Source organism: Streptomyces sp. NPDC005393 (assembly GCF_040606675.1).
Lineage (GTDB): Bacteria > Actinomycetota > Actinomycetes > Streptomycetales > Streptomycetaceae > Streptomyces.
Map to the genome: position 1 here is coordinate 1 of NZ_JBEXFG010000013.1, position 111,823 is coordinate 111,823.

Sequence of the window (111,823 nt, forward strand, 5' to 3'; positions counted from 1 at the left end):
CCATCGACCGCACCACGTACAAAGCCACCATCAGCATCGCCATGCTCACGAGCGGCCCTTGACACCCCCAGCCCCGCCCTAACTGAACGGCGTTGGGTCTAGACCCGCGCCGGGTGACCCAGGAGCATCGTGGGAGAGCCTTCCGATCGGGTGAGCAGGATCGTGCAGGCGTTCACCCCTTCGAGGCGGAGCTTCTTGCGGAGCTGTTCCGGCTCGACGGCCGAGCCGCGCTTCTTGATGGTGGCGATGCCGACCTCCCGCTCGCGCAGCAGGGCCTTGAGCTTCTTCAGGTTGAAGGGCAGGACGTCGGTGATCTCGTATGCCGTGGCGTAGGGCGTCGGGCGCAGCTCGTCGGTCGTGATGTAGGCGATCGTGGGGTCGATGAGGCGGCCGCCGATGCGGGCGGCGACATCGGCGACGAGGTGGGCGCGGATGACGGCGCCGTCCGGTTCGTAGAGCCAGCGGCCGACCGGACCCGGGTCGGGGTCGGGGAGGCGGCAGGTGCCGAGGAGGGAGTGGCCGCCCGGCAGGAGGGTGGCGCGGCGCATCCCGGGGCGGGCCGTGCCGAACCACAGGACGGCCTCCTTCACATTGCCGTGGTCCGAGATCCACTCGGCCTCCGCGTCCGGTGGGATCGCCTCGTGCGGAATGCCCGGGGCGATCTTGAGGGCGGCGCGCGGGGTGGTGCGGGCGGCCTCGATGGCCCAGGACAGGGGCGGGGAGTACGCCTCGGGGTCGAAGACACGGCCACGGCCGCCGCGCCGGGCGGGGTCGACGAAGACGGCGTCGAAGGGGGCGGTGTCGATCTCGGTGACATCCGCGCAGCGGACCTCGATGAGGCCGGCCAGGCCCAGCGCCTCGGCGTTGGCGCGGGCGACGGCGCAGGTCAGCGGATCACGGTCGACGGCCAGGACCGAGATCCCGGCGCGCGCGAGCGCGATCGCGTCGCCGCCGATGCCACAGCACAGATCGGCGACCCGGCGGACGCCGAACTCCACGAACCGGGCGGCGCGGTAGTCGGCGACGGAGGTGCGGGTGGACTGCTCGACACCGTTCGGCGTGAAGTACATGCGGTACGCGTCCTCGGCACCGAATTTGGCCACCGCCCGCTGCCGCAGCTCGGCCTGGGTCAGGGCCGCCGAGACCAGCGCCGGCGGATGGTCGCGGCGCAGCCGGGTCGCGGTGGCGAGCTCATGCGCCGGGTCGTAATCGCGGAGCGCGGAGAGCAGTGACTGCCCCTCTTCGCCGAGCAGTGAGTCGAAGGCGTCAACGTCCACATGGCCCATTCTCCCCGCTCCGGCGAGCGCATTCGCACGTCTGGGGCGAGCGGTTTCGCGCTCCGCGGCCGAAGATCACTTATGTGATGATGATCAAGACTGGCTTTTCGAGGTGTCTGGTTCTCGCCGCCACGACGGCGATCATGCTCACCGGATGCGGCAGCCTCGGTACTCCCGAGCCGTACGCCAAGGCGGGCCGGGCGGCCGACGCGCCGCCCGCATCCTCCGCCCCCGCGTCGGAGTGGCGGCCGCAGTCGGGGCCGGAGCCCGGGCCGGAGCCCGGGCAGGAATCCGGGCAGGAGCCGGAGGGGCGGCCCCCGGCGCCGCCCGTGCCACCGCCCCCCCACGCGGGCGCGCAGCCGCCCCCGGACGCGGACGCGTCACCGCCCCCGGGCTCGATGCCCGGGTCCGCCCCGCCGCCGGCCTCCGATCCCCCCGGCTCGGCCCCGCCGTGGGTGCGCTCGGCGCCGATGGGCGACCCGGACGCGTACCGCCGCTGGGGGCTCGACCGGCCGCTGGAGGTGCCGCCGCCCCCGCCCGCCGGCAAGCCGCTGCTCGGACCGCCGGGGCCGCAACGGGCGGCGGTGCCGCCGCTGGTGCGCCGGGTGCCCACCAACGACCGGGTGGTCTTCGTGACCATCGACGACGGCATCGAGAAGGACCCGCGCTTCGTGGAACAGGCCCGGGATCTCGGCCTGCCGTTCACCGCGTTCCTGACCGACAACGTGATCGGCGACCAGTACGGCTACTTCGACCAGCTCCGCCGACTCGGCAACCCGATGGAGAACCACACGCTCACCCATCCCAGCCTCGCCGGCATGAACTACGACGACCAGGTCCGGGAGATCTGCGGTCAGCAGGACATCCTCCGCAACCGCTTCGGCCGGCAGCCACGTCTCTTCCGCCCGCCCTACGGCGAGTACGACGAGACGACGCTGCACGCGGCGGCCTCCTGCGGGATCCAGACGGTGGTGCTGTGGCGCGCCGAGATGGAGACCCACGGGCTGGCGTACCGCTCCGGCGGGGAGCTGCGGCCGGGGGACATCATCCTCGCGCACTTCCGGGGCCCGGAGCAGCTGGAGGGGCAGTCCATGACCGACATGATCACTTCGCTGGTGCGTGCGATCCAGGCACAGGGGTTCACCATCGGCCGGCTGGAGGACTACGTATGACGCCGACCCGCGCGGCTCGCCACCTCGTCCCTTGGCACTCTGGTTGACTGAGTGCTAACCGCGTCATAATGTCGGGGCTGGCACTCGGGAGCACCGAGTGCCAGAGATACAGCGACGGGCAGGTCCGGCACCCGCGACGACGGATCCACCTGGTCGCCACCTCAGACAGTTAACCCCGTGAGATCTCCGAAGGGGGAGGTCGGATCGTGACGACCACCAGCTCCAAGGTTGCCATCAAGCCGCTTGAGGACCGCATTGTGGTCCAGCCGCTCGACGCCGAGCAGACCACGGCTTCGGGCCTGGTCATTCCGGACACCGCCAAGGAGAAGCCCCAGGAGGGCGTCGTCCTGGCCGTGGGCCCGGGCCGCTTCGAGGACGGCAAGCGTCTTCCGCTCGACGTCTCCGTCGGTGACGTCGTGCTGTACAGCAAGTACGGCGGCACCGAGGTGAAGTACAACGGCGAGGAGTACCTCGTCCTCTCGGCTCGCGACGTCCTCGCGATCATCGAGAAGTAATCACCGAAGTTTTGCCTATGAGCCGCGCCCCGGTGCCCGTGTCACAGATACCCGGGGTCGGGGCGCGGTTCGTTTGAGAGGACATACGCAACCCATGGCGAAGATCCTGAAGTTCGACGAGGACGCCCGTCGCGCCCTTGAGCGCGGCGTCAACAAGCTTGCGGACACCGTCAAGGTGACGATCGGCCCCCGTGGCCGCAATGTCGTCATCGACAAGAAGTTCGGTGCTCCGACCATCACCAACGACGGTGTCACCATCGCCCGCGAGGTCGAGGTCGAGGACCCGTTCGAGAACATGGGCGCCCAGCTGGTGAAGGAGGTGGCGACCAAGACCAACGACATCGCTGGTGACGGCACCACCACCGCCACCGTGCTGGCCCAGGCGCTGGTCCGCGAGGGCCTGAAGAACGTGGCCGCGGGTGCCTCCCCGGCCGCCCTGAAGAAGGGCATCGACGCGGCCGTCAAGGCCGTCTCGGACGAGCTGCTGGCCACCGCCCGCCCGATCGACTCCAAGTCCGACATCGCCGCCGTGGCCGGGCTGTCCGCTCAGGACAAGCAGGTCGGCGAGCTGATCGCCGAGGCGATGGACAAGGTCGGCAAGGACGGTGTCATCACCGTCGAGGAGTCCAACACCTTCGGCCTGGAGCTCGACTTCACCGAGGGCATGTCCTTCGACAAGGGCTACCTCTCCCCGTACATGGTGACCGACCAGGAGCGTATGGAGGCCGTCCTCGACGACCCGTACATCCTGATCCACCAGGGCAAGATCGCCTCGATCCAGGACCTCCTGCCGCTGCTGGAGAAGATCATCCAGGCCGGCGCCAGCAAGCCGCTGCTGATCATCGCCGAGGACGTGGAGGGCGAGGCCCTGTCCACCCTCGTCGTCAACAAGATCCGTGGCACCTTCAGCGCCGTCGCGGTGAAGGCCCCGGGCTTCGGCGACCGCCGTAAGGCGATGCTCGGCGACATCGCGGCCCTCACCGGCGCGACCGTCATCGCCGAGGAGGTCGGCCTCAAGCTCGACCAGGCCGACCTGGACGTGCTGGGCACCGCCCGCCGCGTGACCGTCACCAAGGACGACACCACCATCGTCGACGGTGGCGGCAAGCCCGGGGACGTCCAGGCGCGTATCAACCAGATCAAGGCCGAGATCGAGTCCACCGACTCCGACTGGGACCGCGAGAAGCTGCAGGAGCGGCTCGCGAAGCTGGCCGGCGGCGTGTGCGTGATCCGCGTGGGCGCGGCCACCGAGGTCGAGCTCAAGGAGAAGAAGCACCGTCTGGAGGACGCCATCTCCGCGACCCGCGCCGCGGTCGAGGAGGGCATCGTCTCCGGTGGTGGCTCCGCTCTGGTCCACGCCGCGAAGGTGCTTGAGGGCAGCCTGAACCTCCAGGGCGACGAGGCCACCGGTGCCGCCGTGGTCCGCCGCGCGGTCGTCGAGCCGCTGCGCTGGATCGCCGAGAACGCCGGTCTCGAGGGCTACGTCATCACCGCGAAGGTCGCCGAGCTCCCCAAGGGCCACGGCTACAACGCGGCGACGGAGGAGTACGGCGACCTGGTCAAGGCCGGCGTCATCGACCCGCTCAAGGTCACCCGCTCCGCGCTGGAGAACGCCGCGTCGATCGCCTCGCTGCTGCTCACCACCGAGACCCTGGTGGTCGAGAAGCCGGCCGAGGAAGAGTCGGACGCGGGCCAGGGCCACGGCCACGCGCACTGACGCCGCTGAGTGTCTGAGCGTCTGTGCATCTGACGCGCAACGAAGGCGCGGTCACCCCACCGGGGTGACCGCGCCTTCGCGCTCCCGCCTTCGCGCTCCGCCTTCGCGTTGCGGTGGGTGGGCCTGGGCCAAGGCCCGGACCCGCACCCGTGGCGTGGGCGAGTGCGGGTATCGTTTCGCGCCTTCGGCGCATTGGAGCATCGGTCGGGTAGGGGGCGGGCACCGGAGCGTCGCCGTCCGGCGGGCCGGTGGGGGTGGCCGTCCCGACCGGGTGCCGGCGCCGTTCCCGACTGGCGGGCCGGTGGGACGGATGGCGCGCCCACCCGGGTACCTTCCGAAATCGCTTGATGAAGTAGTTGCGCCAGGTCAAACGTTTTTAGGGAGGGGTGCCCATCCGGGCGCGGTGCCACCGGCCCGTCTGAAGCTCGGCCCCCGCCGGGCCGGTGGACGGCGACGGCGCGGCCACCCGCCCCCTCCCCCGCCCGATGCTCCAATGCGCCGAAGGCGCGAGACGAGAGCTGAGCCTGGCCACGCCGCGTGCGCGGCGCCGACCCGGACTCGACCCACCCACCGCAGGAACCGGCGCCGAAGACGCGAAACGAGAGCCGCACCCGGCCACGCCGCGTGCGCGGCGCCGACCCGGACTCGACCCACCCACCGCAGGAACCGGCGCCGGGCCACGCCGCGACCGGGGTCAGACCTCCGCCGCGCCCACCTCAACGCTCTCGAAGCGCCACCGGTGAACCGCTCGGCGGACCAGGTCCTCGCCCGGTTCCGGGAGTTCCGGGAGGTCCGGGGTGTCGTAGGTGCCGTCCCACCAGGTGATCACGAGGACCCGGTCCTCCGGGGCGCGGAAGGTTTCGCGGCGGAGCGGGGGCGGGTCGAGCGGCTGGTGGGTGGCCCAGGTGAGCAGGTCCTCACCCCGGCCCGGTACGGCTCGGGCTTCCCACATCAGGGCGACGGTCATGCGTAGAGGTTCTTCCGGCTCAGCTCGTGGACGTGGTCATGGGAGTGGGCGTGGGCGTGGGCCTCGGGGTCCGGGACGTGGGGGTCCGTCACCGGGAGCGAGGAGTCCGCCGAGAGATCCCAGGCCGACGTCGACCTCCCCCGCGCCACCATCTCCGCACCGAGCGCCGCCACCATCGCCCCGTTGTCCGTGCACAGCTTGGGCCGGGGCACGCGGAGGGTGATGCCGGCGTCCTCGCAGCGGCGTTCGGCCTTGGCGCGCAGCCGGGAGTTGGCGGCGACGCCGCCGCCGATCATCAGGTGGTCGACGCCCTCGTCCTTGCAGGCGCGGACGGCCTTGCGGGTCAGGACGTCCACCACCGCCTCCTGGAAGGAGGCCGAGACGTCGGCGACCGGGACGTCCTCGCCCGCTGCCCGCTTCGCCTCGATCCAGCGGGCGACGGCGGTCTTCAGGCCGGAGAAGGAGAAGTCGTACGCGGCGTCGCGCGGGCCGGTCAGACCGCGCGGGAAGGCGATCGCGTCCGGGTTTCCCTCGCGGGCGATGCGGTCGATGACGGGGCCGCCCGGGAAGCCGAGGTTCAGGACCCGGGCGATCTTGTCGAACGCCTCGCCCGCCGCGTCGTCGATGGTCGAGCCGAGGGGCCGTACATCGGCGGTGATGTCGGGCGCCAGGAGCAAGGAGGAGTGGCCGCCGCTCACCAGCAGCGCCATCGTCGGCTCGGGCAGCGGCCCGTGTTCGAGCTGGTCGACGCAGATGTGGGAGGCGAGGTGGTTGACGCCGTAGAGCGGCTTGCCGAGCGCGTACGCGTACGCCTTGGCGGCGGAGACGCCGACGAGCAGCGCGCCCGCGAGCCCGGGGCCGGCGGTGACGGCGATGCCGTCGAGGTCGGAGGCGGCGACCCCGGCGTCCTTCAGGGCGCGCTGGATGGTCGGGACCATCGCCTCCAGATGGGCGCGGCTGGCGACCTCGGGGACGACCCCGCCGAAGCGGGCGTGCTCGTCGACGCTGGAGGCGACGGCGTCGGCGAGGAGGGTGTGGCCGCGGACGATCCCGACGCCGGTCTCGTCGCAGGAGGTCTCGATACCGAGGACGAGGGGTTCGTCAGCCATGGGTCTTCGTTCCTTGTACTGAGGTCACGGGGGTGGTGGCCGTCACGGCCGGGTCGGTGAGCCGCATCACCAGGGCGTCGACGTTGCCCGGCTGGTAGTAGCCCCTGCGGACACCGATGGGTTCGAAGCCGAAGCGCTCGTACAGGCGCTGTGCGCGGGTGTTGTCGACGCGCACTTCGAGCAGCACCTCGCGGCATTCGAAGGCGGTGGCGGCGGTGATGAGGTCGGTGAGGAGGCGGGCGCCGAGGCCGGTGCCCCAGTGGTCGCGGGCGGTCGCGATGGTCTGGACGTCGCCGGTGCGGTCGAAGACGGCGAGACCGGCGTAGCCGACGAGGCGCTTGTCCGCCTCGGCCACCACGTAGTGCCGGGTTATCCCGCCGCCGCGGGCGTGGGCGAGCTCGGACCAGAACATCCCGCGCGACCAGGCGTCCTCCGGGAACAGCTCCTTTTCGAGCTCCAGCACCGGGTCGATGTCCCACCAGCGCATCTCGCGCAGGGTCACGTCCGTACCGGTCACTTCGGGGTGACCACCTTGTAGTTGGCGGGCACCTTCGCGTCCGGACGCCGCAGATACAGCGGCCGGTCCGGCAGCAGCTCCTCACCGCGCGCCAGCTTCTCGGCGGCGAGCGAGGCCAGCGCGCCGGCCGACTGGTACTCGGGCATCCCGTCCGGCACCTCGGCGAAGGCGGCCGGGTAGAGCCGCGCCCCCGCCCCGACGGCGGGGAGCCCGGCGACCCGCTCTGCGAGATCGGCCGGGTGGTCGACGGCGGGCTCGGTGACACGGGTGCGGGGGTCGTCGTACCGCGCCCAGTAGACCTCCTTGCGCCGCGCGTCCGTGGCCACGACGAAGGGGCCCTCCAGACCGGCCCGCCCGGCGGCGAAGGCGATCCCGTCGAGCGTGCACAGCCCGTGCACGGGGATCCCGAGCGCCGCCCCGAACGTGGCCGCCGTCACAAGGCCCACCCGCAGCCCGGTGTACGGGCCGGGGCCCACCCCGACGACGATCTCCGTCACCGCGCCGAGCTCGGCGCCCGCCGCCTTCAGGGTCCGGTGGACGGTGGGCAGCAACAGCTCGCCGTGACGCCGGGCGTCGACCTCGGCGGACTCTGCGACGACTTCGGCGCCGTCGTGGAGGGCGACGGTGACGGCGGGGGTGGCGGTATCAAGAGCGAGCAAGAGCACGAGGACAGCCTACGGCGCCGCCGGACTTACTACCGAAGGTGGAACAAGGCGGTGCCGGAGCGCCGGGAGCGCACCTCGGGGGGCGCGCGCCGGTGCTACCGTCGCCGTAAGTGTGTACGGGCCGTGAGCGCGTACTGACCGCAGGAGAGGGTTGCCGTCGTGGCAAGGAGCAGCACTGGGCCCGCCGTGGCCGTACTCACCGCCGCCGCACTCGCAGGTGTCGGCTTCCTCGGCTACCAGGCCGCCGCGACCGCCCCCGACCACCCCACCCAGGCCCGCCCCGGCTCGCACTCCGGCGGCGCGAAGGACAAGACCAAGGCCACACCGAAGCCGAAGGCCACGGCACTGCCTGCGCACTCGGGGACGGGACAGCGCGTCGTCTACTCGCTCGGCGACAAGCGGGTCTGGCTGGTCGCCGCCAATGAGCGGGCCACCCGCACCTTCGAGGTCGGCCCCAGCCCGGCGAGCCCTGATCCGGGGAGCTACCAGGTCACGGGCCACCGCCTCAGCGGGGTGGGGTCGGACGGGGTGCAGGTCGAGCACGTCGTCGTCTTCCACTCGGAAGGGGGGGCCGTGTTCGGTTTCAGCGCGGCGGTGGACGGCTCGATGCCGGATCCGAAGGCACGGAAGCGGACGGGGGCGATCCGGGAGAGCCGGGCGGACGGGGCGGCGCTCTACGATTTCGCCCGGATCGGCACCAAGGTCGTCGTGGTCGCGTAGGCCGGTCTCCCCCGCTTGCCTACGCGGCGTCGCGGGTTTCGTCGGCCGGGGGCTGGTCGTTCTCGGTCGGCTCGGCGGCCGGGGGCTCCTCCGTCGGCGGAGTCGAGACCGCGCTCGCCGCGGCGCATGCCGCCAGCAGCTCCGTCATCGACGGGGAGCGGTCATCGCTCCGGCTCCGGTCGGCTCCGACCGCGGATTCTTGGGCCGACATGGATGCCTCCTGAGGGTCCTGGGGCAGTCGGACGAAAGACGAAGCACACAGGCAGGTTAGGTACACCTAACCACGCTTCCCCTACCATGTGACCACGGCCGATGCCCAGAGCGCAACATCATGCCGACGGCTTGTCGGAATCTACCCCGTCATCCGGCGAGCGATGCCAGGTCCTCGCCCGCCCACCTCGGGCCGACGCCCGTCACCACCACATCGCGGACGTCGTCCACGTCGTCCACCACCGCCGGGTCCGACCCCACCGTGCGCTCGATCACCACATGCAGACGGTTCTCCGAGAGCCCCTCGACCTTTCCCTCGCCCCACTCCACCGCCACCACCGAATCCGGCAGGGACACGTCCAGGTCGAGGTCCTCCATCTCGTCGAGGCCGCCCCCCAGCCGGTACGCGTCGACGTGGACCAGCGGCGGGCCGTCGGACAGCGACGGGTGGACCCGGGCGATGACGAACGTGGGCGAGGTGACCGCCCCGCGGACGCCGAGGCCCTCGCCCAGGCCCCGGGTCAGCGTCGTCTTGCCCGCGCCCAGTTCGCCGGTGAGGAGCACCAGGTCACCGGGGCGCAGCAGCTTGGCGAGTCTGCGTCCCACGTCCCGCATGTGGTCGGGAGAGGTGACGGTGATGCGCGTGCCTACGTCCATACCCGCCGATGGTACTCAGCCGGACACGTCCCGCCTGGCGCGTCCGCCGAGACCGTCCACGGCCCGTGCCAGCAGCTCGGTCAGGTGTCCGTTGACCACCTCGGGGTGCTCCAGGATCACCAGGTGCCCGGCCTCCTCCACGACGACCAGTTCGGCACCGGGCAGCAGTTCCGCGATGGCCTCGCTGTGCTCCATCGGCGTGATCAAGTCCTTGTCACCCGTGAGCACCAGCACCGGCAGCCCGTCGAAGTTCGGCAGCGCCGCCGCCTTGTCGTGCTCGATGAACGCCGGATAGAACTCCGCGACCACATCGATCGGCGTCGCCTCGATCAGTCGCTCCGCGAAGCGCGCGACCCCCGGGTCCACGTCCTTCGAACCGAACGAATATCGCTTGATCAGCCCCGCGAAGAGATCGGCGGTCGCCCGCCGGCCCCGCTCCACCAGTTCGACCTGCCAGCCCAGCGCCTTGAGCAGCCCCGGCAGCACCCGCCGGACCGCGTTCATACCGACCACCGGAAGACCGAAGCTGACCTCGCCGAGCCGGCCCGCGGACGTACCGAGGAAGGCCGCCCCGATCACGCGTTCGCGGATCAGGTCGGGGTACTGGGCGGCCAGCGCCATCATCGTCATGCCGCCCATGGAGTGGCCGACGAGCAGCAGCGGGCCCTCGGGCGCGGCCGCGTCGATCACAGCCTTCAGATCGCGGCCGAGCTGGTCGATGGTGACCTTCGTACCGTCGCAGCCCCGCGCCGAGCGGCCGTGGCAGCGCTGGTCCCAGTAGACCGTGCGGCACACCTCGCGCAGCGCGGAGCGCTGGAAGTGCCAGGAGTCCTGGCCGAGGCAGTAGCCATGGCTGAAGATCACGGTGACGGGGACGGCTGCCGCCCGGCGCGCGAACCGCCGCTTGCGCCGCGGCGGGCGCGTCGCGCGCGACGGCGCGGAGGCGCTCTCCCGCACCTCCTCGACCTCGTAGTACAGCTCGGTGCCATCGTCGGCGATCGCCGCGCCAGGGGTACCGCGCAGGGTGCCGTACGGGCCCTCGGCGTCGAGCGCGAGCCGCGCCTTGCGCCGTACGCCCCGGCCGACCGTCAGCCGCTCCACCGCGACGCCCGCCGCCGCGCCCGCCGCGAGGACGCCGATCGCGGCTCCCGCGAACCCGGCGCCGCGCCGCCAGCCCACGGCTGTGGCCCCCGCCGCGACTCGCGTCGCCATCTCTGCCGTGCTGTCGTCGCCCATGGTCAGATCCCTGTGCCCCCGTGCTCACCTACATAAACGCGGGGGACGCGGCCCCCGATACGCGTGACGATCTCATAGCCGATCGAGCCCACGGCCCGCGCCCAGTCCTCGACGGTCGGCTCCCCCCGGTCGCCCGGTCCGAACAGCACCGCCTCGTCCCCCGGGGCCGCGCTGTCACCGCCCAGATCCACCACGAACTGGTCCATCGCCACCGTGCCGGCGACGGTCCGCCACTTGCCCGCGACCAGCACCGGGCCGGTGTCGGAGGCATGGCGCGGGATGCCGTCCGCGTAGCCGAGGGGCACGAGCGCGAGGGTCGTCTCGCCGGGGGTGACATAGCGGTGACCGTAGGAGACGCCATGGCCGCCCGGCACCCGCTTCACCGAGGCGAGCGAGGCGGACAGGGTCATGGCCGGGCGCAGTCCGAAGTCGGCGGGGACGCCGAGCTCGGGCGACGGCGAGATGCCGTAGACGGCGATCCCGGTCCGTACGAGATCGAAGTGCGACTCGGGGACGGTCAGGGTCGCCGGGGAGTTGGCCAGGTGGCGCACCTCGGGCCGCAGCCCCGCCCGCTCCGCCTGCCCGACCATCTCGCGGAAGACGGACAGCTGGGCGCCGATCGAGGGGTGGCCCGGCTCGTCCGCGCACGCGAAGTGGGACCACAGCCCGGTCACCCGCACGGCCCCCTCCGCCTCGGCGGCGCGGGCCTCGGCGACAAGGGCGGGCCAGTCGGCGGGCTGACAGCCGCTGCGGCCCAGCCCGGTGTCGGCCTTCAGCTGGAGCCGGGCGGTGCGGCCGCTCGCGCGGGCCGCGGCGACGACCTCGCGCAGCGCCCACAGGCCGCTGGCCGAGACGTCGATCTCCGCTTCGATCGCCTCCCGCCACGGGCCGCCGGGCGTCCACAGCCAGCACATCAGCCGGCCGGTGTCGCCCGCCGCACGCAGCTCGAACGCCTCCTCGGGGGTGGCGGTGCCCAGCCAGCTCGCGCCCGCCTCACGGGCCGCGCGGGCGCAGGGCACCGCGCCGTGGCCGTAGCCGTCCGCCTTGACCACGGCCATCAGCTCGGCAGTGGGCGCCGCTTCACGCAGCACCCGCACATTGGCCCGTAGGGCGGCCAGATCGACCACGGCACGGGCGCGCATCGGTGTCTCGTCCATCTCCGTCAGTCTCTCAGGCCGATCAGCCCACTGGAGTGTGTGCCTCCCCGCAAGGAGTGCCCGCCGTTCGGGAGACTATGGCCATGAGGATTGCCTACAGCGTCGAGACCGTACGGTCCGCGGAGCGGGCCTTGATGGCCCGGCTGCCCGCAGGAGCGCTCATGCAGCGCGCGGCGGCCGGGCTCGCCGCCGCCTGCGCCGACCTGCTGGACCGGGTGTACGGGGCCCGGGTGGCCCTGCTCGTCGGCAGCGGCGACAACGGCGGGGACGCGCTCTACGCTGGCGCCCGGCTGGCCCGGCGCGGCGCCGGGGTCACCGCGGTGCTGCTCACCCCCGACCGCGCCCACCCCGGCGGACTCGCCGCCCTGCGGGCGTCCGGCGGGCGCGCGGTGCCGGCCGCCGGCGGCGAAGCGGTCCTGGCCCGCGCCGACCTCGTGATCGACGGAATCGTCGGCATCGGCGGCAAGGGCGGGCTGCGGCCCGAGGCCGAGCGGCTGGTCCGGGCGGTGCGCGGCACGATCGTCTCCGTCGACCTGCCGAGCGGGGTGGACGCGGACACCGGCGAGGTGCGGGGGGCCGCCGTGCGCGCGGACGCGACCGTCACCTTCGGTACGTACAAGCCCGGTCTGCTCATCGACCCGGCGCACGAGCACGCGGGCGCGCTGCGCCTGGTCGACATCGGCCTGGACGCGTATCTGCCGGACGTCCCCGACGCGGAGGCGCCGCAGCACGACGACGTCGCGGCGCTGCTGCCCCGGCCGGCGCCGGAAAGCGACAAGTACCGGCGGGGCGTCGTCGGCGTCGTGGCGGGCTCCGCCCGCTACCCCGGCGCGGCGGTGCTGGCCGTCTCGGGCGCGCTGCGGGGCGGCGCCGGGGCGGTGCGCTACGTGGGGCCCGCGGCCGACACCGTGATCGCGCGCTTCCCCGAGACCCTCGTCCACACCGGCCCCCCGGCCAAGGCGGGCCGGGTCCAGGCATGGGTCGTCGGCCCCGGGCTCGGCGACGGCGCCGCGGCCCGGCACTCCCTGGAGGACGTCCTCGCCTCCGATGTCCCCGTCCTCGTCGACGCCGACGGGCTCCACCTGCTGCCCTCCGGCGATCTGCGGGGACGCGCGGCCCAGACCGTCCTCACCCCGCACGCGGGCGAGGCGGCGGCGCTGCTCGGTGTGAGCCGTGAGGAGGTCGAGGCGGGCCGGCTGGCCGCCGTACGGGCCCTGGCCGAGCGCTACGGCGCGACGGTGCTGCTGAAGGGGTCGACCACGCTGATCGCCGACGGGCAGGGGCCCGTGCGCGTCAACCCCACCGGCACCGGCTGGCTGGCCACAGCGGGCAGCGGCGACGTCCTGTCCGGACTGGCCGGCTCCCTGCTCGCCGCGGGCCTCGCCGCCCGCGACGCGGCCTCGGTGGGCGCCTACCTCCACGGCCTGGCCGCCCGCCGCGCGACGGCCCCCCACGGCGCGCCGATCGTGGCGGACGACGTGGCGAGGGAGCTCCCCGAGACCTGGCGCGATGTGCTGGCCTGATTTTCAGGGCTCGGTTCGCCTCCGGGGGCAGCGCTCGCGGGCCCCCGAGGGCTCCCGCCGATACGGGGTGCCCGCCCGGCTGGGGGCACCTCCCAGCGGTAGAAAGGGAGCGCGCGAACCCCTCGGGTTCCCATCCGGTATGGGGTGCCCGCCCGGCTGGGGGCACCTCCCAGCACTAGCTGGGGGCACCTCCCAGCACTAGCTGGGGGCGAGCCGAAGGGGCGGCGCCGCTGTCGAAAGGGAGAGCGCGCGCAGGCCCCGAGGGCTGCGATCGATATGCGGCTACCGCCGCGCGAGTGGCCGAGCACGGTAGACCTTCGACCGGGGGTCCCCCGGCCGAAGGCCGGGGGAGGCTTGAGCGCCCCGGAGGCGAACCGTGCCCAAAAAGGGGTTAGCCCTCCGCGATCACCACCGCCGAGGCGACGCCCGCGTCATGGCTCAGCGACACATGCCAGCCCCGCACACCCAGCTCGGCCGCCCGCGCGGCCACGGTGCCGCGCACCGACAGGCGCGGGCGTCCGCTGGGCTCGGTCAGGACCTCCGCGTCCGTCCACCGCAGGTCGCCCGGCGCGCCCAGGGACTTCGCCAGCGCCTCCTTGGCCGCGAACCGGGCCGCCAGCGAGGCGACGCCGCGGCGCTCCCCGCTCGGCAGCCACAGCTCGGCCTCGACGAACAGCCGATCCGCCATCCCCGGCGTACGCCGCAGCGCGTCCGCGAAACGGTCGATCTCGGCCACGTCGATGCCCACGCCTACGATCATGCGCTCACTCGACGGTGACCGACTTGGCCAGGTTCCGCGGCTGGTCGACCTCGTTCCCGCGCGCCGTCGCCAGCTCGCAGGCGAAGACCTGGAGCGGCACGGTGGCCACCAGGGGCTGGAGCAGGGTCGGGGTGACGGGGATCTCGATCAGATGGTCGGCGTAGGGGGCGACCGTCTCGTCCCCGCGCTCCGCGATGACGATCGTCCGGGCGCCGCGCGCCCGGATCTCCTGGATGTTCGAGACGATCTTGTCGTGCAGCACCGAGCGTCCGCGCGGCGACGGCACGACGACCACCACCGGCACATCCTGCTCGATCAGCGCGATCGGCCCGTGCTTGAGCTCGCCCGCCGCGAACCCCTCGGCATGCATGTACGCCAGCTCCTTGAGCTTCAGCGCACCCTCCAGCGCGACCGGGTAGCCCACGTGCCGCCCCAGGAAAAGCACGGTGTTCTTGTCGGCGAGGGTGCGGGCGAGCTCCCGTACCGGCTCCATCGTCTCCAGGACCTCCTCCACCTGGGTGGCGATCTCGGAGAGCTCGCGGATCACGGAGAGGATCTCGTCGCCCCACTTGGTGCCGCGTACCTGCCCCAGATAGAGGGCCACCAGATAGCAGGCGACCAGCTGGGTGAGAAACGCCTTGGTGGAGGCGACGGCGACCTCGGGCCCGGCGTGGGTGTAGAGCACGGCGTCCGATTCGCGTGGAATCGTGGAGCCGTTCGTATTGCAGATGGCGAGCACCTTCGCACCCTGCTCCCGCGCGTGCCGCAGCGCCATCAGCGTGTCCATGGTCTCGCCCGACTGCGAGATGGCGATCACCAGCGTCCGCTGGTCGAGGATCGGGTCGCGGTAGCGGAACTCGCTGGCCAGCTCGGTCTCACAGGGGATCCGGGTCCAGTGCTCGATGGCGTACTTGGCGATCATCCCGGCGTGGTAGGCGGTTCCGCACGCCACGATCACGACCTTGCTGACCTCGCGCAGCACGGACGCCGGGATCCGGACCTCGTCCAGCAGGAGGTTCCCGGCCAGGTCGATACGGCCCAGGAGGGTGTCCGCGACGGCCTTCGGCTGCTCGGCGATCTCCTTGAGCATGAAGTAGTCGTAGCCGCCCTTCTCGGCGGCGGAGGCGTCCCAGTCCACGTGGTACGGGCGGACCTCGGCGGGCGCCCCGTCGAAGTCGGTGACCGTCACCCCGTCCCGGCGCGCCTCCACGACCTGGTCCTGGCCCAGCTCGATGGCCTCGCGGGTGTGCGCGATGAAGGCGGCCACATCGGAGGCGAGAAACGCCTCGTCCTCGCCGACGCCGACGACCAGCGGCGAGTTCCGGCGCGCCCCGACCACCACATCGGGCGCGTCCGCGTGCACCGCGACCAGGGTGAAGGCGCCCTCCAGCCGGCGGCAGACCTGGCGCATGGACTCGGCCAGATCGCCGCAGGACGAGAAGGACTCGGCGAGCAGATGCGCCACGACCTCGGTGTCCGTCTCGGAGGTCAGCTCATGGCCGCGCTCGGTCAGCTCGGCACGGAGCGCCGCGAAGTTCTCGATGATGCCGTTGTGGACGACGGAGACCCGGCCCGCGTTGTCCAGATGCGGATGGGCGTTGGCGTCGGTCGGACCGCCGTGGGTGGCCCAGCGCGTGTGGCCGATACCGGTGCTGCCACTGGGCAGCGGACGGTCGGCCAGCTCCTTCTCCAGGTTGGCGAGCTTGCCCGCCTTCTTGGCGGCGGCCAGCCCGCCGTCGGCCAGCACGGCCACGCCGGCCGAGTCATAGCCGCGGTACTCGAGCCGCTTGAGCCCGGCAAGGACGACATCGAGGGCGGACTGCCCTCCCACATAACCAACGATTCCGCACATGCACGCAGCGTACGACCCCCACCCCCGCACCGGGGTGACCGACCCCACGCCCCCGCGCACCCCACTCCCCGGTCCCCAGCCCACACAATGAGGGTGTGATCACGTCAACCGCGCGCGCGGCGCGCACCGTGCGCGCCCCACAGCGGCGGAGCGGCGAGGCAAGCCCGTACGTGGATCTGTCACGCGCCGAGTGGAGCGCGCTGCGGGACAAGACCCCGCTGCCGCTGACCGCCGAGGAGGTGGAGCGGCTGCGCGGGCTCGGCGACGCCATGGACCTCGACGAGGTACGGGACGTCTACCTCCCGCTCTCCCGGCTGCTCAACCTCTACGTCGCCGCGACCGGCCGGCTGCGCGGCGCGCTCAACACCTTCCTCGGCGGTACGAAGAAGGGCGGCGGCACCCAGGACGGCACCCCCTTCGTCATCGGCGTGGCGGGCAGCGTCGCGGTCGGCAAGTCCACCACCGCCCGGCTGCTCCAGGCGCTGCTGGCCCGCTGGCCCGAGCACCCCCGCGTCGAGCTGATCACCACTGACGGCTTCCTCTACCCCAACGCCGAGCTGTACCGGCGCGGGCTGATGTCGCGCAAGGGGTTCCCCGAGTCGTACGACCGCAGGGCGCTGACCCGCTTCGTCGCCGATGTGAAGGCGGGCAAGGCGGAGGTCACGGCGCCGGTCTACTCCCACCTGATCTACGACATCGTCCCGGACGAGCGGCTGACCGTGCACCGCCCCGACATCCTGATCGTCGAGGGGCTCAATGTGCTCCAGCCCGCGCTGCCCGGCAACGACGGGCTGACCCGGGTCGGGCTCGCGGACTTCTTCGACTTCAGCGTGTACGTCGACGCCCGCACCGAGGACATCGAGCGCTGGTACCTCGGCCGCTTCAAGAAGCTGCGCGAGACGGCCTTCCAGGACCCGTCCTCGTACTTCCGCAAGTACACCCAGGTCTCCGAGGACGAGGCGCTCGACTACGGCCGGATGATCTGGCGGACCATCAACCAGCCGAATCTGAAGCAGAATGTCCAGCCGACGCGGGGACGGGCGACGCTGGTCCTCCGCAAGGGCCCCGACCACAAGGTCCAGCGGCTGTCCCTGCGCAAGCTCTGAGGGCGACGCTGCCGCCCCACGGAGCCTTCCGCACGAGCAGCGTCAGCGTGCCCGCCCGCACGATCCGGACGGGCCGGAGAATCAGCCCGTCCGGCGAGTGAGGACCGGGGCCGGGGCTAGCCCAGGGCGGACTTGACGACGTCCGCCAGGCGGCCGGCCATGGAGCGGGCCTGGTCGATGTCGGCGGCCTCGACCATCACGCGGACCAGCGGCTCCGTACCCGACGGACGGAGCAGGACCCGGCCCGTCTCGCCCAGCTCGCGCTCCGCCTCCGACACGGCCGTGGCGAGCTCGGCGCTGGAGGAGACGCGGGCCTTGTCGACGTCCGGGACGTTGACCAGGACCTGGGGAAGGCGCTCCATGACGCCCGCCAGGTCGGCCAGCGTGCGGCCCGTCGCGGCGACGCGGGCGGCGAGCAGCAGGCCGGTCAGGGTGCCGTCGCCCGTCGTCGCGTGGTCGAGGACGATGACGTGGCCGGACTGCTCGCCGCCGAGGGCGTAGCCGTACGCCTTCATCTCCTCCAGCACATAGCGGTCCCCGACCGCCGTCTGGACCAGCTCGACGCCCTCCCGCCGCATGGCGAGCTTGAAGCCGAGGTTCGACATCACGGTGCCGACGACCGTGTCCTTGCGCAGGGTGCCCGCCTCGCGCATCGCGAGGGCGAGGACGGCGAGGATCTGGTCGCCGTCGACCTCGCGGCCCACCGCGTCCACGGCGAGGCAGCGGTCGGCGTCGCCGTCGTGGGCGATGCCGAGGTCGGCCCGGTGCTCGACGACGGCGGCCTGGAGCCTGGCCAGATGGGTGGAGCCGTAGCCGTCGTTGATGTTGAGCCCGTCCGGCTCGGTGCCGATCGTGACGACCTCGGCCCCGGCCTGCGCGAACGCCTCCGGGGAGACGCGAGCGGCGGCCCCGTGCGCCCCGTCGATGACGACCTTGAGCCCGTCCAGCCGGTTGGGGAGGACGCCGACGAGGTGCGCGACGTAGTTGTCGAAGCCCTCCTCGTAGGTCCGCACCCGGCCCACCCCGGCCCCCGTCGGCCGGTCCCACGGCTCGCCGGAGGCGTGCGCGTGGTAGGTGGTCTCGATGCGGTCCTCCAGCTCGTCGGCGAGCTTGTGGCCGCCGCGGGCGAAGAATTTGATGCCGTTGTCGGGCATCGGGTTGTGGCTGGCGGAGAGCATCACCCCGAGGTCCGCGTCGAGCGCGCCGGTCAGATGGGCGACGGCCGGCGTCGGCAGCACACCGACCCGCAGGACGTCCACACCCGCGCTCGCCAGCCCCGCCACCACGGCCGCCTCCAGGAACTCCCCGGACGCGCGCGGATCCCGCCCGACCACCGCCACCGGCCGATGGCCCTCGAAGGTACCCAGCTCGGCGAGCACATGCGCCGCCGCGACCGACAGGCCGAGCGCCATCTCAGCCGTCAGGCCGGCGTTCGCGACGCCGCGCACACCATCCGTACCGAAGAGTCGTCCCACTGGTGTCCTCCGAGATTACGAGCTGGGGGGCAGAAGCTTGCTGGAAGCTTGCTTGAAGGTATACGCCCCCAGGTGGCGATAGCCGAACGCCCCGGGGCACGGATGGTGCCGCCGGGGCGTTCGAATAAGCAGCGAAGCCGCACGATCCGCAATGATGCGCGGAGGGCGAGGATTAGCGCTTGCTGTACTGCGGCGCCTTGCGGGCCTTCTTCAGACCGGCCTTCTTACGCTCGGTGGCGCGGTCGTCACGGGTCAGGAAGCCGGCCTTCTTGAGCGGGGCGCGGTTGTTGTCCACGTCCGCCTCGTTCAGCGCACGGGCGATGCCCAGACGCAGCGCACCGGCCTGTCCGGAGACGCCGCCGCCCGAGATGCGGGCGACGACGTCGTAGCGGTCGTCCAGCTCGAGCACCTTGAAGGGCTCGTTGACTTCCTGCTGGTGGACCTTGTTGGGGAAGTACCCCTCAAGGGTCCGACCGTTGATCTTCCACTGGCCGCTGCCCGGCACGATGCGCACACGCGCCACGGCGTTCTTGCGGCGCCCGGTGCCGGCGGCCGGCTGCGGCTCACCGAAGCGGGAAGCGAGCGACTCGGAGGTGTACTCCGACTCGACCGTCTCAACGCTCTCGGTGGTGTACTCCTCGACATCGAGGGGGGTCTCGGCGGGGGTCTCGGGGGTGGTCTCGGCCACGATGCTCCTCAGATTCTTTTCGTCTTAGGTGGTGGCCGGGACTACTGCGCGACCTGGGTGATCTCGAACGGGACCGGCTGCTGAGCGGCGTGCGGGTGCTGGCCACCCGAGTACACCTTCAGCTTCGAGAGCATCTGACGGCCCAGGGTGTTCTTGGGGAGCATGCCCTTGATGGCCTTCTCGACGGCCTTCTCGGGGTTCTTCTCCAGCAGCTCGTCGTAGCGGATGGAGCGCAGACCACCCGGGTATCCGGAGTGGCGGTACGCCATCTTCTGGGTCCGCTTGTTACCGGAAAGGTGCACCTTGTCGGCGTTGATGATGATGACGAAGTCACCAGTGTCGACATGCGGCGCGTACACCGGCTTGTGCTTGCCTCGCAGCAGGGTGGCAGCCTGGGTGGCCAGGCGGCCCAGAACAACGTCGGTGGCATCGATGACGTGCCACTGACGCTGGACGTCGCCGGGCTTGGGGCTGTACGTACGCACGGTCGTAGCCTTCGCTTCTTCAGTGATGGGGCCTCCCCAAGCCCGCTAGGGCTTAGGGGAAGGGTCCGGACACGGGCCACCCGGACGATCACGACAGCCTTGGCCGCACGTCGGTGACGCATCCGCGTGCCTGCCGCTGGTCATCGGCCCGGTGGACCGGCGTAACGGCCTCTCACGTGAGAACGAGCAAGCCAATACGCATAACGAACTGGCAGAATACCGGCCCGCCCCCGCACGGGTCAAAACGCCCCTGCGCTCCACGCAGCACGCCACGCCCACTCGGCCCCTGCGCTCACCCCGGAGGCCGACCTCCGACCGGGGGGCGTGGGCACAGCCGGCCCGCACCCGGCAGCCCGCCCGGGCGGCGCATACCGGCAAGATCGTGGGCATTCGTTCCGCGGGCCCGGGGGCACCTCCCAGCGGTAGCCGGGGGCGGGTGGGCACAGCCGGCCCGCACCCGGCAACGGCCCGCACCCCGGCGCCCGCGTAGCCGTACCCCGCGACGGAGCCCGGGAACGGGCGGGGCGGCGCAGGGCGCTCATCGCCCCGTCCCGGTCCTCGGCGTGCTCGGTCCACAGGATGTCGACGAGGGTGCGCCCCACCGGTCCGTACTCCGGATGCCCTGCCTCCACATGACCCATGACCCATGCCCCATGACCGGATTGTGACCGGGGGCCGCCGACCGGGCCCACCGGTTCAAGAGCCGGCCGGATTACGATGTGCGCCATGAGCTTTGGGCAAGGGGGGCCGTACGGGCCCGGGGGATCTCAGCCATCGACACCGGACTGGGCCGCGCTCGCCGACAACACCGCCGCGCGCAACCGGCGCCGCAGGCTGCTCTTCATCGGCGGTGGGGTGCTCGCCACGGCGGCCGTCGCGGCGATCGTCGCCACCGCCGTGGTCAGCAGCGGCGGCAAGGACAAGGCCGACGGCAATGCGGCCAGTCAGCTGCCCACGCCCCAGGATCTGCCGAGCGAGTCGGCGACGTCCGAGCCCACCTTCTCCGATGTCGCCCCGCCGGCCCCGCCCAGGCCGCTGGACATCCTCTCCAGCGCGAAGCGGGACAAGGCGCCGCTCAGCGCGGACACCCTCTTCCCCGAGAAGAAGGCGGCCACGGACGACCGCTCGTACGCCAAGGCCACGACCGCCTCGACGACGAGCTGCGCCGCGGCGACCCAGGGGGCGCTCGGCTCGATCCTGGCCGACAACGGCTGCCGCAAGGTGTTCCGGGCGACGTTCTCCCGGGACGGCGTCGCGGTGACGGTCGGCGTCGCCGTCTTCGACGGCAAGGCGGCGGCGGAGAAGGCGAAGGACCGGTACCGGCCCAACATCGCCTCGCTGGCCGGCGGCGGGGTGCCGTCCTTCTGCCGCCGGACGGCCTGCCGCAGCTCGGCCAACGCCATCGGCCGGTACGCCTACTTCACCATCTCCGGCTATACGTCGGGCAAGGCGGTCACGGAGTCGGAGACCAAGGCCCTCCAGGCGGGCCGGGACCTGGCCGACTACACCTTCCGCCGCATCCTGGCCCGCGGCAACGCACAGGCGTCGGCGGCCGCGGCCGCCACCGGCTGAGACCGGAGGCGGCCGCCGGACGGGGCCTGGGCCGCCGGACAGAACCTAGGAGCGCGCCGCCTTCTCGACCTTCGCCACCTGGGCGCTGAGCAGCTCCTGGGGGATCTCGGACGTCGTCGGATCGGCGAGGTTGACGCCGAAGAACACCGTCAGCTGCGGACCCGAGCGCACCACCGTGAACTTGATGACGGCCTTCTCCTTGCCGCCGTCGAGCAGGCTGTAGGCGACCGCCTCGTCGCCCAGCTTGGGCGCGTCCAGCGATGACACCTTCGCGACGTCGGACTTCTCCCCGGAGCCGTCCTTCGCCTCGAATCCGTCCTGACAGGCCGTCACCGCGTCGCGGATGTCCTTGACGGTCCTCTCGGCGTCGCCCGGGCCGTAGGAGGAGACCCGGAACAGGCCGGAGCCGCCGACCTTCGCGGCGGAGCCGGAGCCGGCGTACATGCGGTAGACGCCGGCCTTGGGCGCCGGGTCGAAACGGGAGCCCATCAGCGCGGCCAGCGGCTGGCACGCGGGCTTCGCGGCCTTCGCCTCCCCGCCGTCGCTGAACTCCTTCTCCGTCATCTTCCGGATCTCGAAGCCCTTGACCTCGCCCTTGGCGAGCGCGGCCTGCTGCAGGGCGGACGCGGACAGGGGCTGTGCGGCGGGTGCGCTGCTCGCGGCCTTGTCGCCGTTCTTGCCGCCGCTCTTCGCGCTGTCGCTCTTGCCGTCGCCGGAGTCGCCGCCACAGCCGGCCGTCAGGCCCAGCGCCGTGATCATCGCCGCCGCCGCGAGCACGGCTCGCCGCGCCCCAGACTTGTTCATGCCTTTGTCCACCCTTGGTTGACGTCCCGCCCACATGCTTCGGTCATCCAACTACGGGCGGTCGTAAGCGGCCAAGCGTTTTCCATGACGATCCAATATCGCCACCGTATGGACATCACCTCGCCTTCCCGCGGACGCCTGGGACCGCCGAAGGTTGCCTCAATGTGGCGCATCCCATATCACCATGCGCATAAGCAACCTTTTCGTGCTCACCCTGTCTTACCGACCGATCGGTCCTTACTGGCTCCATACCGGCATCACACCGGCCCCATACCGGCTCCGTGCAGCCTGGTTCGGAACCAGAACGAGAAGCGTGGCCCCGGAGGGGAGGGCATGACGCGGCAGATCCAGCGCGCCGCGCGTACATCACCATGAAGATTACTTTTCTGCTGCACAACGCCTATGGAATCGGCGGCACCATCCGGTCGACCTTCAATGTGGCCGGCGCGCTCGCCGTCCACCACAGCGTGGAGATCGTCTCCCTCATCCGCACCATCGACACCCCGAACCTCCCCCTCCCCCGCGGCGTCCGGCTGACGCCGCTGATCGACAAGCGCCCCGACGCCGCGGCCGGGTCCAACGACCTCGGCAATCCCCTGCTGACGCGGCCCAGCGCCCATGTCCCCGCAGCCGAGGCCAAGGGCACCACCAACTTCAACGCCCTCACCGACCAGCGCGTCGCCGCCCATCTCGCCCGGACCGACGCCGATGTCGTCATCGCCACCCGCCCCGGACTGGTCGTCTACCTCGCCGTGTTCGGCCGCGAGGGCCGCTATCTGCGAATCGGTCAGGAACACCGGATCTACAGCACCCATGGGGCCGAGATCCGCGCCGCGTGCAATGCCGCCATCCCCCATCTCGACGCGTACACCTCCGTCTCCGAGGCCGACGCGGCGACCCACCGCGCCCATCTGCCCGGCGTCACCACCCGGCTGACCGCCCTGCCCAACGGCGTGCCCGCCACCGGCATCGAACCCTCCGACGGCCGCGCCAAGCTGGTCGTGGCCGCGGGCCGGCTGATCCCCGTCAAGCGGTACGACCTGCTGGTCGGCGCCTGGGCGACGGTCGCCGCCAAACACCCCGACTGGCACCTGCGCATCTACGGACGCGGCCCCCAACAGACCACGCTCCGCCGCCAGATCGACGAGCTCGGGCTGGCCGGACACATCACCCTCATGGGCGCCCACTCCCCCATCGAGACGGAGTGGGCCAAGGGCGCGATCGCCGCCGTCACCTCGCGCGAGGAGTCGTTCGGCATGACGATCGTCGAGGCCATGCACTGCGGTGTGCCCGTCGTCGCCACCGACTGCCCGCACGGCCCCGGCGAGATCATCACCGACGGCCGGGACGGGCTCCTGGTACCGGTCGGCGACGCCGACCGCATCGCCAAGGGGCTGCTGACCCTGATCGAGGACGACGAGCTGCGCCGCTCGATGGGCGAGGCGGCGCGCGTCGCGGCGCAGCGGTACGCCCCGGAGCGCGTGGCGGCCGCGTACGAGACGCTCATCGCCGAACTCCACTCGGCACGCGGCACCGTGGCCCCCGCTGCCCGTCGCGGGGCGGGGGGCTCGGTGAGGAGCCGTACCCCGGGCACCCCCCTGACCACTCTCAAGGGTGCGGTCAAACAGCTGATCCGCAAGCCGCTGCGGCCCGTGGCCTCCTGCCGCGTCACCGCCCACGGCAATCTGGCCGTCCTCGTCGAGCCCGCCGGCGTCCACGGCGCCGACCTCGCGCTGACCCTCACCCGCCGCCGGGGCGACGGCGCCCCGATACGCCTTCCGCTCCACCCGCCGACGGTGACGTCCTCCGACTTGTGGACGGCGACGGTCGACCGCGGGGCGGTGGACCTCACCGAGGGCCGCTGGGACCTCCATGTCGTACGCCCCGCCGACGGCGCCCGCCGGCGTGTTCTGAGCCGCTACGCCGAAGGGCGCGGGCTGCTCGGTCTGGAGCCGCTGCCCGGCTCCCCGTTCTCCTGGTGGATCCCCTACCCCACCGTCGACGGCTATCTGGCACTGCGCGCCTGGCGGCGCCCGGCCCATGCCGAGGCCCGGGTGATCCGCGCGGACGCCGACGGGCTCGCCGTCGAAGGCACCCTGCACGGCGCCCTCTTCGGGCCCGACGCCGCCCCGATCGCGGAGGCCACCCCGACCCGGGGTCCGGGCCGCCCGTTCCTCACCGGTGTCACGGCCCTCGGCAGCGGCCGGTTCCGCTTCACCGTCCCCTATGAGCGGATCCACGAGGCCCGCACGGGCGGCGCCGGGGCGGCGGTGTGGACGCTGACGCTCCGTAAGTCCGCCGGGTCCGGCACTCCGATCCGGATCGGCCGCATCCTCGGCGACATCGTCGACCGCGACAAGACGGACCTCCACCCGGTCACCCACGGCATCCGGCCCCGTCTCACCGGCGGCGGCGATCTGACCATCACCTGCTCGGCCCCGACGGGTTGACCATCACGGGCCGAATCCGGGGGGTTTGGCGTGCGCGGCATCGGTAACACTCGGTCATATCAGCCTCGAGCGAGGAAAATCTCTGCGAAAGGCATAACGATGTCAACAGTTACGCTCATCATCCTGATGGCGGCGCTGGCCGCCATCGCGGCGCTCGTCCTCGCTCCGGCGGTGCGGCAGAGCAGCCGCAGCGGCCTGATGAACCGGTTCGGCCCCGAGTACGACCGGGCCGTCGCGCGGCACAACGGCGATGCGAAGGCGGCCCAGTGGGAGCTGAGCGAGCGGGTCCGGCACTACGGCGCCCTGTCGATACAGCGTCTGACGCCGGAGGCCCGGGAGCAGTACGCGGCCCGGTGGGCGGGCCTGCAGGAGCAGTTCGTCGACTCCCCGGCGCGCGCGGTGCGGGAAGCCGACCGGCTGCTGGAGCAGTTGGCCGCCGAGCGCGGTTATCCGGCCGGGTCCTACGAGGAGCGGGTGGACGCGATGTCCGTCCGCCACGCCTACGAGGTCGACGGCTACCGGCAGCTGCACACCACGGCGGCCGAGGCCCACGACGGCCGGGTGGAGACGGAGCGGCTGCGGGAGGCGATGGCCGCGGCCCGCACGCTGTTCGAGGAGCTGGTCCGCGCGCAGCCGCATGACGAGGGCGCTTGCCGCCACCTGCGCCCGGCGCTCCAGCACAAGGGGCGCGCTCAGGGGCATCAGGGCCGTCAGGACCGCATTCCGGGGCAGCGCCTCGGCCCGGCCCGGTGAGGCCCGCCTGAGGTCATGGCTCCCAGCCGCGGCACGTGCTGATGCGTGCCGCGGCTGAGCCATGTCAGGGCCCGGCCGGGCCGCCGGTCAGCGACCCGTTCCCGCAGCGCCCTCGTCAGGCGTGGTGCGGCCGGCCGTCGGCCCCTTCCATCGGCCCGTATCCCCTGTCGGATAGCAAATATTATCGATCCACCCGGGGGCCCGGAAAGCGCGTCAGCCCGCGCGCCGGCGAGTACCCGCTGATCACCGCCGTACACCCCCGGCGGTCAGCAACAACCCGAGCCGATGGCCGTCGCGCCCGGGAGGGAGCGCTTGTTGCGGGATGCGCGGTTGCGGGCGGCGAGTTGGTCGTCGGCCGGGTAGCCGACCTCTTCGAGGGTCAGGCCGTGCGGGCGGACGACATGGACGGCGGAGTCCCGCACCGCCGCGGAGAGGACCTTGGCCGGCCAGTCCGGGGGGCGGTGGCCGTCGCCGACGAACAGGAGGGCGCCGACCAGGGAGCGGACCATGTTGTGGCAGAAGGCGTCGGCGCGGACCGTCGCGGTGATGATGTCGTCCGGGCCGCGCTCCCAGCTCAGCCGCTGGAGGGTGCGGATGGTGGTGGCGCCGTCCCGCTTCTTGCAGTACGCGGCGAAGTCGTGCTCGCCCAGCAGCCGCTGGGAGGCCTCGTTCATGGCGTCGACGTCGAGCGGCCAGTCGTGCCACAGCACATGGCCGCGCAGCAGCGGGTCGACGCCGCTGGGGTGGTCGGTGACGCGGTAGGCGTAGCGGCGCCAGATCGCGGAGAAGCGGGCGTTGAAGCCGGGCGGGGCCTCGGCGACGCGCCAGACGCGGACGTCATGGGGCAGCCGGCCCGCGAGACGGCGCAGCAGTTTGTCCCGGTGCTCGGCCCAGAGCGGCTCCGGCAGATCGACATGCGCGACCTGGCCGCGGGCGTGCACCCCGGCGTCGGTGCGCCCCGCGACCGTCAGCTCATAGGTCTCGGACGAACGCGTCACCGTGCGCAGGGCGCTCTCCAGCTCGCCCTGCACCGTGCGCCGTTCGCGCTGCTTGGCCCAGCCGGAGAAGTCCTTGCCGTCGTAGGCCAGATCCAGCCGTACCCGTACGAAGCCGCATGCCGCCTCGTCACTCACCACAGTTCCTCTCAACGCGGAAGGGGCCCGCCCCCAGAATCTGGGGACAGGCCCATCCGTGCCTCAGACGTCTCAGGCGTCCGGTCACCCCCGCTCACGCGGGGACGGACTCAGGAGTCCTTGGACTCCTCGGCCGGGGCCTCGGCAGCCGGGGCCTCGTCCGGCTCACCCTCGCTCTCGCGAGGAGCGTCCTTCTTGAGGTCCGCGACGGCCTGGTCGCCGGCAGCGTCCTTGGCGGAGCGCTTGGTGGCGGCCTCGGCCTCGCCGACAGCGGTCTGCTGCACGGTCAGCGCCTCGACCAGCTCGATGACCGCCATCGGGGCGTTGTCGCCACGGCGGTTACCGATCTTGGTGATGCGGGTGTAGCCACCCGGCCGGTTCTCGTAGCGCGGCGCGATCTCGGTGAAGAGAGTGTGCACGACACTCTTGTCCGTGATCGTCTGCAGCACCAGGCGACGGTTGTGGATGTCGCCCTTCTTCGCCTTGGTGACCAGCTTCTCCGCGACCGGACGCAGACGGCGCGCCTTGGCCTCGGTGGTGGTGATCCGGCCGTGCTCGAACAGCGCCTTCGCGAGGTTCGCGAGGAGCAGCCGCTCGTGCGCAGCGCTGCCGCCCAGACGGGCGCCCTTGGCGGGCTTCGGCATGGTGTTTCTCCTTGATGTCTGCACCGGCCGTATCAGGTACCGGTGTCAGTTACCGGCGGGCGGTCACCCGCCGGAAGTGTGTGAACCGCGACTGAGCCAGGGGCTCAGTACTGCTCGGTCTCCACGAAGCCGGCGTCCGCGTCGTCGTCCGCGCCGAACGCGTCGGCGGCGGCGGTCGGGTCGAATCCGGGCGGGCTGTCCTTGAGGGCCAGGCCCATACCGGCCAGCTTCGCCTTGACCTCGTCGATCGACTTGGCGCCGAAGTTGCGGATGTCGAGCAGGTCCGCCTCGGAGCGGGCGACGAGCTCGCCCACCGAGTGGATGCCCTCACGCTTGAGGCAGTTGTACGAGCGGACGGTGAGCTCGAGCTCCTCGATCGGCAGCGCCAGATCGGCGGCCAGGGCGGCGTCCGTCGGGGACGGGCCCATGTCGATGCCCTCGGCGTCCACGTTCAGCTCGCGGGCCAGACCGAACAGCTCGACCAGGGTCTTACCGGCCGACGCCATGGCGTCACGCGGCCGCATGGCCTGCTTGGTCTCGACGTCGACGATCAGCTTGTCGAAGTCGGTGCGCTGCTCGACACGGGTCGCCTCGACCTTGTAGGTGACCTTGAGGACGGGCGAGTAGATGGAGTCGACCGGGATCCGGCCGATCTCCTGGCCCACCTGCTTGTTCTGCACGGCGGAGACATAGCCGCGACCGCGCTCGACGGTCAGCTCCATCTCCAGCTTGCCCTTGCCGTTCAGCGTGGCGAGGACCAGGTCGGGGTTGTGCACCTCGACACCGGCCGGCGGGGCGATGTCCGCGGCGGCGACCAGGCCGGGACCCTGCTTGCGCAGGTACATCACGACCGGCTCGTCGTGCTCCGAGGAGACGACCAGCTGCTTGATGTTGAGGATGAGATCGGTGACGTCCTCCTTGACGCCCGGCACGGTGGTGAACTCGTGCAGGACCCCATCGATCCGGATGGACGTGACCGCCGCACCGGGGATCGAGGAGAGGAGCGTACGACGCAGGGAGTTTCCGAGGGTGTAGCCGAAGCCCGGCTCCAGCGGCTCGATCACGAACCGGGAGCGGAATTCGTCGACGACCTCTTCGGTCAACGAGGGACGCTGAGCGATCAGCATGGGTTTTGCCTCCAGTCTCCGGCGCCCACTATTTGACGCCGAACCCTTCAATAGTACGGGCGGTACGTGCCAATCGGCTCCGTACCGCCCGTATCGTCCGCACTACTCGCCGTACTACTTCGAGTAGAGCTCGACGATCAGCTGCTCCTGCACCTGGGTGTCGATCACCTGGCGCTCGGGCATCGCGTGCACGAGGATCCGCAGCTGCGACGGAATGGCCTCCAGCCACGCCGGCACGGTGCGCTCGCCGGCCTCGGCCTGAGCCACCTGGAAGGGGGTCAGGGTCCGGGACTTCGGGCGGACCTCGATGATGTCGTTCACGGAGACGCGGGCCGACGGAATGTCGGTCTTGCGGCCGTTCACATCGATGTGACCGTGGCGGACCAGCTGACGGGCGTGATCGCGGGACTTGGCGAAGCCGGCCCGGTAGACCACGTTGTCGAGGCGGGTCTCGAGGATGCGAAGCAGGTTCTCACCGGTCTTGCCGGTCTTCTGGTTCGCCTCCGCGTAGTAGCCACGGAACTGCTTTTCAAGGACGCCGTAGATGCGGGTCGCCTTCTGCTTCTCACGGAGCTGCAGCAGGTACTCGCTGTCCTTGGTGCGCCCGCGACCGTGCTCACCCGGGGGGTAAGGACGGATCTCGATCGGGCACTTCGCGCTCTCGCACTTGCTCCCCTTGAGGAAGAGCTTCTGCTTCTCCCGACGGCAACGCTTGCAGTCGGCCCCGGTGTAACGCGCCATTGTCTAGTTATCTCCTACTTCGGCTGGTCAGACGCGCCGGCGCTTGGGCGGGCGGCATCCGTTGTGCGGAGTCGGAGTGACGTCCTGGATCGAACCCACCTCCAGGCCGGTGGCCTGGAGCGAGCGGATCGCGGTCTCACGGCCGGAGCCCGGACCCTTGACGAACACGTCGACCTTGCGCATGCCGTGCTCCTGCGCGCGGCGGGCAGCCGACTCGGCGGCCATCTGCGCGGCGAACGGAGTGGACTTGCGCGAGCCCTTGAAGCCGACGTGGCCGGCGGAGGCCCAAGAGATCACATTCCCGGTCGGGTCGGTGATCGAGACGATGGTGTTGTTGAACGTGCTCTTGATGTGAGCGTGCCCGTGGGCGACGTTCTTCTTTTCCTTGCGGCGCACCTTCTTGGCGCCGGCCGTCCTGCTCTTCGGAGGCATTCCTGAATTCTCCCGTGGAGGTGGTCGGTCCTACAGCTCGGACCGCTTGGCAGCGTCCGGTGAGGACTACTTCTTGCCCGGCTTCTTCTTACCGGCGATCGCGCGACGCGGGCCCTTGCGGGTGCGGGCGTTGGTGCTCGTGCGCTGGCCGTGGACCGGCAGGCCGCGGCGGTGACGCAGACCCTGGTAGCAGCCGATCTCGACCTTGCGGCGGATGTCGGCCTGGATCTCGCGACGGAGGTCACCCTCGGTCTTGAAGTTGTTGTCCACGTACTCGCGGAGCTTGACCAGGTCCTCTTCGGCCAGGTCGCGAACGCGCGTGTCCGGGTTCACACCGGTGTTGGCGAGCGTCTGCTGGGCAAGGGTGCGACCGATGCCGAAGACGTAGGTGAGGGCGACCTCGACGCGCTTTTCGCGCGGGAGATCAACGCCTGCGAGGCGTGCCATGAATCTGGCTCCAGATGGTTGTCGGAGGTCTTCCGCAGCACCGCTCCCGGCCCGATGGCCGGGTCCCCGGCCTCCGACCGGGGGTGTCGTCCCCGCCGAAGCGGAAACGGGTGACTGCGTATGTACATACAGTTATGCGTCGCGCGAAGAAACTGCGAGAGGTGCAGGTCTGCGGCCGGCGTGCGTCAGCCCTGGCGCTGCTTGTGGCGCAGGTTGTCGCAAATGACCATGACCCGGCCGTGACGGCGGATCACCTTGCACTTGTCGCAGATCTTCTTGACGCTCGGCTTGACCTTCATGGTGTGAGGTTCTCCGGGTCGTGAGATCTACTTGTAGCGGTAGACGATCCGTCCGCGCGTGAGGTCGTAGGGAGACAGCTCCACAACGACCCGGTCATCGGGCAGGATGCGGATGTAGTGCATACGCATCTTGCCGCTGATGTGCGCGAGGACCTTGTGACCGTTCTGAAGCTCCACCCTGAACATCGCGTTCGGCAGAGACTCGATCACGGTGCCCTCAATTTCGATGGCGCCTTGCTTCTTGGCCATGTCCTGCTTTCGGGATCGGCTACCTTGATCGGCTCGCGACATGCGGGAGGGCATGCGTGAGCCGACGTGTCAGTCTACGTCAGCGCATCCCGAAACACGAATCCGTGCCAGCATGCCCCAATGTGGAGATCTTTATGCCCCCAGCCGAAGGGGCGCGCCGCTGCCGAAGGGGAGAGCGCGCGGAGGTCCCGAGGGCTGCGATCGATATGCGGCTTCCGCCGCGCGAGGCGCCGAGCACGGTGGACCGTCGACAGGGGGTCCCCCCGCCGAAGGCGCCGAAGGCGGGGGGACGCTGAAGCGCCCCGGAGGCGAACCGAGCCGCACAAAACGGGTTCATGCCAGCGGGTCGGGCGCGGTCTCGATGCCCAGCTCGGCGAGCTTGGCCTTTCCGCCGTCCAGGGCGGTCAGCACCAGCGGACCCTCCTCGGTCAGCGCGACCGAGTGCTCCCAGTGGCTGGACCAGGTCGCGTCGTCCGTCTTGACGGTCCAGTCGTCGGGCAGGACGTGCGTCCTCGCGGTGCCGAGGCTCACCATGGGCTCGATCGCGATGCAGAAGCCGGGGACCAGCTTGGGGCCCTTGCCGCGCTTCTTGGAGACATAGTTCAGCAGATGCGGGTCCATGTGCATCTGCGAGCCGATGCCATGGCCGCCGTAGTCCTCGATGATCCCGTACTTGCCGGAGGCGGGACGCGGCTGGCGGCGGATGTAGCCCTCGATGGCCTTGGAGATGTCGATCAGCCGGTTGCCCTTGCGGACCGCGGCGATCCCGGCCCACATCGACTCCTCGGTGACCCGGCTCAGCTCATGCAGCTCCGGCGCGTGACCGGTGCCGACGAAGACGGTGAAGGCGGCGTCGCCGTGCCAGCCGTCCACGATCGCGCCCGCGTCGATGGAGATGATGTCGCCGTCCTTCAGGACGGTCTCCCGGTCCGGGATGCCGTGTACCACGACATCGTTCACGGAGGTGCAGATGGTCGCGGGGAAGCCGCCGTAGCCCAGGAAGTTCGACTTGGCGCCGTGGTCGGCGAGCACCTTGCGGGCGACGTCGTCCAGGTCCTTGGTGGTGGCGCCGGGGACGGCCGCCTCACGCGTCGCCTCGTGGATGGCGGCGACGACCAGCCCCGCCTCGCGCATCTTCGCGATCTGCTCGGGGGTCTTGATCTCGACCATCACACACCTTCCGCGGTCCATCGTTCTGCTCAACAGTACGGCCGCGACGCCCCGGAGGCTCGCGGCCGTACCAACAGTAACCATCAATTGAGCGACCCCCGCGGCGAGCGACCACCTCCGCGAGAGCGGCGGCGGTTCAGCCGCGAAGAGGGGCTTCAGGCGGCCTTGGTGGCCTTGTCCGCCAGGGCCTCCATGGCCCGCTGGGTGATCTCGGCCACCTTGCCGAGCGCCGAGATCGTCACGACCAGGCCCTTGGTCTTGTAGTAGTCGATGATCGGCTCGGTCTCGCGGTGGTAGACCTCCAGCCGCTTGCGGACCGTTTCCTCACTGTCGTCCTCGCGCTGGTACAGCTCACCGCCGCAGTCGTCGCACACGCCCTCGGCCTCGGGCTTCTTGTACTCCACATGGAAGGTGTGCGCGCTGTCGTTGCGGCAGGTGCGGCGGCCGGCGATGCGCTTGACCACCTCGTCCTCGGGGACCTCCAGATCCAGCACCGCGTCCAGCGAGCGGTCGAGGTCCCCCAGATGCGTGTCGAGCGCCTCGGTCTGGGCCAGATTCCGCGGGAAGCCGTCGAGCAGGAAGCCGTTCGCGGCGTCCGGCTGGGCCATCCGGTCCTCGGCCATGCCGATGGTGACCTCGTCCGGTACCAGCTGCCCGGCCCGCATGTACTCCTGCGCCTGCTTGCCGAGCGGTGTGCCCTGGCTGATGTTGGCGCGGAAGAGGTCGCCCGTGGAGATGTGCGGGATCGACAGGTTTTCGGCCAGGTACGCGGCCTGCGTACCCTTGCCGGCTCCGGGCGGCCCGACGAGGACGATTCGCATCAGCGGAGGAACCCTTCGTAGTGTCGCTGCTGAAGCTGGCTCTCGATCTGCTTCACGGTTTCCAGGCCGACACCCACGATGATCAGGATGCTCGTGCCACCGAACGGGAAGTTCTGATTGGCGTTGAGCGTCACCAGTGCCACCGTGGGCACCAGGGCGATCAAGCCCAGATAGAGCGCACCGGGCCACGTGATGCGGTTCAGCACGTAGCTCAGATACTCAGCAGTGGGACGACCAGCCCGAATACCCGGGATGAACCCACCATACTTCTTCATGTTGTCGGCAACTTCTTCGGGGTTGAAGCTGATGGCGACGTAGAAGAAGGCGAAGAAAACGATCAGCAGGAAGTACGTGGCGATGTAGACCGGGTGATCGCCCTTGACGAAGTTCTGCGAGATCCAGTTCGCCCAGCCCGCCTTCGACTGGCTGAACTGAACGATCAGTGCCGGGATGTAGAGCAGAGACGACGCGAAGATGACAGGGATCACACCCGCCTGGTTGACCTTCATCGGGATGTAGGTGGACGTACCGCCGTACGAGCGACGGCCGATCATCCGCTTGGCGTACTGCACCGGGATCCGGCGCTGCGCCTGCTCGACGAAGACCACCAGGCCGACCATGGCCAGACCACACAGGATGACCAGGCCGAACTCCAGCCAGCCGCCCATGATCTTGCCCTGCTCCTTGATGGCCCACATCGAGCTGGGGAAACCGGCCGCGATGGAGACGAACATCAGGATCGACATGCCGTTGCCGATGCCGCGGTCTGTGACCAGCTCACCGAGCCACATGATCAGCGCGGTGCCCGCGGTCATCGTGATGACCATCACGGCGGTGGTGAAGATCGAACTGTCCCGGACGATCTGATTGCCGACCGGGCAGCTCTGGAAGAGCGAGCCGCTGCGGGCGGTGGCCACCAGGCCGGTGCCCTGCAGAATCGCGAGCGCGACAGTCAGATAGCGGGTGTACTGCGTGATCTTCGCCTGACCGGACTGGCCCTCCTTCTTGAGGGCCTCAAGGCGCGGGATCACCACGGTCAGCAGCTGCAGGATGATGCTCGCCGTGATGTACGGCATGATCCCGAGCGCGAAGATGGTGATCTGGAGCAGTGCGCCACCACTGAACAGGTTGACCAGGCCGAACAGCCCCTGCTGGCCCTTGGCGAGGTCCATGCACGTCTGGACGTTCTTGTAGTCGATGCCCGGGATCGGGACGTGTTGCCCGAGCCGGAAGAGCACGATGATGCCCAGCGTGAACAGCAGCTTCTTGCGCAGGTCGGGCGTCTTGAACGCCCGGGCGAACGCGGTGAGCACGGTGCCTCCTGCGCCCCCCGCGTCATGCGCGAGAGGTGACGGTCTTGAGGATCGACGAATACTTATCAGCCAGGACCCACGCGGACACGCACCGCGCGGAAGGTAATAACGCACGCCACCTTACCGGCGACCTGGCCCCGCTTGGAACGACCAACCGGGGATGCCCCGAATTTGGGGCATCCCCGGCCAGTTTCGCACCATGCTCAGACGAGCTCGGTGACGGTGCCACCGGCGGCGGCGATCTTCTCCTTGGCGGAGCCGGAGACGGCGTCGACCGTCACCTGGAGCGCCACGGAGACCTCACCGGTACCCAGCACCTTGACGAGCTGGTTCTTACGAACCGCACCCTTGGCGACCAGGTCGGCCACCGTGACCTCGCCACCCTGCGGGTAGAGCGCGGCCAGCTTGTCCAGGTTCACGACCTGGTACTCGGTGCGGAACGGGTTCTTGAAGCCCTTGAGCTTCGGGAGCCGCATGTGGAGGGGCATCTGCCCACCCTCGAAGCGCTCCGGAACCTGGTAGCGGGCCTTGGTGCCCTTGGTGCCACGTCCAGCGGTCTTACCCTTGGACGCCTCACCACGACCGACACGGGTCTTGGCGGTCTTGGCGCCCGGGGCGGGCCGGAGGTTGTGGACCTTCAGCGGGTTGTTCTCCGCCATCTCAGTCGACCTCCTCAACCGTCACGAGGTGCCGCACGGTCTGCGCCATGCCGCGGAACTCGGGGCGGTCCTCCTTGACAACCACGTCGCCGAGCTTCTTCAGCCCGAGCGAACGCAGCGTGTCGCGGTGGTTCTGCTTGCTGCCGATGTAGGACTTCGTCTGCGTGATCTTCAGGCGGGCCATGCTCACGCACCCACCCCGGCACGCGCCCGCAGCAGAGCGGCGGGGGCGACGTCCTCCAGCGGCAGACCACGGCGGGCGGCGATCTCCTCGGGACGCTGAAGTCCCTGGAGGGCCGTCACCGTGGCATGCACGATGTTGATCGGGTTCGACGAGCCGAGCGACTTGCTGAGCACGTCGTGGATGCCCGCGCACTCCAGCACGGCGCGCACCGGGCCACCGGCGATCACACCGGTACCGGGGGACGCCGGCTTGAGCAGCACGACGCCCGCGGCCTTCTCGCCCTGAATCGGGTGCGGGATGGTGCCGGCGATCCGGGGGACCTTGAAGAAGTGCTTCTTGGCCTCCTCCACACCCTTGGCGATGGCGGCCGGCACCTCCTTGGCCTTGCCGTAACCGACACCCACGGTGCCGTCACCGTCGCCCACCACGACCAGCGCGGTGAAGCTGAAGCGACGACCACCCTTCACTACCTTGGCGACGCGGTTGATCGCGACAACGCGCTCGACGTAGGCGGTCTTCTCGGCAGCTGCGCCACCGTCCCGCCGGTCCTTCCGGTCCCGCCGCTCGCCGCCACCGGCGCCGCCACCGCGGCGCTGGGGTCCAGCCATTGGATTTACCTCTCTCGTTTACGTCCGCTAGCTCCGGAACCGGGGCTTAGAACTTCAGCCCGGCCTCGCGGGCGGCGTCCGCCAGAGCGGCGATCCGCCCGGCGTACTGGTTACCACCGCGGTCGAACACGACGGCCTCGACACCCGCGGCCTTCGCTCGCTCGGCCACCAGAGCGCCGACCTGCTTGGCCTGCGCGCTCTTGTCGCCCTCATTGCCACGGATGGAGGTGTCCAGGGTCGACGCGGAGGCCAGGGTGTGGCCTGCGATGTCGTCGATGACCTGCGCCACCATGTGACGGTTGGACCGCGTCACGACGAGGCGGGGACGAACCGGCGTACCGGAGATCCGCTTGCGGACGCGGATGTGACGGCGCTTGATGGCGGCGGCCTTGCGGGCGTTGCCCTTAGCGATCTTCACACCGTATGCCATGGCTTACTTACCAGCCTTTCCGACCTTGCGGCGGATGACCTCGCCGGCGTACTTGACGCCCTTGGCCTTGTACGGGTCGGGCTTGCGCAGCTTGCGGATGTTCGCGGCGACCTCGCCGACCTTCTGCTTGTCGATGCCCTCGACGCTCAGCTTGGTCGGGGACTCCACCTTGAAGGTGATGCCCTCCGGTGCCTCGACCACGATCGGGTGGCTGTAGCCCAGGGAGAACTCCAGGTTGGAGCCCTTCGCCTGGACGCGGTAACCGACACCGCTGATCTCGAGCGCCTTGCTGTAGCCCTGGGTCACGCCGGTGATCATGTTCGCCACCAGCGTGCGGGACAGGCCGTGCAGGGCCTTGTTCTGACGCTCGTCGTTCGGGCGGGTGACAACAAGGTTGTTGTCCTCACCCTTGGCGACATCGATCGGCGCGGCGACGGTGTGCGAGAGAGAACCCTTGGGGCCCTTCACAGCGACCGTGCGGCCATCGATGGTGACGTCCACACCAGCGGGAACCTGGATAGGCAGCTTGCCAATGCGCGACATGTGCTTCCTCCGTTCCCTGGTTACCAGACGTAGGCGAGGACTTCCCCACCCACGCCCTTCTTGCCGGCCTGCTTGTCGGTGAGGAGCCCGTGCGACGTGGAGATGATCGCCACGCCCAGGCCGCCGAGCACCTTCGGCAGGTTGGTGGACTTTGCGTAGACCCGCAGGCCCGGCTTCGAGATCCGCTTGATGCCGGCGATCGAGCGCTCGCGGTTGGGCCCGAACTTCAGCTCGAGGGTGAGGTTCTTGCCGACCTCGGCGTCCTCGACCTTCCAGCCGGTGATGTAACCCTCCTGCTGGAGGATCTCCGCGATGTGCGACTTGATCTTGCTGTGGGGCATCACGACGGAGTCGTGGTATGCCGAGTTCGCGTTTCGCAGACGTGTCAGCATGTCTGCGATTGGATCGGTCATGGTCATGATGGCCTTCGGCCTCTCTCGCCGGGGTTTCCTATCTGCGCCATCCCTCTCACCCACTCACGGTGGGCACGGGTGCGGCGCGGGGACCTACGGCGTAGTAAGGATTCTGGGCGGCGAGCACCCAACCCTTCCACTCTACGGGAGTGAGAGGGCGGGGCCCGCCATCCATTTGCTTACCGAGAGCCCGGTACCAGCCCGTATGGGCTGATTACCAGGAGCTCTTGGTCACGCCCGGCAGCTCGCCACGGTGAGCCATCTCACGAAGGCACACGCGGCACAGGCCGAACTTGCGGTAGACGGAGTGCGGACGTCCGCAGCGCTGGCAACGGGTGTACGCGCGCACGCCGAACTTGGGCTTGCGGGCGGCCTTGGCAATAAGAGCCTTCTTCGCCACGGCTCACGCCTCCTTGAACGGGAAGCCGAGGTGACGCAGCAGGGCCCGGCCCTCTTCGTCATTGGTCGCCGTGGTGACCACGGTGATGTCCATACCCCGGACGCGGTCGATCTTGTCCTGGTCGATCTCGTGGAACATGACCTGCTCCGTGAGACCGAAGGTGTAGTTGCCCCGGCCGTCGAACTGCTTCGGGGACAGACCGCGGAAGTCGCGGATGCGCGGAAGCGCGAGCGACACCAGACGGTCCAGGAACTCCCACATGCGGTCACCGCGGAGGGTGACGTGGGCACCGATCGGCTGGCCCTCACGCAGCTTGAACTGCGCGATGGACTTACGGGCCTTGGTGACGGCCGGCTTCTGACCGGTGATCGTGGCGAGGTCGCGGATGGCGCCCTCGATCAGCTTGGAATCGCGGGCGGCATCGCCCACGCCCATGTTGACCACGACCTTGGTCAGACCCGGGATCTGCATGACGTTCTCGAAGGAGAACTGCTCCTGCAGCTTGCCCTGGATCTCTTCGCGGTAGCGCGTCTTGAGACGCGGTGCACTGGTGGTGGCAGTCATCAGATGTCCTCACCGGTCCGCTTGGCAACGCGGATCTTGTTGCCCTCGTCGTCGAACCGGTATCCGACGCGGGTGACCACCTTGTTGCCGTCCTTCTCCACCACGAGCTGAACATTGCTCACGTGGATCGGGGCCTCGGTCGTCACGATGCCGCCGGTCTTCGACCCACGAGCGGTCTGTCCGGCCTTCGTGTGCTTCTTGACCCGGTTGACACCCTCGACCAGGACGCGGTCCTCGCGGGGAAAGGCCGCGATGACCTTGCCCTGCTTGCCCTTGTCCTTACCGGTGATGACCTGGACCAGGTCGCCCTTCTTGATCTTCATCGGTTACAGCACCTCCGGCGCGAGCGAGATGATCTTCATGAACTTCTTCTCGCGCAGCTCACGGCCCACCGGGCCGAAGATACGGGTGCCGCGGGGGTCGCCATCGTTCTTGAGGATGACGGCCGCGTTCTCGTCGAAGCGGATGTACGAACCGTCCGGGCGGCGGCGCTCCTTGACGGTGCGCACGATGACCGCCTTGACGACGTCACCCTTCTTCACGTTGCCACCGGGGATCGCATCCTTGACGGTGGCGACGATGACGTCACCAATGCCCGCGTAGCGGCGACCGGAGCCACCGAGAACACGGATGCAAAGGATCTCCTTCGCGCCCGTGTTGTCGGCGACGCGCAGTCGCGACTCCTGCTGGATCACGTCTATCTCCTGATCGTCTGCCGGTTCCCGGCAGGGGCTTGAGACATCAAGCCCCTGCCGAGCCTGGCGGAACTGTCCTGCGTGCTGCTGCCCGCAGGAATTACTTGGCCTTCTCGAGGATCTCGACGACGCGCCAGCGCTTGGTCGCGGACAGCGGCCGGGTCTCCATCAGGAGGACACGGTCGCCGATACCCGCGGCGTTCTGCTCGTCGTGCGCCTTGAGCTTGTTGGTACGGCGGATGACCTTGCCGTACAGCGCGTGCTTCACGCGGTCCTCGACGGCGACGACGACGGTCTTGTCCATCTTGTCGCTGACGACCAGACCCTCACGGGTCTTGCGGAAGCCGCGGTTCTGCGTTGCGTTCTCAGTCACATTCGTCTCGCTCATCAGGCGCTCTCCACCGTCTCGATGCCGAGCTCGCGCTCCCGCATCAGGGTGTAGATCCGGGCGATGTCCTTGCGGACGGCCTTCAGCCGGCCGTGGTTCTCGAGCTGTCCGGTCGCCGCCTGGAAGCGGAGGTTGAACAGCTCTTCCTTGGCCTCACGCAGCTTGCCAACGAGGTCCTCGTTGTTCAGCTCACGCAGCTCGGACGCCTTGGTACCGGCCTCCATCACGACTCACCTGCCTCGCGCCGCACGATCCGGCACTTCATCGGGAGCTTGTGAGCAGCGCGGGTGAGCGCCTCACGCGCAGTCTTCTCGTTCGGGTAGGACAGCTCGAACATCACCCGACCGGGCTTGACGTTCGCGATCCACCACTCCGGCGAACCCTTACCGGAACCCATGCGGGTCTCGGCAGGCTTCTTCGTCAGCGGACGGTCCGGGTAGATGTTGATCCAGACCTTGCCGCCACGCTTGATGTGGCGGGTCATCGCGATACGAGCGGCCTCGATCTGACGGTTCGTGACGTACGCCGGAGTCACGGCCTGGATGCCGTACTCGCCGAACGCCAGCTCCGTGCCGCCCTTGGCCATGCCGGACCGCTTCGGGTGGTGCTGCTTGCGGTGCTTGACCCTGCGAGGGATCAGCATGTCGGTCAGGCCTCCGTTCCGGTGCTCTCAGCAGCCGGAGCAGCGGCAGCGGCCTCGGCCTTGGGGGCCTCGGCAGCAGTGCCATTGCCCTGGGCGGGCTGCTGCTGCGGCTTACGACCGCGGCCACCGCGCTCGCCACCACGGCGCTGCGGGCGGTCGCTGCCACCGCCACCGCGCGACGGGCGGTTGCCGGCGCGGGCGGCGGCGTTCTCGGCGCGGACCTCGGCGATGTTCTTGACGTCGCCCTTGTAGATCCACACCTTCACGCCAATGCGGCCGAAGGTGGTCTTGGCCTCGAAGAAGCCGTAGTCGACGTTCGCGCGGAGCGTGTGCAGGGGCACGCGGCCCTCGCGGTAGAACTCCGAGCGCGACATCTCGGCGCCGCCGAGACGGCCACCACACTGGATCTTGATGCCCTTGGCACCGGCCTTCATCGAGCTCTGCATCGACTTGCGCATCGCACGACGGAAGGAGACGCGGGAGGAGAGCTGCTCGGCGACGGCCTGGGCCACCAGCTGAGCGTCCACCTCGGGGTTCTTCACCTCGAGGATGTTCAGCTGCACCTGCTTGCCGGTCAGCTTCTCCAGCTCGCCACGGATACGGTCGGCCTCCGCGCCGCGGCGGCCGATGACGATGCCCGGCCGGGCGGTGTGGATGTCGACGCGGACGCGGTCACGGGTGCGCTCGATCTCCACCTTGGAGATACCGGCGCGCTCCATGCCCTTCGTCATCATCCGGCGGATGGCGACGTCTTCCTTGACGTAGTCCTTGTACAGCTTGTCGGCGTACCAGCGGGACTTGAAGTCCGTGGTGATGCCGAGCCGGAACCCGTGCGGGTTAACCTTCTGGCCCATTACCGGGTTCCTTCCTTGCTGCTGACGACCACGGTGATGTGGCTGGTCCGCTTGCGGATCCGGTAGGCGCGGCCCTGGGCACGCGGACGGAACCGCTTCAGAGTCGGGCCCTCGTCGACGTAGGCCTCGGAGATGACGAGGCTGTCGGCGTCGGTGTGGTCGTAGTTGTGCGCGGCGTTGGCAATGGCGCTGTCAAGCACCTTGCCGACCGGCACGCTCGCGGCCTGCGGGGCGAAACGCAGGACCGCCTGAGCCTCCGTGGCGCTCATGCCACGGATGAGGTCCACCACGCGGCGGGCCTTCATGGGCGTGACGCGGATGTACCGCGCCTGGGCCCTGGCTTCCATGGTTGTCCCTTCGGTGTCAGTCATAGTCTTCGCAACTCCGCCGATCAGCGACGACGCGACTTGCGGTCGTCCTTCTCGTGGCCGCGGAAGGTGCGGGTCGGCGCGAACTCGCCGAGCTTGTGGCCGACCATCGACTCGGTGACGAACACCGGGACGTGCTTGCGGCCGTCGTGCACCGCGATCGTGTGGCCGAGCATGGCCGGGACGATCATCGAGCGGCGGGACCAGGTCTTGATGACGTTCTTGGTGCCGGCTTCGTTCTGCGTGTCCACCTTCTTGCTCAGGTGGTCGTCGACGAAGGGCCCCTTCTTGAGACTACGCGGCATCTAAACCCGCTCCTAGCGCTTCTTGTTCGTCTTGCGGCGGCGGACGATGTACTTGTTGCTGGCCTTCTTCGGCGAGCGCGTACGGCCCTCCTTCTGACCCCAGGGCGAGACCGGGTGGCGACCACCGGAGGTCTTGCCCTCACCACCACCGTGCGGGTGGTCGACGGGGTTCATGACCACACCACGAACGGTCGGGCGGACGCCCTTCCAGCGCATGCGGCCGGCCTTGCCCCAGTTGATGTTCGACTGCTCGGCGTTGCCGACCTCGCCGACGGTGGCGCGGCAGCGCACGTCGACCAGGCGGATCTCACCGGACGGCATACGAAGGTGGGCCATGGAGCCCTCCTTCGCCAGCAGCTGCACGGAGGCACCCGCGGAGCGGGCGAACTTCGCGCCGCCGCCGGGCCGCAGCTCAATGGCGTGGATCGTGGTACCAACCGGGATGTTGCGCAGCGACAGGTTGTTACCGGGCTTGATGTCGGCCCCGGGGCCGTTCTCAATCCGGTCACCCTGCGACAGGCCGCGCGGCGCGATGATGTAGCGCTTCTCGCCGTCGGCGTAGTGCAGCAGCGCGATGCGCGCGGTGCGGTTGGGGTCGTATTCGATGTGCGCGACCTTCGCCGGGACGCCGTCCTTGTCGTGACGGCGGAAGTCGATCACGCGGTACGCACGCTTGTGACCGCCACCCTGGTGGCGGACCGTGATGCGGCCGGCGTTGTTACGACCACCCTTGCTGTGCAGCGGGCGGACCAGCGACTTCTCCGGCGTGTCCCGCGTGATCTCGACGAAGTCGGCGACGCTGGAGCCACGACGGCCCGGGGTCGTCGGCTTGTACTTGCGGATACCCATTTCTCAGTCCTCGGAAGATTCCGGACTTCTGGACGCTCCGATCTCCGTTAGGAGACCGGACCGCCGAAGATGTCGATACGGTCGCCCTCGGCGAGGGTCACGATGGCGCGCTTGGTGTCCTTGCGCTTGCCGTAGCCGGTCTTGGTCCGCTTGCGCTTACCCTGCCGGTTGATCGTGTTTACCCCGGTGACCTTGACCGAGAAGACCGCCTCGACGGCCTGCTTGATCTGGGTCTTGTTCGCGCGCGGGTCGACGATGAACGTGTACTTGTTCTCGTCCAGCAGCGCGTAGCTCTTCTCCGAGACCACCGGCTTGACGAGAACGTCGCGGGGGTCCGTGAAGGTCTTGCTGGTGACAGCGGTCGCCTCACTCATCAGGCGGCGCTCCCTTCGGTCTCAGCGGCCTGTCGATTGGCAGTACCAGCCACGAAGGACTCGAAGGCGGCCTTGGTGAAGACCACGTCATCGGAGACGAGCACGTCGTACGTGTTCAGCTGGCCCGGCTCCAGGATGTGCACCTGGGGCAGGTTGCGGGCGGACAGCCACGCGGCCTCGTCGCTCCGCTCGGCGATCAGGAGCACGTTCTTGCGCTCGCTGATCTTGCCCAGCAGGCTCTTCGCGGCCTTGGTGGAGATCTCGCCCTCGACCACGCCGGTCACGACGTGAATCCGCTCATGGCGCGCCCGGTCGGAGAGGGCACCGCGCAGGGCGGCGGCCTTCATCTTCTTCGGGGTGCGCTGCGAGTAGTCGCGCGGCACGGGGCCGTGCACGACGCCACCGCCGGCGAACTGCGGCGCGCGGGTCGAGCCCTGGCGGGCGCGGCCGGTGCCCTTCTGGCGGTACGGCTTCTTGCCGCCGCCTCGGACCTCGCCGCGGGTCTTGGTCTTGTGCGTGCCCTGGCGGGCAGCGGCCAGCTGGGCGACGACGACCTGGTGGATCAGCGGAATGCTGACCTGCGCGTCGAAGATCTCCGAGGGGAGCTCGACGGTCCCGGCCTCATCGCCTACCGGCGAAAGGATGTTAATGGTGCTCATCGTTACCTCAGGCCCCCTTGGCCGCGGTACGGACCAGGACGAGGCCGCCGTTCGGACCAGGAACCGCTCCCTTGATCAGGAGCAGGCCCTTCTCCGCGTCAACGGCGTGGACGGTCAGGTTCTGGGTGGTGACCCGCTCGTTGCCCATGCGGCCGGCCATGCGCAGGCCCTTGAACACGCGGCCCGGGGTGGCGCAGCCACCGATGGAGCCAGGCGAGCGGTGCTTGCGCTGGGTGCCGTGTCCGGCGCCGAGGCCCTTGAAGCCATGGCGCTTCATGACACCGGCGGTGCCCTTGCCCTTGCTGGTGCCGGTCACATCGACCTTCACACCGGAGTCGAACACCTCGGCGGTGACCTCCTGGCCGAGCGTGTACTCGCTGCTGTCAGCGGTACGCAGCTCCACCAGGTGGCGGCGCGGGGTGACGTCGGCCTTGGCGAAGTGGCCCTTGAGGGGCTTGTTCACCTTGCGCGGGTCGATCTCGCCGAAGGCGATCTGGACGGCGTTGTAGCCGTCCGCGTCAGCGGTGCGGACCTGGGTCACGACGCACGGACCGGCCTTGACGACGGTGACCGGGACGACGCGGTTGTTCTCGTCCCACACCTGCGTCATACCGAGCTTCTCGCCCAGGACGCCCTTGATCTGCTTAGCCATCTCGCGCGTCACCTCAGAGCTTGATCTCGATGTCGACGCCCGCCGGCAGGTCGAGACGCATGAGCGAGTCGACGGTCTTCGGCGTGGGGTCGAGGATGTCGATGAGGCGCTTGTGCGTACGCATCTCGAAGTGCTCGCGCGAGTCCTTGTACTTGTGCGGCGACTTGATGACGCAGTACACGTTCTTCTCTGTGGGCAGCGGCACCGGGCCCGCGACCGACGCACCAGTGCGGGTCACCGTCTCGACGATCTTCTTCGCCGAGGAGTCGATGACCTCGTGGTCGTAGGCCTTGAGCCGGATGCGGATCTTCTGTCCCGCCATGGCTACTTCGTAGTCCTGTCTCTCGTAACGCTCTGGGACCCGGTGGCGTTCGCGGCCCTCCCCGTTCACGCCCGACCCACGCGGTCGGGCGTGTCGCGCCCCTTCTTGTAAATCTCCACACGAGAGATCCCTGAGGAGGGGGCTGTGGGGGAAGGTCACCCACCGGGTGCCTGGCTGGAACCCCGCTGACACTTCCCGGAAGATTCCCGTACTTCCGCCCCTGATCAGGGGCGACGAGTACTGCGGGACTCGCTTCCAGTCCTCCCGGCGGGAGGCGCGCAGCATTGGCACTCAACCGAGCAACCTGGCCAGTGTGCCATACCGGGCACTGAGGTCGCGAATCGGGCCGGAGACAATACCCCGACCTCGCCACCCCCAACCTCCGGTCCCCCCCAGAGGTGCCCGAAGGTGGCCGCTAGGCCCCGACCACGTCCCGCTCCCGCGCTCCGTCGGTGTGGGCCTTGGTCTGGATCAACGAGCCCTCTTCCTGTTCATAATGCGACAGCGCGAGGCCGAGGCACATAAAGGTCGGCGCCCATTCCCCGATGAAGATCCCCCACCGGTCGGCCCGGTCCAGCCCCGCCCCGGGCTCGGCCCTGAGCGAGGCGGTCCAGGTGATGATGGACAGGCCGATGGACACGATGCCGGCGGTGTAGGCGTGCTCGCTGCGCAGTCCCATGTCGTGGAGCTTCTTGATGGCCACGGCGATACTCCTCTCGCCCCCCTATGGACGTTGAGCCCGCCTCGTGTCCCCCTTCTGCAGTGAATGACACAGTTCGGGGAGCCGGCGCGTCCGGCGGCGACGGTGAGGCTCCCCCGACCTTCTCTCTCCGGCCCCCGTGGGTGCGTATCACCCCTTCGGCCCTGAGCTTTCCGGACGGCGTGACAGCGCGGCACATTGCGGCCGCCAAGAGTTACCACCCGGGCGGCGTGGGCATGACCAGCGTGACCGAACAAGCCGACGAGGCCGACTCGACCGAGGACAGCTCCGCTTCGCCCACCACGGAGGACGCCCGTGCCGCCGCCGCCCTCCTGGCAGACCTGCGCCGCGACGACGACCGCTTACTTCTGCCCGAGCGGGACGTACGCCGCCTCGCCCCCGCCGTAGCGACCTGGCTGGAGCGCGGTGCGGCACCCGACGCCGTACGCCGCACCCTGAGCGCGGACCTCCCGCCGGACCTGCGCCACCCGTCCGGCCTGCTCGCCCACCGCCTCAGCGCGCTGCTGCCACCGCCCCTTCCGGCCGCTTCACCCGCCTCCCCCGCCAGGGCAAAGCCACGCCCCGCCCCCCTCCAGAACTGCGACGGCTGCGACCGCGCCTTCCGCGCCCCGGAACCGGGCGTCTGCCGCGACTGCCGAGAGCCTGAGGAGGCTCTCACGCAGACCGCTGCCTGAGCAGGGGCTGACTGGCGCCGTCGAGCCAGGGCCGGAGCCGCCCGGCTCGTTAGCATGGCCCTGAGGCCTTCGAACTGCCCGGCGGGCCGCCGGGCAGTTCGAAGCCCGGCGGGCCGCCGGCAGAGAGAGGAGCGAGGTCCATGACGATCGCCCCGGATCACGCCGACCGTGACGCCCTCCGGTATCAGTCGATGCGGGACATCGTCGAGCAGATACAGGAGAGCGTTCCCGGAAAGCTGGAGATCACGAAGGAAGGGATCGTTCACGACATGATGTCGCCGGGGGGGCCGCATGAGCTGACAGCGGCGCGCATCAGCCGCCGGCTGGAGAAGGTCATGCCGGACGGTCTGCTGGCCCACACCGGCACACCAGACGTGGAGGACCCGCGCACCGGCGTGCTGCGCCACCCGGACGTGATCGTGATCGCTGAAGCGGACATGGACGTCGAAGGGGCCCTTGACCCGCGTACGCTCATGGCCGCCATCGAGGTGGTGTCCCGGTCCAATCCGGACAACGACTGGGTGGGAAAGACGCGGGATTACCCACAGCTCGGCATTCCTGTGTATGTGATCTCCGACCCCCGTACGGGAGAGGGTGCCGTCCTGTCCGACATCCACCCGACCCCTCACGGTCCCCGGTACGCGACCCGGAAGGACTTCGTCTACGGGGAGGACATCACGATCGGCGAGTGGACCATCTCAACGAAGAACCTGCCGCGCTATACGTAGCAGCATCGGCTTTACCTCTGTGCGTTTCAGTCGACAACCGGCCGGACGGTCAACCCGACGATCCGCTCCATGCGAGCTGTGGCACCCCGCGCCATCAGGTCCCCGCGCAGCTGGGCGCGCCCATCGCCAACCGCGCCCGGCTGAGCGGCGATGTGTCCGAGCTGTGACCGACACCTCCCGGCCATCGGACAACCTCTGAAGATCACTAACCGTCCCCTATCACGTGAGAGCAGCCGGAGACAACGCGCGCTGCCGAAGTGACGGGGTCACCAAGTTGAACAGTCGATGGACACTGCCTGGTACGACGCGCAGGCAGACACTGGCCGCGCTGGCCGCCCTGACCGCTGGTACGGCGGCCGGGTGCAGTGGGGGGCGGGCTCGGGTGGCGGGGCCGGATTCCGGGGGGTCGGCGGAGGCGACCGCGCCGGGGGCGGCGGAGCCGTTCACGTCGGCGGTGGGGAACAAGGAAGCGCTGCTGCTTCAGGTGATGGCGCATCCGGATGACGATCTGTACTTCATGAACCCGGACGCCGAGCATGTGCTGCGCTCCGGGGTCCCGGTGGTCAGCGTGTATGTCACGGCGGGCGAGGCGCGGGGGATCAACCATGTGACCGGGACGCCGATACCGCCGGCGGACAAGGCGGCGTACTCGGCCTCCCGCCATCAGGGACTGCGGCAGGCATACGCGCAGATGCTGGGGCTGAACCAGTTCGCGCCGTGGCAGCGGTCGGTGCTGCGGCTGCCCGGTGGGGTCACGGCGGAGACCAATGTGCTGACCAACGGGGCGCGCCGGGTCCGGCTGGTGTTCCTCAACATCGCGATGCTGTCGGAGGGCGGGGTACGGATCCCGGCGCTGTGGGACATCCCGGGCACCGTGATGCGTACCCTGCTGGCCGCCGACTCGCCGGTGGAGCACACAAGCTCGTACGGCCATCAGACGCTGCTCGATGTGCTGGCCGAGATCATGGACCGCTACCGGCCCACGCTGATCCATACGCTCGACCCGGACCCCGACTTCCAGGTGCACAACGCGCTGTATCCGAAGGACAACGACCAGCCGGGCTGTTCGGACCACCGGGACCACACCCCGGTCGCGCTGTTCACCTGGAAGGCGATCCGGCAGTGGGTCGCGGAGGCGACGCGGCGGGACAAGCACGCACCGCGCTTCACCACCACGTCGTTCCGCGGCTACTACAACCAGCGCTGGCCGCACAATCTGCCGCCGGCGGTGCTGGCGCAGAAGGCGCGGGTGATCAAGTCGTACGGCGGTTCGCCGCAGTGGGAGTGCGGCAATACGGCGGGGTGCGGCGACTACAGCCAGGGCGGCCTGCGCCCGCTGACGAACCGGAAGGGCTGGATCCGCTCGACCCACTACCGCTACCCCAACCCCCTCCCCGCCCCCACCACCGACCGCGAGGGCCGGGTGGTCGCGTACGGCGTACTGGGCACCCAGGCCGTGCGATGGCGCGAAACCACGCCCGGCGGCGGGCGCTTCGGCGCGCCGCTGGGGCTGGGCGGCGGGCCGCTGGCGCCGGCGCTGTGCGCGGTGCGGGACAGCGCGGGGCGGCAGGTGCTGATCGCGCTGCGGTTCGCGGCGCTGGAGGGGCAGGGCGGGGCCAACCTCCGGGAGATCGTGGTGCTGGAACAGCGCCGCGCCGACGGGCCGTTCCGCGCCTGGACCGGGCTCGGCACCCCTGAGACCACCCCCGAGCACGGGCGCCGGGTCGGCTGCCCGGCGGCGGTCGCGACCCCGGACGGGCGGGTCCACCTCTTCGTACGGACCGCGGACAAGGGGCTGGCCACCCGGGTACGGGACGCCACGGGCCGGTGGGCTCCCTGGCAGCGGCTCGGCGGCGCCGAGATCCAGGACGGGCTGACCGCGCTGCTCGACCGCGAGGGGCGGGTGCATGTCGTGGCCGCGGGCCGCGACACCGTCCACCACTGGGCGCAGGAGCGCGCGGGCGGCCCCGTGACGCTACGGCCGCCGACCGGACTGCCGCGCCCCGGCGGCGATCCGGTGGGCGCCGCGGTGGCCCCCGACGGCTCGCTCGCGCTGGTCTACCGCACCCCCTCCGCCACCGTGCCCGCGGTTCACGGGGCGGCGGGCGCCACGGTGCCGCACTTCGAGGGCTACGGGGCGATCGCCGCGCACACCGCGGCCGAGCCGGGCGCCGGGCCCAAGGCCAGAACGCTGCTGCTGCTCGGCAGGGACCTCGACGGGGAGGTCCAGATCCAGTACGGCACGGGCGCGGACAAACGGCCGCTGCGCGCCCCCGGCCATCTGACCCCGGTGGGCACCCCCGCGCTGCTGCCGGACGGCCACCACGGCGCCTGCGTGGTCGGCATCGCGCCGGACGCCGCCCCCTGGATCTGGCGCCCGCGGCCCACGTCCCGGGCCTGACGCGTGCCCCTTTTCGGGGCTCGGTTCGCCTCCGGGGCGCTTCAGCCACTGTCGACGGTCGACCGTGCTCGACCCCCCTTTTTCAGGGCTCGGTTCGCCTCCGGGGCACCTCAGCCACTGTCGACAGTCGACCGTGCTCGACCCCCGTTTTTTTCAGGCAAGTAACCCCCGCGACCGCTGTCGCGATCTTGCCATTGGTCATCAACTCTCACATCTCCGTGCCCTCGGACCCGCCGGGCGACCGACGGGAATCTCCGGCGGCCGAGTACCCATCGACCGGAAGCCACGCATCGCGGACGGAGACGGCACGCCGGGGCGGCCGGCGCGGGGATGTGGTGCGGCACAACGAAGCGGGCCCGCACATCGTTCGATGTGCGGGCCCGCTCGATGCCGATGACCCTGCCTCAGCGGCAGGAAGCATCAGCTGTGGGTCACTTGAGAACCTTGGTGACCTGTCCGGCGCCGACGGTACGGCCACCCTCACGGATGGTGAACCGCAGGCCCTCCTCCATGGCGACCGGCTGAATCAGGTTGACGGTCATCTCGGTGTTGTCGCCCGGCATGACCATCTCGGTGCCCTCGGGGAGGGTCACAACGCCCGTCACGTCCGTGGTACGGAAGTAGAACTGCGGACGGTAGTTGTTGAAGAACGGCGTGTGGCGGCCACCCTCGTCCTTGGACAGGATGTAAGCCTGGGCCTCGAACTCCGTGTGCGGGGTGACGGTGCCCGGCTTGATGATGACCTGGCCGCGCTCGACGTCCTCGCGCTTGATGCCGCGGAGCAGCAGACCGACGTTCTCACCGGCCTGGCCCTCGTCGAGCAGCTTGCGGAACATCTCGATGCCGGTGACGGTGGTCGAGGTCTTCTCCGGCTTGATGCCGATGATGTCAACGTTCTCGTTGAGCTTCAGCACACCACGCTCGATACGGCCGGTGACGACCGTACCGCGACCGGTGATGGTGAAGACGTCCTCGATCGGCATCAGGAACGGCTTGTCGATGTCACGCGCAGGCTGCGGGATCGACTCGTCCACGGCGTCCATCAGGTCCTGGACGGACTTGACCCACTCGGGGTCACCCTCGAGCGCCTTCAGCGCGGAGACACGCACGATCGGCGCGTCGTCGCCCGGGAACTCGTAGTCCGAGAGCAGCTCACGGACCTCGAGCTCGACGAGCTCCAGGATCTCCTCGTCGTCCACCATGTCGGCCTTGTTCAGGGCGACGACGATGTACGGCACGTTGGACTGGCGAGCCAGGAGGACGTGCTCCTTGGTCTGCGGCATCGGGCCGTCGGTGGCGGCGACCACGAGGATGGCGCCGTCCATCTGGGCAGCACCAGTGATCATGTTCTTGATGTAGTCCGCGTGACCCGGGCAGTCGACGTGGGCGTAGTGACGGGAGTCCGTCTGGTACTCCACGTGCGCAATGGAGATGGTAATGCCGCGCTGCCGCTCCTCCGGCGCCTTGTCGATCTCATCGAAAGGCGTGAAGGGGTTCAGGTCCGGGAGCTTGTCGTGCAGCACCTTGGTGATCGCCGCGGTAAGAGTGGTCTTACCGTGGTCGACGTGACCGATGGTGCCGATGTTGACGTGCGGCTTAGTCCGCTCGAACTTCGCCTTCGCCACTGGGGTCCTCCTGTGGAGTGGTTCTGTACGCATCCGCACTTTGCGGATGGGTTCAGGTGTCTTACCGAACCGGCCAGGACCCCGAGGGGGATGCCCTTCGCCGTATTCGTATGGGGGGCCGGCGTCCGGGCCCCGTCACAGACCGCCCTTTCGAGCGCTCTGTGACGGAATGCCCCGATGCCTTTTGCTCAAGCCTAAACGGTGAGGAATGCGGATGAACCCGCGTTACTCACCCTTGGCCTTCGCGATGATCTCCTCGGCCACGTTCTTGGGAACCTCGGCGTAGGAGTCGAACTGCATGGAGTAGCTGGCACGGCCAGAGGTCTTGCTGCGCAGGTCGCCCACGTAGCCGAACATCTCCGACAGCGGAACCAGGCCGGTGACCAGCTTGGCGCCGCTCCGGTCCTCCATGGACTGGATCTGACCGCGACGGGAGTTGATGTCGCCGATCACATCGCCCATGTAGTCCTCGGGCGTGGTGACCTCGACCTTCATCATCGGCTCCAGCAGGGCCGGGCTGGCCTTGCGGGCGGCCTCCTTGAAGGCCATCGAGCCGGCGATCTTGAAGGCCATCTCGGACGAGTCGACCTCGTGGTAGCCACCGTCGATCAGGGTGACCTTGACGCCGGTCAGCGGGTAGCCCGCGAGCACGCCGAACTCCATGGCCTCCTGGCAGCCCGCGTCCACGGACGGGATGTACTCCCGCGGGATACGGCCACCGGTGACCTTGTTCTCGAACTCGTAGCCATCGCCCTCGAGCGGCTCCAGCGCGATCTGCACCTTGGCGAACTGGCCGGAACCACCAGTCTGCTTCTTGTGCGTGTAGTCAAGGCGCTCGACCGGCTTGCGCAGCGTCTCGCGGTAGGCCACCTGCGGCTTACCGACGTTGGCCTCGACCTTGAACTCGCGGCGCATCCGGTCGACCAGCACATCGAGGTGCAGCTCGCCCATGCCGGAGATGATCGTCTGGCCGGTCTCCTCATCGGTCTTGACGCGGAAGGACGGGTCCTCCTCGGCAAGCCGCTGGATCGCGACGGCCAGCTTCTCCTGGTCGCCCTTGGACTTCGGCTCGATGGCCACCTCGATGACCGGGGCCGGGAAGTCCATGGACTCCAGGATCACCGGGTTCGACGCGTCGGAGAGGGTCTCACCGGTGGTGGTCTGCTTCAGACCCATGACGGCGACGATGTCGCCGGCACCCACCGAGTCGATCTCCTCACGCTTGTTCGCGTGCATCCGGTAGATCTTGCCGATGCGCTCCTTCTTGCCCTTCACGGAGTTCAGCACCTGGGTGCCGGCTTCCATGCGGCCGGAGTACACACGGATGAAGGTGAGCTTGCCGAGGTGCGGGTCGCTCGCGATCTTGAACGCCAGGGCCGAGAGGGGCTCCTCCACGGACGGAAGGCGCTTGATGACCTCATCGGGGTCCTTGACCGAGTGGCCCTCGATCGCCTCGATGTCGATCGGCGACGGCAGGTAGCGGACCACGGCGTCGAGCAGGGGCTGCACGCCCTTGTTCTTGAACGCGGTGCCACAGAACACCGGGGTGACGGTGGTGCCGCCGCCCTTGCCGGAGGCGATGGTGATACGGCGGATCGCCGCGTACAGCTGCTCCTCGGTGGGCTCCTGGCCCTCCAGGTACAGCTCCATCATCTCTTCGTCGTTCTCGGCGACGGCCTCGAGCAGCTTGCCGCGCCACTCGTCGGCGGCCTCGGTGTGGGTGTCCGGGATGTCGACGGTGTCGTACATCTCGCCCTTGGTCGCCTCGGCGGACCAGACCAGCGCCTTCATGGTGACGAGGTCGACGACACCCTTGAAGTCGGCCTCGGTGCCGATCGGCAGCTGCATGACCAGCGGCACCGCGCCCAGGCGGTCCGTGATCATGTCGACGCAGCGGTGGAACTCCGCACCGGTGCGGTCGAGCTTGTTGACGAAGCAGATACGCGGAACGCCGTAGCGGTCCGCCTGACGCCACACCGTCTCGGACTGCGGCTCCACACCGGCGACGCCATCGAACACCGTCACGGCACCGTCGAGCACGCGCAGCGAGCGCTCCACCTCGACGGTGAAGTCGACGTGGCCCGGGGTGTCGATGATGTTGATGGTGTGATCGACGTTCTCAAGCGGCCAGTGACAAGTCGTCGCGGCCGACGTGATCGTGATGCCGCGCTCCTGCTCCTGCTCCATCCAGTCCATGGTGGCAGCGCCGTCGTGGACTTCACCGATCTTGTAGCTCACGCCGGTGTAGAACAGGATTCGCTCGGTGGTGGTCGTCTTGCCCGCGTCGATGTGGGCCATGATCCCGATGTTGCGGACCTTGGCCAGGTCAAGTGAAGTGGTGGCCATATGGCTCAGTCTTCTCTCGGTTCTCGATGGGGTAGCGACTACCAGCGGTAGTGCGCGAAGGCCTTGTTGGACTCGGCCATCTTGTGGGTGTCCTCACGTCGCTTGACCGCGGCGCCCAGACCATTGCTGGCGTCCAGCAGCTCGTTCATCAGCCGCTCGGTCATGGTCTTCTCACGACGCGCGCGCGAGTAGCCCACGAGCCAGCGCAGCGCGAGGGTGGAGGAACGGCCGGGGCGGACCTCGACCGGCACCTGGTAGGTGGCGCCACCGACACGGCGGGAGCGGACCTCGAGGGTCGGCTTCACGTTCTCCAGCGCGCGCTTGAGGGTGATGACCGGGTCATTGCCGGACTTCTCGCGCAGGCCCTCCATGGCGCCGTAGACGATGCGCTCGGCGGTGGAGCGCTTGCCGTTCAGCAGCACCTTGTTGATGAGGGAGGTCACCAGAGGAGAGTTGTAGACCGGGTCGATGATGACCGGGCGCTTCGGGGCGGGGCCCTTACGAGGCATTCTTACTTCTCCTTCTTGGCGCCGTAGCGGCTGCGAGCCTGCTTGCGGTTCTTGACGCCCTGCGTGTCGAGCGAGCCGCGGATGATCTTGTAGCGAACACCCGGCAGGTCCTTCACACGACCGCCGCGCACGAGCACGATCGAGTGCTCCTGCAGGTTGTGCCCCTCGCCCGGGACATAGGCGGTGACCTCGATCCCACTGCTCAGCCGGACACGCGCGACCTTACGGAGCGCCGAGTTCGGCTTCTTCGGCGTCGTGGTGAACACGCGGGTGCATGTGCCACGTCGCTGCGGCGACCCCGCCAGTGCGGGGGTCTTGTTCTTCTCGACCTTGTCCTGGCGGCCCTTGCGGACCAGCTGCTGGATCGTAGGCACCGTTTCTCCGGTTTCTGTGTGCCAGTCTCGATAAAGCTAACCTGGGGTTTCTCCGACCCACGCGGTCGGGTGTGTCGCGCACCGCAGCCCCCTGCGAATGTCAGGAGAGTGCAGATTGTCGGTGTCGACACCTCGGTCCCCCACGCGGACGCATGCACGCACGGGAGCCCAGGGACACCCCAGGCACAAGGTCAGAGCGTACCTATCGCATCGGCTCCGGTCAAAACAAATGCACACGCGCTGGACACACCAACCCGGAGCATAGCCGCAGGGCGGCCACCCCGCCATGGGGTGACCGCCCTGCGAACAGAACCAGCCGTCGGATCCGGCCTTACTGGTTGTACGGACCGTAGTCGTAGTCCTCCAGCGGAACCGCCTGGCCGGAGGCCGTGCCGAAGGGCGAGTAGTCGATGTCGTCGTAACCGACGGCCGAGTACATCGCGGCCTTCGCCTCCTCGGTCGGCTCGACCCGGATGTTGCGGTAGCGGGACAGACCCGTACCGGCCGGGATGAGCTTACCGATGATCACGTTCTCCTTGAGGCCGATCAGGGAGTCCGACTTGGCGTTGATCGCCGCGTCGGTGAGCACCCGGGTCGTCTCCTGGAAGGACGCCGCCGACAGCCAGGACTCGGTCGCCAGCGAGGCCTTGGTGATACCCATCAGCTGCGGACGGCCGGAGGCCGGGTGGCCGCCTTCCTGGACCACACGACGGTTCTCACCCTCGAAGCGCGAGCGCTCCACGAGCTCGCCCGGCAGCAGCTCCGCGTCGCCGGACTCGATGATCGTCACCCGGCGCAGCATCTGCCGGATGATGATCTCGATGTGCTTGTCGTGGATCGACACACCCTGCGAGTTGTAGACCTTCTGGACCTCGCCGACCAGGTGCACCTGGACGGCGCGCTGGCCGAGGATGCGCAGCACGTCGTGCGGGTTGATGGCACCCACGGTCAGCGGCTGGCCGACCTCGACGTGGTCACCCTCGCCCACCAGCAGACGGGCTCGCTTCGAGACGCCGTAGGCGGTCTCCTCGGAGCCGTCGTCCGGAGTGACGACGATCTTCTTGGTCTTCTCGGTCTCCTCGATCCGGACGCGGCCGGCCGCCTCCGAGATCGGCGCGACGCCCTTGGGCGTACGGGCCTCGAAGAGCTCGACGACACGCGGCAGACCCTGGGTGATGTCGTCACCGGCCACACCACCGGTGTGGAAGGTACGCATCGTCAGCTGGGTGCCGGGCTCACCGATGGACTGGGCGGCGATGATGCCGACCGCCTCGCCGATGTCCACCAGCTTGCCGGTCGCCAGCGAGCGGCCGTAGCAGAAGGCACAGGTGCCGACCGCGGACTCGCAGGTGAGGACGGAACGGGTCTTGACCGTCTCCACACCGTGCCGGACGAGCTGGTCGATGAGGACATCGCCCAGGTCGACATTGGCGGGCGCGATGACCTTGCCGTCGATGACGACGTCCTCGGCCAGCATCCGGGCGTACACGCTGGTCTCGACGTCTTCCGTCTTGCGCAGCACGCCGTCGGCGCCCCGGGTCGCGATCACCAGCTTGAGGCCGCGCTCGGTGCCGCAGTCCTCCTCGCGGATGATCACGTCCTGCGAGACGTCCACCAGACGACGGGTCAGGTAACCCGAGTCGGCGGTACGCAGGGCGGTGTCCGCGAGACCCTTACGGGCACCGTGGGTGGAGATGAAGTACTCCAGCACGGACAGACCCTCACGGAACGACGCCTTAATGGGCCGCGGGATGGTCTCGTTCTTCGCGTTGGACACCAGACCACGCATACCGGCGATCTGACGCATCTGCATCATGTTTCCGCGCGCGCCCGAGTCGACCATCATGAAGATCGGGTTGGTCTTCGGGAAGTTCGCGTTCATCGCCTCGGCGACCTCGTTGGTCGCCTTGGTCCAGATCGCGATGAGCTCCTGGGTGCGCTCGTCCTTGGTGATCAGGCCGCGCTCGTACTGCTTCTGGACCTTCTCGTCCTGCGCCTCGTAGCCCTCGACGATGGCCTTCTTGGCCTCGGGGACGACGATGTCGGAGATCGCGACGGTGACACCGGAACGGGTGGCCCAGTGGAAACCGGCCGCCTTCAGGTTGTCCAGGGTCGCCGCGACGATGACCTTCGGGTAGCGCTCGGCGAGGTCGTTGACGATCTCGGAGAGCTGCTTCTTGCCCACCGAGTAGTCGACGAACGGGTAGTCCTCGGGCAGCAGCTCATTGAAGAGCGCACGGCCCAGGGTGGTCCGCAGCCGGAAGCTGTCGCCCTCCTGCCAGGCCGGCTCGCCCTCCTCGGGGAGCGGCGGGGTCCAGCCGCGCGGCGGGACGGTGCCGATCGGGAAGCGGATGTCGATCTTCGCCTGGAGCGAGAGCTCCCGGGCGTCGAACGCCATGATCGCCTCGGCGGTCGAGCCGAAGGACCGGCCCTCGCCGATGACCTTGCGCTGCTCCTCGTCGGTGGTGAGGAAGAACAGACCCAGCACCATGTCCTGGGTCGGCATGGTCACCGGACGGCCGTCGGCGGGCTTGAGGATGTTGTTCGAGGACAGCATCAGGATGCGGGCCTCGGCCTGCGCCTCCGCGGACAGCGGCAGGTGCACGGCCATCTGGTCACCGTCGAAGTCCGCGTTGAACGCGGTGCAGACGAGCGGGTGAATCTGAATGGCCTTGCCCTCGACCAGCTGCGGCTCGAACGCCTGGATACCGAGGCGGTGCAGGGTCGGCGCACGGTTCAGCAGCACCGGGTGCTCGGCGATGACCTCTTCGAGCACGTCGTACACGACCGTGCGGCCGCGCTCGACCATGCGCTTGGCCGACTTGATGTTCTGCGCGTGGTTCAGGTCCACCAGGCGCTTCATCACGAACGGCTTGAAGAGCTCCAGCGCCATGGCCTTGGGCAGACCGCACTGGTGCAGCTTGAGCTGCGGGCCGACGACGATGACCGAACGGGCCGAGTAGTCGACACGCTTACCGAGCAGGTTCTGACGGAACCGGCCCTGCTTGCCCTTCAGCATGTCGCTGAGGGACTTCAGCGGACGGTTACCGGGACCGGTCACCGGGCGACCGCGGCGGCCGTTGTCGAACAGCGCGTCGACGGCCTCCTGCAGCATCCGCTTCTCGTTGTTCACGATGATCTCGGGGGCACCGAGGTCAAGGAGACGCTTGAGGCGGTTGTTCCGGTTGATCACACGGCGGTACAGGTCGTTCAGGTCGGAGGTCGCGAAGCGGCCACCGTCCAGCTGCACCATCGGACGCAGGTCCGGCGGGATCACCGGGACGCAGTCCAGCACCATGCCGTTGGGACTGTTGCGGGTCTGCAGGAAGGCGGAGACGACCTTGAGGCGCTTGAGCGCACGGGTCTTCTTCTGGCCCTTGCCGGTCCGGATGATCTCGCGGAGCTTCTCGGCCTCCTCGTCGAGGTCGAAGGACTCCAGGCGCTTCTGCAGCGCGGCCGCGCCCATGCCGCCCATGAAGTACGTGCCGAAGCGGTCACGCAGCTCGCGGTAGAGCAGCTCGTCGCCCTCCAGGTCCTGGACCTTGAGGTTCTTGAAGCGGTTCCACACCTCGTCGAGACGGTCGATCTCGCGCTGCGCACGGTCGCGCAGCTGCTTCATCTCGCGCTCGGCGCCCTCGCGCACCTTGCGGCGCACATCGGCCTTGGCACCCTCGGCCTCCAGCTCGGCGAGGTCCGCCTCGAGCTTCTTGGCGCGGGCCTCCAGGTCGGCGTCGCGGCGCTGCTCGATCTGCTGGCGCTCGACGGAGACATGGGCCTCCAGCGAGGGCAGATCGCGCGTACGGCGCTCCTCGTCCACCCACGTGATCATGTAGGCGGCGAAGTAGATGACCTTCTCAAGGTCCTTCGGGGCGAGGTCGAGCAGGTAGCCCAACCGGGACGGGACGCCCTTGAAGTACCAGATGTGGGTGACGGGAGCGGCCAGCTCAATGTGGCCCATCCGCTCACGGCGCACCTTGGCGCGGGTGACCTCGACGCCACAGCGCTCACAGATGATGCCCTTGAAGCGGACGCGCTTGTACTTGCCGCAGTAGCACTCCCAGTCCCGGGTCGGACCGAAGATCTTCTCGCAGAAGAGTCCGTCCTTTTCGGGCTTGAGGGTGCGGTAGTTGATGGTCTCCGGCTTCTTGACCTCACCGTGGGACCACTGACGGATGTCGTCAGCGGTGGCGAGGCCGATCCGCAGCTCGTCGAAGAAGTTGACGTCGAGCACTTGTCGTCAATCCCTCTTTCAGGGTCGTGTCTTCGGGTCTGACTGGGGGTCCGGGGAGAGGCCGGGGCGGCTGCGTACGTACCGCCCCGGCCAGACCCGTCAGACCTCTTCGACGCTGCTCGGCTCGCGCCGGGACAGGTCGATACCGAGCTCCTCCGCAGCGCGGAAGACGTCCTCGTCGGTGTCGCGCATCTCGATGGACATGCCGTCCGAGGACAGCACCTCCACGTTGAGGCACAGGGACTGCATCTCCTTGATGAGCACCTTGAAGGACTCGGGGATGCCGGGCTCGGGGATGTTCTCGCCCTTGACGATGGCCTCGTAGACCTTCACGCGGCCGGTCACGTCGTCGGACTTGATGGTCAGCAGCTCCTGGAGGGCGTACGCGGCGCCGTAAGCCTCCAGCGCCCACACCTCCATCTCACCGAAGCGCTGGCCACCGAACTGAGCCTTACCACCCAGCGGCTGCTGGGTGATCATCGAGTACGGACCGGTGGAGCGGGCGTGCAGCTTGTCGTCCACCAGGTGGTGCAGCTTGAGGATGTACATGTAGCCGACCGAGATCGGCTCCGGGAACGGCTCGCCGGAGCGGCCGTCGAAGAGCCGGGCCTTGCCGGACGGCTGGACCAGGCGGTTGCCGTCGCGGTTCGGGATCGTCGACTCGAAGAGACCGGCGATCTCGTCCTCACGGGCGCCGTCGAAGACCGGGGTCGCGACGTTGGTGCCGGGCTGGACCTCGTCCGCGCCGATCGCCTTCAGCCGCTGCATCCAGTCCTCGGAGCCCTCGACCTTCCAGCCTCGGGAGGCCAGCCAGCCGAGGTGGATCTCCAGGACCTGTCCCGGGTTCATTCGGGACGGGACACCCAGCGGGTTGAGGATGATGTCGACCGGGGTGCCGTCCTCCAGGAACGGCATGTCCTCGACCGGCAGGATCTTGGAGATGACACCCTTGTTGCCGTGACGGCCGGCGAGCTTGTCACCGTCGGTGATCTTGCGCTTCTGCGCCACGTAGACGCGGACCAGCTGGTTCACGCCGGGCGGCAGCTCGTCGCCCTCCTCGCGGTCGAAGACGCGCACGCCGATGACCTTGCCGATCTCGCCGTGCGGCACCTTCAGCGAGGTGTCACGGACCTCACGGGCCTTCTCACCGAAGATCGCGCGCAGCAGCCGCTCCTCCGGGGTCAGCTCGGTCTCACCCTTCGGGGTGACCTTGCCGACCAGGATGTCTCCGGCCACGACCTCGGCGCCGATGCGGATGATGCCGCGCTCGTCGAGGTCGGCCAGGACCTCCTCGGACACGTTCGGGATGTCCCGGGTGATCTCCTCGGGGCCGAGCTTGGTGTCACGGGCGTCGACCTCGTGCTCCTCGATGTGGATCGAGGAGAGGACGTCGTCCTGCACCAGACGCTGGCTGAGGATGATCGCGTCCTCGTAGTTGTGGCCTTCCCACGGCATGAACGCCACGAGCAGGTTCTTGCCGAGCGCCATCTCGCCGTCCTCGGTGGACGGGCCGTCGGCCAGCACCTGGCCGGTGATGACGCGGGCGCCCTCGTCCACGACCACCTTCTGGTTGAAGGAGGTGCCCTGGTTGGAGCGGGAGAACTTGGCGACGCGGTAGGTGGTGTACGTGCCGTCGTCGTTGGCCACCGTGACGTAGTCGGCGGAGACCTCCTGGACGACACCGTCCTTCTCGGCCTTGATGACATCGCCGGCGTCGACCGCGCAGCGGTACTCCATGCCGGTGCCGACCAGCGGGGACTCCGCCTTGATCAGCGGCACGGCCTGGCGCATCATGTTCGAGCCCATGAGCGCGCGGTTGGCGTCGTCGTGCTCGAGGAAGGGGATCATGGCGGTCGCGACCGACACCATCTGGCGCGGCGAGACGTCCATGTAGTCGACCTCGGAGCCCGGGACGTAGTCGACCTCACCGCCGCGGCGGCGGACCAGCACGCGGGACTCGGCGTAGGTGTTGTCCTCGGCCAGCGGCGCGTTCGCCTGGGCGATGACGAAGCGGTCCTCCTCATCGGCGGTGAGGAAGTCCACCTGGTCGGTCACGACACCCTCGACGACCTTGCGGTACGGGGTCTCGACGAAGCCGAACGCGTTGACCCGGCCGTAGGAGGCGAGCGAGCCGATCAGACCGATGTTCGGGCCTTCCGGCGTCTCGATCGGGCACATCCGGCCGTAGTGCGAGGGGTGCACGTCACGGACCTCGAAGCCGGCCCGCTCACGGCTCAGACCACCCGGGCCCAGCGCCGACAGACGGCGCTTGTGGGTCAGGCCCGACAGCGGGTTGGTCTGGTCCATGAACTGGGACAGCTGGCTGGTGCCGAAGAACTCCTTGATGGAGGCGACGACCGGCCGGATGTTGATCAGGGTCTGCGGCGTGATCGCCTCGACGTCCTGGGTGGTCATCCGCTCGCGGACGACGCGCTCCATACGGGCCAGACCGGTACGGACCTGGTTCTGGATGAGCTCGCCGACGTTCCGCAGACGACGGTTGCCGAAGTGGTCGATGTCATCGGTCTCGACGACGATCGTGGAACCGTTCTCCCCGGTCGTCTCGGTCTCGCCCGCGTGCAGCTTGACCAGGTACTTGATGGTCGCGATGACATCGTCGGTGGTCAGCACGCCGGCGTCGAGCGGCTGGTCGGCGCCGAGCTTCTTGTTGACCTTGTAGCGGCCGACCTTGGCCAGGTCGTAGCGCTTCGGGTTGAAGTAAAGGTTCTCCAGCAGCGTCTGCGCGGCCTCACGGGTCGGCGGCTCGCCCGGACGCAGCTTGCGGTAGATGTCGAGCAGCGCGTCGTCCTGGCCCTGGGTGTGGTCCTTCTCCAGGGTGGCGCGCATGGACTCGTACTCGCCGAACTCCTCGAGGATCTGCTCGGTGGTCCAGCCGAGCGCCTTGAGCAGGACGGTGACGGACTGCTTACGCTTACGGTCGATACGGACACCGACCATGTCGCGCTTGTCGATCTCCATCTCCAGCCAGGCACCCCGGGACGGGATGATCTTGGCCGAGAAGATGTCCTTGTCGGACGTCTTGTCGATGGAGGAGTCGAAGTAGACACCGGGGGAACGGACCAGCTGCGACACGACGACACGCTCGGTGCCGTTGATGCAGAAGGTGCCCTTCGGGGTCATGAGTGGGAAATCACCCATGAAGACCGTCTGGGACTTGATCTCACCGGTCTCGTTGTTGGTGAACTCGGCCGTGACGAAGAGCGGCGCGGCGTAGGTGAAGTCGCGCTCCTTGCATTCGTCGATCGAGTTCTTCGGCGGCTCGAAGCGGTGATCACGGAAGGTCAGGGACATCGACCCGGAGAAGTCCTCGATCGGAGAGATCTCCTCGAAGATCTCCTCCAGACCGGACTTGGTGGGGACGTCCTGACCGCTGTCCAGCGCAGCCTCGACGCGAGCCTTCCAGGCGGCATTGCCGAGCAGCCAATCGAAGCTCTCGGTCTGCAGCGCAAGGAGGTTCGGAACCTCGAGAGGCTCCTTGATCTTCGCAAAGGAGATGCGCAGCGGGGCGGTGCTGGCGCCGTTGTTCGTATGTGCAGTCGAGGCGTTGCGCGAGGCGGCCAAGAGGGGGTCCTTCCGAGGGCTCGGACTCACTACGCGCGTACCGGTCCCATCTTGAGCCCATGGATGAAATCCCTGGTCAGGGCGGTTCCATCGGCAGTGCTCGAAGGTGGGCATGCCCCTGGTGACGGGCAGGGAGCAGCTAACAGGCAGCGCAAAGGGTCAGTGTAGCCACTTGGCACACTGATGTCCAGCGCCGAGTTCCTGAGACCGGCAGAGCCAATCTCTCCCTCCGGTGAGAGGCCTCGCCCCTCGTTGTCTTCCACCCGCCTTGTTCGGCAGCCCTGCGCTCGAAGCGCATATCCATACTGCCCGCTTCGCCGACGATCCATGCCTCGGACTTACGGATCGGTGTGACGTCGCGTCCTGAGAATTGCGCGCTGCGTGCCGTTCGTCAAGGCCCCCCACTCCGGCGAGATCGTCACAGGGCGTGGCGACGGGCAACGAAGATCACCATACCTGCCGGAACCCGAAAGACGGCGGAGCCGTCACAGGAACACCGAAGGGCGACCACCCCAACGGGTGATCGCCCTCGCGGAGCCCGGCCTCACCGTTTCGCACCTACCGGCGCGTGGCGGCGGGCCGACAGGTCACTTGACCTCGACGGAGGCGCCGGCGCCCTTGAGGGACTCGGCGGCCTTGTCGGCCTGCTCCTTGTTGACCTTCTCCAGGACCGGCTTCGGGGTGCCGTCGACGAGGTCCTTGGCCTCCTTCAGACCCAGCGAGGTCAGCTCACGCACGACCTTGATGACCTGGATCTTCTTGTCGCCGGTGCCGGTGAGGATGACGTCGAACTCGTCCTGCTCCTCGGGGGCCTCGGCGGCAGCACCGGGGGCACCCGGGGCGGCGACGACGGCGGCCGGGGCGGCGGCGGTGACGTCGAACTTCTCCTCGAAGGCCTTCACGAACTCGGAGAGCTCGATGAGGGTGAGGGTCTCGAACTGCTCGAGCAGCTCTTCCTGGCTGAGCTTCGCCATGATGGCGGTCCTTCCACTAAGTCGGCAGGTGCCGGATGTACATGTCGGCGGGCTTCCGGGCCCGCTGCGACCGGGGCCGAATTACTCGGCGGCCGCGGTCTCGGCGGGAGCCTGGGTGTCGGCACCGCCCTGCTCGGCCTGCTTCTGCCGGAGCGCCTCCGCGGTGCGGATGAACTTCGACAGCGGGGCCTGGAAGAGCGCGGCAGCCTGAGACTGCTTGGCCTTCATCGCACCCGCCAGCTTGGCGAGCAGCACCTCACGGGACTCGAGGTCCGCGAGCTTCTTGATCTCGTCGGCGGACATCGCCTTACCGTCAAGGACACCGCCCTTGATGACGAGAGCGGGGTTCTCCTTGGCGAAGTCACGGAGACCCTTCGCCGCCTCGACCGGGTCACCGGTCACGAAGGCGACGGCCGACGAACCCGCGAACAGGTCGTCGAGCTGGTTGATCCCGGCCTCGTTGGCCGCGATCTTGGTCAGCGTGTTCTTCACCACACGGTACTGAGCGTTCTCACCGAGCGAACGGCGCAGCTCCTTGAGCTGCGCGACGGTGAGACCGGTGTACGCGGTCACAACGGCGGCGTTGGAAGTGCGGAACTTCTCCCGCATTTCCTCGACGGCTGCGACCTTGTCAGGACTCGCCATGAGCCTCGGCCTCCTTCCGGGTGATGAGGACCGCTTCGGCCTGAAGGAAGGAGGCTGAACAACACGAAAACGCCCCGGCGCAGGCGCTCGGGGCGTGACTCGACCGATCGGGCTCACGGCCCGCTCGGGAGTTACAACCACAGTCACCTACGCAGGTCGTCCGCAGCTAGCGGATCCTTCAGCCACCGCGCCCCCTTGCGGAGACACAGCGACAACCAGCGGTCTTTGGCTTCTGTAGGAGACTACGCGAACGGGCCGCGACCAGGCAAATCCGCTCTACTGCTGGGGCACCATGTCCTGGAAGTCCGTGGTGTCCGAGGACGACGGCTCCTGGACCGAGACCGTGGTGCCGTAGTCCGAGTAGAAGACCGTCGAGTCATAGGCGCCGTTGTTGCTCTGGGCCTGCTCACGCTTCTTGACCAGCAGGTTCTTACCGTCGATCCACAGGTCGATGGTCTCGGTGTCCATACCGGACGTCTCCAGCTGCTTCTGCAGGGCGTCCAGATCCGACTGGCTCAGGTCCTTGGACTGCATCTTGGCGATCTCGGAGACCTTGACCGTGCCGGTGTAGTGGGTGGCCTTGACGCCCTTGACGTCCTCCGAGCCGACGCTCTTGACCTTGCCCGTGGCGAGCAGCAGCTGCACCGAGCGCGACGGGTTGTTGTTCTGCATCTGGTCCTTGAGGAACGCGCCCGACGGGCCCGCCTGCTTGGCCAGCGCGTCGTAGTCGTACTTGATCCAGTGCTTGCCGCCGCCCGCCTGCGCGGCGAACGCGTCGCCCATGTTCATGAACATCGCGTCGGGGGTGTACCGGGCCTGCAGGGGCATGCCCTCGACCGGCGAGGACGCGACGGCCCCGCCCTTCTGCGTGATGGTCATGTTGGCCCGGATGCCGTCGGCCCAGTCCATCGCACCGGACATCTCGGAGTTCGACTGGCCCATCTGCGTGGTGCCCTCGACCTTGGCCGAGTGCTGGGCGTCCGTACGCTCCGAGGCGAGCTTCAGCGCGGCCAGCGGGGACCCCAGCGACTGGCCCGCCTTGTCGCCGGCCTTGTCGTCACCGGACTTCTCGCTCCCGCACGCGGTGAGCCCGACCATCAGGACGACGCCACCGGCTGCTATCGCGCATCGCATACCAAGCTGAGTACCGCGCACGGCTCCCCCTTTTTAACTCTCTTTTATGTCTGCCGAGACTCTAGCGGAGGGGGCCGACAGCGCAACGCGCCGGGCCCCGCACCTCATAGGAGATGCGGGGCCCGGCGGCTACGGTTCCAGTCCGGCTCAGACGGCCTCGTCCTCGACCAGCAGATTGCGGGTGCGGTTGGCGTCCAGCGGGATGCCGGGGCCCATCGTGGTGGTCAGGACCGCCTTCTTGATGTAGCGGCCCTTCGCGGCGGACGGCTTGAGACGGTTGATCTCCTCGAGCGCCGCGGCGTAGTTCTCCACCAGCTGCGCCTCTTCGAACGACACCTTGCCGATGATGAAGTGCAGGTTGGCGTGCTTGTCGACGCGGAACTCGATCTTGCCGCCCTTGATCTCCGTGACGGCCTTGGCGACGTCCGGAGTGACGGTGCCGGTCTTCGGGTTCGGCATCAGACCACGCGGACCGAGCACCCGGCCCAGACGGCCGACCTTGCCCATGAGGTCCGGGGTGGCGACGACGGCGTCGAAGTCCAGACGGCCCTTGGACACCTCGTCGATGAGCTCGTCGGAGCCGACGATGTCGGCGCCGGCGGCCTCCGCGGCCGCAGCACGGTCACCGGTCGCGAAGACCAGGACCCGGGCGGTCTTACCGGTGCCGTGCGGCAGGTTCACGGTGCCGCGGACCATCTGGTCGGCCTTGCGCGGGTCGACGCCCAGGCGCATGGCGACCTCGACGGTCGCGTCGAACTTGCTCGTGGAGGTGTCCTTCGCCAGACGGACGGCCTCGAGCGGGGCGTAGGCACGCTCCCGGTCGATCTTGGCGTCCGCAGCGCGGAGGGTCTTGCTGCGCTTGCTCACTGCTGCTCCTGATGGTTGTGGAGTTCGTGGTCCGGGCCGGCGCGTGGCCCTCCCACGGTGGTGCTACGAGGGGAGTGTCAGCCCTCGACCGTGATGCCCATGGAGCGGGCGGTGCCGGCGATGATCTTCTCGGCGGCGTCCAGGTCGTTGGCGTTCAGGTCGGGCATCTTGGTGGTGGCGATGTCGCGGACCTGGTCGCGGGTGATCTTGGCGACCTTGGTCTTGTGCGGCTCGCCGGAGCCCTTGTCCACGCCCGCGGCCTTGAGGATCAGCTTGGCGGCCGGCGGGGTCTTGGTGACGAAGGTGAAGGAGCGGTCCTCGTAGACCGTGATCTCCACCGGCACGACCATGCCGCGCTGCGACTCGGTCGCGGCGTTGTAGGCCTTGCAGAACTCCATGATGTTGACGCCGTGCTGACCCAGCGCGGGGCCGACCGGCGGGGCCGGGTTCGCGGCGCCGGCCTGGATCTGGAGCTTGATCAGCCCCGTGACCTTCTTCTTCTTGGGAGGCATGCTCTCTCCGGGTCCTTGTGAGAGGTAGATCGCCTCCGAACCGGATCATCCGGATGGAGGCATACCGCACAACGATAACGGGTATAGCCGTGCGCCTTAAAACCGAGCAGGTCAGACCGGCCGCAAGAGCCTGTCTGACCTGTTCGGAAGCGTTTGTACGACGGTGTCAGTTCTTCTGGATCTGGTCGAAGCTCAGCTCGACCGGAGTCTCGCGGCCGAAGATCTCGACCAGGCCCTTGACCTTCTTCGAGTCGGCGTTGATCTCGTTGATCGTCGCCTGGAGCGTCGCGAACGGGCCGTCGGTGACCGTGACCGAGTCGCCCACCTCGAAGTCCAGCACCTGGACCTCGACCTTGCGGCTCGGCGCCGGCAGGCCGCCCTCCTCGGCGGCGGCCTTGGCGGCCTTCTCCTCGGCCTCGGGGGCGAGCATCTTGACGATCTCGTCCAGGGTCAGCGGGTACGGGTCGTACGCGTTGCCCACGAAGCCGGTGACGCCGGGGGTGTTGCGGACGACGCCCCACGACTCGTTCGTCAGGTCCATGCGCACCAGCACATAGCCGGGGAGCTTGTTCTGGCGGACGGTGCGGCGGTCGCCGTTCTTGATCTGGACGACCTCTTCCTGCGGCACCTCGGCCTGGAAGATGTAGTCCTCGACGTTCAGCGAGACGGCGCGCTGCTCCAGGTTGGTCTTCACTCGGTTCTCGTAGCCCGCGTACGTGTGGATCACGTACCACTCACCGGGGAGGGTGCGCAGCTCCTCACGCAGGGCCTCGACCGGGTCGACCGCGGCCTCGACGGCCTCTTCGGTCTCCTCGGCCTCTTCTTCGGCACCGGCCTCATGGGCCTCGACGGCCTCCGCCGCAGCCTCGTCCTCGACGTGGACCGCGGCCTGCTCGGCGGGCTCGCCCACCGCGGCGTCGGCTGCTTCAGCCTGGTCGGAATCCGCCGCCTCGACGATGTCGAGCTCGTCCTCACGGGACTCGACGGGCTCGGCGGCATCGTTCAGGTTCGGGTCAGACACGGTGGCTGCTTCTTCCTGGCTTCAAGGGGTGGAACGTGCGAAGAGGCGACGCCGGGACAGCGGCCGCCCTTTCGCGGGGTCTCAGCCAAAGACGTACTTGATGGCGTTGTTAAACCCATAGTCAATCACGGTCACGATGCCGATCATGATCAGCACGAAGACGATCACCACACTGGTGTACGTCGACAGTTGACTGCGGGTGGGCCAGACGACCTTGCGCAGCTCAGCGACGATCTGTCGGTAGAAAAGCGCGAGTCGGCCGAAGGGCCCCTTCTTCGCGCGCTTGCCACCACGGCGGCCCCTCTTGGTCGCCACCTCGTCCTCAGGACGACCGCTCTCAGGCGTCGCGGTGGAGCCCAGGGCTTCCGTCACTCATCCTCACCTGAATCCGGGTCGTGGCCGTGCCGCGTCCGGCCCGGCCGCACAGCGGTGCTTGTCCTTGCGTACGCCAGCACGCACCCTGAACCTCAGTGCGTGTAGCAGGGCCGGAGGGACTTGAACCCCCAACCGCTGGTTTTGGAGACCAGTGCTCTACCAATTGAGCTACGACCCTTCGCGGCACCCCCAACCTACCGCATCCACCCGGCTGCACGGAGTGTGCAAGGCGGAACGGCTGCTGAGCGGCCAACGACGCATGAGTGTACGTGCTTGTCGGCCGGGCGTCGAACGAGAAGCGCCCGAAGCGTCCGTAAACCCGCCTGCCGCCCCTTTCCCCGGTCTGCGACGATGCAGATATGACCGCTGCTACTCACCCAGTACATTCCCCGACCGACCGGCGGGTGTCGGCCCGCATCGGCACGATCTCCGAGTCCGCCACCCTCGCCGTCGACGCGAAGGCCAAGGCCCTCAAGGCCGCCGGCCGCCCGGTGATCGGCTTCGGCGCCGGTGAGCCGGACTTCCCCACCCCCGACTACATCGTCGAGGCGGCGGTGGCCGCGTGCCGCGACCCCAAGTACCACCGCTACACCCCGGCCGGCGGGCTGCCCGAGCTCAAGGCCGCGATCGCCGCGAAGACCCTGCGCGACAGCGGCTACGAGGTCGAGTCGGCCCAGGTCCTGGTGACCAACGGCGGCAAGCAGGCGATCTACGAGGCGTTCGCCGCGATCCTGGACCCGGGCGACGAGGTCATCGTCCCCGCGCCGTACTGGACCACCTACCCGGAGTCGATCCGGCTGGCCGGCGGCGTCCCGGTGGATGTCGTGGCCGACGAGACGACCGGCTACCGCGTCTCCGTGGAGCAGCTGGAGGCGGCCCGCACCGAGCACACCAAGGTGCTGCTCTTCGTCTCCCCGTCCAACCCCACCGGGGCGGTCTACTCCCGGGCGCAGATCGAGGAGATCGGGGGCTGGGCGGCCGAGCACGGGCTGTGGGTGCTCACCGACGAGATCTACGAGCACCTGGTCTACGGCGACGCGGAGTTCCACTCGCTGCCGGTGGTGGTGCCCGAGCTGCGTGACAAGTGCATCGTGGTCAACGGTGTCGCCAAGACGTACGCGATGACCGGCTGGCGGGTGGGCTGGGCCATCGGCCCCAAGGACGTGGTGAAGGCCGCGACCAACCTGCAGTCGCACGCCACCTCGAATGTGAGCAATGTCGCTCAGGCCGCCGCGATCGCCGCCGTCTCCGGCGACCTCGACGCCGTCGCCACGATGCGCGAGGCGTTCGACCGCCGGCGCCGCACGATCGTGCGCATGCTGAACGAGATCGACGGCGTGGAGTGCCCGGAGCCGGAGGGCGCGTTCTACGTGTACCCCTCGGCGAAGGGGCTGCTCGGCAAGGAGATCCGCGGCAAGCGGCCGCGGAACACCGTCGAGCTGGCCGAACTGATCCTGGAGGAGGCCGAGGTCGCGGTGGTGCCGGGTGAGGCCTTCGGCACGCCGGGCTATCTGCGCCTGTCGTACGCGCTGGGCGACGAGGACCTCGTCGAGGGCGTCTCGCGGCTCCAGAAGCTGCTGGGCGAGGCGCGCGACTGACGCGTCGCCCGGATTCCGGAACGAGCGGGTGCGGGGCCCTTCGGGGCCCCGCACGCGTTTTCGGGGAACCCTCCGGTTCGGCGAAAGTGGCTTCCGGGGAGCAGGCCGATACGGCAGGATCTTGGGATGGAGAGCGTTCGTGCCCGCGGCGAAGCCGCTGATCGAGACCTGCGGCAACTGCCCAAAGCCCATCTGCACCTGCACTTCACCGGGTCCATGCGCCCCAGCACCCTCCTTGAGCTCGCCGACAAGTACGGCGTCCACCTGCCGGAGGCACTGAGCGGCGGCGAACCTCCGAAACTCCGCGCGACCGACGAGCGCGGCTGGTTCCGCTTCCAGCGGCTGTACGACATGGCGCGGTCCTGTCTGCGGGAGGCCGACGACATCCGGCGGCTGGTGCGCGAGGCCGCCGAGGAGGATGTGCGCGACGGCGCCAGGTGGCTGGAGATCCAGGTCGACCCCACCTCGTACGCCCCCCGGCTCGGCGGGCTGATCCCGGCACTGGAGATCATCCTGGACGCGGTCGAGACCACCTCCCGGGACACCGGCCTCGGAATGCGGGTGCTCGTCGCCGCCAACCGGATGAAGCACCCGCTGGAGGCGCGCACCCTGGCCCGGCTCGCCGTGCGCTACGCCGACCACGGCGTCGTCGGCTTCGGCCTCTCCAACGACGAGCGGCGCGGCTTCGCCCGTGACTTCGACCGCGCCTTCGCCATCGCCCGGGACGGCGGTCTGCTGGCGGCGCCGCACGGCGGTGAGCTCTCGGGCCCGGCCAGCGTGCGCGACTGCCTGGACGACCTCGGCGCGGCGCGGGTCGGCCACGGGGTGCGCGCGGCCGAGGACCCACGGCTGCTCGCCCGGCTCGCCGACCGCGGGGTGACCTGCGAGGTGTGCCCGTCGTCCAACGTGGCGCTCGGGGTCTACGAGAAGCCGGAGGACGTACCGCTGCGGACGCTGTACGACGCGGGGGTCCCGATGGCGCTGGGCGCCGACGACCCGCTGCTCTTCGGGTCGCGGCTGGTGGCGCAGTACGCGCTGGCGCGCGAGCGCCACGGCTTCACGGACGCCGAGCTGGCCGAGCTGGCCCGGCAGTCGGTGCGGGCGTCGGCCGCGCCGGAGGAGGTCCGGCGGCGGCTGCTGGACGACATCGACGGGTGGCTGGCGGGGTGAACTACACACTCGCACGTGACGGTGTGCCCCCACGTGACGGTGTGCTCAGAGGCTGACGCCGACCGTCACCGGCTCGTTGACCAGCGTCACCCCGAACGCCTCCTCGACCCCTGCCACCACCTCGCGGGCGAGCGCCAGCAGATCCTCGGTCGTGGCCTCGCCCCGGTTGGTGAGCGCGAGCGTGTGCTTGCTGGAGATGCGGGCCGGACCGGTGCCGTAGCCCTTGGGGAAGCCCGCCTTGTCGATCAGCCAGGCGGCGGAGGTCTTGATGCGCCCCTCCCCCGCCGGGAAGGCGGGCGGCGCGGTGTCCGGCCCGAGGCGCTCGGCGACCCGGGCGAGGAAGGCGGCGTACGCGTCCTGCGTCAGCACCGGGTTGGTGAAGAAGGACCCCGCGGACCAGGTGTCGTGGTCCTCGGGGTCGAGCACCATGCCCTTGCCCGCGCGCAAGCCCAGGACGGTCCGGCGGGCGATGGCGGCGGGCACCCGGTTCCCGACCTCGACACCGAGCACCCGGGCGGTCTCGGCGTACCGGACCGGTGAGGACATCCCGCCCGCGTCCTCCAGCTCGAAGCGGACCCGCAGCACGACATGGCGGTCCGGGTCGGCCTTGAAGCGGCTGTGGCGGTAGGAGAAGGCGCAGTCTGCGTTCGGGATCGTGACGACGGCGTCGGCGCGGCGGTCGTAGGCGACCACCTCGGTGATCGTGGCGGCGACCTCCTGGCCGTACGCGCCGACGTTCTGTATCGGGGTCGCGCCGGCGGATCCGGGGATGCCGGCCAGGCATTCGACTCCGGCGAGCCCCGCCTCGACCGTACGGGCCACGGCGGCCGACCAGTTCTCGCCCGCGGCGAGCTCCAGGCGGCTGCCGTCGAGAGTGAAGCCGCTGGTCGCGATGTGCAGGGCGGTGCCGTCGAAGCCCTTGTCGGCGATGACCAGATTGCTGCCGCCGCCGATCACCAGCAGCGGGGTGCCGGTCGCGTCGGCCTCCTGGACGGCGGCGACCACCTCGTCGTCGGTGGTGGCCGTGATCAGCCGGGTCGCCGGTCCGCCGAGGCGGAACGTGGTGAGCGGGGCCAGGGGGGCGTCGTGGAGTTCCTGCACGCGCTCAAGAGTACGGGTGCGCCCCCGGGGCTCTTCGGGGCGGCCTTGGGGCGGCCTTGGGGGCAGCCGGCCCCCGGCGCGGGTCCGGGGGTCGGCGGCACGCGTCGTACGACGGGGCTCAGGCGAGCCGGACCACGGCGCGGGCCCTGCCCAGCACCTTCTGGCCGGCGCTCGTCGCCGTGATGTCGAGGCGCACCGTACGGGCCTCGTCGTCCAGCTTGGCGGTGATCTTGGCGCCGATCTCGATGACCGCGCCCTTGTCGTCGTTCGGGACGACGACCGGCCTGGTGAAGCGGACGCCGTACTCGACGAGGGCCCCGGGGTCGCCGGTCCAGTCGGTCAGCACGCGGGCCGCCTCGGCCATGGTGTACGCGCCGTGCGCGATGACGTCGGGGAGGCCGACCTCCCTGGCGAACTTCTCGTTCCAGTGGATCGGGTTGAAGTCGCCCGACGCACCCGCGTACCGCACGAGATCGGCGCGGTTCACCCGGAACTCCCGCAGCGGTACCTCGGTGCCGACTTCCACGTCGTCGTAACTGACCTTGGCCGTCATCCGCTCTCCTCCGCCTGTGCCGGCACCTCGTGCGCCGCGCCCTCGTCCGCCTTGGCGGCGCGGGCGACCAGCGTCGTGAACGACGTCACCACATGATCGCCCGCTTCGTCATGCACATCGCCGCGGACGGACAGGATGTCGTTGCCGGCCAGCGACTTGATCGAGTCGATGGTCGAGGTGACCCTGAGCTGGTCGCCCGCGCGCACCGGCCGGGTGTACTCGAACCGCTGATCGCCGTGGACCACCCGGCTGTAGTCGAGCCCCAGCTGGGGGTCCTCGACGACCTGCTTGCCGGTCGCCTTGAAGGTGATCGAGAAGACGAAGGTCGGCGGGGCGATGACATCCGGGTGGCCGAGCGCGCGCGCCGCCTCGGGGTCGGTGTAGACCGGATTGGGGTCGCCGATCGCCTCGGCGAATTCGCGGATCTTCTCCCGGCCGACCTCATACGGGGCGGTGGGCGGGTAGGTCCGCCCCACGAACGACTGGTCGAGCGCCATCGCCTCGCACCTCCTGCGATTGAATTACCAACGAAACGAGGCCGCCCCCCGCGAGTGGGGGCGGCCTCGAATCAAAGTTTATTGCTATCGCGTCTCGCGGTGCGCGGTGTGCGCGTTGCAACGCGGGCAGTACTTCTTGATCTCAAGACGATCCGGGTCATTGCGCCGGTTCTTCTTGGTGATGTAGTTCCGCTCCTTGCACTCCACGCAGGCCAGCGTGATCTTCGGGCGGACGTCTGTGGCAGCCACGTGAGTGCTCCTTGACGAACGGATGGGGTTAACGCAGAAAGAGTAGCCGATCGAAGGACAGACCCCACAATCGGCTACTGTCAGTAGCGGTGACCGGACTTGAACCGGTGACACAGCGATTATGAGCCGCTTGCTCTACCGACTGAGCTACACCGCTGCGATGCGAGTGGCCTCCCGCCCGACTGTAGTCGAACGGGAAACCTCACACATCAGAGCCCCAATACGGAATCGAACCGTAGACCTTCTCCTTACCATGGAGACGCTCTGCCGACTGAGCTATTGGGGCGAGCGATGAAGACATTACACGGTCGGCCGCCGAAGGTGAAATCCGTATCGGCGCACCGTCACCGTCTGCTCAGGCACCACACCGGTACGACTAATGCGCTCCTCCGCGAAGCCGCCCCCACCGCGGCCTAGGCTCGGATCGCGCCGCGCGATCTTCGCTGCGCACGCACCCGTCACGCGCCCCCTCGCGCCCCGCGTACGCCCTGCGATTCCCCAGGAGTGCGATGCCCGACAGCCAGCCGCAGCAGCAGCCGCAGCAGCCCCCCAGGAACGACGGCGCGGCCCCCGGGCCCGCCGCGCTGGTGCTCGGCGGCGCCCGGCTCGCCGACGGCCGCACCGTGGACGTACGGCTCAGCGGCGGGCGGATCGAGGCGGTCGGCACGGCGGGCAGCCTCTCCCCCGGCACCGGCACCCGGCTGGACCTCGGCGGCTATCTGCTGCTCCCCGCCCCCGCCGAACCGCACGCCCACTGCGACACCGCCCTCACCGCCGAGATCGCGGGCCCGGTCCCGTACGCCCCCGAGGACATCCAGCGCCGTACTACGGAAGCCGCGCTGCTCCACCTGGGCCATGGGGCGACCGCCCTGCGCACCCACGTCCGCATCAGCGGGGTGCACGGGCTGAGCTCCCTGGAGGCCGTCCTCCAGGCGCGCATCGCGCTGCGCGGGCTCATCGACGTCCATGCGGTGGCGGTGCCCCGGGTGCTGACCGGCGCCGCCGGGGCGGACGGGCTCGCGATGCTGCGCGACGCGGTGAAGATGGGCGCGGCGGTCATCGGCGGCTGCCCCGACCTCGACCCCGACCCGACCGGCCACGCCGAGGCCGTCCTGGACCTCGCCGCCCGCCACGGCTGCGCCGTCGACCTGCATACGGACGGTGACGACCCGGCCCGGCTCGCCCGGTTCGCGGCGATGGCCGGCGGGCTGCGGCCGGGCGTCACCATCGGCCCCTGCGGCGGGCTGTCCCGGCTGCCGCGCGATGTGGCGGCGCGGATCGCCGACCGGCTCGCGGCGGCCGGCGTCACCGTCGTCTGTCTGCCCCAGGGCGACTGCGCCGGTCTGGAGGACCGTGGCGCGCGGGGCTCGCACGGCACCGGCTGGGCGCCGGTGCGGCTGCTGCGCTCGGCGGGTGTCCGGGTGGCCGCGGGCAGCGGCGCGCTGCGGGACGCCGTGAACCCGGTGGGCCGGGGCGACCCCCTGGAGGCCGCCTTCCTGCTGGCGTCGCGGGGCGGGCTGCGCCCCGAAGAGGCGTACGAGGCGGTGTGCGGCCGGGCACGGGCCGCCATGGGGCTGCCCGAAGTACGGGTGGAGGCCGGGTTCCCGGCCGAGCTGCTCGCGGTGCGCGGGGACGGTCTCGCGGGGGTGCTCTCGCTCGCGTACAGCCGGGTCGTGGTCCACGAGGGCCGGATGGTGGCCCGGACCAGCGCGGTGCGGGAGTACTGCGACTCGGCCGCCGCGGTGGCCCTCGACCTGCCGCGCCAGACCCGGTCGCAGGATGGCGACGAGCAGCCCTAGGACATCCGGCGTACGGTCGGGATCATGCGCATTGTCATCGCTGGTGGACATGGAAAGGTCGCGATGCGGCTGGAGCGGCTGCTCACCGCGCGGGGCGACGAGGTGGCGGGCATCATCCGCAAACCCGAGCAGGCGGGCGATCTGCTGGCGGCCGGCGCGGAACCGGTCGTGTGCGACCTGGAGCAGGCCACGGTCGAGGACGTCGCCAAGCATCTGGAGGGCGCTGACGCGGCGGTCTTCGCCGCCGGCGCGGGCCCCGGGAGCGGCATCGAACGCAAGCAGACGGTCGATTACGCGGCCGCGGTGCTCTTCGCGGACGCGGCCGAACGGTCCGGGGTCCGGCGGTACCTCATCGTGTCCTCGATGGGTGCGGACCGCGAGCCCCCGCCCGGTACGGACCCGGTCTTCGCGGCCTACCTGCGCGCGAAGGCCGCGGCGGACGACGACGTACGGGCCCGGAAGAACCTCGACTGGACCGTGCTGCGGCCGGGCCGGCTCACGGACGACCCGGGCACGGGCCTGGTGAACCTGGCCGAGCACACGGGGCGCGGCGAGGTCACGCGCGACGACGTGGCGGTGGTGCTGGTCGCACTCCTCGACGAGCCCCGCACCGCGCGCCGCACCCTGGAGCTCATCAACGGCGAGACGCCCATCGAGGAGGCGGTCCGGGCGATCGTCGAACAGGGCTAGCCGCGCCAGGGGCGTGGCCACGGCCTAGACCTCCACCCGGGCCGATGCGTCGGCCCGGGCCACGGACTCCTGTTCGTACCCCCGCTCGTACGCCGTGCAAATCCGCTCGATCGCGCGTCGCGCGTCGCGCGCCCGCGCCTCGGACACCGGATAGAGCAGGACCACCTCGTACGACCGCTCCCGCTCGATCCACCACCTCCGGCTCCGACGGCCGCACCGTCGTGAAGGGCCTGGAACAGTAGACGCCCGTCACCTTCGCCCCCCGGCGGCGGTGGCAATGTCACCGTCAACGAGTCCACGACATACCAGGAGTTCTCGGGCGCCGGGGCGTCGTTCAGGGACACCGCCGCATGGCTGTTCAACAGCAGCGGCGCGCTGAGCCGGAGCACCCGTGACCAGGTGATGCGCAAGCTCTTCTCGCCCACCGACGGCATCGGCGTGAGCTTCCTGCGGAACCCGCTGGGCGGCTCCGACCTCGCCCGCTTCGGCTACACCTTCGACGACGTACCGGCCGGGCAGACCGATCCCAACTCAACCAGCAGAAGGAGGACATGCACAACCTGATCGACTACACCCGCAACTGGGGCAAGAGCTGGATCAAGTGGAGCCTCGCCGTCGACCAGAACAAGGGCCCGCACAACGGCGGTTGCGGCACCTGCATCACACGCCCCACCGTTCGGCGCCGGTCCCTCCCCTCGTGGGGACCGGTGCCGAACGGTGGGCCGGTGTCGATCCGCGCCGTACTGGTGCGGATCGAGGAAAGGCCGGACCCGTGGTCGACGCGATGGCCGTCCGGATGGCACCGGCTCCACGGATCTCTCAAGCTCACGCGACGGGCCCGTCGCCACCGTTGCAACTCCGGCGAAAGCCAACCGAGAACATGCGGTGCCATGGGTTGTCTCTCCGTGCGCTGAGCTGGTGGCCTGGCCAGGTGACGTGCGGTTGATGCGCTACTGCGTCATGATCCTGCCAGCTGTGCCTCCCGCCGAGGAGGTTCCGGCATCCGGCCACCGACTTAACCGCAGGTCAGCCATATAGAGTGAGTTTTCCGGTCCGGATGTCCAGGTGCGGGGGAAGTAAGGAGTGGAGACCTTGAGTTCCGACTCAGGGGCACGCACAGCCTTCGCGGAACGTCTTGCGCTGCTGTACAGGGAGGCCGGTAACCCTCCCCTCAAGAGCGTGGCCGAGGCGGTCGTCCGGTTCCAGCGGGTCGACGAGCGAGGGCGGCCCGTGCGGGTGTCCGCTCAGCGGATCAGCGACTGGCGACGAGCCAAGAACGTGCCTGCCCAGTTCGCCGCCCTCGCAGCGGTGCTGCACGTCCTGATTCCCGAAGCGCGACGCTTGCGGCCCGCGTCGGTGTCCACAGGCCTGTATGACATGGCCCAGTGGCAGCGCCTATGGGAGCGTGCGGTGGCCGACCCGGTCGGCGAGCGCCCCGCGACATCCGCGGAAGAGGAGGAACGACCCTCGGCTGAAGCCCCGACCGTCCCCGGTGGTGTGTGCCCGTACCGGGGGCTGGCTTCGTACCGTCAGCAAGACGCCCGGTGGTTCTTCGGCCGAGAGCGGAGCACGGATGCCCTCGTCACTCAGCTGCGCGCAGCGGAGAAGACGGGTGGCTTGGTCATGCTCGTGGGCGCTTCAGGGGCGGGAAAATCCTCCCTGCTGAACGCCGGCTTAGTGCCCGCATTGCAGAACGGCGCACTGGGCGACGAGAAGAGCCAGGGCAGGGGGGTTCTGCAGCTCGTGCCGGGAGGCGATCCTCTCGCGGAGCTGACTCGCCGGATCCCTGAGCTCGCACACGTCGTCTCCACCGCGGAGGAACCGGCGGCGAAGGAGCCCGGTACTCCGCGATTCGCGCACGAGGTGAGGGAGGCCGTCACGGCATGGGCTGGGCGCGAGACATCCTCCGCCGCCCGTCCGGTCGTCATCGTGGATCAGTTCGAGGAGGCGTTCACCCTCGGCTCCGACGAGGCGAACAGGCGCACTTTCATCCGGCTGCTCCACGCTGCGTGCTCGCGCGCCGGTTCCGGTGACTCAGCACCCGTGCTCGTAGTCCTCGGCATACGCGCCGACTTCTACGAGCAGTGCCTGGGGTATCCCGAACTGGCCGACGCGCTGCAACACCGGCACATGGTGCTCGGACCGCTGACCACTACGGAGCTGCGCGAAGCGGTGACCGGCCCGGCCAAGGCCGTGGGACTGGAACTCGAACCGGGGCTGGCGGAGCTGATCGTCCAGGAAGTGAGCGCTGACGGCCCTCGTGGGACGCATGACGCGGGGGTGCTGCCGCTCCTCTCCCACGCCCTGCTCGCCACCTGGCAGCGACGGAAGGCGGGAAGGCTGACGCTGGCCGGCTACCGCGCGGCGGGCGGAATCCAGGGAGCGGTGGCGGCGACTGCCGAGCAGGCCTGGTCCAGCCTCGACCCTGCGGCGCGCACGGCCGCGAGACTGCTCCTCCTGAGGCTGGTCCGGCTGGGCGAAGACACCCAGGCCACCCGTAGGAGGGGGACGCGGCGCCGGCTGGCGGAGGAGTCGACGGACCCCAACAAGGCGGAGGAATCGCTCGAAGCGCTGGTTCGCGCCCGATTGGTGACACTCGACGCGGAGACCGTGGAGATCACCCATGAAGCACTGCTTCACGCCTGGCCACGCCTGCGCGACTGGATCGACGAGGACAGGAACGACCACCTGCTGCGCCAGCGACTGGAGGAGGACGGCCGGGCCTGGGAGGGCTTGAACCGCGACACGTCGCTGCTCTACCGGGGTTCCCGTCTGGAGCAGGCCCGCACCTGGGCAAAGTCTGCCGGTGACACCTTTCTGACCCGGAGCGCGGTGGAATTCCTGGCTGCTTCGGTCAGGCTGCGCAAGCGCACAGTCTGGATCAGCCGGGGTGCGGTGTCGGCTCTGGTCGTCCTGGCGATGCTGGCTGTCGGTTCGGCGGTGGTCGCGTGGCAGCAGCGGGACGATGCGGTGTTTCAGCAGGTGCTCGCCGAAGCCGATCGCGTCCAGTCCACGGATCCGTCGTTGTCCGCTCAACTCGACCTGGTGGCACACCGCCTGCGGCCACACGACGAGGGCACGAACAATCGGTTGATCTCGATAGTGAACGCGCCGCTGGCCACGCCGCTTCATGGCCACACCGGCGCCGTCTACCTCACCACGTTCAGCCCGAGTGGACGGATCCTGGCCACCGCCAGCTACGACCGGACGGTTCGACTGTGGAACGTGACAGACCCGACTCGCCCAAAACCCCTGGGCAAGCCCCTCACCGGCCACACGAGCTGGGTGAGCAGCGCGGTCTTCAGCCCGGACGGCCGCACCCTCGCCAGCGCATCGGACGACGGCACGATTCGGCTGTGGGACGTGCGGGATCCCAGCCACCCGCGCCCGCTCGGTGCGCCCTTGTCCGGCCATGACGGCACGGTCTACCTGCTTGCCTTCAGCCCGGACGGACACACGCTGGCCTCTGCCACCGAAGATCACACCGTTCGCCTGTGGGACGTGGGCGACCCGCGCCGGCCGAAGGCGCTCGGTGCCTTGACCGGCCACACCGCCGCCGTGCGCTCCGTGGCGTTCAGCCCCGACGGACGGACGCTGGCAGCCGGTGGCGACAATGGCACGATCAGGCTGTGGGACATGGCCGATCGGCGTCATCCGACGCCGATCGACGCGGTGCTGACCGGCCACGAGGCCACGGTGCACTCCGTGGCCTTCAGCCCCGACGGCCGCACTCTCGCCAGCGGCAGCACGGACGACACCATCCGGCTCTGGAACGTGGCCGACCCACGTCATGCCGCCCGCCTCGGCGCGCCGCTCACCGGCCACACCGGTCCCGTATGGTCAGTGGCCTTCAGCCCCGACGGGGCCATGCTCGCCGCCGCCAGCGCGGACAGCACGGCGAGCCTGTGGAACGTCAGTAATCCGGCCTACCCGTCGCAGGTCGGTGAGCCTCTCGCGGGCAGCAGCGGCGAGATGTACGCCTTGGGCTTCAGCCCCGATGGACGGACCCTCGCCACCGGGAGTGGCGACAACAAGGTCCGCCTGTGGTCGATACCGACGTCGGACATGATCGGCCGAATCGGAGCGTTCCGCCCGGATGGGCGGGTGCTCGCCACGGCCGCGCGCGACGAAAGGGTTCGGCTGTGGAACGTGGAGACTCCCAACCGGCCCGTATCGCTGGGCAAACCGTTCATGCCCGGGGAGGGTGACGTGCGTTCGCTGGCGTTCTCCCCTGACGGCCACACACTCGCGGTGCTGACGGGAAGCCGCGCGGTGCAGCTGTGGAACGTCACCGACCCGACCCGGCCTGTCCCCTACGGGCCGCCCGTCGCGCTGCGGACACGGTTCGCGGGCCCCGAGGCGCTGGCGTTCAGCCCGGACGGGCGCACGCTGGCAACCGCCCATGACGACCGCACCATCCAGTTGTGGAACGTCAGCGACCCGTCTCACCTTCTTCCGCTCGGCGCGCCGCTCACCGGCCACACGGGCTACGTCAACGCCCTCGCCTTCAGCCCGGATGGCCGCACTCTCGCCGGCGGCAGCGCTGACAGCACCATCCGGCTCTGGAACGTGGCCGATCCACGTCATGCCCCCCGCCTCGGCGCGCCGCTCAAGGGGCACCTGGGCCCCATCAACGCGCTCGCCTACAGCCCGGACGGCCATACATTGGCCAGCGGCAGCGACGACGGCACGGTCCGACTCTGGAACGTCACCGCCCCCCTCAAGGCAACCCGGCTGGGCTCCACCCTCACGGGCCACACCGAAGCGGTCGTGTCGCTGACGTTCAGCCAGGACGGCCGCACGCTGGCGAGCGGCGGCAACGACGACACGGTCCGACTCTGGAACGTCACCCTCCCCTCCAGGGCCGCTCCCATCGGTCAATCGATGAGCCCCAACGCCAAAACAGGCAATTTCTTGTCGTTCAGTCCCAACAGCCACATGCTCGGAGTGTCGAGCGGCGCCGATACGGTCCGGCTGTGGAACCTGGACGTCGACGAGGCCATTCATCGCATTTGCTCGATGACTCGGGGCGTTCTGACGCCGGAAAAATGGCACGAGTATCTGCCCCGTCTCCCGTACACGCCTCCGTGCGGTCGCTAACGGAGCCGGGTCTCCACCAACGGCATGTTCCCCGAGCGTCAGGCGCGAGCCATCCGGTTGGTTACGGCTCCGACCCCTTGCGGGTCGCGTTGCGTGATCCCGATCACAAATCCTCGTTGCGGCTGAGCAGTCGACTCCCGCACGCAAGCAGCCTTGTTACTCTTGGGTACAGCCCGATCGCTGGTGCATCCCCCGTCGCCGGCGATCGGGCGCTTCCATGTCCTGCGGGGAGCATCAACAACGTTGACAGGGGGTGTGCCGGCGATGTCCGAGCCCGAACCACGCCAGGCCGCGGAAGCAGGAGCTTCGCACCCGCTGGGACAGCAGCAAGCTCGACGCCTCCGCCGAGTACATCGGCCGAGTGCGAGCTGCCATCCATGCTCGCCGACCATCCGGTGATCGAGGTCGCCCACACGGTGCAGGAAGCGACGGCCGCGATCGGATGGCAGGCGCGAGGCGTGGTGGAGGGCACCTTGGCCGAGTGGAGAGCACTGCACGTCACCGTGTTCGAGACGATCAACCGCTTCCATGAGCGCGCCCGGGAAGATCTCGGAGTGAGCGGAAGTTTCGACGGCCGGCAGCACTCAGCGCGGGGGCTGCTTCTCTCCAAGCCTCAGCCCGAGGGCGAGAGCAAGAGCGAGAGCGACCCAGCATGACCTGGAGGTCCCGGTGATACGAGCGCTCGAACAGGCCGCGGTGAGTCTCGGCCGCGGGTACGTCCGCTACGCGCCGGGCGCTGTCGGGAAGCGGGCCATGGTGGAGCGGTACCTGAATGCCGCGCTGAGGGATCATCCTCAGCACCGCATGGCCCGCACGCGGTTCGGCGCGACGTTCGCCGTCGACACGCAGGACCTCATTCAGCGCTACCTCTACCTTTTTGGGGTCTGGGAGCCGCACCTGACGCGGTGGCTCCAGCGCAGGCTGAAGCCTGGCGATGTCTTCGTGGACGTCGGAGCCAACATCGGGTACTACAGCGTCCTGGCCTCACGCCTCGTCGGGGACAGCGGCAAGGTGGTGGCGGTCGAAGCGTCGCCGACGTTCCACCAGGTGCTCTTGCGTCAGGTCCAGCGGAACGGTTGCACCAACCTTCGCGCGGTGAACGCTGCGGTCTCCGACCGCGAAGAGTCGTTGAGGTTCACTCTCGCCAGCTCGCAGAACATGGGAGCCAACAGCATCGTTCCGTACGACGGCCCGGCTGAGTCCACCTTCGAGATCGCGGCTCATCCGTTGCCGGATCTCCTTACCGAGGAGGAGATCGCAAGGGCCAGGGTGATCAAGGTCGATGTAGAGGGCGCGGAAGGCGGCGTGGTTCGGGGGCTCGCCCCCCTCCTCGACCGCCTCCGCCCCGACGCGGAGCTCACGATCGAGGTCACTCCACGGCGGATGTCAGAGCTGGGGGAATCCGTCGAGGAGCTGCTGGAAACCCTCAAGAAGAACGGCTTCCGCAGCTACCGCCTGGCCAACGACTACGGCGCGGGCAGCTACCCCGCCGCGCTGCGGAGTGCGCCCAGGGTGCCGGTGCGCCGGCGGGACCTTCTCGCCGACGAGAGTGATCTGGTCTTCTCCCGCGTCGATGCCGAGACGTTGCCGTAACCCGACGAGGGGACGAGCAACTTCGGCGGCCGGTAGCTCCTGCCGCTAGCGCTTAATAGCTAAGGCAGACCCGAGTAATTGCCCCAAGATTTCGATGATCTTGATGTCATGCTCGGCCAGATCGCCCTTTGTCGGGCTATCGATGGCGAGCATCCCGAACGCCGGGTGAGTTATCGCAGGAGCGACCGGCGCGGTTATGAAAGTCTTGTACGTCTGCGTGTCCGGCTGGTACTCCCGAGGCTCGGCGAGCAGGTCGGGAACAAAAAGCGGTTCACGTTTATCCATGCTCCGAAGCAGTCGATCCCCTCTCGGCGTGCCTTCCCGGAAAGTGGTGCGCGGTGTCTCCTGCCGCCCAGCCCACATGCCGGCGGGACAGGCAAGTTCGCGAGCGCCAGCGTTTCCGGACACTTCGAGCAGGCACGCACGCGTGTGCGGAGGCCCTATGGACCGTGCCGCCCTGATCACCACATGCTTCATGTGCCCCTGAAGCGAACGCCTAGCCGGAGCCGTGGTGGCGATGGCGATTTCCCCGAAGACCTCCATGATGGGAACGAGCATCTCCTGGAGCATCCGTCGCTGCTCCTGACCAGCCAGAAGCGCGGTTTGCTTCTCGGTCTTCACCCCACGTGCGGCCAAGAAGATCACGGTAAGCGTTGCCAGTGCTCCGCCGCTGACGATTAGCCAAAAGATCCACCCCCATTCGTACAAACCTGCGAGCGCTGCCGCAATGTAGGCAAGTACATTGAGCGCCCCCGCTACAGCAGTGCCTCGACCAAGCCCCCACCATCGAGTTGCCATGGCGACGGAGCGTAGCACCAGTGACACGATGTGTGGAAGATGTTGGTCAAGTGCCGCATGGGCGGCGCCACCTGCGGGAACATACTTACCGTGACCACGAGGCCCGCCAGCGACGCGATACACGCTTACTCCAAAAGGAGTCAAGTCGTTGACGGCTGGAATTAGCTGGTCTATTTTGACAGAGGCTACGCGCCAGTGTGAAACCAGGGGGAAGCGCGAATCGCATTAGCCGGAAATTGAGGGGGAGTAATGAGTGGAAACTTACAACACAAAAGCAAGTCCGGGAATCTTGATGAATCCCCGGCCAAAGGCGTGGACGCCCTGATGGAAGAATACAGGGCAGATCCTGATGCGTACATGGAGAGGCGGGCAAGTGTCTTGCGTGGCGATAGCTACGCGGAGGCTCGTCAGCGCGTCGTGGCTGAACAGAACGAAGCACTCCGAGCGACGGGTCGCGCTGTGTTGCAGAAACTCTTTGGCTTTCTCTCCACTCGGAAGCAGGTCCAGCGAAACTAGCGGAAAACCCGGCTCCACCGAAGGCCCTCATGGGACCATCTCCCGAGGGGGCTTTTGGTGTTTTGAGAGCCGTCCATGTTCGCACGCCCGCTAACTTACGTACGGCACCCAGCGAGTTGCACCACCCCTTTGAGGGAACGCTGAAGCGCCGACGATTAGGCATCGTGGACGAGTGTCATTTCGTGTCGTCTGCGTCGTATCGCCAGCCGTCCATGCCCGCCAAGACGCGGGCCCGCGCCTCGACCACCGCGAACCGGGCCTCACGCTCGCGTTCGTCGGCGTGCGCGGCCTGGCTGGTGACCTGGCCGGGCCACTTGCGGTAGAGCAGACCGGTCTCGGCGGTGAACCAACCGCGGCTGACCGCGCTGAGGGCAAGCAGCAGGCCGGTGTCCTCGGATGCCGGCAGGGCCATCCAGCCGCCAAGGGCCAGGAGCAGGTCTCGGCGCATGAACAAGGAGGCTGGGTGCACCGGGGCGCGGTAGTTGTGGGCCTTCCAGAACTGGAGTACGGAGCCGCGTGCGATCGGCCCTTGGGGCGGGTCGCCCTCGAAGCCGACGGTGGAGCCGTCGGGTAGGAGATCCAGCACGCGAGTGGTGGCCCAGCCGATACCGGGGTTGTCCGTCAGTGCGCGCAGGTCGCGGGCGAGGGCACCGGGGGTGAGCATGTCGTCGGCGTCGAGCACCTTGACGTACTCGCCCTCGGCCCGCGAGAGCCCCATCGTGCGGGCCATCGCCGCCCGTCCGTGGCGGCCCTGGCCGAAGCTGACCCGGACGTCATCCGGCACGTACGGGAGTACAGCGTCGGTTTCGCCGTCCTCCTGGATGACCCATTGCCAGTCCCAGCCGTCCGGCAGTTCCTGTTCGAGCAGCGACTTGTACGCGTCGGGGAGGTGCTCGGCGCCCGGGCCGTGGACCGCGGTGATGACCGTGATGACGTTCGGCATCGTCACCACCTCTTCAGCGGGGTGGTGAACACGAGCTCCGTACGGTCTCCGGACAGGGTCACATCGGAGACCTCGACGACCCGGTCGTTGATGTCGGTGCAGATCTTCCGGAGGAGGATCACCGAGACGCCCTTCTTCAGCCCGAGTTCGTCGGCCTCCTCCACGGTCGGCGGGCGGGCCGTGATGCGCTCCTCTATGCGGTCCAGCTCGATGCCGATCGTGTAGAGCTGGTTCTGAGTGCCGCCCGGCCAGGGCTCATTGGTGTGGTCGAGCAGGTCCGGGTTGGCGGCCACCATGTCGTGGACCAGGTACGAGTGCACGAGGGCGAACGGCGCGTCCTCGTCACGGGAGTTGGTGCGGTAGATCCGCTCCAGGAGTCGCGTGCCCACGGGGACCCCGAAGACCGCCGCAAGGTCTTCATCGGCCTTCGCTTCGCGGTATTCGGCGTGGAAGGTGAGGTCCGTGACCTCCAAGCCGGTGTCGTGCTCCGTTGAACCGGTCTTCAGGCGCTCGGTCTGAGGCTGGCGCGCCCGGTCCTTCTCCCACTGGTGCCGGTCGTTGTTCCGCTCGACCCGCTGCCGAGGCGTGCGGACGAAGGTCCCTACCCCATGCCGTTTGTCGATAAGGCCCTCTGTGGCCAGCTCGGCGAGGGCGCGCTGAAGCGTCGGCACGCTGGTCCGGTACTGCTGCGCGAGCTTGTCCTCAGCGGGAAGCCGCTCGCCCGGTCCCAGCTCACCTGCGCGGATGCTCTGACGCAGCGCGTCAGCGATCTTCTCGTACCTGGCCATGTGGTGCTCACCGTCCCCGGTTGTTCGGACGATCTCAGCATAAGTCCTTAAGAGGTGTTGATGTCATGAGGTTCGCACGCCGCTTTGTACCGCATGCGGGCCCGCGGCAAGGCCTCGAAGCTCATCGAGCTCCCGAACGGTCATCTTCGCGTCCGCCGTGCCGACCTGGACGCGTGGTGGCGAGACCTCGACTCCCCCGCCTGCTGACACCCACCCGAAGGGGTCCGGCCGCAGTGCGGCCGGACCCCTTCCGCATGGAAGGACCCCCGTGGCCCATACGTTCAACGTCCGCATCCGGGCCGTGCGACAGCGGAAGGACCTGGGCCGGAGCACGCGGCCCGAACTCCGCGGAAGGTCGGGACCACACCCCACTCCCTGAGCTTCGCCACAAAGACGCAGGCCGGCGGCCGCCGGGCCGGACTCCTCATGGCCGTGCACAAGGGCGAGGCGTTCGACCAGGTCACCGGCTTGCCCCTGTCTGAGCTGCGCAAGCTCAACGATGTGCGCTGATACCAGCACGCTCGCGACTACATCGAGAGGAAGTGGCCTGCCGCCCCTGCCAAAACTCGCACCACCCTGGCTGAAGCCATGGCGAGCGCCACTCCTGCCCTGGTCGCCACCCGCCAACTGGAAGTGATCAGGATCTCTGTCCCACACATGTCCCACACGAGCTGGTCAGCACGCGGAATCGAGTGAGACAGTCCGAGGCATACTCCGCTTTCCGGGCATCGGGGCGGCCAGTGACAAGAAAGGCCCGTGATCAGCGTTTCCGCTGGTCACGGGCCTTTTTATTCCTGTGGCGGCGCCAGGATTCGAACCTGGGTAGGCTAAGCCGACGGATTTACAGTCCGCTCCCATTGGCCACTCGGGCACACCGCCTGGGATGTGGCCAGGCGCTTCGCTCTCGCGTCGCTGCTCCCTGGCAACGACGTAAACAATACCTGATCCGGAGGGGTGGTTCGCCACCCGGTTGATCGCCTCTGGATCATGGCCGAGATCGCTAGGCTGGCTGATGCGGTCCGTGGGGCCGTGCCACTGACGGATCTACGTACGAGGAGCCAACTCAAGATGGCCGACTCCAGTTTCGACATCGTCTCGAAGGTCGAGCGGCAGGAGGTCGACAACGCTCTCAACCAGGCGAGCCGCGAGATCTCCCAGCGCTACGACTTCAAGAACGTCGGCGCCTCGATCGAGTGGTCGGGCGAGCGGATCGAGATGCGTGCCAACTCCGAGGAGCGGGTGAAGGCGATCCTCGACGTCTTCCAGTCCAAGCTGGTCAAGCGGGGGATCTCGCTGAAGGCGCTGGACGCGGGCGAACCGCAGGCGTCGGGCAAGGAGTACAAGATCTTCGCGTCGCTGCAGGAGGGGATCTCACAGGAGAACGCGAAGAAGGTCGCCAAGATCATCCGCGACGAGGGCCCGAAGGGCGTCAAGGCGCAGGTGCAGGGCGAGGAGCTGCGGGTGACGTCCAAGAGCCGGGATGATCTTCAGTCGGTGATCACGCTGCTCAAGGGCAAGGACCTGGACTTCGCGCTGCAGTTCGTCAACTACCGGTAGGCGGCCGCGCCGCTTACCGGCACGCCGGGGCCTCGGGCCCCGGCGTTCGCGTCTGTGGCCGGCCGGTCAGGTCGGCTCGCGGGGGTCGTTCTCCTCGGCGGCGGTGAGGACGGGCAGGCGCCCGCCTCGGCTCTCCGCGACCCGCAGGGCGTCGCGCAGCGCCTCGGTCAGCCGGCTTGCCAGAAAACGGAGCTCCCCGCTGCTCGCCGCGCGGGCGTCGAGCAGTGCGCGGGCGTGGTCGAGGAGCTCCGTGCCCATGCGCAGCTGTAACGCCTCGATCTCGTCCGCCCTCCGGCTCGGATAGCTGTCGCCCCCGTCCGACGCCAGGTGGCACGGCTTGCCGTCCGGGCTGGTCCAGGGCAGCAGCCGCGGCGGGGATTCCAAGGTCCGGGCGGTGGGGTCCGGCATGGTGGTCTGCCTCCTTCAGGGCTGATCCGGCCATGGTGAGGCGCGGGGCTTGAACCTGCGGGAGTTGACAGGCGTTGACTACGCTGAGCAGTCAACGGTCAACGCAGGGGGTCCGCCATGGCCGAGTTCGGTTGTCGCGTTCGCGCCCTTCTCGCTGAGCGGGGCACGAGCATGCGTCGCACGGCCCGCGCCCTCGGCTACGACCCCGCGTATCTCGCCCGCGTGATCAACGGAAAGCAACAGCCGTCGGAGCAGCTGGTCGGGGCCTTGGACGACCATCTCCGGGCCGATGGGGAGCTGATGTCCCTCTGGGCGTCGGGTCGGCGCCCCCCTGTACACACCGCTGAGCAGGCGACCTCCGCCGACGGAGACATCGCGCATCTGCGCGCCTCCGTCGCCCATCTGCTGGAGCACGACAACCGATACGGCGGTGCGGCGGTGGCTCCCGCGGCCGTGCAGGCCTGGCGGGCCGCGCAGCGCAAGCTGGACTGTGGTGCGGTTCCCGACCGGGCGCGGGCCGGGTATCTGTCCGCTGTCGCCGAGCTTGCCGAGATCGCCGGATGGCTGCTGTTCGACGCCGGCGAGGAGGAAGCCTCCCGCAGGGCGTTCCTGGAGTCCCATCTGCTCGCCCGTCACGCGGGTGACAGGCCCATGGAGTGGTTCGCCCTGGACATGCTGGCGATGCAGGACGTGCACAGCGGTCGGCCGGGCGAGGCGCTGCGCATCGCGGACGAGCTGCTCTCCCGGCCCCGGATCCCGCCCCGCGTGACGCTGCTCGCGCGCGTTCGCCGGGGCAGGGCGCTGGCTCAGGCGGGGGATCGGCGGCGGGCGCTGGACGAGCTGGCGGGGGCCAGGGTGGGGCTCGGGGACTCGATCGATCCCCGCGATCCGGTGTGGGCGTGGTGGGTGAACGACAACGAGATCACCGGTCATGAGGGCGAGGTCCTCCTCGCGCTCGGGGAGGACAAGGCGGCAGTCCCCAAGCTGCAGCGGGCGCTCGAACTGTCCTCCGCGCACTTCCCGGACGGCCGCGGGTCCCTGTACTACAGCGTCGCACTGCTGTCGGCGTACGCGTCGGCCCGGGCGTGGCGGGAGTGCGAGGCGACGCTGATCTCGATCGGGTCCCTGTCGGAGACGGTCGAGTCGGAGCGCAGCCGCCGTCGGCTGCGCTCCACGCTGCGGGCGATGAGCCGGAGGCCGGACGCTCCCGGGTGGCTCCGGGAGTACGTGCGGGACGTCTGACCTCGATCAGCGCCCCGCGAAGGGCTGGTCCGTGGGGACGATCTCGTGGCCGAGGGGGGTCAGGGAGATCGGGATCAGCTTGAAGTTGGCCAGGCCCAGCGGGATGCCGATGATCGTCACGCACAGCAGGACGCCGGTGATGACATGGCCGAGCGCCAGCCACCAGCCCGCGAGCACGAGCCACAGGATGTTGCCCACACAGGAGGCCGCGCCCGCGTCGCGGCGGGGCACCGCCATGCGGCCGAAGGGCCACAGGGCGAAGCCCGCGATGCGGAAGGAGGCGATGCCGAAGGGGATTCCGATGATGGTGACGCACAGGATCAGACCGGCGAGAACATAGCCGCAGGCCATCCAGAAACCGCAGAGCACGAGCCATATGAGGTTGAGGATCGTCTTCACCGCTGGTGTCCTGCCATCTGCTCGAGGCGGGCGATGCGCTCCCGCATGGGTGGGTGGGTGGAGAAGAACTTGGCCATGCCGTCCCGGCCCCCGAACGGGTTGGCGATCATCAAATGGCTGGTCGTCTCCAGCTGTGGCTCAGGGGGCAGCGGCAGCTGCTTCGTCCCGGCATCGAGCTTACGCAGGGCGCTGGCGAGGGCGAGTGGGTCGCCGGTGAGCTGGGCGCCGGAGGCGTCCGCCTCGTATTCGCGGGAGCGGCTGACGGCGAGCTGGATGACGGCGGCCGCGAGGGGGCCGAGGATCATGATCAGCAGCATGCCGAGGAAGCCGGGGCCCTCGTCGTCGTCGGACCGGCCCACGGGGATCAGCCAGGCGAAGTTGACCAGGAACATCACGACGCTGGCGAGCGCGCCCGCGATCGAGGAGATGAGGATGTCCCGGTTGTAGACATGGCTGAGCTCGTGGCCGATGACGCCGCGCAGCTCGCGCTCGTTGAGCAGCCGCAGGATGCCGTCGGTGCAGCAGACGGCCGCATGGCGGGGGTTGCGGCCGGTCGCGAAGGCGTTGGGCGCCTCGGTCGGGGAGATGTACAGGCGCGGCATGGGCTGGCGCGCGGCCGTGGAGAGCTCGCGCACGATGCGGTAGAGGCCCGGGGCCTCAAATTCGCTGACGGGGCGGGCCCGCATGGCGCGCAGCGCCAGCTTGTCGCTGTTCCAGTAGGCGTACGCGTTGGTCCCGAGCGCGATCAAGACCGCGATGATCAAACCCGTCCGGCCGAAGAAGCTGCCGATGACGATGATGAGCGCGGACAGTCCCCCGAGGAGTACGGCGGTCCTCAGCCCGTTGTGCCGGCGGTGCACGGTACGCCCTCCCAATGTGCCGCAGGGGAACCCTTGCTCGGTGTCTCCACCTTCCAGTGGACCCTCCTGAACTGGTCAACGCCAGGTGAAGGTCACTAGTTCCCTTGTGCACATGGGAGCGGTCACACGCACCGCGTCACCGGCCGCTACAGCAGGCTGCCGGAGGCGAACCGCAGGACGAGCTGCGGGGCGCCGGACAGGGCGATGCCGAGGACGGCGGCGAGGCCGATGGCGACCGTAAGGGGGGCCGCTCGGGCCACGCGGGTGACGGGGCCGGTGGCAGCGGCGAGGGCCGGCTCGGGCGCGCGGAAGAGCACCGTCGTCCACTGGAGGTAGTAGTACAGCGCGACCACGACGTTCAGGGCCATCACCACGGCGAGCCAGCCCAGCCCCGCGTCCACGGCCGCGGAGAAGACGGTCACCTTGGCGAAGAGCCCGATGACGCCCGGGGGCAGACCGGCCAGGCAGAGCAGGAAGAAGCCGAGCGCGAGTGCGGCGGCCGGGCGGGCGGCGTAGAGACCGCGGTAGTCGGTGATGCGGTTGGCCGGGCTCGTACGGGCCACCAGGGCGGCCACCGCGAAGGCCCCGAGGTTCACGGCCGCGTACATGAGGGCGTAGGCGACCGTGGAGCCGATGGCGCGGGACGCGTCCTCCGCGGAGTCGGCGTATCCGGCCGCCGCGATCGGGACCAGCAGATAGCCGGCCTGGGCGACGGAGGACCAGGCGAGCAGGCGTACGGCGCTGAAGGCGCGCTCGGGGCGCTGGCGCAGCGCCCCGACGTTTCCCGCGGTCATGGTGAGGGCGGCGAGGACCGCGACGGCCGGGCCCCACACATCGGCGTACGAGGGGAAGGCGAGGACGGTCACCAGGATGAGGCCGGAGAAGCCGACCGCCTTGCCGACGACGGACAGATAGGCGGCCACCGGGACCGGCGCGCCCACATAGGTGTCCGGGACCCAGAAGTGGAACGGGACGGCGGCGGTCTTGAACGCGAAGCCCACCAGGGTGAGCACGACGCCCGCCCGGGCGAGCGTGTCCAGCCGCGGATCGACATGGGTGAGGGCGCCGGCGATCCGGGACAGATGCAGGCTGCCGGTGGCGGCGTAGACGAAGCTGACGCCGAGCAGCATCACGGCGGTCGCGGTGACCGAGGAGAGGAAGAACTTCAGCGCGGCCTCGGAGGAGAGGCGGTCGCCGCGGCGCAGCCCCACGAGCGCGAAGGCCGGGAGCGAGGCCACTTCGAGGGCGACGACGAGGGTCGCGAGGTCCCGGGAGGCGGGCAGCAGGGCCGCGCCCGCGGCGGAGGACAGCAGCAGGAACCAGAATTCGCCCGCGGGAAGTTTGAGGTCCTCGATCCCGCTGATGGACAGCAGCGCGGTGAGCAGCGCGCCGCCGAGCACCAGGAACTGGATGACGACGGCGAACGTGTCAGCCGTATAGCTGCACGCATGGGCGTCGGAGGTCAGGCAGAAGGTGGCCCGGTCCCCGTGCACGAGCGGCAGCAGGCTGAGCGCGGCCAGGGCCAGACCCGCTATCGCCAGCCAGCCCAGGAGCGGCTTCTTCCGCTCGGGCAGGAAGAGGTCCGTGACGAGGACGGCGAGGCCGGCCACGGCCGCGATGGTGGGCGGGGCGACGGCGAGCCAGTCGACGGACTGGACCAGGCCGGCGGCGAGGTCCGGGGCGGGCGCCGAGGCCAGGCTCACGGCGGTCGGGGTCGTCATCGGTTGCCTCCCGCGAGGAGCTGCTGCACGGCCGGGTCGGTGAGGCCGAGGAGGGCCGCGGGCCACAGTCCGGCGAGGACGGTGAGCGCCACCAGGGGGGACCAGGCGGCGAATTCATGGCCGTGCACATCGGGCAGGGCGGGCAGCACGGGCTCGGCCCCGGTGCCGGGCTCGACGGGCTGGTCGCCCATGCAGACGCGCCGTACGACGACGAGCATGTAGCCGGCGGTGAGCAGGGTGCCGACGCCGGCGAGCGCCATATAGGTGAGGAACGCCGGGCGGCTGAGCCCGTCGGCGGGGTCGAAGGCGCCGAACATGGCGAGCATCTCGCCCCAGAACCCGGCGAGTCCGGGCAGCCCCAGGGAGGCGACGGCGCCGAAGGCGAGCAGCCCGCCGAGGCGCGGCGCCCGCCCGTACAGGGCCGCGCCGCTCGTGCCCGAGAGCTGGTCGAGGTCGGTGGTGCCGGAGCGGTCCTTGACCGCGCCGACGAGGAAGAAGAGCAGCCCGGTGATCAGGCCGTGCGCGATGTTGGCGAAGAGCGCGCCGTTCACCCCGGTGGGGGTGAGGGTCGCGATGCCCAGGAGCACGAAGCCCATATGGCCGACGGAGGAGTAGGCGATCAGGCGCTTGAGGTCGCCCTTGGCGCCGGGGCGGGCGAGCGCGAGACAGGCCAGGGATCCGTAGATGATGCCGACGACGGCGAACGCCGCGAGATAGGGCGCGTAGGTGTGGGCCGCCTCGGGGGCCATCGGCAGCACGATGCGGACGAGTCCGTACGTGCCCATCTTGAGCAGGACGCCCGCGAGGAGGACGGAGCCGACGGTGGGGGCGGCGGTGTGGGCGTCCGGGAGCCAGCTGTGCAGCGGCCACATGGGGGCCTTGACGGCGAGTCCGACGATGAGGGCGAGCGCCGCGATCAGCTGGGTGGTGTGGCTGAGCTGGGAGCCATGGTCGGAGGCGAGGGCCACCATGTCGAAGGTGCCGCCCCCCAGGCCGATGAGGAGGAGGCCGAGCAGCATGACGACGGAGCCGAGCAGCGTGTAGAGGATGAACCGCCAGGCGGCGCGCTCCCGTTCGGCGCCGCCCCACCGGTTGATGAGGAAGTACATCGGGATGAGCACCATCTCGAACGCCAGGAAGAACAGCATCAGGTCGAGCACGGCGAAGCTGGCCAGGGTGCCGGACTCCAGGAGCAGGAGCAGCGCGACGAAGGCCTTGGGGGACGGCCCGGCGGGCCTGTTGAAGTACGTGTAGAGCGCGCAGAGGAAGGTCAGCAGCGCGGTCAGCACGATCAGCGGCAGTGAGACGCCGTCCACGCCGAGGTGGATGCGGATGTCCAGCGCCGGGATCCAGCCGATGTCCGTCTGCGCCTGCATCCGGGCCGGGTGGTCGTGGTCGAAGCCGACGGTCAGGGCGATGGCGGCGGCGAGCACGACGCCGGTGACGGTCACGCCGTGGCGGAGCACGGCCTGGTCGGGGCCGCGGCCCCGCAGGCCGGGCGGGGCCGGGAGGAGGGCGGCGACACAGCCGAGCAGGGGCAGCACGACGAGGGCCACGAGGAGGTACTGCACGACGGTGTGGTTCACGGGTCAGGCTCCCGCTGCGACGAGGACGGCGGCCACGGCCAGGACGAGGGAGCCCGCGAGCAGCGCGCCGAGGTAGGTCTGCACATTGCCGGTCTGGGCGCGGCGGACGGCGGCGCCGAGCAGGCGCGGTGCGCCGCCCGCGCCGCGTACGTACGTCTCGACGACCTCGCGGTCGAGGAAGCGGACGAGCTCGGCGGCCGCGCGCACGGGGCGGACGAACAGGGCGGTGTAGACGGCGTCGAGATGGAAGCCGGCGGCCGCGTGGCGGTGGAGCGGGCCGAGGAGCAGCCGGCCGGGGTCGGCGGGGTCGGGGGCTCCCGCGATGGAGCCGTAGGCGGCCTCGTGGGTGGCGATGGCCTCGACCTCGGAGACGGCGTCGGCGGCGTCGGGGTGGGCGGCCACGGCGCCGAGGGGGGCGCGGGCGGCCCGCGCGGAGGTGTGCCGCCAGGCGCCGTACATGACGAGCGCGCCGACGAGGGCCATACCGGTGCCGAGGACGGAGGTGGTGAGGGTCGGGGCGAGGGCCTTGCCGTCGAACCAGTCCGGCAGGGTGCCGTAGGCCGGCCCGAGTCCGGCCGCGGGGATGAAGAGGACCCACAGGACGACGTTCATGGCGACCGGCTGCTTCCCGTGGTCGGGGACGCGCTCGCCCGTGCCGCGGAAGGCCAGCAGCCACAGCCGGCCGGCGTAGGCGGCGGTGAGCAGGGCGGTGAGCAGCCCGGCGACGAGCACGGTCCAGCCGACGCCGGTGGGGACGGCCGGCTCATGGCCGGTGGCGGCGTGCTCGGCCGCGCCGAGGACGGCTTCCTTGGAGAAGAAGCCCGCGAAGGGCGGGATGGCGGCGAGCGCGAGCAGCCCGATCGTGGTCGTCCAGAAGGCGTCGGGGATGCGCTGGGCGAGGCCGCTCATCCGGGACATGGCGGCGAGGGAGTTCGTACCGGCCGCGTGAATGATCACGCCGGCGCCGAGGAAGAGCAGCGCCTTGAACGCGCCGTGCGTGATGAGGTGGAAGACGGCGGCGCCGCGGTCGTCGACGGCCAGCGCGCCTGTCATATAGCCGAGCTGGCCGATGGTCGAGTAGGCGAGGACGCGTTTGATGTCGTCCTGGGCGAGCGCGGCGAGCGCCGAGCCGACCATCGTCACGGCCGCCATGGCCGCGAGCACGGCGAGCGCGGCGGCGGAGGAGACGAAGACGGGCAGCAGCCGGGCGATGAAGTAGACACCGGCGGCGACCATGGTGGCGGCGTGGATCAGCGCGGAGACCGGGGTGGGGCCGGCCATCGCGTCGGGCAGCCAGGTGTGCAGCGGGAACTGCGCGGACTTGCCCGCGACCCCGGCGAGCAGCAGCAGCGCGATCAGGGTGGGGTGGTCCAGCGGGGTGCCGGCGGAGGAGGTGAGGCGGGTGACGATCTGGCTGATGCGGAAGGTGCCCGTGTCGCCCGCGAGGACGAAGATGCCGATCAGGAACGGGACGTCGCCCAGCTTGGTGACCAGGAACGCCTTCAGGGAGGCGGAGCGCGCGGCCGCGGTCTCCCAGTAGTGGCCGACCAGGAAGTACGAGCAGATGCCCATGATCTCCCAGCCGACCAGCAGCACGATGAGGTCGTCGGAGTAGACGACGAGCAGCATCGCGGCGGTGAAGAGGGAGACGAGCGCGGCGTAGGAGGGATAGCGGGCGTCGTCGCGCAGATAGCCGGTCGAGTAGATCTGCACACAGCACGCGACGACGCCGACGAGGACCGCGACCAGCGCGGCGAAGCCGTCGATGTGCAGCGCGAGGTCGATGGGGACCGACCCGGTGTCGGCGAGCCGGGTGGCGGCGTGCAGCGGGGCCTTCCCGGCGCCCTCTCCCCCGCCCTGCCGTACGGCGACGAGCACGGCGAGCGCGGCCGCGCCGAGGGTCGGGAGTACGGCGAGGGGGCGTACGAAACCGGGCGCGCGGCGGCCGAGCAGCAGCCCCGCGGCGGCGCCGAGGAAGGGCAGGAGGGGGACGAGAACGGCGGCGGTCGTGGTCGTCACGCGGTCTGCCTCCGGGCGGGAATTGCCTGGTCAGCGTCGTTGTCAGAGGGTGCTGCCATGCTGTCGTCAGTGGCGGGGGAGCCGGCTGGCGGGGGGTCGGCGAGGTCCCGGAGCCTGTCGACGTCGGCGGTGCCGCGATGGCGGTGGACGAGGAGGACGATGGCGAGACCGATGCCGATCTCGGCGGCGGCGATGGCGATGGTGAACAGGGTGAGGGCCTGGCCCGCGTGCAGGGTGTCGCGGAGCCAGACGTCGAAGGCGACGAGGTTGAGGTTGACGGCGTTGAGCATCAGCTCGACCGACATCAGCACCAGGATCGCGTTACGGCGGGCGAGGACGCCGTACAGACCGGTGCAGAAGAGGAGGACGGCGAGCACGGCGGGGTAGGCGAGATGCATCAGCGCTTCTCCTTGCCGCTCTTGCGGGACAGGACGATCGCGCCGACGAGCGCGGCGAGCAACAGGACCGACAGCGCCTCGAACGGCAGCACCCAGTGGCGGAAGAGGCTCTCACCGGAGACCGCGGTGGAGCCCTGCACGCCCTTGTCGAGGTCGATCCAGGTGGTCCGGAAGGCGTCCACGACCACCCACACCAGGGCGGCCGCGGCCGCGACGGCCACCGCGAGCGCGGCCGGGCGGTTGCCCGAGTCGGCGTCCGGCGAGCGGCCTATGGGCGCCTTCGTCAGCATCAGCCCGAAGAGAAGGAGGACGACGACGGAGCCGACGTAGATCAGCACCTGCACCCAGGCGATGAACTCCGCCGTCAGCAGGAGGTACTCCACGGCCAGACCGCCGAGCGTCACCACCAGCCACAGGGCGGCGTGCACCAGCTGCCTGGTGGTGACGGTGATGACGGCCGCGCCGAAGGTCGCGACGGCGACCAGCAGGAAGGCGATCTCGACACCGCTCGGCGACAGAAACCCGTGGCCGGCGGTCGCGAGCCCCTGGCCGGCGGCCGCCAGATGGACTGCGGAACTCACGATGTGGCTCCGTTCCGGCCGGAGTCGTCGTCATCCGCCTGGGCCGCCTCAGCCTGGGCCGCCTCAGCCTGGGCCGCCTCTGCCTCCGCCTGGGCGGCCTCCGCGGCGGCGAGCTTCTCGGCGGCCTTACGGGCGGCGGCGATCTCCTTCGGCTCCTCCGCGCCCGGGTCGAGGGCGGGTGGCGCGGGCACCGTCCACATCCACTCGCGGAGCTTGTCCCGCTCATGGGTGAGATCGCGGATATCCGTCTCCGCGTACTCGAACTCCGGCGACCAGAACAGCGCGTCGAAAGGACACACCTCGATGCAGATGCCGCAGTACATGCACAGGGCGAAGTCGATGGCGAACCGGTCGAGCACATTGCGGCTGCGCTCGCGCCCGCCCGGGGCGGCCGGGGGGACCGTCTCCTTGTGCGAGTCGATGTAGATGCACCAGTCCGGGCACTCACGGGCGCAGAGCATGCAGACCGTGCAGTTCTCCTCGAACAGCCCGATCACCCCGCGCGTCCGGGGCGGCAGCTCGGGCTGCACCTCCGGATACTGCGCGGTGTGCGCCTTCCGGGTCATCGTGCGGAGGGTGACGGCCAGGCCCTTGGCCAGACCGGAACCGGGGATACCCATCAGGAGATCACCACCTTGACGACGCCGGTGAGGGCGATCTGGGCCAGCGAGAGCGGAATGAGACAGGTCCAGGCGAACCGCTGCAACTGGTCCTCCCGTAGCCGCGGGTAGGTCACCCGCAGCCAGATCACGACAAAGGCGAGGACGGCCGTCTTCAGCAGCGTCCACAGCCAGCCGAGATCACCCGCGAACGGCCCGTGCCAGCCGCCGAGGAAGAGGACGGTGGTCAGCCCGCACAGGATCACGATGCCCGCGTACTCGGCGAGCAGGAAGAGCGCGAAGCGCAGCCCGGTGTACTCGGTGTACGCGCCGAAGATGATCTCGGAGTCGGCGACCGGCGCGTCGAACGGCGGGCGCTGCAGCTCGGCCAGCCCGGCGGTGAAGAACACCAGCCCGCCGACGATCTGCCACGGCACCCACCACCACTCGAACGCGTCGAGGATGCCGGGCAGCGACACCGTGCCCGCGGCCATCGCCACGGAGGCGGCCGTCAGCAGCATCGGCAGCTCGTACGCCATGAGCTGAGCGGCCGTCCGCAACCCGCCGAGGAGGGAGAACTTATTGGCCGAGGCCCAGCCCGCCATCAGCGACCCCAGCACGCCGACACCCATCACGGCGAGCACGAAGAAGATGCCCGCGTCGATGAACTGGCCGACCGCGCCCTTGGCCGGGCCGATCGGGATCGCGACGAGCACGAGGAGATAGGGGAGCAGCGCGACGGCGGGCGCGAGCTGGAAGATCCGCCGGTCGGCATCGGCCGGTACGACGTCCTCCTTCTGCGCGAACTTCACGCCGTCCGCGACCAGCTGGGCCCAGCCGTGGAAGCCACCCGCGTACATCGGGCCGAGCCGGCCCTGCATATGGGCCATGACCTTGTGCTCGGTCTGCCCGACGACCAGGGGGAGGACCAGGAACGCGGCCAGGAGGACGAGCAGTCGCAGCGCGACGTCGAGGACGTCGTTCACGCGGTGCCTCCTGGGGTGTCGTCGGTGGGGGTCTCGTCGGGGCCATTGGGTGTGGCGGCGTCAGGTTTCGCGCCGTCGCCCTCCGGGGCCCGTCCGGGCTCGGACTCGGACTCGGCCTCGGCCTCGGCTTCGTCCCTGGCCGGGCGCGGATGGTGCCAGGGCGCGTCGGACGAGCGCGTCCGCCGCGCGGGTCGCTTCGCGGGTGCGGTGGGCTCGGCCGCCGTCGGCTCGGCCGCGTCGTCGCCCGCCGGGGCGGCCGACCGGCGCGCCGGGGCCGCGTCCGCCGTCGTCGGCTCGGCGCCCGCCGCCTGCCGGCTCGCGGAACCCTCGCCCGCGCTGCGCGTACGGCGCGCCGGGCGCTCGGCCGGGGCCGCGCCCGTCCCCGGGGCCGCGTCCGCCGTCGTCGGCTCGGTGGGCGTCGCCGGCTGGCTTGGCGAGCCCGCCGTCGCCGTGCGGGTTCGGCGGGCTGGGCGTTCGGCCGCCGAGCCCGCCGAGCCCGCGCGGGTGGCACGGGCCGGGCGGGACGGGGCGGGTGGGAGCTGGCCCTTGAGTGGGCCCCACTCGTTGGGGTCGGGGACGCCCGGCGGCAGCATCTGCCGCCGCTTGGGGCCGTGGCCGGTGCCCGACTCCCCCGGCTCCTTCGCGCCCGGCCAGGCCTTGGCGACCCGGGCCGCCAGCACGAAGTCCTTGCGCAGCGGGTGCCCCTCGAAGCCGTCGGGGAGCAGCAGCGGCGCGAGCTGGGGGTGGTCGGTGAAGCCGATCCCGAACATCTCGTGGGTCTCGCGCTCATGCCAGGCCGCACCGGCGTAGACGCCGGTCGCGGTGGGCAGGGTGGCCGCGTCGTGCGGCACGGTGGTACGGACCAGCAGACCGCGCACCGCCGGGCCGGGGGAAGAGCCCCCGAGGGCGACGACGTACGCCGCGACCCGGAAGCCGGAACCCGGTTCGTCGACCGCGCTCAGCCAGTCGAAGTAGGTGCAGCCCAGGTCGGAGCGGGCCGTCTCCAGGGCCGGGATCCAGGCGTCGGCGGGGACGTCGACCGTCAGCAGGCCGTACGCCTCCTCCGCCGTGGCGCCCTCGCCGAACAGCTCGGCGGCGGAACGCGGCAGCCATCCGACGGTCATCGTGTGTCCTCCCCCGCCGGCCCGGCGGCCGGAGGCGCGACGAGCCCGCTGCGCAGCGCGGCAGCGGACGGGCGGCCCGCCGGGGCGCCCTCCGCCGCGTACCGCTCGCTCAGCGACTCGCGCGCGATCTTCTCCTGGAGCTTGAGGATGCCCTGGAGCAGCGCCTCCGGCCGGGGCGGGCAGCCGGGGACGTACACATCGACGGGGATGATCTGGTCGACGCCCTTGGTCACGGAGTACGAGTCCCAGTAGGGGCCGCCGCAGTTCGAGCAGGCCCCGAAGGAGATCACATACTTCGGCTCCGGCATCTGCTCGTACAGCCGCTTCACCGCGGGCGCCATCTTGTCCGTGACCGTGCCGGAGACGACCATGAGGTCGGCCTGGCGCGGCCCCGGCGCGAAGGGGATCACGCCGAGCCGGATGAAGTCGTGGCGCGCCATCGACGCCGCGATGAACTCGATGGCGCAGCAGGCGAGCCCGAAGTTGAAGACCCACAGGCTGTAGCGGCGGCCCCAGTTCAGGACCACCTTCATGGGCTCGGGGGCCAGCCGGGCGAGCGGGCCCAGGCGGCGCGGCTCCGGGAGATCCACGGGAGCCGTCGGGGTCGGTGTCACGTCCATTCCAGGACGCCCTTCTTCCATGCGTACAGCAGACCTACGGCGAGGAACCCGAGGAAGATGAACATCTCCACCAGCGTGGCGGCGCCGAAGCCGGGCGCGGCGAAGACCGTCGCCCACGGGAACAGGAAGATCGAGTCCACCGCGAAAATCACATACAGGAAAGCGTAGACGTAGTAGCGGACCTGGGTGTGTGCCCAGCTCTCGCCCACGGGGTCCACGCCGCACTCGTACGTCAGCAGCTTCTCGGGCGTCGGCACCACGGGCCGCAGCAGCCGCCCGGCCCCGAAGGCCACGGCGACGAAGATCACCCCGACCGCTCCGAGCAGACCGACCACGGCATAGCCGTAGAAGTAGTCGGCCGCGAGCTGGACGCTGGCCGTGCGCACGGTCGTCGCCTCCGGCACGTCCGCCCCTCGCTCCCTCATCATGCCTGTTCTTCGTCGACCTCGTATGTTCGACGATCCGTACGGACGGAGTCTAGGCCCTGCCGGTGCCGGGCCGGGCGGCCCGTCCAGCATGCGGTGGGGATAGCCCTACCACCGACCGGCGATGTACCCCATGGCGCGGCCCTCCCGGGCCGGGCAGTCTTGGCTGCTATGACCTCCCGTTCCCCCGGTGCCGACCGCGATGGCGACGGCGCCGAGCGGCTGCCGCGCCCGCCCGCCTTCGCCTTTCCCGCGCAGACCTGGAGGGAGATCGCCCATCTCCTCGCCAATCTACCCCTGGGTATCGTCGGCTTCGTCTACGCCCTGACCTGGCTCTTTGTGGGCATCGGAATGTCGATCACGGTGGTGGGGCTGCCACTGCTCGCCCTCGGTCTGCTGGGCAGCCGGCTGTTCGGCCGGTTCGAGCGGGGCCGGGCGAGGGCGCTGCTGTCCGTACGGATCGATGAGCCGAGCCCCATGCCGCGCCACCGGGGCGGCGGCTTCCTCGGCTGGCTGTGGACGAGCCTGCGGGACCCGGTCGGCTGGCGCTCCTCGCTCTACGCCGTGATCCGGCTGCCCTGGGGCATCTTCACCTTCGTCGTCACCTTGGTCGCGCTGTTCGTCGGCTGGCCGGTGCTGCCGTGGATCGCCCGCGCCCTGACCAATGCGGACCGGGCGCTGGTGCGCGGGCTGCTGTCCCCCTCCGATGAGCTGGAGCGGCGGATCGTGGAGCTGGAGTCGGACCGGGGCACGGTGGTCGACACCGCCGCCGCCGATCTGCGCCGCATCGAGCGTGATCTGCACGACGGGGCGCAGGCGCGGTTGGTGGCCCTGGCCATGGGGCTCGGTCTGGCGAAGGAGAAGCTGGAGGAGGACCCGGAGGCGGCGGCCAGGATGGTCGACGAGGCGCACGGCGAAGTGAAGCTGGCCCTGCGGGAGCTGCGCGACCTGGCCCGCGGCATCCACCCGGCCGTGCTGACGGACCGGGGGCTCGGTGCCGCGCTGTCGTCGGTCGCCGCGCGCTGCACCGTACCGGTCACGGTCTCGGTCGAGCTGGCCGACCGGCCCGCGCCCGCCATCGAGGGCATCGCCTACTTCACCGTCTCGGAGCTGCTGCAGAACATCAGCAAGCACAGCGGCGCCCGGTCGGCGCAGGTCGAGCTGTGGCGGTCGGAGAGCAGGCTGCTGATCCAGGTGCGGGACGACGGGCGCGGCGGTGCGACCACGGCCGGGGGCAGCGGGCTCGCGGGCCTGACGGAGCGGCTCGGCTCGGTCGACGGGAGGTTCGTGGTGGACTCGCCGCCCGGCGGGCCGACGACCGTGACCGCCGAGCTGCCCTGGCGCGACCGCACCGGACCGGCGGCGGGCTCGGCGGTATCCCCCGGCATATGCCGAGGGTAGGGCTATCCCCCCGGTGAAGAGGCCCACCTGCCCGATGGCCCGGCCCGCCGCGCTCCGGGAGGCTGAGGTACGGAAACGACGCGACTCGACGCGACCCACCCGGTTCCCGGAGAACGGACGACACGATGGCCACCGCATACGGACCGTACGGGCCCAAGACCGAGCCCCGCGGCCACGTGGTGTCCGCGGCGCTGAGAGCGCCGTTCGAGGCCCGCGTCTGGTGCGAGCTCCTCTATCTCGTGATCAGCCTGCCGATGGCCGTCGTCACCTTCACCTACACGGTCACGATGATCTCGCTCGGCGCCGGGCTTCTGATCACTTTCCTCGGCATCCCGGTGCTCGGCGTGGCCCTCGCGGGCTGCCGGGCGCTCGGCGTCGTCGAGCGGGCCCGCGCCCGTGCGCTGCTCGGCCTCCGGGTGGCCGAGCCCGAGCCGGTGCTGCGCCCGAAGGGCCGCCGGGAGGGCGAGCGCGGCGGCCCGGTGGCATGGGTGGGCGCGCTGCTCAAGAGCGGCACGTCCTGGCGCCATGTGCTGTACGCGCTGCTCCATCTGCCGTGGGCGATCTTCGGATTCGTCTTCTCGGTGATGTTCACCGTCTACGGCTGGGGCCTGGTGACGTATCCGCTGTGGCAGTGGGTCTTCCCCACCTATACCGACCAACCGGGTCTGCAGCTCTACGGCGACGGCGACACCAAGTCCGGCTTCTATCTCGACACCCCCTTCGAGATGGCCGCTGCCTTCGGCCTCGGCGTGCTGATCGTGCTGCTGACCCCGTGGGTGATGCGGGCGCTGACCGCGGTCGACCGGCTGATGGTGGCCTCGCTGCTCGGCCCGTCCCGGCTCGCGACCCGGGTCTGGGAGCTGGAGACGGACCGGGGCACGGTCGTCGACACCGCCGCCGCCGATCTGCGCCGCATCGAGCGCGATCTGCACGACGGGGCGCAGGCCCGCCTCGTCGCCCTCGCCATGGATCTTGGCCTCGCGAAGGAGAAGCTGGAGGAGGACCCGGAGGCGGCGGCCAGGATGGTCGACGAGGCACACGGCGAGGTGAAGCTGGCCCTGCGGGAACTGCGCGACCTGGCCCGCGGCATCCATCCGGCGATCCTCACCGACCGTGGCCTCGGCCCCGCGCTGTCCGCCCTGGCGGCCCGGTGCACCGTGCCCGTGACGGTCACGGTGGATCTGCCGGAGCGGCCCGCGGCCGCCATCGAGGGCATCGCCTACTTCACCGTCTCCGAGCTGCTGCAGAACATCAGCAAGCACAGCGGCGCCCGGTCGGCGGAGGTCGATGTGTGGCGCGCCGAGGACCGGGTGATGCTGCAGATCACGGACGACGGCCGGGGCGGGGCCGGTACCTCCGCCGGTTCGGGACTCGCCGGGCTGGCCGAGCGCATCGACGCGGTCGACGGCATCCTCGTCGTCCACTCCCCGGCCGACGGCCCGACCTCGGTGACCGCCGAGCTCCCCTGGCGGTGACGGCGGGAGTCCCGGAGGCGTACGCCCCCGACCGCGCGTGCTCCCCCCTGCGTCCCCCTACCTCGCCGGTTATGCGCCACGCGGGCGTCCGAATCCTGGGATGCTGGTCGCGACGAACCGAGGGAACGGGGGCCGTGCATCGTGGACGACAGAGTGCGGGTGGTCATCGCCGAGGATTCGGTGCTGCTCCGGGAGGGGCTGACCCGGCTGCTGACCGACCGGGGGCATGACGTCGTCGCGGGCGTCGGGGACGCGGAAGCGCTGATCAAGTCGATCCGGGAGCTGGCCGACGAGGGTGCGCTGCCGGATGTGGTGGTGGCCGACGTACGGATGCCCCCGACACACACCGACGAGGGGGTGCGGGCGGCCGTCCGGCTCCGCCGGGACCATCCGGGGCTGGGGGTGCTGGTCCTGTCGCAGTACGTGGAGGAGCAGTACGCGACGGAGCTGCTGGCCGGAAGCAGCCGCGGGGTCGGCTATCTCCTCAAGGACCGGGTCGCCGAGGTGCGCGAGTTCGTTGACGCCGTGGTGCGGGTGGCCCGGGGCGGTACGGCGCTGGACCCGGAGGTCGTCGCCCAGCTGCTGGGCCGCAGCCGTAAGCAGGATGTGCTGGCCGGGCTCACCCCGCGGGAGCGGGAGGTGCTGGGGCTGATGGCCGAGGGCCGGACGAATTCGGCGGTCGCCAAGCAGCTCGTGGTGAGCGACGGCGCGGTCGAGAAGCACGTCAGCAACATCTTTCTGAAGCTCGGCCTGTCGCCGAGTGACGGGGATCACCGTCGGGTGCTCGCGGTCCTCACCTATCTCAACTCCTGACAGCACAGACCAAAGCGGGGCCAAAGGCTGAACGGGGGATCACCGGAATTGACAGCACGGGGGCGGGGTCAAGCCATGCCAAACCATGACATAAAGGTTTCTCGTTACGGCGTCCACCATGTGATCCGGCCAAGGAAGGCGAGCCTTACCGACGTACGATGGTCATGGGACAACCGGTCGGCATCGACTGTCCGGGAGCGCCGCCGCAAGGGAGGTCCGAAGCAGTGACCAGCCAGGTCAGTAGCCCGGCCGAGCAGGCCGAACCAGCCGAGCAGCAGGGCGAGCAGACGCTCGCCGGGGGACAGCGAACAACGGACGGCAAGGAAGTCCGCCGTCTGGACCGTGTGATCATCCGCTTCGCGGGTGACTCGGGTGACGGCATGCAGCTCACGGGTGACCGGTTCACCTCGGAGACGGCGTCGTTCGGCAACGATCTGTCCACCCTGCCGAACTTCCCCGCCGAGATCCGCGCACCCGCCGGCACGCTGCCGGGGGTGTCCAGCTTCCAGCTGCACTTCGCCGATCACGACATCCTCACCCCCGGTGACGCGCCGAATGTGCTGGTGGCGATGAACCCGGCCGCGCTGAAGGCCAATCTCGGCGATGTGCCGCGCGGGGCGGAAATCATCGTCAACACCGATGAGTTCACCAAGCGTCCGATGGCCAAGGTCGGCTATGCCCAAAGCCCCCTGGAAGACGGCTCGCTGGAGGGCTACCACGTCCATCCGGTGCCGCTGACGACGCTGACGATCGAGGCGCTGAAGGACTTCGGCCTGTCCCGGAAGGAGGCCGAGCGCAGCAAGAACATGTTCGCGCTCGGGCTGCTGTCGTGGATGTACCACCGGCCGACCGAGAACACCGAGAAGTTCCTGCGGGCGAAGTTCGCCAGGAAGCCGCAGATCGCCGAGGCGAATGTGGCCGCCTTCCGGGCGGGGTGGAACTTCGGCGAGACGACGGAGGACTTCGCCGTCTCCTACGAGGTGGCGCCGGCCGCCTCCGCGTTCCCGCCCGGCACCTACCGCAATATCTCCGGCAACCTGGCGTTGTCGTACGGGCTGATCGCTGCGGGGCGCCAGGCGGATCTGCCGCTGTTCCTGGGCTCGTACCCGATCACCCCGGCCTCCGACATCCTGCACGAGCTGTCGCGGCACAAGAACTTCGGCGTGCGGACCTTCCAGGCGGAGGACGAGATCGCCGGTATCGGCGCGGCCCTGGGCGCCGCCTTCGGCGGGGCGCTCGCCGTCACCACCACCTCGGGGCCCGGTGTGGCGCTGAAGTCCGAGACGATCGGTCTCGCGGTGTCGCTGGAGCTGCCGCTGCTGGTGATCGACATCCAGCGCGGCGGCCCCTCCACCGGACTGCCGACCAAGACGGAGCAGGCGGATCTGCTCCAGGCGATGTACGGGCGCAACGGCGAGGCCCCGGTGCCGATCGTGGCCCCGAAGACCCCGGCCGACTGCTTCGACGCCGCCTTGGACGCCGCCCGTATCGCGCTGGCCTACCGCACCCCCGTCTTCCTGCTCTCCGACGGCTATCTGGCCAACGGCTCGGAGCCCTGGCGGGTGCCGGAGATCGACGATCTGCCCGATCTGCGGGTGCAGTTCGCGACCGGCCCCAACCACACCACCGAGGACGGCACCGAGGTCTTCTGGCCGTACAAGCGCGACCCAAAGACCCTCGCCCGCCCCTGGGCCGTCCCCGGCACCCCGGGCCTGGAGCACCGCATCGGCGGTATCGAGAAGCAGGACGGCACGGGCAACATCTCCTACGACCCGGCCAACCACGACCATATGGTCCGCACCCGCCAGGCCAAGGTCGACGGCGTCCAGGTCCCCGACATCGAGGTGGACGACCCGACCGGCGACGCCCGCACGCTGGTGCTGGGCTGGGGGTCGACATACGGCCCGATCACGGCCGCCGTCCGCCGCGTCCGTACGGCGGGCGACCGCATCGCCCAGGCCCATCTGCGCCATCTCAACCCCTTCCCCGCCAACCTCGGTGAGGTGCTGGGCCGGTACGAGAAGGTGGTGGTGCCGGAGATGAACCTGGGCCAGCTGGCCACGCTGATCCGCGCCCGCTATCTGGTGGACGCCCGCTCCTTCACCCAGGTCCGCGGGCTTCCGTTCAAGGCCGAGCAGCTTGCCACGGCCCTTAAGGAGGCCATCGATGACTGAGACCCTCACCGGCGGCACACCGGGGCCCGACGTGCTCTCCCTGGTGCCCAAGGCCGACGCCAAGCAGTCCATGAAGGACTTCAAGTCCGACCAGGAAGTGCGCTGGTGCCCCGGGTGCGGTGACTACGCCATCCTCGCCGCCGTCCAGGGCTTCATGCCCGAACTGGGCCTGGCGAAGGAGAACATCGTCTTCGTCTCCGGCATCGGCTGCTCCTCCCGCTTCCCGTACTACATGAACACCTACGGGATGCACTCCATCCACGGCCGCGCCCCGGCCATCGCCACCGGGCTCGCCGCCTCCCGCCGCGATCTGTCGGTCTGGGTCGTCACCGGTGACGGCGACGCGCTGTCGATCGGCGGCAACCACCTCATCCACGCCCTGCGCCGCAACGTCAATCTGAAGATCCTGCTCTTCAACAACCGGATCTACGGGCTGACCAAGGGGCAGTACAGCCCGACGTCCGAGGTCGGCAAGATCACCAAGTCCACCCCGATGGGCTCCCTGGACGCCCCCTTCAACCCGCTGTCGCTGGCCATCGGCGCCGAGGCGGGCTTCGTGGCCCGCACGGTGGACTCCGACCGCAAGCACCTCACCGAGGTGCTGCGGCAGGCCGCTGCCCACCCGGGCACCGCGCTGGTGGAGATCTACCAGAACTGCAATATCTTCAACGACGGCGCCTTCGACGTCCTCAAGGACAAGCAGCGGGCCGAGGAGGCCGTGATCCGCCTGGAGCACGGCAAGCCGATCCGCTTCGGCGCCGACCTCGGCAAGGGCGTGGTGCGCGACCCGGCCACCGGGGACCTCGAGGTCGTCACCGTCACCGCGGACAACGAGCACCAGGTTCTGGTCCACGACGTCCACGCCACCTCCCCCACCACGGCGTTCGCCCTCAGCCGGCTCGCCCATCCCGACACCCTCCACCACACCCCCATCGGCGTCCTGCGCGATGTCACCCGCCCCGTCTACGACACCCAGATGTCCGACCAGCTCGACGCCGCCGTGGAGTTGAAGGGCAAGGGCGATCTCGCCACGCTGCTCGCCGGGAACGACACCTGGACGGTCGTCGGCTGAGCCACCCCGGTCACCGGGCGCGTTCGTACGTACGGGCGCAGGCGGATGCCCGGCCGGAGCGTCTGACAACGCCCCGGCCAGGCACCCGCTCTCATAGGCCCATGGCCGACACCGCCGCCCCGCTCCAGCCGCCGGACCGCCCCGTCTACCGCCTCAAGCGGCGGCTGCTCGGCCCACCGCTCGTCACCGAGCGCATCGGACGCGAGAAGCTGCGCAATCCGGCCGCGCTCGGTGTGCTCGCCTCCGACTGCATCTCGTCCACGGCGTACGGCAGCGAGGAGATACTGCGCGTCCTGGTGCCGGTCATCGGCGTCGCGGCCTTCACCCTCATCCTGCCGGTGACCGGGGCGATTCTGCTCGTGCTGGTGTTGCTCACCCTCTGCTACAGCGACGTGGTGACGATCTACACCCGCGCGGGCGGCTCGTATGTCGTGGCGCGCGAGAACTTCGGGCCCGACATCGCCCAGATCGCCTCCGTCGCGCTGCTGGTCGACTACATCGTCACCGTCGCCGTCCAGGTCTCGGCCGGCACCAACGCGATCATCTCGTTCGCCCATCTGATCGGCGGCCGGTGGACCGGGATCGACCATCTCCAACTGCCGCTCAGCGCCGCCGTGATCCTGATCCTCGCGTACGGCAATCTGCGCGGGCTGCGCGAGGCCGGGCGGGTCTTCGCGGTGCCCGCCTACCTCTTCACGCTCGCCGTGGGTCTGATGCTGGTGGTCGGGGTGGTCCGCGGGCTCACCGGGCGGCTGCCGCACGCCGATGTGCACGCCGCGGGCGCGGTGGACCTCGGCACGCCGGGCAGCGGCTTTCTCTACGGCGCCTCGCTCTTCATCGTGCTGCGCTCGTTCGCCAACGGCGGCTCCTCGCTGACCGGTCTGGAGGCGATCTCCAACAGCGTCTCCGTCTTCCGCGAGCCCCAGGGCGCCAACGCCCGCCGCACGCTGATCACCATGAGCTGCATCCTGGGCACGCTGGTGCTCGGCGTCTCGGCCCTCGCCCACTTCACCCACGCCATCCCCTACCGGGACGGCACCCCGACCGTGATCGCGCAGGAGGCCCATCTGGTCTTCGGCGGCGGGGTGCTGGGCGCGCTGGGGCTGGCGTTCGTCCAGCTGGCGACCGCGCTCATCCTCTACACGGGCGCCAACACCCCGTTCACCGGCTTCCCCTTCCTGGCCAGCTTTGTCGCCGAGGACCGCTTTCTGCCCCGGCAGCTGACCCGGCGTGGCCACCGGCTCGCCTTCTCCAACGGGATCATCGCACTGGCCGTCGTCTCGCTCGCCCTGCTGATCGTCACCGACGCCAATGTGGACCGGCTGGTGGCGCTGTACGCGATCGGCGTGTTCACCGCCTTCACCATGGCCGGGGCCGGGATGACCGCCTACCATCTGCGCCGCCGCGAACCGCGCCGCACCTGGAAGATCGCGGTCAACCTCGCCACCGCGACCGTCTCCGCCGCCGTCGTACTGATCTTCGCCATCACGAAGTTCACCGAGGGCGCCTGGCTGGTCGTGGTGGTCTTCCCGCTCGGGGTCTGGGCGCTGATCCGGATCAACCGCGAGTACCGCGCGGAGGCGGCCGCCCTGGAGGCGGTTCCGCGCCCCGGCGACGACGTACCGCGCTGGCGGCGCCATATCGTCTACGTCCTGGCGGACAGCATCGACCTCGCGACGGTCAAGGCGCTGCGGTACGCGCATGAGCTGCGCCCCGACGAGGTCCGCGCCGTGCACATCATGGTCGACGAGACGCACGCCCGGCGGCTGATGGCGCGCTGGGAGGCGACACGGGGGGTGACCGTGGCGCTGGAGGTCGTGGAGTGCCCCGACCGGCGGCTGCGCCACGCGGTGATGGAGCTGGCGGCCCGTACGACCGAGGACGGCCAGACGGCCCTGACCCTGCTGGTGCCGCGCCGCACCTACGCCTCGCCGCTCGGCAAGCTGCTGCACCGGGGCACGGCCGAGTCGCTGGCGAAGGCGCTGGAGCAGCTGCCGGGCGTGGCGGTGACGATCCTGCCGTTCGCCGTGGCCAAGGCGGTACGGACCATGGAGGCCGGGCAGGGGTCGGAGCCGGACTGAGCCCGCCCCGCCCCCGGCCTACTTCGCCGCGCCCGGGTCGTACGTCGCGAGCGACTCCTGCACGGCCCGGGCGTGCGGCCCCTGCCACCACGGGAAGGTCTCCACGAGCACGGGCTTGGTCCCGGACGCGAGCACCAGGGCGCGGCCGGGCGGCAGGGAGCCGAGGTCGGAGACGTGGAGGACGCGCTCCCGGCGGGTGGACTGGCTGACGGTCCGATTGCCGGACCAGCCGCCGAACTCCGCCTCCCGGCTGGTCTGGTAGTCCGTCACCTCGAACTCGCCCGCGAGCTCGGAGAGGTCGCCCAGGAACTTGGTGTCGGAGACGCCGCCCCCGTAGACCCGCACATTCGCCGCCGACCAGAGCTTCTCCATCCCGCGCTCGCCCCACACCTCGATGCCGCGAGCGGCTGCGGCGAAGAAGAACCCTCAGCTGATACGGATGGCCGTCGAGCGCTGGGAGGCCCAGCTCGCCGGGGCCCATGAGGTGCTGGGCGCCCCCGATTGGCAAGGCGGTTGGCACGCGACGGAGTTCCCACGGCGCCCCGTTCCGGACCATCTCCAGGACAGCGACCGACGCCTGGAGTACAGGAGTCCGCATCGCCTCGCCCTGTGGACGTTCAGCACACCGGGTGCCCCGGCCATTGAGCTGCGAGCGGACCTGGGAGTGGCCACCGCCGCGGACCAGTGGCCGGGCGATGCGAGGATCGTGCTCTGCCACGGCCCGGCCGATCCGGAACCCACCGGGCCCGGCTGGCGGCTGTGAACGGCGACGAAAGGCGGTGGCCCCGTGCCCACCATGAAAATTGAGCGGACCCCTCAGGATCTGGCTGCCGAACTGGCGGGTCTGAGTCATGTGGACTGGCCGGCCATCTGGGCCGGTCCGCCGAACCCCGGCCAGCCGCTGGACGACTGGTGCGCCCTCTTCGGCTGGCGGCCGACGTCCTTCGAGCGAGTCCTGAGCGTACGCACCCCGACCGGCGAGAAGCTCTACCTCTACCCGGTGCGCAGTGGTGGCTGGAGCCCGGTGGGCAACCTCAGCTGGTCGACCTGGCATCTGAGCGCCGACACCCAGGAGGAGAACGAGGCCGTGCTGGAGCGGGGCGCCGAGGTGTGGCCCGCCTACGAGGCGGCGGCGCGCGGTGTGCTCGGTACGCCGGAGTTCTCCGGCGCGTGGGACGATCCGGCGTTCCCCGAGCCTCAGCATGACGAGCACTGGCTGCTGCCCAAGGACATCCGGCTGGAAGACCGCAACCCGTACCGGATGGCGATGTGGCGGGACCCCTCCCCCGAGGGGCCGCTGACGCTGATGGAGCTGTACAGCGGCGGTGTGACCAACCGGGGCATCGGCAAGCGCGGCGTCATGATCAACGTCGACTTCTATCCGCAGGAGATCATGTGAACCCGGAGCTGATACCCGCCGAGATCGACGACCGGGCACTGTGACTGCGGGAAGCCGACAAGCCCGCGGACAGGGTGCGCGCCCGGCAGATCGCCAACCGGCTGCGCGACACGGCCGACCGTGTGGGCATGTCGGTCGAGGATTATGTGACCGAGCGGGCCAGACGGCTGAACGTCAGCTCTCCGCGCCCCGATACGAAGTCGGCGTTCTGGTCCTTCGAGGTCCCTCACCCGGAGCTCCCGGCCGGTGAAGGCCTGTCCAATATGTACATCGCCGAAGCCTGGGCGGAATCCGAGAACGCCAAGGCTCCCGATTCCGCACGGTATCTGGAGGGCACCCGGGGCGGTAGGGCGCTGGGCAACCTCCGGCTGTGGGACAAAAGCGTCCACCAGGCGCTCGATTTCACCCCGGAACACGGTCAAGACGTGGCCCGCACGGCCTGGTCCACCCTCTCCCAGCGGTACGCCGAGGCCTCCACGGGCGAAGTGGCCGTCTTCGCTCCGTCCGCGTACCCCAGCAGCGTCTTGTACAACAACGAGCTGCCTGCCTTGCGCACCAACCCGGACGTGGGCCTGGACAACATCAAGTTCGTCTACGAGCCGCCCCGGGAATGGCCCGAGACGGCCCGGAACGAGCTCGGCGAGGACTCCATGCGCGCCCAGGCACAGTTCGCCTGGGACGACGCGCCCCGGTACCCATCGGCTCGGCCACCGCGAAGAAAAGCCCCGGGAAAAGCGAATTCCGCGGGCACTCAGCGGAGTTGTTGCCCTTGAAGTTTCGACGCGTGAACGGAGAATCGCGGTCCATGGCGGACGAGCCGGAGGAAAGAATCAGCTTCTCCCTCGATGACCCGGCAATGGCCGTGCGAAAGGCCGTGCTGTGGCCGCTGACGCGGACCGCCGCGCAGGCGCTCGCGGGCGTCGAACTGCTCGCCGTCATGCTGACCAACGTGCCGGGCAGCGGTATGACGCCCGAGGCGCTGCAGAGCATCCGGCGGGCACACGGCGTCATCGAGCTGCTCGCCACCGCCGCGGCGGACGAGGGGCCGATCCCGGGTGAGGAGGCGCCCGCCGTCACCCCGCTGGCCGGCTCGGTCTCCGTCGAGCTGGCGATGCGCAACCCGGTGGCGGCGCTGCGACAGGCGTTTCTGGCGCCGCTGCTGCGCACGCTCGTCGACGCGCTGCTGAACATCGAGACGGTCGTCGACATGCTCTCCGCCGTCCCCGGCAGCCGGCCGGACGCCGTGGACCTCAACACGATCCGTTCGGCTCGGCGGGCCCTGGAGGACCAGCTTCCGGCCTACCGGGACGCGGACCCGACCGCCTTCCCCGCGGGCGCGGGCGAGCGGTCACCGGTGGCGCTGGACCACGTCGCCAAGCAATCGCCGCCGAGCATCCGCGCCGCCGTGGAGCTCGCGGTCGCCACGATGGCCGAGCCGTTCACCGGACGCGATGTGATGAACGAGGTCGCGGCCCGGTCGGCGGCCGTGCCCGGACCGTGCCGGGATTCGGGCAAGGCCGTGAGCAACGTCCTCTCCGCCATGGTCAAGTCGGGCCGCCTCACCCGGCTCTCCCGCGGCACCTATATGCGGGCTCAGGGCCCCGCCCCCGCTGCCGCCCCCGGTGAACTCCCCGAGAGCGCATAAGGCGCACCCGGTATGGACAGACAGGCCGATCATGAGTGAGTCCGCACATCACGGCGTCCGCTCCCCACGGCGACGCGCAGGTACGGGTGTTCTCCCCGAACGCCGCGCTGGTCGACGGGGTGCCGATCACCGCACCGCCCTACGGCGACATCCAGGAGGTCGTCATCTCGATCCTCCAGGAACGCGCCCAGCGGCTGGGCGGCCCGACCCCCGCGTTGATCACGGATGACCGCTACGGCGGGGAGATCCGCATCCTCATCCATCCGGACGGCGCGACCGAGCAGCTGTCCTGACCCGACGCCCCACACCCGACACCAACAGGCCCACAGGCCCCAGGCCCAGCAGGTCCGGTTCGTAGCGCCTACGAACCGGACCTGGCCGGGTCGTACGCCTCGCGGGCGGCCAGCACCTCCGGGGCCACCTCCCCGGCTCAGGACGTCAGCGCCCACACCCGGCCGCCGCCTCGCGGCCGAGCTCGGTCAGCGAATAGTCCACATGCGGCGGGATCACGGGGTGCGCCTCGCGGTGGACGAAGCCGTCCCGCTCCAGCGCGGTCTGCCGGCCGCCACCCCCGGCGACCTGTCCCGGCTCACCGGCCGCCCGACCACGCCCATCGCCGACTCCGTCGCGGTCGCCCCGAAGGGCTGACCGACGGCCCGCTCCGGCCGACCGCGCCACGGCCCGCCCTGTCATGACCGTATGGCGATACGGGAATGACAGGCGGGCCCGTCCGGCGCTACCGTCGGACAGGCCCCGTCAGGGCCGTCACGCCGTCGGGGAGGGGCCCATGAGTCCGCAGCAGCAGCAGGATCGCGCCGGTCTCGTCTATGGCTTCGCCGCGTACGGCATATGGGGCCTCGTGCCGATCTTCTGGCCGCTGCTGAAGCCCGCGGGGGCGGTGGAGATCCTCGCCCACCGGATGGTGTGGTCGCTGGTGGCGGTCGCGCTCGTCCTGCTCGTACTGCGGCGCTGGGCCTGGATACGGCCGCTGCTGCGGCAGCCGAAGCGGCTCGCGATGATCGCGCTCGCCGCGACCGTCATCTCGGTCAACTGGGGCCTGTACATCTGGGGCGTCAACAGCGGGCATGTCGTCGAGACCGCGCTCGGGTACTTCATCAATCCGCTGGTCAGCATCGCCTTCGGCGTACTGCTGCTGCGTGAGCGGCTGCGGCCCGCGCAGTGGACGGCGGTCGGCGTCGGGGCGGTGGCGGTGGGCGTGCTGTCCGTCGGCTACGGCAAGCTGCCGTGGATCGCGCTCACGCTCGCCTTCAGCTTCGCCACGTACGGCCTGGCCAAGAAGCGGATCGGACTGGACGGGCTGGAGTCGCTGGCCGCCGAGACCGCCGTGCAGTTCCTGCCCGCGGTCGGCTTTCTGGTCTATCTGGGGGCGCGCGGCGACAGCACCTTCGGCAGCGCGGGGATGGGGCATTCGGCGCTGCTCGCGAGCTGTG

Annotated in this window: 114 protein-coding genes, 4 tRNA genes and 6 pseudogenes (1 of these 124 cut by a window edge); 36 read left to right on the top strand and 88 right to left on the bottom strand. The window is 69.7% G+C overall.

From position 1 onward, the window contains the following. Nucleotides 1-98: 98 nt before the first annotated feature. Nucleotides 99-1,286 (bottom strand): methyltransferase domain-containing protein, encoded by a 1,188-nt coding sequence (locus ABZS71_RS13840; RefSeq protein ID WP_356209851.1) that lies wholly within the window; start codon nt 1,284-1,286, stop codon nt 99-101. A gap of 77 nt (nt 1,287-1,363) precedes the next feature. On the opposite strand from ABZS71_RS13840, the gene ABZS71_RS13845 reads away from it, so the two are divergent. From ABZS71_RS13845 to groL, 3 genes are all read left to right on the top strand, one after another. Next, on the top strand, nt 1,364-2,449 hold the full coding sequence (locus ABZS71_RS13845; RefSeq protein WP_356209854.1) for a polysaccharide deacetylase family protein: 1,086 nt from the start codon (nt 1,364-1,366) through the stop codon (nt 2,447-2,449). Nucleotides 2,450-2,655: 206 nt separating this feature from the next. Then, the gene (gene groES, locus ABZS71_RS13850; RefSeq protein WP_355856017.1) at nt 2,656-2,964 is read left to right on the top strand and encodes a co-chaperone GroES; all 309 of its coding nucleotides are present in this window, start codon (nt 2,656-2,658) and stop codon (nt 2,962-2,964) included. A 94-nt stretch (nt 2,965-3,058) separates the two neighbouring features. Then, nucleotides 3,059-4,681 (top strand): chaperonin GroEL, encoded by a 1,623-nt coding sequence (groL, locus tag ABZS71_RS13855; protein WP_355856014.1) that lies wholly within the window; start codon nt 3,059-3,061, stop codon nt 4,679-4,681. A 694-nt stretch (nt 4,682-5,375) separates the two neighbouring features. On the opposite strand, the gene ABZS71_RS13860 is transcribed toward groL, so the two are convergent. The 4 genes from ABZS71_RS13860 to tsaB are packed head-to-tail and all read right to left on the bottom strand — an operon-like array spanning nt 5,376 to nt 7,939. Beyond that, nucleotides 5,376-5,648 (bottom strand): hypothetical protein, encoded by a 273-nt coding sequence (locus ABZS71_RS13860; protein WP_356209857.1) that lies wholly within the window; start codon nt 5,646-5,648, stop codon nt 5,376-5,378. Then, the gene (tsaD, locus tag ABZS71_RS13865; RefSeq protein ID WP_356209859.1) at nt 5,645-6,757 is read right to left on the bottom strand and encodes a tRNA (adenosine(37)-N6)-threonylcarbamoyltransferase complex transferase subunit TsaD; all 1,113 of its coding nucleotides are present in this window, start codon (nt 6,755-6,757) and stop codon (nt 5,645-5,647) included. The genes ABZS71_RS13860 and tsaD overlap by 4 nt, the downstream gene beginning before the upstream one ends. Further along, complete coding sequence (gene rimI / locus ABZS71_RS13870) at nt 6,750-7,244, bottom strand: ribosomal protein S18-alanine N-acetyltransferase (RefSeq protein ID WP_355860371.1); 495 nt, start codon at nt 7,242-7,244, stop codon at nt 6,750-6,752. The genes tsaD and rimI overlap by 8 nt, the downstream gene beginning before the upstream one ends. Nucleotides 7,245-7,270: 26 nt before the next feature. Beyond that, nucleotides 7,271-7,939, bottom strand: a complete 669-nt coding sequence (gene tsaB, locus ABZS71_RS13875) for a tRNA (adenosine(37)-N6)-threonylcarbamoyltransferase complex dimerization subunit type 1 TsaB (protein ID WP_356209862.1) — start codon at nt 7,937-7,939, stop codon at nt 7,271-7,273. A 159-nt stretch (nt 7,940-8,098) separates the two neighbouring features. On the opposite strand from tsaB, the gene ABZS71_RS13880 reads away from it, so the two are divergent. Beyond that, nucleotides 8,099-8,659, top strand: a complete 561-nt coding sequence (locus ABZS71_RS13880; protein WP_355860355.1) for a hypothetical protein — start codon at nt 8,099-8,101, stop codon at nt 8,657-8,659. Nucleotides 8,660-8,678: 19 nt separating this feature from the next. On the opposite strand, the gene ABZS71_RS13885 is transcribed toward ABZS71_RS13880, so the two are convergent. From ABZS71_RS13885 to alr, 4 genes are all read right to left on the bottom strand, one after another. After that, nucleotides 8,679-8,870: a hypothetical protein gene (locus ABZS71_RS13885; RefSeq protein WP_355860357.1), complete on the bottom strand. Its 192-nt coding sequence runs from the start codon at nt 8,868-8,870 to the stop codon at nt 8,679-8,681. 149 nt (nt 8,871-9,019) lie between these two features. After that, nucleotides 9,020-9,526, bottom strand: coding sequence for a tRNA (adenosine(37)-N6)-threonylcarbamoyltransferase complex ATPase subunit type 1 TsaE (gene tsaE / locus ABZS71_RS13890; RefSeq protein WP_355860359.1), 507 nt, complete (start codon nt 9,524-9,526; stop codon nt 9,020-9,022). Between the two features lie 15 nt (nt 9,527-9,541). Next, nucleotides 9,542-10,762, bottom strand: coding sequence for an alpha/beta hydrolase (locus ABZS71_RS13895; RefSeq protein ID WP_356209864.1), 1,221 nt, complete (start codon nt 10,760-10,762; stop codon nt 9,542-9,544). A 2-nt stretch (nt 10,763-10,764) separates the two neighbouring features. Next, the gene (gene alr / locus ABZS71_RS13900; protein ID WP_356209866.1) at nt 10,765-11,919 is read right to left on the bottom strand and encodes an alanine racemase; all 1,155 of its coding nucleotides are present in this window, start codon (nt 11,917-11,919) and stop codon (nt 10,765-10,767) included. Between the two features lie 83 nt (nt 11,920-12,002). On the opposite strand from alr, the gene ABZS71_RS13905 reads away from it, so the two are divergent. Next, nucleotides 12,003-13,442, top strand: coding sequence for an NAD(P)H-hydrate dehydratase (locus tag ABZS71_RS13905; protein ID WP_356209869.1), 1,440 nt, complete (start codon nt 12,003-12,005; stop codon nt 13,440-13,442). A 391-nt stretch (nt 13,443-13,833) separates the two neighbouring features. Here the strand turns inward: ABZS71_RS13905 and ABZS71_RS13910 are convergent, their stop codons facing one another. Further along, nucleotides 13,834-14,202 carry a holo-ACP synthase gene (locus ABZS71_RS13910; protein WP_355860367.1) on the bottom strand — a complete coding sequence of 123 codons (369 nt, stop codon included), beginning with the start codon at nt 14,200-14,202 and terminating at the stop codon, nt 13,834-13,836. Nucleotides 14,203-14,206: 4 nt separating this feature from the next. Then, on the bottom strand, nt 14,207-16,054 hold the full coding sequence (gene glmS / locus ABZS71_RS13915) for a glutamine--fructose-6-phosphate transaminase (isomerizing) (protein ID WP_356209872.1): 1,848 nt from the start codon (nt 16,052-16,054) through the stop codon (nt 14,207-14,209). A 128-nt stretch (nt 16,055-16,182) separates the two neighbouring features. On the opposite strand from glmS, the gene coaA reads away from it, so the two are divergent. Then, nucleotides 16,183-17,160, top strand: coding sequence for a type I pantothenate kinase (coaA, locus tag ABZS71_RS13920; RefSeq protein ID WP_355860373.1), 978 nt, complete (start codon nt 16,183-16,185; stop codon nt 17,158-17,160). A gap of 116 nt (nt 17,161-17,276) precedes the next feature. Here coaA and glmM read toward each other — a convergent pair whose 3' ends face one another. The 3 genes from glmM to rplM all read right to left on the bottom strand — a co-directional run bounded on the left by glmM (nt 17,277) and on the right by rplM (nt 19,808). Beyond that, entirely contained in the window at nt 17,277-18,635 is a 1,359-nt protein-coding gene (glmM, locus tag ABZS71_RS13925) for a phosphoglucosamine mutase (RefSeq protein WP_355843249.1), read from the bottom strand. Nucleotides 18,636-18,807: 172 nt separating this feature from the next. Further along, nucleotides 18,808-19,323 carry a 30S ribosomal protein S9 gene (gene rpsI / locus ABZS71_RS13930; RefSeq protein WP_355843252.1) on the bottom strand — a complete coding sequence of 172 codons (516 nt, stop codon included), beginning with the start codon at nt 19,321-19,323 and terminating at the stop codon, nt 18,808-18,810. A 41-nt stretch (nt 19,324-19,364) separates the two neighbouring features. Continuing rightward, a complete protein-coding gene (gene rplM / locus ABZS71_RS13935; RefSeq protein ID WP_355843255.1) occupies nt 19,365-19,808 on the bottom strand; it encodes a 50S ribosomal protein L13 in 444 nt (147 codons plus the stop codon). A gap of 726 nt (nt 19,809-20,534) precedes the next feature. Between rplM and ABZS71_RS13940 the strand changes: the two genes are divergently transcribed. Next, complete coding sequence (locus tag ABZS71_RS13940) at nt 20,535-21,380, top strand: hypothetical protein (RefSeq protein WP_355843258.1); 846 nt, start codon at nt 20,535-20,537, stop codon at nt 21,378-21,380. A gap of 45 nt (nt 21,381-21,425) precedes the next feature. Here the strand turns inward: ABZS71_RS13940 and ABZS71_RS13945 are convergent, their stop codons facing one another. Next, nucleotides 21,426-22,184, bottom strand: coding sequence for a hypothetical protein (locus ABZS71_RS13945; RefSeq protein ID WP_356209875.1), 759 nt, complete (start codon nt 22,182-22,184; stop codon nt 21,426-21,428). Nucleotides 22,185-22,555: 371 nt separating this feature from the next. On the opposite strand from ABZS71_RS13945, the gene ABZS71_RS13950 reads away from it, so the two are divergent. Together ABZS71_RS13950 and ABZS71_RS13955 are read left to right on the top strand one after the other, a co-directional pair. Continuing rightward, nucleotides 22,556-24,634, top strand: a complete 2,079-nt coding sequence (locus ABZS71_RS13950) for a glycosyltransferase family 4 protein (protein ID WP_356209878.1) — start codon at nt 22,556-22,558, stop codon at nt 24,632-24,634. Between the two features lie 99 nt (nt 24,635-24,733). Beyond that, the gene (locus tag ABZS71_RS13955) at nt 24,734-25,387 is read left to right on the top strand and encodes a hypothetical protein (RefSeq protein ID WP_356209881.1); all 654 of its coding nucleotides are present in this window, start codon (nt 24,734-24,736) and stop codon (nt 25,385-25,387) included. Nucleotides 25,388-25,653: 266 nt separating this feature from the next. Here ABZS71_RS13955 and truA read toward each other — a convergent pair whose 3' ends face one another. The 33 genes from truA to ABZS71_RS14120 all read right to left on the bottom strand — a co-directional run bounded on the left by truA (nt 25,654) and on the right by ABZS71_RS14120 (nt 44,376). Continuing rightward, the gene (gene truA / locus ABZS71_RS13960; protein ID WP_356209883.1) at nt 25,654-26,520 is read right to left on the bottom strand and encodes a tRNA pseudouridine(38-40) synthase TruA; all 867 of its coding nucleotides are present in this window, start codon (nt 26,518-26,520) and stop codon (nt 25,654-25,656) included. Between the two features lie 110 nt (nt 26,521-26,630). After that, entirely contained in the window at nt 26,631-27,164 is a 534-nt protein-coding gene (rplQ, locus tag ABZS71_RS13965; RefSeq protein WP_355843273.1) for a 50S ribosomal protein L17, read from the bottom strand. 104 nt (nt 27,165-27,268) lie between these two features. Further along, on the bottom strand, nt 27,269-28,291 hold the full coding sequence (locus tag ABZS71_RS13970) for a DNA-directed RNA polymerase subunit alpha (RefSeq protein WP_355843276.1): 1,023 nt from the start codon (nt 28,289-28,291) through the stop codon (nt 27,269-27,271). Between the two features lie 114 nt (nt 28,292-28,405). Beyond that, a complete protein-coding gene (rpsD, locus tag ABZS71_RS13975) occupies nt 28,406-29,032 on the bottom strand; it encodes a 30S ribosomal protein S4 (protein WP_355843279.1) in 627 nt (208 codons plus the stop codon). 27 nt (nt 29,033-29,059) lie between these two features. Further along, a complete protein-coding gene (gene rpsK / locus ABZS71_RS13980; protein WP_009715860.1) occupies nt 29,060-29,464 on the bottom strand; it encodes a 30S ribosomal protein S11 in 405 nt (134 codons plus the stop codon). Nucleotides 29,465-29,530: 66 nt separating this feature from the next. Next, entirely contained in the window at nt 29,531-29,911 is a 381-nt protein-coding gene (gene rpsM, locus ABZS71_RS13985; RefSeq protein WP_254746245.1) for a 30S ribosomal protein S13, read from the bottom strand. 185 nt (nt 29,912-30,096) lie between these two features. Beyond that, nucleotides 30,097-30,210, bottom strand: a complete 114-nt coding sequence (gene rpmJ / locus ABZS71_RS13990; protein ID WP_003956441.1) for a 50S ribosomal protein L36 — start codon at nt 30,208-30,210, stop codon at nt 30,097-30,099. A 27-nt stretch (nt 30,211-30,237) separates the two neighbouring features. Next, nucleotides 30,238-30,459, bottom strand: coding sequence for a translation initiation factor IF-1 (gene infA, locus ABZS71_RS13995; protein WP_014047798.1), 222 nt, complete (start codon nt 30,457-30,459; stop codon nt 30,238-30,240). A gap of 333 nt (nt 30,460-30,792) precedes the next feature. Further along, nucleotides 30,793-31,629 carry a type I methionyl aminopeptidase gene (map, locus tag ABZS71_RS14000; RefSeq protein WP_355843285.1) on the bottom strand — a complete coding sequence of 279 codons (837 nt, stop codon included), beginning with the start codon at nt 31,627-31,629 and terminating at the stop codon, nt 30,793-30,795. 155 nt (nt 31,630-31,784) lie between these two features. Further along, a complete protein-coding gene (locus tag ABZS71_RS14005; protein ID WP_355843288.1) occupies nt 31,785-32,450 on the bottom strand; it encodes an adenylate kinase in 666 nt (221 codons plus the stop codon). After that, nucleotides 32,450-33,763: a preprotein translocase subunit SecY gene (secY, locus tag ABZS71_RS14010; RefSeq protein ID WP_356209886.1), complete on the bottom strand. Its 1,314-nt coding sequence runs from the start codon at nt 33,761-33,763 to the stop codon at nt 32,450-32,452. Before secY ends, ABZS71_RS14005 begins: the two co-directional genes overlap by 1 nt. A gap of 203 nt (nt 33,764-33,966) precedes the next feature. Continuing rightward, nucleotides 33,967-34,422 (bottom strand): 50S ribosomal protein L15, encoded by a 456-nt coding sequence (rplO, locus tag ABZS71_RS14015; RefSeq protein ID WP_137993928.1) that lies wholly within the window; start codon nt 34,420-34,422, stop codon nt 33,967-33,969. 1 nt (nt 34,423) lies between these two features. After that, nucleotides 34,424-34,606, bottom strand: coding sequence for a 50S ribosomal protein L30 (gene rpmD, locus ABZS71_RS14020; protein WP_037952898.1), 183 nt, complete (start codon nt 34,604-34,606; stop codon nt 34,424-34,426). A gap of 2 nt (nt 34,607-34,608) precedes the next feature. Further along, nucleotides 34,609-35,214, bottom strand: coding sequence for a 30S ribosomal protein S5 (gene rpsE / locus ABZS71_RS14025; protein ID WP_311726664.1), 606 nt, complete (start codon nt 35,212-35,214; stop codon nt 34,609-34,611). A gap of 46 nt (nt 35,215-35,260) precedes the next feature. Continuing rightward, nucleotides 35,261-35,644 (bottom strand): 50S ribosomal protein L18, encoded by a 384-nt coding sequence (gene rplR / locus ABZS71_RS14030; RefSeq protein ID WP_355843296.1) that lies wholly within the window; start codon nt 35,642-35,644, stop codon nt 35,261-35,263. Nucleotides 35,645-35,647: 3 nt separating this feature from the next. Continuing rightward, nucleotides 35,648-36,187: a 50S ribosomal protein L6 gene (rplF, locus tag ABZS71_RS14035; protein ID WP_355843299.1), complete on the bottom strand. Its 540-nt coding sequence runs from the start codon at nt 36,185-36,187 to the stop codon at nt 35,648-35,650. A 20-nt stretch (nt 36,188-36,207) separates the two neighbouring features. Beyond that, entirely contained in the window at nt 36,208-36,606 is a 399-nt protein-coding gene (gene rpsH / locus ABZS71_RS14040) for a 30S ribosomal protein S8 (RefSeq protein ID WP_055556099.1), read from the bottom strand. A 208-nt stretch (nt 36,607-36,814) separates the two neighbouring features. Continuing rightward, a complete protein-coding gene (locus tag ABZS71_RS14045) occupies nt 36,815-37,000 on the bottom strand; it encodes a type Z 30S ribosomal protein S14 (protein ID WP_003956452.1) in 186 nt (61 codons plus the stop codon). Between the two features lie 3 nt (nt 37,001-37,003). Further along, the gene (gene rplE / locus ABZS71_RS14050; RefSeq protein WP_355843303.1) at nt 37,004-37,564 is read right to left on the bottom strand and encodes a 50S ribosomal protein L5; all 561 of its coding nucleotides are present in this window, start codon (nt 37,562-37,564) and stop codon (nt 37,004-37,006) included. Further along, nucleotides 37,564-37,887: a 50S ribosomal protein L24 gene (gene rplX, locus ABZS71_RS14055; protein WP_014054173.1), complete on the bottom strand. Its 324-nt coding sequence runs from the start codon at nt 37,885-37,887 to the stop codon at nt 37,564-37,566. The genes rplE and rplX overlap by 1 nt, the downstream gene beginning before the upstream one ends. A 3-nt stretch (nt 37,888-37,890) precedes the next feature. Then, complete coding sequence (gene rplN, locus ABZS71_RS14060) at nt 37,891-38,259, bottom strand: 50S ribosomal protein L14 (protein WP_003998823.1); 369 nt, start codon at nt 38,257-38,259, stop codon at nt 37,891-37,893. Nucleotides 38,260-38,359: 100 nt separating this feature from the next. After that, on the bottom strand, nt 38,360-38,647 hold the full coding sequence (gene rpsQ / locus ABZS71_RS14065) for a 30S ribosomal protein S17 (protein WP_355843308.1): 288 nt from the start codon (nt 38,645-38,647) through the stop codon (nt 38,360-38,362). Then, the gene (gene rpmC / locus ABZS71_RS14070; RefSeq protein ID WP_355843311.1) at nt 38,647-38,871 is read right to left on the bottom strand and encodes a 50S ribosomal protein L29; all 225 of its coding nucleotides are present in this window, start codon (nt 38,869-38,871) and stop codon (nt 38,647-38,649) included. Before rpmC ends, rpsQ begins: the two co-directional genes overlap by 1 nt. After that, nucleotides 38,871-39,290, bottom strand: coding sequence for a 50S ribosomal protein L16 (gene rplP, locus ABZS71_RS14075; protein ID WP_014178774.1), 420 nt, complete (start codon nt 39,288-39,290; stop codon nt 38,871-38,873). The genes rpmC and rplP overlap by 1 nt, the downstream gene beginning before the upstream one ends. 5 nt (nt 39,291-39,295) lie before the next feature. Continuing rightward, entirely contained in the window at nt 39,296-40,144 is an 849-nt protein-coding gene (rpsC, locus tag ABZS71_RS14080; protein WP_355843317.1) for a 30S ribosomal protein S3, read from the bottom strand. Further along, the gene (gene rplV / locus ABZS71_RS14085; protein ID WP_014054168.1) at nt 40,144-40,491 is read right to left on the bottom strand and encodes a 50S ribosomal protein L22; all 348 of its coding nucleotides are present in this window, start codon (nt 40,489-40,491) and stop codon (nt 40,144-40,146) included. Before rplV ends, rpsC begins: the two co-directional genes overlap by 1 nt. Nucleotides 40,492-40,535: 44 nt before the next feature. Further along, entirely contained in the window at nt 40,536-40,817 is a 282-nt protein-coding gene (rpsS, locus tag ABZS71_RS14090) for a 30S ribosomal protein S19 (RefSeq protein ID WP_030016988.1), read from the bottom strand. A gap of 12 nt (nt 40,818-40,829) precedes the next feature. Beyond that, entirely contained in the window at nt 40,830-41,666 is an 837-nt protein-coding gene (rplB, locus tag ABZS71_RS14095; protein ID WP_355843322.1) for a 50S ribosomal protein L2, read from the bottom strand. A 47-nt stretch (nt 41,667-41,713) separates the two neighbouring features. Further along, entirely contained in the window at nt 41,714-42,040 is a 327-nt protein-coding gene (gene rplW, locus ABZS71_RS14100) for a 50S ribosomal protein L23 (RefSeq protein ID WP_059148972.1), read from the bottom strand. Then, complete coding sequence (rplD, locus tag ABZS71_RS14105) at nt 42,040-42,699, bottom strand: 50S ribosomal protein L4 (RefSeq protein WP_355843326.1); 660 nt, start codon at nt 42,697-42,699, stop codon at nt 42,040-42,042. Before rplD ends, rplW begins: the two co-directional genes overlap by 1 nt. 7 nt (nt 42,700-42,706) lie before the next feature. Then, complete coding sequence (gene rplC, locus ABZS71_RS14110; protein WP_355843329.1) at nt 42,707-43,351, bottom strand: 50S ribosomal protein L3; 645 nt, start codon at nt 43,349-43,351, stop codon at nt 42,707-42,709. A 13-nt stretch (nt 43,352-43,364) separates the two neighbouring features. Continuing rightward, complete coding sequence (rpsJ, locus tag ABZS71_RS14115) at nt 43,365-43,673, bottom strand: 30S ribosomal protein S10 (RefSeq protein ID WP_003948644.1); 309 nt, start codon at nt 43,671-43,673, stop codon at nt 43,365-43,367. Nucleotides 43,674-44,088: 415 nt separating this feature from the next. After that, nucleotides 44,089-44,376 carry a hypothetical protein gene (locus ABZS71_RS14120; protein WP_356209889.1) on the bottom strand — a complete coding sequence of 96 codons (288 nt, stop codon included), beginning with the start codon at nt 44,374-44,376 and terminating at the stop codon, nt 44,089-44,091. A 311-nt stretch (nt 44,377-44,687) separates the two neighbouring features. Between ABZS71_RS14120 and ABZS71_RS14125 the strand changes: the two are divergent. The 3 genes and pseudogenes from ABZS71_RS14125 to ABZS71_RS14135 form a co-directional block, all read left to right on the top strand. Further along, nucleotides 44,688-45,068, top strand: a pseudogene (locus tag ABZS71_RS14125) (hypothetical protein); the annotation flags it as partial. Nucleotides 45,069-45,208: 140 nt separating this feature from the next. After that, nucleotides 45,209-45,796, top strand: a complete 588-nt coding sequence (locus tag ABZS71_RS14130; RefSeq protein WP_356209891.1) for a Uma2 family endonuclease — start codon at nt 45,209-45,211, stop codon at nt 45,794-45,796. Nucleotides 45,797-46,250: 454 nt separating this feature from the next. Continuing rightward, the gene (locus ABZS71_RS14135; RefSeq protein WP_356209892.1) at nt 46,251-48,197 is read left to right on the top strand and encodes a PIG-L family deacetylase; all 1,947 of its coding nucleotides are present in this window, start codon (nt 46,251-46,253) and stop codon (nt 48,195-48,197) included. Between the two features lie 431 nt (nt 48,198-48,628). On the opposite strand, the gene tuf is transcribed toward ABZS71_RS14135, so the two are convergent. From tuf to ABZS71_RS14205, 14 genes are all read right to left on the bottom strand, one after another. Beyond that, nucleotides 48,629-49,822, bottom strand: a complete 1,194-nt coding sequence (gene tuf / locus ABZS71_RS14140) for an elongation factor Tu (RefSeq protein WP_355843341.1) — start codon at nt 49,820-49,822, stop codon at nt 48,629-48,631. A 225-nt stretch (nt 49,823-50,047) separates the two neighbouring features. Further along, the gene (gene fusA / locus ABZS71_RS14145) at nt 50,048-52,168 is read right to left on the bottom strand and encodes an elongation factor G (RefSeq protein ID WP_355843344.1); all 2,121 of its coding nucleotides are present in this window, start codon (nt 52,166-52,168) and stop codon (nt 50,048-50,050) included. Between the two features lie 38 nt (nt 52,169-52,206). Continuing rightward, the gene (gene rpsG, locus ABZS71_RS14150; RefSeq protein WP_355843347.1) at nt 52,207-52,677 is read right to left on the bottom strand and encodes a 30S ribosomal protein S7; all 471 of its coding nucleotides are present in this window, start codon (nt 52,675-52,677) and stop codon (nt 52,207-52,209) included. 2 nt (nt 52,678-52,679) lie between these two features. Then, on the bottom strand, nt 52,680-53,051 hold the full coding sequence (gene rpsL / locus ABZS71_RS14155) for a 30S ribosomal protein S12 (RefSeq protein ID WP_014054153.1): 372 nt from the start codon (nt 53,049-53,051) through the stop codon (nt 52,680-52,682). 331 nt (nt 53,052-53,382) lie between these two features. After that, nucleotides 53,383-57,282, bottom strand: coding sequence for a DNA-directed RNA polymerase subunit beta' (locus ABZS71_RS14160; RefSeq protein WP_355843351.1), 3,900 nt, complete (start codon nt 57,280-57,282; stop codon nt 53,383-53,385). Nucleotides 57,283-57,381: 99 nt separating this feature from the next. After that, nucleotides 57,382-60,864, bottom strand: a complete 3,483-nt coding sequence (rpoB, locus tag ABZS71_RS14165; protein WP_355843354.1) for a DNA-directed RNA polymerase subunit beta — start codon at nt 60,862-60,864, stop codon at nt 57,382-57,384. A gap of 587 nt (nt 60,865-61,451) precedes the next feature. Then, complete coding sequence (rplL, locus tag ABZS71_RS14170; protein ID WP_356209997.1) at nt 61,452-61,841, bottom strand: 50S ribosomal protein L7/L12; 390 nt, start codon at nt 61,839-61,841, stop codon at nt 61,452-61,454. A 78-nt stretch (nt 61,842-61,919) separates the two neighbouring features. Next, nucleotides 61,920-62,483, bottom strand: coding sequence for a 50S ribosomal protein L10 (gene rplJ, locus ABZS71_RS14175; RefSeq protein WP_355843357.1), 564 nt, complete (start codon nt 62,481-62,483; stop codon nt 61,920-61,922). A 276-nt stretch (nt 62,484-62,759) separates the two neighbouring features. Beyond that, on the bottom strand, nt 62,760-63,617 hold the full coding sequence (locus ABZS71_RS14180; RefSeq protein ID WP_355843360.1) for a hypothetical protein: 858 nt from the start codon (nt 63,615-63,617) through the stop codon (nt 62,760-62,762). A gap of 147 nt (nt 63,618-63,764) precedes the next feature. Beyond that, nucleotides 63,765-64,484: a 50S ribosomal protein L1 gene (gene rplA, locus ABZS71_RS14185; protein WP_355843363.1), complete on the bottom strand. Its 720-nt coding sequence runs from the start codon at nt 64,482-64,484 to the stop codon at nt 63,765-63,767. Nucleotides 64,485-64,561: 77 nt separating this feature from the next. Beyond that, nucleotides 64,562-64,996 carry a 50S ribosomal protein L11 gene (gene rplK / locus ABZS71_RS14190; RefSeq protein ID WP_004941595.1) on the bottom strand — a complete coding sequence of 145 codons (435 nt, stop codon included), beginning with the start codon at nt 64,994-64,996 and terminating at the stop codon, nt 64,562-64,564. A gap of 166 nt (nt 64,997-65,162) precedes the next feature. Beyond that, nucleotides 65,163-66,017, bottom strand: a complete 855-nt coding sequence (gene nusG, locus ABZS71_RS14195) for a transcription termination/antitermination protein NusG (protein ID WP_355843367.1) — start codon at nt 66,015-66,017, stop codon at nt 65,163-65,165. An 81-nt stretch (nt 66,018-66,098) separates the two neighbouring features. Continuing rightward, on the bottom strand, nt 66,099-66,389 hold the full coding sequence (secE, locus tag ABZS71_RS14200) for a preprotein translocase subunit SecE (RefSeq protein WP_355843370.1): 291 nt from the start codon (nt 66,387-66,389) through the stop codon (nt 66,099-66,101). Nucleotides 66,390-66,497: 108 nt separating this feature from the next. Continuing rightward, nucleotides 66,498-66,570 (bottom strand) — tRNA-Trp (locus ABZS71_RS14205). Between the two features lie 181 nt (nt 66,571-66,751). Here ABZS71_RS14205 and ABZS71_RS14210 point away from each other — a divergent pair. After that, nucleotides 66,752-67,990, top strand: a complete 1,239-nt coding sequence (locus ABZS71_RS14210) for a pyridoxal phosphate-dependent aminotransferase (protein WP_356209896.1) — start codon at nt 66,752-66,754, stop codon at nt 67,988-67,990. 126 nt (nt 67,991-68,116) lie between these two features. Next, nucleotides 68,117-69,160: an adenosine deaminase gene (locus ABZS71_RS14215; RefSeq protein ID WP_356209899.1), complete on the top strand. Its 1,044-nt coding sequence runs from the start codon at nt 68,117-68,119 to the stop codon at nt 69,158-69,160. Nucleotides 69,161-69,205: 45 nt separating this feature from the next. On the opposite strand, the gene ABZS71_RS14220 is transcribed toward ABZS71_RS14215, so the two are convergent. The 6 genes from ABZS71_RS14220 to ABZS71_RS14245 form a co-directional block, all read right to left on the bottom strand. Then, the gene (locus ABZS71_RS14220; RefSeq protein ID WP_356209999.1) at nt 69,206-70,327 is read right to left on the bottom strand and encodes a UDP-N-acetylmuramate dehydrogenase; all 1,122 of its coding nucleotides are present in this window, start codon (nt 70,325-70,327) and stop codon (nt 69,206-69,208) included. A gap of 52 nt (nt 70,328-70,379) precedes the next feature. Beyond that, on the bottom strand, nt 70,380-70,814 hold the full coding sequence (locus ABZS71_RS14225) for a MaoC family dehydratase (RefSeq protein WP_355843379.1): 435 nt from the start codon (nt 70,812-70,814) through the stop codon (nt 70,380-70,382). Next, nucleotides 70,811-71,311 carry a MaoC family dehydratase N-terminal domain-containing protein gene (locus tag ABZS71_RS14230; protein WP_355843382.1) on the bottom strand — a complete coding sequence of 167 codons (501 nt, stop codon included), beginning with the start codon at nt 71,309-71,311 and terminating at the stop codon, nt 70,811-70,813. The genes ABZS71_RS14225 and ABZS71_RS14230 overlap by 4 nt, the downstream gene beginning before the upstream one ends. A gap of 84 nt (nt 71,312-71,395) precedes the next feature. After that, nucleotides 71,396-71,560: a 50S ribosomal protein L33 gene (gene rpmG, locus ABZS71_RS14235; protein ID WP_355843385.1), complete on the bottom strand. Its 165-nt coding sequence runs from the start codon at nt 71,558-71,560 to the stop codon at nt 71,396-71,398. A gap of 84 nt (nt 71,561-71,644) precedes the next feature. Beyond that, nucleotides 71,645-71,717, bottom strand: a tRNA-Met gene (locus ABZS71_RS14240). A 56-nt stretch (nt 71,718-71,773) separates the two neighbouring features. Then, a tRNA-Thr gene (locus ABZS71_RS14245) sits at nt 71,774-71,846 on the bottom strand. 223 nt (nt 71,847-72,069) lie between these two features. Between ABZS71_RS14245 and ABZS71_RS14250 the strand changes: the two genes are divergently transcribed. Further along, nucleotides 72,070-73,359 (top strand): hydrolase, encoded by a 1,290-nt coding sequence (locus ABZS71_RS14250; protein ID WP_356209902.1) that lies wholly within the window; start codon nt 72,070-72,072, stop codon nt 73,357-73,359. 24 nt (nt 73,360-73,383) lie between these two features. After that, a complete protein-coding gene (locus tag ABZS71_RS14255) occupies nt 73,384-74,049 on the top strand; it encodes an NAD(P)H-binding protein (protein WP_355843391.1) in 666 nt (221 codons plus the stop codon). A 24-nt stretch (nt 74,050-74,073) separates the two neighbouring features. On the opposite strand, the pseudogene ABZS71_RS14260 reads toward ABZS71_RS14255, so the two are convergent. Beyond that, nucleotides 74,074-74,238: pseudogene (locus ABZS71_RS14260) on the bottom strand (DUF3574 domain-containing protein); the annotation flags it as partial. Here ABZS71_RS14260 and ABZS71_RS14265 point away from each other — a divergent pair. The 4 genes and pseudogenes from ABZS71_RS14265 to ABZS71_RS14280 form a co-directional block, all read left to right on the top strand. Beyond that, nucleotides 74,238-74,580 (top strand): annotated as a pseudogene (locus ABZS71_RS14265) (glucosylceramidase); the annotation flags it as partial. The pseudogenes ABZS71_RS14260 and ABZS71_RS14265 overlap by 1 nt on opposite strands. Before the next feature lie 552 nt (nt 74,581-75,132). Then, nucleotides 75,133-79,149 carry an AAA family ATPase gene (locus tag ABZS71_RS14270; protein WP_356209905.1) on the top strand — a complete coding sequence of 1,339 codons (4,017 nt, stop codon included), beginning with the start codon at nt 75,133-75,135 and terminating at the stop codon, nt 79,147-79,149. 377 nt (nt 79,150-79,526) lie between these two features. Continuing rightward, nucleotides 79,527-79,805, top strand: coding sequence for a hypothetical protein (locus ABZS71_RS14275; RefSeq protein WP_356209908.1), 279 nt, complete (start codon nt 79,527-79,529; stop codon nt 79,803-79,805). 13 nt (nt 79,806-79,818) lie between these two features. Further along, entirely contained in the window at nt 79,819-80,742 is a 924-nt protein-coding gene (locus ABZS71_RS14280) for an FkbM family methyltransferase (RefSeq protein ID WP_356209911.1), read from the top strand. 45 nt (nt 80,743-80,787) lie between these two features. Here ABZS71_RS14280 and ABZS71_RS14285 read toward each other — a convergent pair whose 3' ends face one another. From ABZS71_RS14285 to ABZS71_RS14295, 3 genes are all read right to left on the bottom strand, one after another. Further along, nucleotides 80,788-81,540, bottom strand: coding sequence for a hypothetical protein (locus ABZS71_RS14285; RefSeq protein WP_356209914.1), 753 nt, complete (start codon nt 81,538-81,540; stop codon nt 80,788-80,790). A gap of 691 nt (nt 81,541-82,231) precedes the next feature. Beyond that, the gene (locus tag ABZS71_RS14290; protein ID WP_356209917.1) at nt 82,232-82,999 is read right to left on the bottom strand and encodes a glycosyltransferase; all 768 of its coding nucleotides are present in this window, start codon (nt 82,997-82,999) and stop codon (nt 82,232-82,234) included. A gap of 2 nt (nt 83,000-83,001) precedes the next feature. Beyond that, complete coding sequence (locus ABZS71_RS14295; RefSeq protein ID WP_356209920.1) at nt 83,002-83,787, bottom strand: GntR family transcriptional regulator; 786 nt, start codon at nt 83,785-83,787, stop codon at nt 83,002-83,004. Nucleotides 83,788-83,847: 60 nt separating this feature from the next. Here ABZS71_RS14295 and ABZS71_RS14300 point away from each other — a divergent pair. Continuing rightward, nucleotides 83,848-83,994 (top strand): annotated as a pseudogene (locus ABZS71_RS14300) (excisionase). Nucleotides 83,995-84,584: 590 nt separating this feature from the next. Here ABZS71_RS14300 and ABZS71_RS14305 read toward each other — a convergent pair. Then, nucleotides 84,585-84,666: transfer RNA gene (locus tag ABZS71_RS14305), tRNA-Tyr, on the bottom strand. A gap of 189 nt (nt 84,667-84,855) precedes the next feature. On the opposite strand from ABZS71_RS14305, the gene ABZS71_RS14310 reads away from it, so the two are divergent. Continuing rightward, entirely contained in the window at nt 84,856-85,344 is a 489-nt protein-coding gene (locus ABZS71_RS14310) for a YajQ family cyclic di-GMP-binding protein (RefSeq protein ID WP_009715913.1), read from the top strand. A 66-nt stretch (nt 85,345-85,410) separates the two neighbouring features. Here ABZS71_RS14310 and ABZS71_RS14315 read toward each other — a convergent pair whose 3' ends face one another. Further along, nucleotides 85,411-85,752 carry a hypothetical protein gene (locus tag ABZS71_RS14315; protein ID WP_355843410.1) on the bottom strand — a complete coding sequence of 114 codons (342 nt, stop codon included), beginning with the start codon at nt 85,750-85,752 and terminating at the stop codon, nt 85,411-85,413. Nucleotides 85,753-85,869: 117 nt separating this feature from the next. Here ABZS71_RS14315 and ABZS71_RS14320 point away from each other — a divergent pair, with 117 nt between their 5' ends. Further along, nucleotides 85,870-86,994 carry a helix-turn-helix transcriptional regulator gene (locus ABZS71_RS14320; RefSeq protein ID WP_356209923.1) on the top strand — a complete coding sequence of 375 codons (1,125 nt, stop codon included), beginning with the start codon at nt 85,870-85,872 and terminating at the stop codon, nt 86,992-86,994. 6 nt (nt 86,995-87,000) lie between these two features. On the opposite strand, the gene ABZS71_RS14325 is transcribed toward ABZS71_RS14320, so the two are convergent. From ABZS71_RS14325 to ABZS71_RS14380, 12 genes are all read right to left on the bottom strand, one after another. Continuing rightward, nucleotides 87,001-87,393 (bottom strand): YccF domain-containing protein, encoded by a 393-nt coding sequence (locus tag ABZS71_RS14325; protein WP_355843416.1) that lies wholly within the window; start codon nt 87,391-87,393, stop codon nt 87,001-87,003. Beyond that, nucleotides 87,390-88,253, bottom strand: a complete 864-nt coding sequence (gene htpX, locus ABZS71_RS14330; protein ID WP_356209926.1) for a zinc metalloprotease HtpX — start codon at nt 88,251-88,253, stop codon at nt 87,390-87,392. Before htpX ends, ABZS71_RS14325 begins: the two co-directional genes overlap by 4 nt. Before the next feature lie 146 nt (nt 88,254-88,399). Then, entirely contained in the window at nt 88,400-89,974 is a 1,575-nt protein-coding gene (locus ABZS71_RS14335; RefSeq protein WP_356209929.1) for an NADH-quinone oxidoreductase subunit N, read from the bottom strand. Then, a complete protein-coding gene (locus ABZS71_RS14340; RefSeq protein ID WP_356209932.1) occupies nt 89,971-91,560 on the bottom strand; it encodes an NADH-quinone oxidoreductase subunit M in 1,590 nt (529 codons plus the stop codon). The genes ABZS71_RS14335 and ABZS71_RS14340 overlap by 4 nt, the downstream gene beginning before the upstream one ends. Nucleotides 91,561-91,563: 3 nt before the next feature. Continuing rightward, nucleotides 91,564-93,579 (bottom strand): NADH-quinone oxidoreductase subunit L, encoded by a 2,016-nt coding sequence (locus ABZS71_RS14345; RefSeq protein WP_356209934.1) that lies wholly within the window; start codon nt 93,577-93,579, stop codon nt 91,564-91,566. Next, entirely contained in the window at nt 93,576-93,977 is a 402-nt protein-coding gene (nuoK, locus tag ABZS71_RS14350; RefSeq protein WP_355843427.1) for an NADH-quinone oxidoreductase subunit NuoK, read from the bottom strand. The genes ABZS71_RS14345 and nuoK overlap by 4 nt, the downstream gene beginning before the upstream one ends. Further along, a complete protein-coding gene (locus tag ABZS71_RS14355; RefSeq protein ID WP_356209937.1) occupies nt 93,977-94,558 on the bottom strand; it encodes an NADH-quinone oxidoreductase subunit J in 582 nt (193 codons plus the stop codon). Before ABZS71_RS14355 ends, nuoK begins: the two co-directional genes overlap by 1 nt. Next, the gene (locus ABZS71_RS14360; protein ID WP_356209940.1) at nt 94,555-95,178 is read right to left on the bottom strand and encodes an NADH-quinone oxidoreductase subunit I; all 624 of its coding nucleotides are present in this window, start codon (nt 95,176-95,178) and stop codon (nt 94,555-94,557) included. The genes ABZS71_RS14355 and ABZS71_RS14360 overlap by 4 nt, the downstream gene beginning before the upstream one ends. Continuing rightward, nucleotides 95,178-96,143, bottom strand: a complete 966-nt coding sequence (locus ABZS71_RS14365) for a complex I subunit 1 family protein (protein WP_355843434.1) — start codon at nt 96,141-96,143, stop codon at nt 95,178-95,180. Before ABZS71_RS14365 ends, ABZS71_RS14360 begins: the two co-directional genes overlap by 1 nt. Beyond that, nucleotides 96,140-97,267, bottom strand: a complete 1,128-nt coding sequence (locus tag ABZS71_RS14370; RefSeq protein WP_356209943.1) for an NADH-quinone oxidoreductase subunit C — start codon at nt 97,265-97,267, stop codon at nt 96,140-96,142. The genes ABZS71_RS14365 and ABZS71_RS14370 overlap by 4 nt, the downstream gene beginning before the upstream one ends. Then, the gene (locus ABZS71_RS14375) at nt 97,264-97,887 is read right to left on the bottom strand and encodes an NADH-quinone oxidoreductase subunit B family protein (protein WP_355843440.1); all 624 of its coding nucleotides are present in this window, start codon (nt 97,885-97,887) and stop codon (nt 97,264-97,266) included. Before ABZS71_RS14375 ends, ABZS71_RS14370 begins: the two co-directional genes overlap by 4 nt. Next, on the bottom strand, nt 97,878-98,312 hold the full coding sequence (locus ABZS71_RS14380) for an NADH-quinone oxidoreductase subunit A (RefSeq protein WP_356210001.1): 435 nt from the start codon (nt 98,310-98,312) through the stop codon (nt 97,878-97,880). Before ABZS71_RS14380 ends, ABZS71_RS14375 begins: the two co-directional genes overlap by 10 nt. A gap of 171 nt (nt 98,313-98,483) precedes the next feature. On the opposite strand from ABZS71_RS14380, the gene ABZS71_RS14385 reads away from it, so the two are divergent. From ABZS71_RS14385 to ABZS71_RS14410, 6 genes are all read left to right on the top strand, one after another. Beyond that, nucleotides 98,484-99,713: a sensor domain-containing protein gene (locus ABZS71_RS14385; protein WP_356209946.1), complete on the top strand. Its 1,230-nt coding sequence runs from the start codon at nt 98,484-98,486 to the stop codon at nt 99,711-99,713. Nucleotides 99,714-99,838: 125 nt separating this feature from the next. Then, nucleotides 99,839-101,188, top strand: coding sequence for a sensor domain-containing protein (locus ABZS71_RS14390; protein WP_356209948.1), 1,350 nt, complete (start codon nt 99,839-99,841; stop codon nt 101,186-101,188). Between the two features lie 153 nt (nt 101,189-101,341). After that, nucleotides 101,342-102,001, top strand: coding sequence for a response regulator transcription factor (locus ABZS71_RS14395; protein WP_355843675.1), 660 nt, complete (start codon nt 101,342-101,344; stop codon nt 101,999-102,001). A 224-nt stretch (nt 102,002-102,225) separates the two neighbouring features. Further along, on the top strand, nt 102,226-104,175 hold the full coding sequence (locus tag ABZS71_RS14400) for a 2-oxoacid:acceptor oxidoreductase subunit alpha (RefSeq protein WP_356209950.1): 1,950 nt from the start codon (nt 102,226-102,228) through the stop codon (nt 104,173-104,175). Beyond that, nucleotides 104,168-105,247 carry a 2-oxoacid:ferredoxin oxidoreductase subunit beta gene (locus ABZS71_RS14405; RefSeq protein WP_356209952.1) on the top strand — a complete coding sequence of 360 codons (1,080 nt, stop codon included), beginning with the start codon at nt 104,168-104,170 and terminating at the stop codon, nt 105,245-105,247. The genes ABZS71_RS14400 and ABZS71_RS14405 overlap by 8 nt, the downstream gene beginning before the upstream one ends. Nucleotides 105,248-105,348: 101 nt before the next feature. Next, the gene (locus ABZS71_RS14410) at nt 105,349-107,328 is read left to right on the top strand and encodes an APC family permease (RefSeq protein WP_356209954.1); all 1,980 of its coding nucleotides are present in this window, start codon (nt 105,349-105,351) and stop codon (nt 107,326-107,328) included. Nucleotides 107,329-107,346: 18 nt separating this feature from the next. On the opposite strand, the gene ABZS71_RS14415 is transcribed toward ABZS71_RS14410, so the two are convergent. Beyond that, nucleotides 107,347-107,700 carry a TraM recognition domain-containing protein gene (locus ABZS71_RS14415; RefSeq protein ID WP_356209957.1) on the bottom strand — a complete coding sequence of 118 codons (354 nt, stop codon included), beginning with the start codon at nt 107,698-107,700 and terminating at the stop codon, nt 107,347-107,349. A gap of 22 nt (nt 107,701-107,722) precedes the next feature. On the opposite strand from ABZS71_RS14415, the gene ABZS71_RS14420 reads away from it, so the two are divergent. The 5 genes from ABZS71_RS14420 (at nt 107,723) to ABZS71_RS14440 (ending at nt 110,665) form a co-directional block, all read left to right on the top strand. After that, on the top strand, nt 107,723-108,091 hold the full coding sequence (locus ABZS71_RS14420; protein WP_356209959.1) for a hypothetical protein: 369 nt from the start codon (nt 107,723-107,725) through the stop codon (nt 108,089-108,091). Nucleotides 108,092-108,124: 33 nt separating this feature from the next. Then, complete coding sequence (locus ABZS71_RS14425) at nt 108,125-108,727, top strand: hypothetical protein (protein WP_356210003.1); 603 nt, start codon at nt 108,125-108,127, stop codon at nt 108,725-108,727. A 128-nt stretch (nt 108,728-108,855) separates the two neighbouring features. Next, the gene (locus ABZS71_RS14430; RefSeq protein WP_356209961.1) at nt 108,856-109,500 is read left to right on the top strand and encodes a hypothetical protein; all 645 of its coding nucleotides are present in this window, start codon (nt 108,856-108,858) and stop codon (nt 109,498-109,500) included. Between the two features lie 32 nt (nt 109,501-109,532). Continuing rightward, the gene (locus ABZS71_RS14435) at nt 109,533-110,372 is read left to right on the top strand and encodes a hypothetical protein (RefSeq protein ID WP_356209964.1); all 840 of its coding nucleotides are present in this window, start codon (nt 109,533-109,535) and stop codon (nt 110,370-110,372) included. 35 nt (nt 110,373-110,407) lie between these two features. Then, entirely contained in the window at nt 110,408-110,665 is a 258-nt protein-coding gene (locus ABZS71_RS14440) for a hypothetical protein (RefSeq protein ID WP_356209966.1), read from the top strand. 68 nt (nt 110,666-110,733) lie between these two features. On the opposite strand, the pseudogene ABZS71_RS14445 reads toward ABZS71_RS14440, so the two are convergent. Next, nucleotides 110,734-110,921 (bottom strand): annotated as a pseudogene (locus ABZS71_RS14445) (winged helix-turn-helix transcriptional regulator); the annotation flags it as partial. Between ABZS71_RS14445 and ABZS71_RS14450 the strand changes: the two are divergent. After that, a pseudogene (locus tag ABZS71_RS14450) lies at nt 110,916-111,020 on the top strand (KR domain-containing protein); the annotation flags it as partial. The pseudogenes ABZS71_RS14445 and ABZS71_RS14450 sit on opposite strands and share 6 nt — an antisense overlap. Nucleotides 111,021-111,159: 139 nt before the next feature. Beyond that, nucleotides 111,160-111,823, top strand: partial view of an EamA family transporter RarD gene (rarD, locus tag ABZS71_RS14455; RefSeq protein ID WP_356209967.1) — the 5' portion only. The gene runs 356 nt beyond the window's last position; only the first 664 of its 1,020 coding nucleotides appear in the window; its start codon is at nt 111,160-111,162; its stop codon lies off the right edge, out of view.

Coding starts and splice junctions, on each gene's coding strand:
- ABZS71_RS13840 (WP_356209851.1), bottom strand. CDS start 1,286: ATGGGCCATGTGGACGTTGACGCCTTCGACTCACTGCTCGGCGAAGAG.
- ABZS71_RS13845 (WP_356209854.1), top strand. CDS start 1,364: ATGATGATCAAGACTGGCTTTTCGAGGTGTCTGGTTCTCGCCGCCACG.
- groL (WP_355856014.1), top strand. CDS start 3,059: ATGGCGAAGATCCTGAAGTTCGACGAGGACGCCCGTCGCGCCCTTGAG.
- ABZS71_RS13860 (WP_356209857.1), bottom strand. CDS start 5,648: ATGACCGTCGCCCTGATGTGGGAAGCCCGAGCCGTACCGGGCCGGGGT.
- tsaD (WP_356209859.1), bottom strand. CDS start 6,757: ATGGCTGACGAACCCCTCGTCCTCGGTATCGAGACCTCCTGCGACGAG.
- rimI (WP_355860371.1), bottom strand. CDS start 7,244: ATGCGCTGGTGGGACATCGACCCGGTGCTGGAGCTCGAAAAGGAGCTG.
- ABZS71_RS13885 (WP_355860357.1), bottom strand. CDS start 8,870: ATGTCGGCCCAAGAATCCGCGGTCGGAGCCGACCGGAGCCGGAGCGAT.
- tsaE (WP_355860359.1), bottom strand. CDS start 9,526: ATGGACGTAGGCACGCGCATCACCGTCACCTCTCCCGACCACATGCGG.
- ABZS71_RS13895 (WP_356209864.1), bottom strand. CDS start 10,762: ATGGGCGACGACAGCACGGCAGAGATGGCGACGCGAGTCGCGGCGGGG.
- alr (WP_356209866.1), bottom strand. CDS start 11,919: ATGGACGAGACACCGATGCGCGCCCGTGCCGTGGTCGATCTGGCCGCC.
- ABZS71_RS13905 (WP_356209869.1), top strand. CDS start 12,003: ATGAGGATTGCCTACAGCGTCGAGACCGTACGGTCCGCGGAGCGGGCC.
- ABZS71_RS13910 (WP_355860367.1), bottom strand. CDS start 14,202: ATGATCGTAGGCGTGGGCATCGACGTGGCCGAGATCGACCGTTTCGCG.
- glmS (WP_356209872.1), bottom strand. CDS start 16,054: ATGTGCGGAATCGTTGGTTATGTGGGAGGGCAGTCCGCCCTCGATGTC.
- ABZS71_RS13940 (WP_355843258.1), top strand. CDS start 20,535: ATGAGCTTTGGGCAAGGGGGGCCGTACGGGCCCGGGGGATCTCAGCCA.
- ABZS71_RS13945 (WP_356209875.1), bottom strand. CDS start 22,184: ATGAACAAGTCTGGGGCGCGGCGAGCCGTGCTCGCGGCGGCGGCGATG.
- ABZS71_RS13950 (WP_356209878.1), top strand. CDS start 22,556: ATGAAGATTACTTTTCTGCTGCACAACGCCTATGGAATCGGCGGCACC.
- ABZS71_RS13955 (WP_356209881.1), top strand. CDS start 24,734: ATGTCAACAGTTACGCTCATCATCCTGATGGCGGCGCTGGCCGCCATC.
- rplQ (WP_355843273.1), bottom strand. CDS start 27,164: ATGCCGAAGCCCGCCAAGGGCGCCCGTCTGGGCGGCAGCGCTGCGCAC.
- ABZS71_RS13970 (WP_355843276.1), bottom strand. CDS start 28,291: ATGCTGATCGCTCAGCGTCCCTCGTTGACCGAAGAGGTCGTCGACGAA.
- rpsD (WP_355843279.1), bottom strand. CDS start 29,032: ATGGCGCGTTACACCGGGGCCGACTGCAAGCGTTGCCGTCGGGAGAAG.
- rpsK (WP_009715860.1), bottom strand. CDS start 29,464: ATGCCTCCGAAGAGCAGGACGGCCGGCGCCAAGAAGGTGCGCCGCAAG.
- rpsM (WP_254746245.1), bottom strand. CDS start 29,911: ATGGCACGCCTCGCAGGCGTTGATCTCCCGCGCGAAAAGCGCGTCGAG.
- rpmJ (WP_003956441.1), bottom strand. CDS start 30,210: ATGAAGGTCAAGCCGAGCGTCAAGAAGATCTGCGACAAGTGCAAGGTG.
- infA (WP_014047798.1), bottom strand. CDS start 30,459: ATGGCCAAGAAGCAAGGCGCCATCGAAATTGAGGGCACCGTGATCGAG.
- map (WP_355843285.1), bottom strand. CDS start 31,629: ATGGTCGAGATCAAGACCCCCGAGCAGATCGCGAAGATGCGCGAGGCG.
- ABZS71_RS14005 (WP_355843288.1), bottom strand. CDS start 32,450: ATGCGAATCGTCCTCGTCGGGCCGCCCGGAGCCGGCAAGGGTACGCAG.
- rplO (WP_137993928.1), bottom strand. CDS start 34,422: ATGGCGGAGAACAACCCGCTGAAGGTCCACAACCTCCGGCCCGCCCCG.
- rpmD (WP_037952898.1), bottom strand. CDS start 34,606: ATGGCCCGCCTGAAGATCACGCAGACGAAGTCCTACATCGGCAGCAAG.
- rpsE (WP_311726664.1), bottom strand. CDS start 35,214: ATGGCTGGACCCCAGCGCCGCGGTGGCGGCGCCGGTGGCGGCGAGCGG.
- rplR (WP_355843296.1), bottom strand. CDS start 35,644: ATGGCATACGGTGTGAAGATCGCTAAGGGCAACGCCCGCAAGGCCGCC.
- rplF (WP_355843299.1), bottom strand. CDS start 36,187: ATGTCGCGCATTGGCAAGCTGCCTATCCAGGTTCCCGCTGGTGTGGAC.
- rpsH (WP_055556099.1), bottom strand. CDS start 36,606: ATGACCATGACCGATCCAATCGCAGACATGCTGACACGTCTGCGAAAC.
- rplE (WP_355843303.1), bottom strand. CDS start 37,564: ATGACTGCCACCACCAGTGCACCGCGTCTCAAGACGCGCTACCGCGAA.
- rplX (WP_014054173.1), bottom strand. CDS start 37,887: ATGAAGATCAAGAAGGGCGACCTGGTCCAGGTCATCACCGGTAAGGAC.
- rpsQ (WP_355843308.1), bottom strand. CDS start 38,647: ATGAGCGAGACGAATGTGACTGAGAACGCAACGCAGAACCGCGGCTTC.
- rpmC (WP_355843311.1), bottom strand. CDS start 38,871: ATGGAGGCCGGTACCAAGGCGTCCGAGCTGCGTGAGCTGAACAACGAG.
- rplP (WP_014178774.1), bottom strand. CDS start 39,290: ATGCTGATCCCTCGCAGGGTCAAGCACCGCAAGCAGCACCACCCGAAG.
- rpsC (WP_355843317.1), bottom strand. CDS start 40,144: ATGGGCCAGAAGGTTAACCCGCACGGGTTCCGGCTCGGCATCACCACG.
- rplV (WP_014054168.1), bottom strand. CDS start 40,491: ATGGAAGCCAGGGCCCAGGCGCGGTACATCCGCGTCACGCCCATGAAG.
- rpsS (WP_030016988.1), bottom strand. CDS start 40,817: ATGCCGCGTAGTCTCAAGAAGGGGCCCTTCGTCGACGACCACCTGAGC.
- rplB (WP_355843322.1), bottom strand. CDS start 41,666: ATGGGTATCCGCAAGTACAAGCCGACGACCCCGGGCCGTCGTGGCTCC.
- rplW (WP_059148972.1), bottom strand. CDS start 42,040: ATGAGTGAGGCGACCGCTGTCACCAGCAAGACCTTCACGGACCCCCGC.
- rplD (WP_355843326.1), bottom strand. CDS start 42,699: ATGAGCACCATTAACATCCTTTCGCCGGTAGGCGATGAGGCCGGGACC.
- rplC (WP_355843329.1), bottom strand. CDS start 43,351: ATGGCTAAGCAGATCAAGGGCGTCCTGGGCGAGAAGCTCGGTATGACG.
- rpsJ (WP_003948644.1), bottom strand. CDS start 43,673: ATGGCGGGACAGAAGATCCGCATCCGGCTCAAGGCCTACGACCACGAG.
- ABZS71_RS14130 (WP_356209891.1), top strand. CDS start 45,209: ATGACGATCGCCCCGGATCACGCCGACCGTGACGCCCTCCGGTATCAG.
- fusA (WP_355843344.1), bottom strand. CDS start 52,168: ATGGCCACCACTTCACTTGACCTGGCCAAGGTCCGCAACATCGGGATC.
- rpsG (WP_355843347.1), bottom strand. CDS start 52,677: ATGCCTCGTAAGGGCCCCGCCCCGAAGCGCCCGGTCATCATCGACCCG.
- rplJ (WP_355843357.1), bottom strand. CDS start 62,483: ATGGCGAGTCCTGACAAGGTCGCAGCCGTCGAGGAAATGCGGGAGAAG.
- ABZS71_RS14180 (WP_355843360.1), bottom strand. CDS start 63,617: ATGCGATGCGCGATAGCAGCCGGTGGCGTCGTCCTGATGGTCGGGCTC.
- rplK (WP_004941595.1), bottom strand. CDS start 64,996: ATGCCTCCCAAGAAGAAGAAGGTCACGGGGCTGATCAAGCTCCAGATC.
- ABZS71_RS14210 (WP_356209896.1), top strand. CDS start 66,752: ATGACCGCTGCTACTCACCCAGTACATTCCCCGACCGACCGGCGGGTG.
- ABZS71_RS14215 (WP_356209899.1), top strand. CDS start 68,117: ATGGAGAGCGTTCGTGCCCGCGGCGAAGCCGCTGATCGAGACCTGCGG.
- ABZS71_RS14225 (WP_355843379.1), bottom strand. CDS start 70,814: ATGACGGCCAAGGTCAGTTACGACGACGTGGAAGTCGGCACCGAGGTA.
- ABZS71_RS14230 (WP_355843382.1), bottom strand. CDS start 71,311: ATGGCGCTCGACCAGTCGTTCGTGGGGCGGACCTACCCGCCCACCGCC.
- ABZS71_RS14250 (WP_356209902.1), top strand. CDS start 72,070: ATGCCCGACAGCCAGCCGCAGCAGCAGCCGCAGCAGCCCCCCAGGAAC.
- ABZS71_RS14255 (WP_355843391.1), top strand. CDS start 73,384: ATGCGCATTGTCATCGCTGGTGGACATGGAAAGGTCGCGATGCGGCTG.
- ABZS71_RS14275 (WP_356209908.1), top strand. CDS start 79,527: ATGCTCGCCGACCATCCGGTGATCGAGGTCGCCCACACGGTGCAGGAA.
- ABZS71_RS14285 (WP_356209914.1), bottom strand. CDS start 81,540: ATGGCAACTCGATGGTGGGGGCTTGGTCGAGGCACTGCTGTAGCGGGG.
- ABZS71_RS14290 (WP_356209917.1), bottom strand. CDS start 82,999: ATGCCGAACGTCATCACGGTCATCACCGCGGTCCACGGCCCGGGCGCC.
- ABZS71_RS14295 (WP_356209920.1), bottom strand. CDS start 83,787: ATGGCCAGGTACGAGAAGATCGCTGACGCGCTGCGTCAGAGCATCCGC.
- ABZS71_RS14310 (WP_009715913.1), top strand. CDS start 84,856: ATGGCCGACTCCAGTTTCGACATCGTCTCGAAGGTCGAGCGGCAGGAG.
- ABZS71_RS14315 (WP_355843410.1), bottom strand. CDS start 85,752: ATGCCGGACCCCACCGCCCGGACCTTGGAATCCCCGCCGCGGCTGCTG.
- ABZS71_RS14320 (WP_356209923.1), top strand. CDS start 85,870: ATGGCCGAGTTCGGTTGTCGCGTTCGCGCCCTTCTCGCTGAGCGGGGC.
- ABZS71_RS14335 (WP_356209929.1), bottom strand. CDS start 89,974: ATGACGACCCCGACCGCCGTGAGCCTGGCCTCGGCGCCCGCCCCGGAC.
- nuoK (WP_355843427.1), bottom strand. CDS start 93,977: ATGCATCTCGCCTACCCCGCCGTGCTCGCCGTCCTCCTCTTCTGCACC.
- ABZS71_RS14360 (WP_356209940.1), bottom strand. CDS start 95,178: ATGGGTATCCCCGGTTCCGGTCTGGCCAAGGGCCTGGCCGTCACCCTC.
- ABZS71_RS14370 (WP_356209943.1), bottom strand. CDS start 97,267: ATGACCGTCGGATGGCTGCCGCGTTCCGCCGCCGAGCTGTTCGGCGAG.
- ABZS71_RS14375 (WP_355843440.1), bottom strand. CDS start 97,887: ATGGACGTGACACCGACCCCGACGGCTCCCGTGGATCTCCCGGAGCCG.
- ABZS71_RS14380 (WP_356210001.1), bottom strand. CDS start 98,312: ATGAGGGAGCGAGGGGCGGACGTGCCGGAGGCGACGACCGTGCGCACG.
- ABZS71_RS14385 (WP_356209946.1), top strand. CDS start 98,484: ATGACCTCCCGTTCCCCCGGTGCCGACCGCGATGGCGACGGCGCCGAG.
- ABZS71_RS14390 (WP_356209948.1), top strand. CDS start 99,839: ATGGCCACCGCATACGGACCGTACGGGCCCAAGACCGAGCCCCGCGGC.
- ABZS71_RS14405 (WP_356209952.1), top strand. CDS start 104,168: ATGACTGAGACCCTCACCGGCGGCACACCGGGGCCCGACGTGCTCTCC.
- ABZS71_RS14410 (WP_356209954.1), top strand. CDS start 105,349: ATGGCCGACACCGCCGCCCCGCTCCAGCCGCCGGACCGCCCCGTCTAC.
- ABZS71_RS14415 (WP_356209957.1), bottom strand. CDS start 107,700: ATGGAGAAGCTCTGGTCGGCGGCGAATGTGCGGGTCTACGGGGGCGGC.
- ABZS71_RS14420 (WP_356209959.1), top strand. CDS start 107,723: ATGCCGCGAGCGGCTGCGGCGAAGAAGAACCCTCAGCTGATACGGATG.
- ABZS71_RS14425 (WP_356210003.1), top strand. CDS start 108,125: ATGAAAATTGAGCGGACCCCTCAGGATCTGGCTGCCGAACTGGCGGGT.
- ABZS71_RS14430 (WP_356209961.1), top strand. CDS start 108,856: ATGTCGGTCGAGGATTATGTGACCGAGCGGGCCAGACGGCTGAACGTC.
- ABZS71_RS14435 (WP_356209964.1), top strand. CDS start 109,533: ATGGCGGACGAGCCGGAGGAAAGAATCAGCTTCTCCCTCGATGACCCG.